Annotated in this window: 155 protein-coding genes, 2 tRNA genes, 3 rRNA genes and 9 pseudogenes (1 of these 169 running past the window's edge); 121 read left to right on the top strand and 48 right to left on the bottom strand. The window is 40.6% G+C overall.

The features are described from left to right. Positions 1-20 precede the first annotated feature (20 nt). The 12 genes and pseudogenes from KUH03_RS17960 (at position 21) to KUH03_RS17900 (ending at position 9,356) form a co-directional block, all read left to right on the top strand. A pseudogene (locus tag KUH03_RS17960) lies at positions 21-1,987 on the top strand (polysaccharide biosynthesis protein). Between the two features lie 202 nt (positions 1,988-2,189). After that, positions 2,190-3,233, top strand: a complete 1,044-nt coding sequence (gene rfbB, locus KUH03_RS17950) for a dTDP-glucose 4,6-dehydratase (protein WP_257097084.1) — start codon at positions 2,190-2,192, stop codon at positions 3,231-3,233. Positions 3,234-3,235: 2 nt separating this feature from the next. Then, positions 3,236-3,790, top strand: coding sequence for a dTDP-4-dehydrorhamnose 3,5-epimerase (rfbC, locus tag KUH03_RS17945; RefSeq protein WP_257095406.1), 555 nt, complete (start codon positions 3,236-3,238; stop codon positions 3,788-3,790). An 80-nt stretch (positions 3,791-3,870) separates the two neighbouring features. Beyond that, positions 3,871-4,767: a dTDP-4-dehydrorhamnose reductase gene (rfbD, locus tag KUH03_RS17940; RefSeq protein WP_257095404.1), complete on the top strand. Its 897-nt coding sequence runs from the start codon at positions 3,871-3,873 to the stop codon at positions 4,765-4,767. Between the two features lies 1 nt (position 4,768). Further along, positions 4,769-5,623, top strand: a pseudogene (gene rfbA / locus KUH03_RS17935) (glucose-1-phosphate thymidylyltransferase RfbA). An 820-nt stretch (positions 5,624-6,443) separates the two neighbouring features. Further along, complete coding sequence (locus tag KUH03_RS17930) at positions 6,444-6,662, top strand: response regulator transcription factor (protein WP_257095402.1); 219 nt, start codon at positions 6,444-6,446, stop codon at positions 6,660-6,662. Between the two features lie 105 nt (positions 6,663-6,767). Further along, the gene (locus KUH03_RS17925; protein WP_257095401.1) at positions 6,768-7,133 is read left to right on the top strand and encodes a hypothetical protein; all 366 of its coding nucleotides are present in this window, start codon (positions 6,768-6,770) and stop codon (positions 7,131-7,133) included. Positions 7,134-7,293: 160 nt separating this feature from the next. Beyond that, entirely contained in the window at positions 7,294-7,488 is a 195-nt protein-coding gene (locus tag KUH03_RS17920; RefSeq protein ID WP_257095398.1) for a hypothetical protein, read from the top strand. A 34-nt stretch (positions 7,489-7,522) separates the two neighbouring features. Continuing rightward, the gene (locus tag KUH03_RS17915; protein ID WP_257095396.1) at positions 7,523-8,101 is read left to right on the top strand and encodes a hypothetical protein; all 579 of its coding nucleotides are present in this window, start codon (positions 7,523-7,525) and stop codon (positions 8,099-8,101) included. An 82-nt stretch (positions 8,102-8,183) separates the two neighbouring features. Beyond that, on the top strand, positions 8,184-8,570 hold the full coding sequence (locus tag KUH03_RS17910) for a hypothetical protein (RefSeq protein ID WP_257095394.1): 387 nt from the start codon (positions 8,184-8,186) through the stop codon (positions 8,568-8,570). A gap of 106 nt (positions 8,571-8,676) precedes the next feature. Next, positions 8,677-9,135 (top strand): hypothetical protein, encoded by a 459-nt coding sequence (locus KUH03_RS17905; protein WP_257095392.1) that lies wholly within the window; start codon positions 8,677-8,679, stop codon positions 9,133-9,135. Further along, a complete protein-coding gene (locus KUH03_RS17900; protein WP_257095390.1) occupies positions 9,108-9,356 on the top strand; it encodes a hypothetical protein in 249 nt (82 codons plus the stop codon). Before KUH03_RS17905 ends, KUH03_RS17900 begins: the two co-directional genes overlap by 28 nt. Before the next feature lie 221 nt (positions 9,357-9,577). Here KUH03_RS17900 and KUH03_RS17895 read toward each other — a convergent pair whose 3' ends face one another. The 5 genes from KUH03_RS17895 to KUH03_RS17875 all read right to left on the bottom strand — a co-directional run bounded on the left by KUH03_RS17895 (position 9,578) and on the right by KUH03_RS17875 (position 12,322). Then, positions 9,578-9,997 carry a hypothetical protein gene (locus tag KUH03_RS17895; RefSeq protein WP_257095388.1) on the bottom strand — a complete coding sequence of 140 codons (420 nt, stop codon included), beginning with the start codon at positions 9,995-9,997 and terminating at the stop codon, positions 9,578-9,580. After that, positions 9,991-10,485: a hypothetical protein gene (locus tag KUH03_RS17890; protein ID WP_257095379.1), complete on the bottom strand. Its 495-nt coding sequence runs from the start codon at positions 10,483-10,485 to the stop codon at positions 9,991-9,993. Before KUH03_RS17890 ends, KUH03_RS17895 begins: the two co-directional genes overlap by 7 nt. A 266-nt stretch (positions 10,486-10,751) precedes the next feature. Continuing rightward, positions 10,752-10,910, bottom strand: coding sequence for a hypothetical protein (locus KUH03_RS17885; protein WP_257095376.1), 159 nt, complete (start codon positions 10,908-10,910; stop codon positions 10,752-10,754). A gap of 67 nt (positions 10,911-10,977) precedes the next feature. Further along, entirely contained in the window at positions 10,978-11,781 is an 804-nt protein-coding gene (locus tag KUH03_RS17880; RefSeq protein ID WP_257095374.1) for a hypothetical protein, read from the bottom strand. Between the two features lie 22 nt (positions 11,782-11,803). Further along, a complete protein-coding gene (locus KUH03_RS17875; protein ID WP_257095372.1) occupies positions 11,804-12,322 on the bottom strand; it encodes a hypothetical protein in 519 nt (172 codons plus the stop codon). 161 nt (positions 12,323-12,483) lie between these two features. Between KUH03_RS17875 and KUH03_RS17870 the strand changes: the two genes are divergently transcribed. The 10 genes from KUH03_RS17870 (at position 12,484) to KUH03_RS17825 (ending at position 19,548) form a co-directional block, all read left to right on the top strand. After that, positions 12,484-13,572, top strand: a complete 1,089-nt coding sequence (locus tag KUH03_RS17870; protein ID WP_257095370.1) for an acyltransferase — start codon at positions 12,484-12,486, stop codon at positions 13,570-13,572. A gap of 929 nt (positions 13,573-14,501) precedes the next feature. Continuing rightward, positions 14,502-14,990, top strand: a complete 489-nt coding sequence (locus tag KUH03_RS17865; protein ID WP_257095368.1) for a carboxypeptidase-like regulatory domain-containing protein — start codon at positions 14,502-14,504, stop codon at positions 14,988-14,990. Between the two features lie 11 nt (positions 14,991-15,001). Continuing rightward, positions 15,002-15,457 (top strand): TonB-dependent receptor plug domain-containing protein, encoded by a 456-nt coding sequence (locus KUH03_RS17860; protein WP_257097082.1) that lies wholly within the window; start codon positions 15,002-15,004, stop codon positions 15,455-15,457. An 11-nt stretch (positions 15,458-15,468) separates the two neighbouring features. Beyond that, positions 15,469-15,618 (top strand): hypothetical protein, encoded by a 150-nt coding sequence (locus tag KUH03_RS17855; RefSeq protein WP_257095366.1) that lies wholly within the window; start codon positions 15,469-15,471, stop codon positions 15,616-15,618. A 2-nt stretch (positions 15,619-15,620) separates the two neighbouring features. Then, positions 15,621-15,857, top strand: coding sequence for a hypothetical protein (locus KUH03_RS17850; protein ID WP_257095365.1), 237 nt, complete (start codon positions 15,621-15,623; stop codon positions 15,855-15,857). Next, entirely contained in the window at positions 15,854-17,305 is a 1,452-nt protein-coding gene (locus tag KUH03_RS17845; RefSeq protein WP_257095363.1) for a TonB-dependent receptor domain-containing protein, read from the top strand. The genes KUH03_RS17850 and KUH03_RS17845 overlap by 4 nt, the downstream gene beginning before the upstream one ends. 14 nt (positions 17,306-17,319) lie before the next feature. Beyond that, complete coding sequence (locus tag KUH03_RS17840) at positions 17,320-17,715, top strand: hypothetical protein (protein WP_257095361.1); 396 nt, start codon at positions 17,320-17,322, stop codon at positions 17,713-17,715. Positions 17,716-17,840: 125 nt separating this feature from the next. Then, on the top strand, positions 17,841-17,999 hold the full coding sequence (locus KUH03_RS17835) for a hypothetical protein (RefSeq protein ID WP_257095359.1): 159 nt from the start codon (positions 17,841-17,843) through the stop codon (positions 17,997-17,999). After that, the gene (locus KUH03_RS17830) at positions 17,972-18,988 is read left to right on the top strand and encodes a RagB/SusD family nutrient uptake outer membrane protein (RefSeq protein WP_257095357.1); all 1,017 of its coding nucleotides are present in this window, start codon (positions 17,972-17,974) and stop codon (positions 18,986-18,988) included. The genes KUH03_RS17835 and KUH03_RS17830 overlap by 28 nt, the downstream gene beginning before the upstream one ends. Then, entirely contained in the window at positions 18,922-19,548 is a 627-nt protein-coding gene (locus KUH03_RS17825) for a RagB/SusD family nutrient uptake outer membrane protein (RefSeq protein ID WP_257097080.1), read from the top strand. Before KUH03_RS17830 ends, KUH03_RS17825 begins: the two co-directional genes overlap by 67 nt. Positions 19,549-19,672: 124 nt before the next feature. Here KUH03_RS17825 and KUH03_RS17820 read toward each other — a convergent pair whose 3' ends face one another. From KUH03_RS17820 to KUH03_RS17790, 7 genes are all read right to left on the bottom strand, one after another. Beyond that, positions 19,673-19,921 carry a hypothetical protein gene (locus KUH03_RS17820; RefSeq protein WP_257095356.1) on the bottom strand — a complete coding sequence of 83 codons (249 nt, stop codon included), beginning with the start codon at positions 19,919-19,921 and terminating at the stop codon, positions 19,673-19,675. Beyond that, on the bottom strand, positions 19,900-20,463 hold the full coding sequence (locus KUH03_RS17815) for a hypothetical protein (RefSeq protein WP_257095354.1): 564 nt from the start codon (positions 20,461-20,463) through the stop codon (positions 19,900-19,902). Before KUH03_RS17815 ends, KUH03_RS17820 begins: the two co-directional genes overlap by 22 nt. Further along, a complete protein-coding gene (locus KUH03_RS17810) occupies positions 20,406-20,708 on the bottom strand; it encodes a hypothetical protein (protein ID WP_257095352.1) in 303 nt (100 codons plus the stop codon). Before KUH03_RS17810 ends, KUH03_RS17815 begins: the two co-directional genes overlap by 58 nt. Before the next feature lie 325 nt (positions 20,709-21,033). Beyond that, positions 21,034-21,669 carry an amidohydrolase family protein gene (locus tag KUH03_RS17805; RefSeq protein WP_257095349.1) on the bottom strand — a complete coding sequence of 212 codons (636 nt, stop codon included), beginning with the start codon at positions 21,667-21,669 and terminating at the stop codon, positions 21,034-21,036. A 38-nt stretch (positions 21,670-21,707) separates the two neighbouring features. Further along, a complete protein-coding gene (locus KUH03_RS17800; RefSeq protein ID WP_257095347.1) occupies positions 21,708-22,382 on the bottom strand; it encodes a hypothetical protein in 675 nt (224 codons plus the stop codon). Between the two features lie 36 nt (positions 22,383-22,418). Further along, positions 22,419-22,928 carry an AraC family transcriptional regulator gene (locus tag KUH03_RS17795; protein ID WP_257095345.1) on the bottom strand — a complete coding sequence of 170 codons (510 nt, stop codon included), beginning with the start codon at positions 22,926-22,928 and terminating at the stop codon, positions 22,419-22,421. After that, complete coding sequence (locus KUH03_RS17790; protein ID WP_257095343.1) at positions 22,907-23,359, bottom strand: hypothetical protein; 453 nt, start codon at positions 23,357-23,359, stop codon at positions 22,907-22,909. Before KUH03_RS17790 ends, KUH03_RS17795 begins: the two co-directional genes overlap by 22 nt. Positions 23,360-23,576: 217 nt before the next feature. Here KUH03_RS17790 and KUH03_RS46095 point away from each other — a divergent pair. The 9 genes and pseudogenes from KUH03_RS46095 to KUH03_RS17750 all read left to right on the top strand — a co-directional run. Then, positions 23,577-23,851 (top strand): annotated as a pseudogene (locus KUH03_RS46095) (response regulator); the annotation flags it as partial. Between the two features lie 105 nt (positions 23,852-23,956). Next, positions 23,957-24,205 carry a winged helix-turn-helix domain-containing protein gene (locus KUH03_RS48720; RefSeq protein ID WP_373564821.1) on the top strand — a complete coding sequence of 83 codons (249 nt, stop codon included), beginning with the start codon at positions 23,957-23,959 and terminating at the stop codon, positions 24,203-24,205. A gap of 42 nt (positions 24,206-24,247) precedes the next feature. Then, on the top strand, positions 24,248-25,534 hold the full coding sequence (locus tag KUH03_RS17780; protein WP_257095341.1) for a cell wall metabolism sensor histidine kinase WalK: 1,287 nt from the start codon (positions 24,248-24,250) through the stop codon (positions 25,532-25,534). Between the two features lie 91 nt (positions 25,535-25,625). Then, positions 25,626-25,976: a PepSY-like domain-containing protein gene (locus tag KUH03_RS17775; protein WP_257095339.1), complete on the top strand. Its 351-nt coding sequence runs from the start codon at positions 25,626-25,628 to the stop codon at positions 25,974-25,976. A 284-nt stretch (positions 25,977-26,260) separates the two neighbouring features. Then, complete coding sequence (locus KUH03_RS17770) at positions 26,261-26,416, top strand: hypothetical protein (protein WP_257095337.1); 156 nt, start codon at positions 26,261-26,263, stop codon at positions 26,414-26,416. Between the two features lie 62 nt (positions 26,417-26,478). Further along, positions 26,479-26,916: a hypothetical protein gene (locus KUH03_RS17765; protein ID WP_257095335.1), complete on the top strand. Its 438-nt coding sequence runs from the start codon at positions 26,479-26,481 to the stop codon at positions 26,914-26,916. A 40-nt stretch (positions 26,917-26,956) separates the two neighbouring features. Further along, positions 26,957-27,163, top strand: coding sequence for a hypothetical protein (locus KUH03_RS17760; RefSeq protein WP_257095333.1), 207 nt, complete (start codon positions 26,957-26,959; stop codon positions 27,161-27,163). Positions 27,164-27,218: 55 nt separating this feature from the next. Beyond that, positions 27,219-27,461 carry a hypothetical protein gene (locus KUH03_RS17755; protein WP_257095331.1) on the top strand — a complete coding sequence of 81 codons (243 nt, stop codon included), beginning with the start codon at positions 27,219-27,221 and terminating at the stop codon, positions 27,459-27,461. Next, a complete protein-coding gene (locus KUH03_RS17750) occupies positions 27,458-28,174 on the top strand; it encodes a hypothetical protein (RefSeq protein ID WP_257095329.1) in 717 nt (238 codons plus the stop codon). The genes KUH03_RS17755 and KUH03_RS17750 overlap by 4 nt, the downstream gene beginning before the upstream one ends. An 89-nt stretch (positions 28,175-28,263) precedes the next feature. Here the strand turns inward: KUH03_RS17750 and KUH03_RS17745 are convergent, their stop codons facing one another. From KUH03_RS17745 to KUH03_RS48715, 5 genes and pseudogenes are all read right to left on the bottom strand, one after another. Further along, entirely contained in the window at positions 28,264-28,980 is a 717-nt protein-coding gene (locus KUH03_RS17745; RefSeq protein WP_257095328.1) for a DUF4625 domain-containing protein, read from the bottom strand. Beyond that, positions 28,977-29,276: a DUF4625 domain-containing protein gene (locus KUH03_RS17740; RefSeq protein ID WP_257095326.1), complete on the bottom strand. Its 300-nt coding sequence runs from the start codon at positions 29,274-29,276 to the stop codon at positions 28,977-28,979. The genes KUH03_RS17745 and KUH03_RS17740 overlap by 4 nt, the downstream gene beginning before the upstream one ends. A gap of 63 nt (positions 29,277-29,339) precedes the next feature. Beyond that, positions 29,340-30,503, bottom strand: coding sequence for a DUF4625 domain-containing protein (locus KUH03_RS17735; RefSeq protein WP_257095324.1), 1,164 nt, complete (start codon positions 30,501-30,503; stop codon positions 29,340-29,342). Continuing rightward, positions 30,488-31,540 (bottom strand): TonB-dependent receptor domain-containing protein, encoded by a 1,053-nt coding sequence (locus KUH03_RS17730; RefSeq protein WP_373564820.1) that lies wholly within the window; start codon positions 31,538-31,540, stop codon positions 30,488-30,490. Before KUH03_RS17730 ends, KUH03_RS17735 begins: the two co-directional genes overlap by 16 nt. A gap of 128 nt (positions 31,541-31,668) precedes the next feature. Then, positions 31,669-31,758 (bottom strand): annotated as a pseudogene (locus KUH03_RS48715) (hypothetical protein); the annotation flags it as partial. Positions 31,759-32,313: 555 nt separating this feature from the next. Here KUH03_RS48715 and KUH03_RS17720 point away from each other — a divergent pair. From KUH03_RS17720 to KUH03_RS17680, 9 genes are all read left to right on the top strand, one after another. Beyond that, entirely contained in the window at positions 32,314-32,628 is a 315-nt protein-coding gene (locus KUH03_RS17720; protein WP_257095318.1) for a hypothetical protein, read from the top strand. A gap of 622 nt (positions 32,629-33,250) precedes the next feature. Further along, positions 33,251-33,475 carry a hypothetical protein gene (locus KUH03_RS17715; protein WP_257095317.1) on the top strand — a complete coding sequence of 75 codons (225 nt, stop codon included), beginning with the start codon at positions 33,251-33,253 and terminating at the stop codon, positions 33,473-33,475. Beyond that, positions 33,472-33,759 carry a hypothetical protein gene (locus KUH03_RS17710; RefSeq protein ID WP_257095315.1) on the top strand — a complete coding sequence of 96 codons (288 nt, stop codon included), beginning with the start codon at positions 33,472-33,474 and terminating at the stop codon, positions 33,757-33,759. Before KUH03_RS17715 ends, KUH03_RS17710 begins: the two co-directional genes overlap by 4 nt. Positions 33,760-33,794: 35 nt before the next feature. After that, a complete protein-coding gene (lepB, locus tag KUH03_RS17705; RefSeq protein WP_257095313.1) occupies positions 33,795-35,042 on the top strand; it encodes a signal peptidase I in 1,248 nt (415 codons plus the stop codon). A gap of 158 nt (positions 35,043-35,200) precedes the next feature. Continuing rightward, positions 35,201-35,368 (top strand): S26 family signal peptidase, encoded by a 168-nt coding sequence (locus KUH03_RS17700; RefSeq protein WP_257095311.1) that lies wholly within the window; start codon positions 35,201-35,203, stop codon positions 35,366-35,368. Between the two features lie 296 nt (positions 35,369-35,664). After that, entirely contained in the window at positions 35,665-35,856 is a 192-nt protein-coding gene (locus KUH03_RS17695) for a hypothetical protein (RefSeq protein WP_257095310.1), read from the top strand. A gap of 8 nt (positions 35,857-35,864) precedes the next feature. Then, positions 35,865-36,527: a M60 family peptidase N-terminal accessory domain-containing protein gene (locus KUH03_RS17690; RefSeq protein WP_257095308.1), complete on the top strand. Its 663-nt coding sequence runs from the start codon at positions 35,865-35,867 to the stop codon at positions 36,525-36,527. Positions 36,528-36,541: 14 nt separating this feature from the next. Next, positions 36,542-36,664, top strand: coding sequence for a hypothetical protein (locus KUH03_RS17685; RefSeq protein WP_257095306.1), 123 nt, complete (start codon positions 36,542-36,544; stop codon positions 36,662-36,664). Continuing rightward, positions 36,643-37,257: a M60 family metallopeptidase gene (locus KUH03_RS17680; protein WP_257095304.1), complete on the top strand. Its 615-nt coding sequence runs from the start codon at positions 36,643-36,645 to the stop codon at positions 37,255-37,257. The genes KUH03_RS17685 and KUH03_RS17680 overlap by 22 nt, the downstream gene beginning before the upstream one ends. An 862-nt stretch (positions 37,258-38,119) precedes the next feature. Here KUH03_RS17680 and KUH03_RS17675 read toward each other — a convergent pair. Beyond that, positions 38,120-38,353 carry a hypothetical protein gene (locus KUH03_RS17675; protein ID WP_257095301.1) on the bottom strand — a complete coding sequence of 78 codons (234 nt, stop codon included), beginning with the start codon at positions 38,351-38,353 and terminating at the stop codon, positions 38,120-38,122. Positions 38,354-38,872: 519 nt separating this feature from the next. On the opposite strand from KUH03_RS17675, the gene KUH03_RS17670 reads away from it, so the two are divergent. From KUH03_RS17670 to KUH03_RS17645, 6 genes are all read left to right on the top strand, one after another. Next, positions 38,873-40,397, top strand: a 16S ribosomal RNA gene (locus tag KUH03_RS17670). Between the two features lie 211 nt (positions 40,398-40,608). Further along, positions 40,609-40,682: transfer RNA gene (locus KUH03_RS17665), tRNA-Ile, on the top strand. Positions 40,683-40,691: 9 nt separating this feature from the next. Further along, positions 40,692-40,764, top strand: a tRNA-Ala gene (locus KUH03_RS17660). Positions 40,765-41,032: 268 nt separating this feature from the next. Then, positions 41,033-43,905 (top strand): 23S ribosomal RNA (locus KUH03_RS17655). A gap of 157 nt (positions 43,906-44,062) precedes the next feature. Then, positions 44,063-44,174, top strand: a 5S ribosomal RNA gene (rrf, locus tag KUH03_RS17650). Together the 16S, 23S and 5S rRNA genes with 2 tRNA genes alongside form the textbook arrangement of a ribosomal RNA operon. A gap of 15 nt (positions 44,175-44,189) precedes the next feature. Next, positions 44,190-44,543 (top strand): hypothetical protein, encoded by a 354-nt coding sequence (locus tag KUH03_RS17645; protein WP_257095300.1) that lies wholly within the window; start codon positions 44,190-44,192, stop codon positions 44,541-44,543. A 457-nt stretch (positions 44,544-45,000) separates the two neighbouring features. Here the strand turns inward: KUH03_RS17645 and KUH03_RS17640 are convergent, their stop codons facing one another. The 3 genes from KUH03_RS17640 to KUH03_RS17630 are packed head-to-tail and all read right to left on the bottom strand — an operon-like array spanning position 45,001 to position 46,711. Continuing rightward, positions 45,001-45,498: a response regulator gene (locus tag KUH03_RS17640; protein WP_257095298.1), complete on the bottom strand. Its 498-nt coding sequence runs from the start codon at positions 45,496-45,498 to the stop codon at positions 45,001-45,003. Further along, positions 45,483-45,731 (bottom strand): HAMP domain-containing sensor histidine kinase, encoded by a 249-nt coding sequence (locus tag KUH03_RS17635; RefSeq protein WP_257095297.1) that lies wholly within the window; start codon positions 45,729-45,731, stop codon positions 45,483-45,485. The genes KUH03_RS17640 and KUH03_RS17635 overlap by 16 nt, the downstream gene beginning before the upstream one ends. A 35-nt stretch (positions 45,732-45,766) precedes the next feature. Further along, positions 45,767-46,711 (bottom strand): HAMP domain-containing sensor histidine kinase, encoded by a 945-nt coding sequence (locus KUH03_RS17630; RefSeq protein WP_257095295.1) that lies wholly within the window; start codon positions 46,709-46,711, stop codon positions 45,767-45,769. A 665-nt stretch (positions 46,712-47,376) separates the two neighbouring features. Between KUH03_RS17630 and KUH03_RS48710 the strand changes: the two are divergent. From KUH03_RS48710 to KUH03_RS17400, 45 genes and pseudogenes are all read left to right on the top strand, one after another. Continuing rightward, positions 47,377-48,772, top strand: a pseudogene (locus tag KUH03_RS48710) (beta-N-acetylhexosaminidase). A 28-nt stretch (positions 48,773-48,800) separates the two neighbouring features. Then, entirely contained in the window at positions 48,801-49,256 is a 456-nt protein-coding gene (locus tag KUH03_RS17610; protein ID WP_257095286.1) for a hypothetical protein, read from the top strand. Positions 49,257-49,743: 487 nt separating this feature from the next. After that, on the top strand, positions 49,744-50,058 hold the full coding sequence (locus KUH03_RS17605) for a carboxypeptidase-like regulatory domain-containing protein (RefSeq protein WP_257095284.1): 315 nt from the start codon (positions 49,744-49,746) through the stop codon (positions 50,056-50,058). Between the two features lie 127 nt (positions 50,059-50,185). Continuing rightward, positions 50,186-50,392, top strand: a complete 207-nt coding sequence (locus KUH03_RS17600) for a TonB-dependent receptor plug domain-containing protein (RefSeq protein WP_306429759.1) — start codon at positions 50,186-50,188, stop codon at positions 50,390-50,392. Further along, on the top strand, positions 50,389-50,553 hold the full coding sequence (locus tag KUH03_RS17595; protein WP_257095283.1) for a hypothetical protein: 165 nt from the start codon (positions 50,389-50,391) through the stop codon (positions 50,551-50,553). The genes KUH03_RS17600 and KUH03_RS17595 overlap by 4 nt, the downstream gene beginning before the upstream one ends. Before the next feature lie 76 nt (positions 50,554-50,629). Beyond that, positions 50,630-50,896 (top strand): hypothetical protein, encoded by a 267-nt coding sequence (locus KUH03_RS17590; RefSeq protein WP_257095281.1) that lies wholly within the window; start codon positions 50,630-50,632, stop codon positions 50,894-50,896. Then, on the top strand, positions 50,862-52,241 hold the full coding sequence (locus tag KUH03_RS17585; RefSeq protein ID WP_257095279.1) for a TonB-dependent receptor: 1,380 nt from the start codon (positions 50,862-50,864) through the stop codon (positions 52,239-52,241). The genes KUH03_RS17590 and KUH03_RS17585 overlap by 35 nt, the downstream gene beginning before the upstream one ends. Next, positions 52,238-53,041, top strand: a complete 804-nt coding sequence (locus KUH03_RS17580) for a hypothetical protein (RefSeq protein ID WP_257095277.1) — start codon at positions 52,238-52,240, stop codon at positions 53,039-53,041. Before KUH03_RS17585 ends, KUH03_RS17580 begins: the two co-directional genes overlap by 4 nt. Positions 53,042-53,051: 10 nt before the next feature. Continuing rightward, complete coding sequence (locus KUH03_RS17575) at positions 53,052-53,276, top strand: hypothetical protein (RefSeq protein WP_257095275.1); 225 nt, start codon at positions 53,052-53,054, stop codon at positions 53,274-53,276. A gap of 5 nt (positions 53,277-53,281) precedes the next feature. Beyond that, complete coding sequence (locus KUH03_RS17570) at positions 53,282-53,947, top strand: RagB/SusD family nutrient uptake outer membrane protein (RefSeq protein WP_257095273.1); 666 nt, start codon at positions 53,282-53,284, stop codon at positions 53,945-53,947. Continuing rightward, a complete protein-coding gene (locus KUH03_RS17565) occupies positions 53,944-54,273 on the top strand; it encodes a RagB/SusD family nutrient uptake outer membrane protein (protein ID WP_257095271.1) in 330 nt (109 codons plus the stop codon). Before KUH03_RS17570 ends, KUH03_RS17565 begins: the two co-directional genes overlap by 4 nt. Further along, positions 54,257-54,451 (top strand): RagB/SusD family nutrient uptake outer membrane protein, encoded by a 195-nt coding sequence (locus tag KUH03_RS17560; RefSeq protein WP_257095269.1) that lies wholly within the window; start codon positions 54,257-54,259, stop codon positions 54,449-54,451. The genes KUH03_RS17565 and KUH03_RS17560 overlap by 17 nt, the downstream gene beginning before the upstream one ends. Beyond that, positions 54,448-54,819: a RagB/SusD family nutrient uptake outer membrane protein gene (locus tag KUH03_RS17555; RefSeq protein WP_257095267.1), complete on the top strand. Its 372-nt coding sequence runs from the start codon at positions 54,448-54,450 to the stop codon at positions 54,817-54,819. Before KUH03_RS17560 ends, KUH03_RS17555 begins: the two co-directional genes overlap by 4 nt. Positions 54,820-55,635: 816 nt before the next feature. Beyond that, on the top strand, positions 55,636-55,908 hold the full coding sequence (locus KUH03_RS17550; RefSeq protein ID WP_257095265.1) for a hypothetical protein: 273 nt from the start codon (positions 55,636-55,638) through the stop codon (positions 55,906-55,908). A gap of 74 nt (positions 55,909-55,982) precedes the next feature. Then, positions 55,983-56,405 carry a hypothetical protein gene (locus KUH03_RS17545; RefSeq protein ID WP_257095263.1) on the top strand — a complete coding sequence of 141 codons (423 nt, stop codon included), beginning with the start codon at positions 55,983-55,985 and terminating at the stop codon, positions 56,403-56,405. Further along, complete coding sequence (locus KUH03_RS17540) at positions 56,393-57,772, top strand: hypothetical protein (protein WP_257095261.1); 1,380 nt, start codon at positions 56,393-56,395, stop codon at positions 57,770-57,772. The genes KUH03_RS17545 and KUH03_RS17540 overlap by 13 nt, the downstream gene beginning before the upstream one ends. Beyond that, on the top strand, positions 57,709-58,404 hold the full coding sequence (locus tag KUH03_RS17535) for a hypothetical protein (protein WP_257095260.1): 696 nt from the start codon (positions 57,709-57,711) through the stop codon (positions 58,402-58,404). Before KUH03_RS17540 ends, KUH03_RS17535 begins: the two co-directional genes overlap by 64 nt. 42 nt (positions 58,405-58,446) lie before the next feature. After that, positions 58,447-59,781 (top strand): RagB/SusD family nutrient uptake outer membrane protein, encoded by a 1,335-nt coding sequence (locus KUH03_RS17530; protein ID WP_257095258.1) that lies wholly within the window; start codon positions 58,447-58,449, stop codon positions 59,779-59,781. Then, positions 59,760-59,945 (top strand): RagB/SusD family nutrient uptake outer membrane protein, encoded by a 186-nt coding sequence (locus KUH03_RS17525; RefSeq protein ID WP_257095256.1) that lies wholly within the window; start codon positions 59,760-59,762, stop codon positions 59,943-59,945. The genes KUH03_RS17530 and KUH03_RS17525 overlap by 22 nt, the downstream gene beginning before the upstream one ends. A gap of 76 nt (positions 59,946-60,021) precedes the next feature. Then, positions 60,022-60,480 (top strand): hypothetical protein, encoded by a 459-nt coding sequence (locus KUH03_RS17520; RefSeq protein WP_257095254.1) that lies wholly within the window; start codon positions 60,022-60,024, stop codon positions 60,478-60,480. Positions 60,481-60,838: 358 nt separating this feature from the next. Continuing rightward, positions 60,839-61,105 carry a DUF5007 domain-containing protein gene (locus KUH03_RS17515; protein ID WP_373564746.1) on the top strand — a complete coding sequence of 89 codons (267 nt, stop codon included), beginning with the start codon at positions 60,839-60,841 and terminating at the stop codon, positions 61,103-61,105. Next, positions 61,033-61,365, top strand: a complete 333-nt coding sequence (locus KUH03_RS48705) for a DUF5007 domain-containing protein (RefSeq protein ID WP_373564745.1) — start codon at positions 61,033-61,035, stop codon at positions 61,363-61,365. Before KUH03_RS17515 ends, KUH03_RS48705 begins: the two co-directional genes overlap by 73 nt. Then, positions 61,272-61,670: a DUF5007 domain-containing protein gene (locus KUH03_RS17510; RefSeq protein WP_373564744.1), complete on the top strand. Its 399-nt coding sequence runs from the start codon at positions 61,272-61,274 to the stop codon at positions 61,668-61,670. Before KUH03_RS48705 ends, KUH03_RS17510 begins: the two co-directional genes overlap by 94 nt. 69 nt (positions 61,671-61,739) lie before the next feature. Then, positions 61,740-63,062: a TonB-dependent receptor plug domain-containing protein gene (locus tag KUH03_RS17505; RefSeq protein ID WP_257095251.1), complete on the top strand. Its 1,323-nt coding sequence runs from the start codon at positions 61,740-61,742 to the stop codon at positions 63,060-63,062. Between the two features lie 169 nt (positions 63,063-63,231). After that, positions 63,232-63,828 carry a TonB-dependent receptor gene (locus KUH03_RS17500; RefSeq protein ID WP_257095249.1) on the top strand — a complete coding sequence of 199 codons (597 nt, stop codon included), beginning with the start codon at positions 63,232-63,234 and terminating at the stop codon, positions 63,826-63,828. Beyond that, positions 63,825-64,616, top strand: coding sequence for a hypothetical protein (locus KUH03_RS17495; protein ID WP_257095247.1), 792 nt, complete (start codon positions 63,825-63,827; stop codon positions 64,614-64,616). The genes KUH03_RS17500 and KUH03_RS17495 overlap by 4 nt, the downstream gene beginning before the upstream one ends. After that, complete coding sequence (locus KUH03_RS17490) at positions 64,570-64,869, top strand: hypothetical protein (protein ID WP_257095246.1); 300 nt, start codon at positions 64,570-64,572, stop codon at positions 64,867-64,869. The genes KUH03_RS17495 and KUH03_RS17490 overlap by 47 nt, the downstream gene beginning before the upstream one ends. Before the next feature lie 12 nt (positions 64,870-64,881). Further along, the gene (locus KUH03_RS17485) at positions 64,882-65,163 is read left to right on the top strand and encodes a RagB/SusD family nutrient uptake outer membrane protein (protein WP_257095244.1); all 282 of its coding nucleotides are present in this window, start codon (positions 64,882-64,884) and stop codon (positions 65,161-65,163) included. Positions 65,164-65,270: 107 nt separating this feature from the next. Further along, positions 65,271-65,612, top strand: a complete 342-nt coding sequence (locus KUH03_RS17480) for a RagB/SusD family nutrient uptake outer membrane protein (protein ID WP_373564743.1) — start codon at positions 65,271-65,273, stop codon at positions 65,610-65,612. Continuing rightward, entirely contained in the window at positions 65,591-66,304 is a 714-nt protein-coding gene (locus tag KUH03_RS17475) for a RagB/SusD family nutrient uptake outer membrane protein (RefSeq protein WP_257095242.1), read from the top strand. Before KUH03_RS17480 ends, KUH03_RS17475 begins: the two co-directional genes overlap by 22 nt. Before the next feature lie 104 nt (positions 66,305-66,408). Then, positions 66,409-66,846 carry a hypothetical protein gene (locus tag KUH03_RS17470; protein WP_257095241.1) on the top strand — a complete coding sequence of 146 codons (438 nt, stop codon included), beginning with the start codon at positions 66,409-66,411 and terminating at the stop codon, positions 66,844-66,846. 19 nt (positions 66,847-66,865) lie between these two features. After that, the gene (locus KUH03_RS17465) at positions 66,866-67,141 is read left to right on the top strand and encodes a hypothetical protein (RefSeq protein WP_257095239.1); all 276 of its coding nucleotides are present in this window, start codon (positions 66,866-66,868) and stop codon (positions 67,139-67,141) included. Between the two features lie 48 nt (positions 67,142-67,189). Continuing rightward, complete coding sequence (locus tag KUH03_RS17460; RefSeq protein ID WP_257095237.1) at positions 67,190-68,281, top strand: DUF5008 domain-containing protein; 1,092 nt, start codon at positions 67,190-67,192, stop codon at positions 68,279-68,281. A gap of 38 nt (positions 68,282-68,319) precedes the next feature. Continuing rightward, a complete protein-coding gene (locus KUH03_RS17455; RefSeq protein WP_257095235.1) occupies positions 68,320-68,751 on the top strand; it encodes a hypothetical protein in 432 nt (143 codons plus the stop codon). Positions 68,752-68,769: 18 nt separating this feature from the next. Further along, positions 68,770-69,813: a hypothetical protein gene (locus KUH03_RS17450; RefSeq protein WP_257095234.1), complete on the top strand. Its 1,044-nt coding sequence runs from the start codon at positions 68,770-68,772 to the stop codon at positions 69,811-69,813. Beyond that, the gene (locus tag KUH03_RS17445; protein ID WP_257097072.1) at positions 69,795-70,244 is read left to right on the top strand and encodes a LamG domain-containing protein; all 450 of its coding nucleotides are present in this window, start codon (positions 69,795-69,797) and stop codon (positions 70,242-70,244) included. Before KUH03_RS17450 ends, KUH03_RS17445 begins: the two co-directional genes overlap by 19 nt. A gap of 32 nt (positions 70,245-70,276) precedes the next feature. Continuing rightward, positions 70,277-70,495 (top strand): annotated as a pseudogene (locus tag KUH03_RS17440) (DUF4983 domain-containing protein); the annotation flags it as partial. Positions 70,496-70,552: 57 nt separating this feature from the next. Beyond that, a complete protein-coding gene (locus KUH03_RS17435; RefSeq protein WP_257095232.1) occupies positions 70,553-71,056 on the top strand; it encodes a M60 family peptidase N-terminal accessory domain-containing protein in 504 nt (167 codons plus the stop codon). 50 nt (positions 71,057-71,106) lie between these two features. Further along, positions 71,107-71,879, top strand: a pseudogene (locus KUH03_RS48700) (M60 family metallopeptidase); the annotation flags it as partial. Between the two features lie 90 nt (positions 71,880-71,969). Continuing rightward, complete coding sequence (locus KUH03_RS48695) at positions 71,970-72,491, top strand: discoidin domain-containing protein (RefSeq protein ID WP_373564819.1); 522 nt, start codon at positions 71,970-71,972, stop codon at positions 72,489-72,491. Positions 72,492-72,526: 35 nt separating this feature from the next. After that, positions 72,527-73,597, top strand: a complete 1,071-nt coding sequence (locus KUH03_RS17420) for an alkaline phosphatase family protein (RefSeq protein ID WP_257095226.1) — start codon at positions 72,527-72,529, stop codon at positions 73,595-73,597. A 44-nt stretch (positions 73,598-73,641) separates the two neighbouring features. Then, a pseudogene (locus KUH03_RS17415) lies at positions 73,642-73,839 on the top strand (LamG-like jellyroll fold domain-containing protein); the annotation flags it as partial. A gap of 71 nt (positions 73,840-73,910) precedes the next feature. Beyond that, positions 73,911-74,288, top strand: coding sequence for a DUF4983 domain-containing protein (locus KUH03_RS17410; protein ID WP_257095224.1), 378 nt, complete (start codon positions 73,911-73,913; stop codon positions 74,286-74,288). A 17-nt stretch (positions 74,289-74,305) separates the two neighbouring features. Then, positions 74,306-75,160 carry a hypothetical protein gene (locus KUH03_RS17405; RefSeq protein ID WP_257095222.1) on the top strand — a complete coding sequence of 285 codons (855 nt, stop codon included), beginning with the start codon at positions 74,306-74,308 and terminating at the stop codon, positions 75,158-75,160. Positions 75,161-75,208: 48 nt separating this feature from the next. Continuing rightward, complete coding sequence (locus tag KUH03_RS17400) at positions 75,209-75,697, top strand: discoidin domain-containing protein (protein WP_257095220.1); 489 nt, start codon at positions 75,209-75,211, stop codon at positions 75,695-75,697. A gap of 68 nt (positions 75,698-75,765) precedes the next feature. Here KUH03_RS17400 and KUH03_RS17395 read toward each other — a convergent pair whose 3' ends face one another. From KUH03_RS17395 to KUH03_RS17360, 8 genes are all read right to left on the bottom strand, one after another. Further along, positions 75,766-76,359, bottom strand: a complete 594-nt coding sequence (locus KUH03_RS17395; RefSeq protein ID WP_257095219.1) for a hypothetical protein — start codon at positions 76,357-76,359, stop codon at positions 75,766-75,768. Continuing rightward, the gene (locus KUH03_RS17390) at positions 76,335-76,703 is read right to left on the bottom strand and encodes a hypothetical protein (RefSeq protein ID WP_257095212.1); all 369 of its coding nucleotides are present in this window, start codon (positions 76,701-76,703) and stop codon (positions 76,335-76,337) included. The genes KUH03_RS17395 and KUH03_RS17390 overlap by 25 nt, the downstream gene beginning before the upstream one ends. Before the next feature lie 136 nt (positions 76,704-76,839). Beyond that, positions 76,840-77,241, bottom strand: coding sequence for a hypothetical protein (locus KUH03_RS17385; RefSeq protein WP_257095209.1), 402 nt, complete (start codon positions 77,239-77,241; stop codon positions 76,840-76,842). 94 nt (positions 77,242-77,335) lie between these two features. After that, complete coding sequence (locus KUH03_RS17380) at positions 77,336-77,587, bottom strand: hypothetical protein (protein ID WP_257095207.1); 252 nt, start codon at positions 77,585-77,587, stop codon at positions 77,336-77,338. Between the two features lie 56 nt (positions 77,588-77,643). Next, complete coding sequence (locus tag KUH03_RS17375) at positions 77,644-77,967, bottom strand: hypothetical protein (RefSeq protein ID WP_257095205.1); 324 nt, start codon at positions 77,965-77,967, stop codon at positions 77,644-77,646. A 1,184-nt stretch (positions 77,968-79,151) separates the two neighbouring features. Beyond that, positions 79,152-79,517: a hypothetical protein gene (locus KUH03_RS17370; RefSeq protein WP_257095203.1), complete on the bottom strand. Its 366-nt coding sequence runs from the start codon at positions 79,515-79,517 to the stop codon at positions 79,152-79,154. Positions 79,518-79,549: 32 nt separating this feature from the next. Further along, entirely contained in the window at positions 79,550-80,962 is a 1,413-nt protein-coding gene (locus KUH03_RS17365) for a glycoside hydrolase family 2 protein (RefSeq protein ID WP_257095201.1), read from the bottom strand. Further along, complete coding sequence (locus KUH03_RS17360) at positions 80,959-81,168, bottom strand: hypothetical protein (protein WP_257095199.1); 210 nt, start codon at positions 81,166-81,168, stop codon at positions 80,959-80,961. The genes KUH03_RS17365 and KUH03_RS17360 overlap by 4 nt, the downstream gene beginning before the upstream one ends. A gap of 548 nt (positions 81,169-81,716) precedes the next feature. Here KUH03_RS17360 and KUH03_RS17355 point away from each other — a divergent pair. The 9 genes from KUH03_RS17355 (at position 81,717) to KUH03_RS17315 (ending at position 84,897) form a co-directional block, all read left to right on the top strand. Continuing rightward, entirely contained in the window at positions 81,717-81,956 is a 240-nt protein-coding gene (locus tag KUH03_RS17355) for a hypothetical protein (protein ID WP_257095197.1), read from the top strand. Then, positions 81,953-82,333 (top strand): family 20 glycosylhydrolase, encoded by a 381-nt coding sequence (locus KUH03_RS17350; RefSeq protein WP_257095195.1) that lies wholly within the window; start codon positions 81,953-81,955, stop codon positions 82,331-82,333. The genes KUH03_RS17355 and KUH03_RS17350 overlap by 4 nt, the downstream gene beginning before the upstream one ends. Continuing rightward, positions 82,309-82,560 (top strand): family 20 glycosylhydrolase, encoded by a 252-nt coding sequence (locus KUH03_RS17345; protein ID WP_257095193.1) that lies wholly within the window; start codon positions 82,309-82,311, stop codon positions 82,558-82,560. The genes KUH03_RS17350 and KUH03_RS17345 overlap by 25 nt, the downstream gene beginning before the upstream one ends. Next, positions 82,557-83,078 carry a family 20 glycosylhydrolase gene (locus tag KUH03_RS17340; protein WP_257095192.1) on the top strand — a complete coding sequence of 174 codons (522 nt, stop codon included), beginning with the start codon at positions 82,557-82,559 and terminating at the stop codon, positions 83,076-83,078. Before KUH03_RS17345 ends, KUH03_RS17340 begins: the two co-directional genes overlap by 4 nt. After that, positions 83,075-83,299: a hypothetical protein gene (locus tag KUH03_RS17335; RefSeq protein ID WP_257095190.1), complete on the top strand. Its 225-nt coding sequence runs from the start codon at positions 83,075-83,077 to the stop codon at positions 83,297-83,299. The genes KUH03_RS17340 and KUH03_RS17335 overlap by 4 nt, the downstream gene beginning before the upstream one ends. 209 nt (positions 83,300-83,508) lie before the next feature. After that, positions 83,509-83,808, top strand: coding sequence for an alpha-L-fucosidase (locus KUH03_RS17330; RefSeq protein WP_257095189.1), 300 nt, complete (start codon positions 83,509-83,511; stop codon positions 83,806-83,808). Beyond that, complete coding sequence (locus KUH03_RS17325) at positions 83,790-83,915, top strand: alpha-L-fucosidase (RefSeq protein ID WP_257095187.1); 126 nt, start codon at positions 83,790-83,792, stop codon at positions 83,913-83,915. The genes KUH03_RS17330 and KUH03_RS17325 overlap by 19 nt, the downstream gene beginning before the upstream one ends. A 32-nt stretch (positions 83,916-83,947) precedes the next feature. Next, positions 83,948-84,343, top strand: coding sequence for an alpha-L-fucosidase (locus tag KUH03_RS17320; RefSeq protein WP_257095177.1), 396 nt, complete (start codon positions 83,948-83,950; stop codon positions 84,341-84,343). Beyond that, the gene (locus KUH03_RS17315) at positions 84,292-84,897 is read left to right on the top strand and encodes an alpha-L-fucosidase (protein WP_257095175.1); all 606 of its coding nucleotides are present in this window, start codon (positions 84,292-84,294) and stop codon (positions 84,895-84,897) included. The genes KUH03_RS17320 and KUH03_RS17315 overlap by 52 nt, the downstream gene beginning before the upstream one ends. Positions 84,898-85,070: 173 nt before the next feature. Here KUH03_RS17315 and KUH03_RS17310 read toward each other — a convergent pair whose 3' ends face one another. The 4 genes from KUH03_RS17310 to KUH03_RS17290 all read right to left on the bottom strand — a co-directional run bounded on the left by KUH03_RS17310 (position 85,071) and on the right by KUH03_RS17290 (position 87,343). Continuing rightward, positions 85,071-85,610, bottom strand: a complete 540-nt coding sequence (locus tag KUH03_RS17310; RefSeq protein WP_257095172.1) for an HAD family hydrolase — start codon at positions 85,608-85,610, stop codon at positions 85,071-85,073. Between the two features lie 280 nt (positions 85,611-85,890). Next, on the bottom strand, positions 85,891-86,805 hold the full coding sequence (locus KUH03_RS17305; protein ID WP_373564818.1) for a DNA/RNA non-specific endonuclease: 915 nt from the start codon (positions 86,803-86,805) through the stop codon (positions 85,891-85,893). A gap of 26 nt (positions 86,806-86,831) precedes the next feature. Next, on the bottom strand, positions 86,832-86,954 hold the full coding sequence (locus KUH03_RS17295; RefSeq protein WP_257095164.1) for a hypothetical protein: 123 nt from the start codon (positions 86,952-86,954) through the stop codon (positions 86,832-86,834). A gap of 5 nt (positions 86,955-86,959) precedes the next feature. Next, positions 86,960-87,343, bottom strand: coding sequence for a fimbrillin family protein (locus KUH03_RS17290; RefSeq protein WP_257095163.1), 384 nt, complete (start codon positions 87,341-87,343; stop codon positions 86,960-86,962). Between the two features lie 476 nt (positions 87,344-87,819). Here KUH03_RS17290 and KUH03_RS17285 point away from each other — a divergent pair, with 476 nt between their 5' ends. The 21 genes and pseudogenes from KUH03_RS17285 to KUH03_RS17180 all read left to right on the top strand — a co-directional run bounded on the left by KUH03_RS17285 (position 87,820) and on the right by KUH03_RS17180 (position 102,680). Next, a complete protein-coding gene (locus KUH03_RS17285; protein ID WP_257095161.1) occupies positions 87,820-88,524 on the top strand; it encodes a hypothetical protein in 705 nt (234 codons plus the stop codon). Between the two features lie 238 nt (positions 88,525-88,762). Further along, positions 88,763-90,145 (top strand): hypothetical protein, encoded by a 1,383-nt coding sequence (locus KUH03_RS17280; protein ID WP_257095159.1) that lies wholly within the window; start codon positions 88,763-88,765, stop codon positions 90,143-90,145. An 8-nt stretch (positions 90,146-90,153) separates the two neighbouring features. Next, positions 90,154-90,522, top strand: coding sequence for a hypothetical protein (locus KUH03_RS17275; protein WP_257095157.1), 369 nt, complete (start codon positions 90,154-90,156; stop codon positions 90,520-90,522). 184 nt (positions 90,523-90,706) lie between these two features. After that, on the top strand, positions 90,707-91,507 hold the full coding sequence (locus tag KUH03_RS17270) for a tyrosine-protein phosphatase (protein ID WP_257095155.1): 801 nt from the start codon (positions 90,707-90,709) through the stop codon (positions 91,505-91,507). 211 nt (positions 91,508-91,718) lie between these two features. Continuing rightward, a complete protein-coding gene (locus KUH03_RS17265) occupies positions 91,719-92,129 on the top strand; it encodes a DUF3843 family protein (protein WP_257095152.1) in 411 nt (136 codons plus the stop codon). Beyond that, positions 92,102-92,818, top strand: coding sequence for a DUF3843 family protein (locus KUH03_RS17260; protein ID WP_257095150.1), 717 nt, complete (start codon positions 92,102-92,104; stop codon positions 92,816-92,818). Before KUH03_RS17265 ends, KUH03_RS17260 begins: the two co-directional genes overlap by 28 nt. 237 nt (positions 92,819-93,055) lie before the next feature. Further along, positions 93,056-93,283 carry a hypothetical protein gene (locus tag KUH03_RS17255; RefSeq protein WP_257095148.1) on the top strand — a complete coding sequence of 76 codons (228 nt, stop codon included), beginning with the start codon at positions 93,056-93,058 and terminating at the stop codon, positions 93,281-93,283. 312 nt (positions 93,284-93,595) lie between these two features. Further along, the gene (locus KUH03_RS17250) at positions 93,596-94,150 is read left to right on the top strand and encodes an RNA polymerase sigma-70 factor (RefSeq protein WP_257095146.1); all 555 of its coding nucleotides are present in this window, start codon (positions 93,596-93,598) and stop codon (positions 94,148-94,150) included. Between the two features lie 517 nt (positions 94,151-94,667). Continuing rightward, positions 94,668-95,159: a FecR family protein gene (locus KUH03_RS17245; RefSeq protein ID WP_257095143.1), complete on the top strand. Its 492-nt coding sequence runs from the start codon at positions 94,668-94,670 to the stop codon at positions 95,157-95,159. A 124-nt stretch (positions 95,160-95,283) separates the two neighbouring features. Then, the gene (locus tag KUH03_RS17240) at positions 95,284-95,427 is read left to right on the top strand and encodes a hypothetical protein (RefSeq protein WP_257095141.1); all 144 of its coding nucleotides are present in this window, start codon (positions 95,284-95,286) and stop codon (positions 95,425-95,427) included. A 17-nt stretch (positions 95,428-95,444) separates the two neighbouring features. After that, positions 95,445-95,591: a hypothetical protein gene (locus KUH03_RS17235; protein WP_257095139.1), complete on the top strand. Its 147-nt coding sequence runs from the start codon at positions 95,445-95,447 to the stop codon at positions 95,589-95,591. 17 nt (positions 95,592-95,608) lie between these two features. Further along, the gene (locus tag KUH03_RS17230; RefSeq protein ID WP_257095137.1) at positions 95,609-96,145 is read left to right on the top strand and encodes a TonB-dependent receptor; all 537 of its coding nucleotides are present in this window, start codon (positions 95,609-95,611) and stop codon (positions 96,143-96,145) included. A gap of 1 nt (position 96,146) precedes the next feature. Next, the gene (locus KUH03_RS17225; protein WP_257095135.1) at positions 96,147-96,899 is read left to right on the top strand and encodes a hypothetical protein; all 753 of its coding nucleotides are present in this window, start codon (positions 96,147-96,149) and stop codon (positions 96,897-96,899) included. Further along, a complete protein-coding gene (locus KUH03_RS17220; RefSeq protein ID WP_257095133.1) occupies positions 96,868-97,062 on the top strand; it encodes a hypothetical protein in 195 nt (64 codons plus the stop codon). The genes KUH03_RS17225 and KUH03_RS17220 overlap by 32 nt, the downstream gene beginning before the upstream one ends. After that, entirely contained in the window at positions 97,059-98,045 is a 987-nt protein-coding gene (locus KUH03_RS17215; RefSeq protein WP_257095131.1) for a hypothetical protein, read from the top strand. Before KUH03_RS17220 ends, KUH03_RS17215 begins: the two co-directional genes overlap by 4 nt. Then, a complete protein-coding gene (locus tag KUH03_RS17210; RefSeq protein ID WP_257095129.1) occupies positions 98,027-98,506 on the top strand; it encodes a hypothetical protein in 480 nt (159 codons plus the stop codon). The genes KUH03_RS17215 and KUH03_RS17210 overlap by 19 nt, the downstream gene beginning before the upstream one ends. A gap of 26 nt (positions 98,507-98,532) precedes the next feature. Continuing rightward, entirely contained in the window at positions 98,533-98,946 is a 414-nt protein-coding gene (locus KUH03_RS17205) for a hypothetical protein (RefSeq protein ID WP_257095128.1), read from the top strand. Then, positions 98,925-100,048 (top strand): annotated as a pseudogene (locus KUH03_RS17195) (SusD/RagB family nutrient-binding outer membrane lipoprotein). The gene KUH03_RS17205 and the pseudogene KUH03_RS17195 overlap by 22 nt, the downstream one beginning before the upstream one ends. A gap of 163 nt (positions 100,049-100,211) precedes the next feature. Continuing rightward, positions 100,212-100,964 (top strand): alkaline phosphatase family protein, encoded by a 753-nt coding sequence (locus tag KUH03_RS17190; RefSeq protein WP_257095123.1) that lies wholly within the window; start codon positions 100,212-100,214, stop codon positions 100,962-100,964. Positions 100,965-101,037: 73 nt separating this feature from the next. Next, entirely contained in the window at positions 101,038-102,435 is a 1,398-nt protein-coding gene (locus KUH03_RS17185; protein ID WP_257095121.1) for an alkaline phosphatase family protein, read from the top strand. Positions 102,436-102,473: 38 nt separating this feature from the next. Next, complete coding sequence (locus KUH03_RS17180) at positions 102,474-102,680, top strand: phospholipase domain-containing protein (protein WP_257095119.1); 207 nt, start codon at positions 102,474-102,476, stop codon at positions 102,678-102,680. Positions 102,681-102,798: 118 nt separating this feature from the next. Here KUH03_RS17180 and KUH03_RS17175 read toward each other — a convergent pair whose 3' ends face one another. The 15 genes from KUH03_RS17175 to KUH03_RS17105 form a co-directional block, all read right to left on the bottom strand. Beyond that, positions 102,799-103,182 carry a TlpA disulfide reductase family protein gene (locus tag KUH03_RS17175; protein ID WP_257097069.1) on the bottom strand — a complete coding sequence of 128 codons (384 nt, stop codon included), beginning with the start codon at positions 103,180-103,182 and terminating at the stop codon, positions 102,799-102,801. Then, on the bottom strand, positions 103,179-104,141 hold the full coding sequence (locus KUH03_RS17170; RefSeq protein ID WP_257095117.1) for a hypothetical protein: 963 nt from the start codon (positions 104,139-104,141) through the stop codon (positions 103,179-103,181). Before KUH03_RS17170 ends, KUH03_RS17175 begins: the two co-directional genes overlap by 4 nt. Before the next feature lie 282 nt (positions 104,142-104,423). After that, positions 104,424-105,377: a thioredoxin family protein gene (locus KUH03_RS17165; protein ID WP_257095115.1), complete on the bottom strand. Its 954-nt coding sequence runs from the start codon at positions 105,375-105,377 to the stop codon at positions 104,424-104,426. 43 nt (positions 105,378-105,420) lie between these two features. Then, complete coding sequence (locus KUH03_RS17160; protein WP_257095113.1) at positions 105,421-105,810, bottom strand: hypothetical protein; 390 nt, start codon at positions 105,808-105,810, stop codon at positions 105,421-105,423. Continuing rightward, a complete protein-coding gene (locus KUH03_RS17155) occupies positions 105,788-106,444 on the bottom strand; it encodes a retropepsin-like aspartic protease (protein WP_257097058.1) in 657 nt (218 codons plus the stop codon). The genes KUH03_RS17160 and KUH03_RS17155 overlap by 23 nt, the downstream gene beginning before the upstream one ends. Positions 106,445-106,953: 509 nt before the next feature. Further along, positions 106,954-107,136: a hypothetical protein gene (locus KUH03_RS17150; protein ID WP_257095111.1), complete on the bottom strand. Its 183-nt coding sequence runs from the start codon at positions 107,134-107,136 to the stop codon at positions 106,954-106,956. An 11-nt stretch (positions 107,137-107,147) separates the two neighbouring features. Next, positions 107,148-107,531 carry a TlpA disulfide reductase family protein gene (locus KUH03_RS17145; RefSeq protein ID WP_257095109.1) on the bottom strand — a complete coding sequence of 128 codons (384 nt, stop codon included), beginning with the start codon at positions 107,529-107,531 and terminating at the stop codon, positions 107,148-107,150. Positions 107,532-107,563: 32 nt separating this feature from the next. Further along, positions 107,564-108,124, bottom strand: coding sequence for a DUF4369 domain-containing protein (locus tag KUH03_RS17140; protein ID WP_257095108.1), 561 nt, complete (start codon positions 108,122-108,124; stop codon positions 107,564-107,566). A 2-nt stretch (positions 108,125-108,126) separates the two neighbouring features. Next, positions 108,127-108,396: a hypothetical protein gene (locus tag KUH03_RS17135; RefSeq protein WP_257095106.1), complete on the bottom strand. Its 270-nt coding sequence runs from the start codon at positions 108,394-108,396 to the stop codon at positions 108,127-108,129. After that, a complete protein-coding gene (locus KUH03_RS17130; protein WP_257095104.1) occupies positions 108,369-109,505 on the bottom strand; it encodes a TlpA disulfide reductase family protein in 1,137 nt (378 codons plus the stop codon). Before KUH03_RS17130 ends, KUH03_RS17135 begins: the two co-directional genes overlap by 28 nt. 157 nt (positions 109,506-109,662) lie before the next feature. Next, a complete protein-coding gene (locus tag KUH03_RS17125) occupies positions 109,663-110,262 on the bottom strand; it encodes a hypothetical protein (RefSeq protein ID WP_257095102.1) in 600 nt (199 codons plus the stop codon). Further along, the gene (locus KUH03_RS17120; protein WP_257095100.1) at positions 110,247-110,717 is read right to left on the bottom strand and encodes a hypothetical protein; all 471 of its coding nucleotides are present in this window, start codon (positions 110,715-110,717) and stop codon (positions 110,247-110,249) included. Before KUH03_RS17120 ends, KUH03_RS17125 begins: the two co-directional genes overlap by 16 nt. Before the next feature lie 40 nt (positions 110,718-110,757). Further along, positions 110,758-111,018: a PKD-like family lipoprotein gene (locus KUH03_RS17115; RefSeq protein ID WP_257095098.1), complete on the bottom strand. Its 261-nt coding sequence runs from the start codon at positions 111,016-111,018 to the stop codon at positions 110,758-110,760. A gap of 45 nt (positions 111,019-111,063) precedes the next feature. Continuing rightward, positions 111,064-111,249, bottom strand: a complete 186-nt coding sequence (locus KUH03_RS17110) for a hypothetical protein (RefSeq protein ID WP_257095088.1) — start codon at positions 111,247-111,249, stop codon at positions 111,064-111,066. Positions 111,250-111,251: 2 nt separating this feature from the next. Next, positions 111,252-111,630: the 3' portion of a DUF4843 domain-containing protein gene (locus KUH03_RS17105; protein ID WP_257095086.1), read on the bottom strand. The gene runs 230 nt beyond the window's last position; the window shows 379 of its 609 coding nt (coding positions 231-609); the start codon falls outside the window, past its right edge; it ends in the stop codon at positions 111,252-111,254.

Genomic DNA, 111,630 nt, shown 5'->3' with positions numbered 1-111,630 from the left:
ACTAAAACGGGAAGAAAGCTATGATGGGATCTCTATGGGATTTAAGAAAACGGTTGCGGAAGGATAATCCTCGATGGGTCATTTTGCTGATCGATATGTGGTTTGTATTCGCAAGTTATGTGTTTTCAAATTACGTAGTCAACAATTTCAGGGGTGTCTTTGATGTCGCTTTGATGCTAAAAAAGCTGGTATTGGTCTTGCCGGTATACTTGTTAATGTTCCTATTTTACAATACGTTTAAAGGGATTGTCCGGCAGACAGGAATAAGGGATACCATTAAGATTTTTAAAACGGTTGCATCAGCTTACATGGTGCTTATGATGCTAACCTTTGGGATCAAAATGACTGTGGAAAAAGGAACGGTGATGGGTGATTTTTTCCGCTTATCGTATGGTGTATTGACTATGCAGGCTTGTATTTTGATTGTAACGATGGTTGGCGCGCGCGTCGTATACCGTACTATTTACGAGTATCTATTTTTACCCGCGCGAAAAGGTGAAAATGTGCTGATTTTTGGCGCTTCACGCCCAGGGCTAGTCTCTTTCTCGCTTTTGAAAGAGGACCCACGGGTTAAATACCAAGTAGTCGCTTTTGTAGAAGATAAAGTCTCGCGCATCGGAAAACGCCTTGCTGGTCTGAAGATCAAAGATATTACTGAAATTACCAAGGAGTATATTAGCAAATATGAAATCACGCAGGTGATTATCGCGGTGGAGAACAATGACCCTGAGCGGTTGGAATATGTATCAGATTGGTTTCAAAACATCGGGCTTGAACTCAAAATTATGCCATCAGCCCGCATCCTGCTCAATTCTGGAGCAAAACGGGAGATCCGCCCTTTAAAAATCGAAGATTTGCTCGGTCGTAAGCCTATTAAATTGGATCATCCGGAAATTGAAGAAGAGATGAAGGGAAAGGTGATTCTCGTTACTGGTGCTGCAGGTTCCATTGGTTCGGAATTGGCACGTCAGATTGCCAGACGACATTATAGCAAATTGATTCTATTGGATCAGGCTGAATCTGCCTTGTACGATATCCAGCAGTCGATAAAAGCAACACAGCCCGAACATCTGCACTGTATTGTTGGCGATGTGCGTAACTACGCTTTTATGCAAAATATATTTGCGCAGTACAAACCAGATCTTGTGTTTCATGCGGCGGCATATAAGCATGTACCGCTGATGGAGGCAAACCCTTATGAATCCATTCAGACAAATGTAATCGGAAGTAAGAATGTTGCTGATCTCTGTATGCAGTATGGGACAAAGAAAATGGTGATGGTGTCCACAGACAAGGCAGTCAATCCGACGAATGTCATGGGTGCAACTAAACGGATGGCTGAAATCTATGTGAGCAGCTGTAGTGGTAGATCCGGCACTAGTTTTATCATCACGCGATTTGGAAATGTGCTCGGTTCTAACGGTTCGGTAATCCCGCTGTTTGAGAAACAAATGGCGAGTGGGGACCATTGACGCTGACACATCCTGAAATTACGCGTTTCTTTATGACTATTCCCGAGGCCTGTCAGTTGGTACAAGAAGCCGGTGTGATGGGAAAAGGAGGGGAGATATTTGTCTTCGATATGGGCAAATCTGTTAAAATAATGGATCTGGCCAAACGAATGATCAAGCTGAAGGGCTATCGCTATCCGGAAGATATCGATATCAAAATAGTTGGCCTTCGTCCGGGTGAAAAAATCTATGAGGAACTTTTGGCTAATAATGAAAATACAGTGAAAACCCATCATCCGAAGATTATGATTGCAAAAGTAAAACATGATGAATTGATTTTGAAAGCGGAACGGATCAACGCTGTTTGTCAGCAGATTGTGGATGCAGATCAGCATTTGCCGGACTTTATGGGCTTGGTCGCAGCGATGAAACGAATCGTTCCCGAGTTTAAATCCCAAAATTCCGAATACGAGGCCTTGGATAACAATGAGCTTGTGGACGAGGTTCCGGTATATTCGCTTATAAAAAAGATTTAAAAGTAACACAAAAGAATTTAGTCCGATCTATATACAAAAGTCCCAGTAATGGGACTTTTTATTTATTATGCTTTCTCAATCGATTAAAACTTGCCAATTCGCAAAAATCAACCTAATTTTAGCGAAAATTTAATTAGAGTAATAATTTTGACAGATTAGCTCCTGCGGTATTCCGTCGATAAGCAACGTATATGAATAAAAAATTTTAATCACCGGAGGTGCTGGATTTATTGGGTCCCATGTCGTCCGTGAGTTTGTTACAAAGTATTCTGACTATCAAATTATTAATCTGGATGCGCTAACTTATGCCGGTAATCTGGAAAATCTGAAAGATATAGAGGGTCGTCCAAATTACACTTTTGTGAAAGCCGATATTACGGATCAGGCTACGATAACCTCAATCTTCGAACAATATCAGCCGGATGGTGTCATTCATTTGGCTGCAGAATCACATGTAGACCGTTCAATTGCAGATCCTACCGCATTTGTAATGACCAATGTGATCGGCACGGTAAATTTGTTGAACGCTGCTCGAGCAATCTGGAAGGATAATTTTGAAGGGAAACGTTTTCATCATGTCTCAACAGATGAAGTATTTGGTGCCTTGGGCGAAACAGGTTTTTTTACGGAGGACACCAAATATGATCCACATTCACCTTACTCTGCCTCCAAAGCAAGTTCGGATCATTTTGTGCGTGCTTATCATGATACCTATGGATTGCCGATTGTCTTAACCAATTGTTCAAATAATTATGGTCCCAATCATTTTCCTGAAAAGCTCATCCCACTGTGTATTCATAATATCTTAAATAACAAACCACTGCCGGTATATGGGGATGGAAAGTATACGCGGGACTGGCTCTTTGTCATTGACCATGCGAAAGCGATAGACTTGGTTTTTCATCAAGGCAAAAATGGCGATTCTTACAACGTAGGTGGTTTTAATGAATGGCAGAATATAGACCTGATCAAAGAACTATGCCGACAAATGGATGTCAAGTTAGGCCGTGAAGAGGGGACAGCTGCTGCTCTAATTACTTTTGTGAAAGATCGGCCTGGTCATGATTTGCGTTATGCGATTGATGCAAATAAAATAAATACGGAATTGGGTTGGAGTCCATCGGTGACATTTGAACAAGGCTTATCACTGACAATAGACTGGTTTCTGTCCAATCAGGAATGGCTGGATCATGTGACTTCGGGAGACTATCAGAAGTATTACAACAACCAATATCACGGCGCTTAACGATGAAATATACTGAAACTAAACTATCGGGTTGCTTTATCTTGGAGCCGGCCGTTTTCGAAGATGAGAGAGGTTATTTCTTTGAATCGTATAATGAAAATAAATTGGCCGAAATATTGGGACATAATCCCCATTTTGTACAGGATAACCAATCAAAATCTCAATTTGGCGTGGTTAGAGGATTGCATATGCAGGCAGGTGATCATGCGCAGGCAAAATTGGTCCGTGTGTTGGAAGGTAGCGTATTGGATGTTGCTGTTGATGTTCGGCCCAATTCACCCACCTATGGACAACATGTTGCTGTGGAACTTTCGGCCGAAAATAAAAAGCAGCTATTTGTACCACGAGGATTTTTACACGGATTTTCCGTGTTGTCTGAACAGGCCGTGTTTTCCTACAAATGTGACAATAATTATAACAAAGAAGCTGAGGATGGCGTACATCCATTAGATCCGCAATTGGCGATTGATTGGCGGATTCCTGTCCATCGGATGATCTTGTCGCAAAAGGACAAGGAGGCACAAAATTTTACAGCATTATACAATAAATTGAAATAACAAAATAGAGCGCCGATGTGTTTTAAAGCTTCTGCGTGGGAGAAATAGACATATTGGGCTTTTATCATAAATAAGATTTGATGAGAATTGTCATTACAGGCGCTTCTGGACAGCTAGGTTCCGAATTGAACGAACTATTGGCGAATGAGACCGAAAAAGAGTGCTACTTTTTGGATCGGAAGCAGTTGCCGCTCGATCAAATGCTCTTGATTCAGGATATTTTGGCGATGTATCAGCCAGATTTAATTATTCATGCCGGCGCTTATACTGCAGTTGATAAGGCGGAGGAAGAGCCTGCGCTGGCAGATTTGGTCAACCACCTAGCCTGTGAGGAGATTGCGCAATATTGTCATCTACATGGTACAAAATTGATTGCGATTTCGACGGACTATGTATTTGACGGTGGTTCTGCTGTTCCGTTAACCGAAGACGCGCCAACAGCACCGATCAATGTTTATGGCCGGACCAAACTTGCTGGCGAGAACGCTATTCAAAAATGGTGCTCCGAAGCGATTATTATCCGGACCTCCTGGGTATATTCTTCCTATGGAAAGAATTTTGTGAAGACAATGTGCCGCCTAATGGCTGAACGGGATGAAGTAAATGTAATTAATGATCAAATAGGTAGCCCAACCTATGCAAAAGATTTAGCTAGAGCGATTTTGAAAATCGTTGATGCAGCAAATTGGGAAGCAGGAATCTATCACTACAGTAATGAAGGCGAAATCTCCTGGTATGATTTTGCTGTAGCAATACGTGATTTTCATTCGTTTGATTGTCAGGTAAAACCAATTCCGATGAGTGCCTATCCGACGCCAGCGCAACGACCAAAGTACTCACTGCTTGATAAATCGAAGATTAAAGCGGTCTATGATGTGGTCGTGCCCGAATGGAAGGAGAGCTTATCGAAAATGCTAGCCGAGGAAATTAAAAATACTAAGATCTCAATACCCAATACTCATTACGCAATACTATAAAATGAAAGGAATTATATTAGCCGGTGGATCTGGAACCCGTTTGCACCCATTAACACTTGCAGTAAGTAAGCAATTAATGCCAGTATATGATAAGCCAATGATATACTATCCCTTGTCTACATTAATGTTGTCTGGCATTCGCGAAATATTGATTATCTCGACTCCACAGGATTTACCAAACTTTCAAAAGTTATTGGGCGATGGTTCTCAACTAGGCTGTAGGTTTGAGTATAAGGAGCAGCCAAGTCCTGATGGCTTGGCGCAGGCATTTTTGTTGGGCGAGGAATTTATAGGTGATGATAAGGTCGCGCTAATTCTGGGGATAATATTTTCTATGGCTCGGCATGTCCAAACTGTTACAGTCTTGTGCTGATCCTGATGGTGGTGTTGTATTTGCTTATCCTGTACATGATCCAGAACGTTATGGCGTGGTGGAGTTTGACGAAGCGAAAAATGTCGTTTCTATTGAAGAGAAACCAAAACTACCAAAATCCAGCTATGCTGTTCCAGGAATTTATTTTTACGATAACGATGTTGTTGCGATCGCAAAAGTATCAAACCTTCAGCGCGTGGGGAATTGGAAATTACAGATATTAATAAAGAATATTTGAAGCGGGAAAAATTAAAGGTGGGTATATTTGACCGAGGAACAGCCTGGCTGGATACGGGTACCATACAGTCACTTATGCAAGCCGCGCAATTTGTGCAAGTCATTGAGGAGCGACAAGGTATGAAAATTGGAGCAATTGAGGAAGTCGCGTATCGTATGGGATACATTAACCGACAACAACTGCTTTCTGTTGCTGAACCTTTGTGTAAATCAGGGTATGGGGAATACCTGAAACATATCAGATAATCGAATTGCTGCGTAATGCTAGCCTACCTTTAGAATAAGCTCTTTTATGAAGAGTGAATGAAAGAATCTTCATAAAAAAACGAATTGTTTGTTGTTGAAGTGTATTTTTTATATATTGTGTATAGTCATCTTATTATACACAATATCCATTATGAAAAGTTTCTATTCTCGTTACGCGCGATGTTATCTACTTCGCTTTACAATATAAAATAATTACTCTTCTTCCAATTCCGGGAGCTCAGATAAGAGGCTGACCTATATTGAAAAAAATTTCATTATATTTATGTATTTTTCTTTTATAAAACAATTCTTTTTAATAGTTGTTTTTAAAGAGGTGGTAATGAGATATAGATCAATTCAGATTCAATGTGAATCATTCGAATTAGTACTAAATGACTGAAAAGAGGTATTACGGCATATAGGACTAATTATTATATGGAATAATAACAAGCACATGATTACTGTAGGCATTATTGATAGAGACGAACGCGCAAGACAAGAAACCCAGCGTATACTTAATGAGGAAAATGAAGTAGGAGCAAATAGGATCGAAGTTCTTTTGATATAGGCAGTGGACGTGTAGATCGGACAATGCTTGCTCCTGATATATTGATTGTTGACATTGAAAATCAGGAACCCTTAATTGTTGAACATGCAAAAATGCCTTTCCAAAAACTGAAATTATCATATTAACCGAAGTGGCTGATGTGCGAACTGTGCGTAACTGCTTCCGATATGGTGCTGTCAGCTATCTATTAAAAAAACTTGCTTGGAATCATTGATGTCTGCAATCAAGATTACTATAAATGATGGATCATTTGTGAGTCCCAGCATTAATAGAGCCCTGATCGAACAGAGCTTTAAATCAAAGAAATATGAGGATCTGCTTACTGCACGGGAACTCCAGATTGCCAATGGGATTATAGAGGGATTGAGTTATAAAATGATTGCTCAAAAGTATACCATTTCATTGGATACAGTCCGCATTTACATCAAACGTATCTATCGGAAGCTTCAGATCAATAGTAAGGAGAATTGATCGCCCAACTGACGGCTTAGCATTTCGTTACATGAATATGTGACGTCGTTTATTTTAATCTCATGGAATTTAGCCTGACTTTTATGGATATTTGAATCGTATACTATGCCAATAAGAAGCCGCTGGATTTTCCTGTTTCTTTTCTGCTATGCTGCTCTTTTCTTGTCCCAAGCGAAAGGTCAGCAACTATACGATATTACGTATTATTTTGAACGTGATACAATACAGATTATACCTTCGCAAACATTCTCCAATAAATTAAACATCAGTAACCATACCAATAGAGCAATTGAATTAAAGCCTACAGCAGCTAACACCGCGGCTCTTCGGGGCTTAATAAAATTGCCGGGGTCGATTACTTTAAAGCCCAAAGAAACGAAGTGGTTTCCGCTAAAATATATGGCCGATCGCCTGACCATTGCTGAGGAACACAGGCCTTTACAATCGGATTTGAATCCAATGATCCCTTAGTAAAAATACAGGGACATCAGTCCTTTTATACGCAGTTGGCTATAGAACAGTCTTTCCTCATACAGACTGAACAACCAGAATATTACCTGGATCAGGCCACGGGGCAGACACAATTTTTAGTGCGGGCTGTCAATCGGGGACTGGTACCCTGACTGTTCAGTTGCGTTTTCCTAACCTTTCTCCTGACCTGGAGATCATTGGTGAGACCCTGCCATTCACATTGACCGCGGGAGGACAGTCTTTGCTGACTTTTACCGCCCGTTTGCGTAAGAAAAATATACATATGGATTTTGATGTTGATATTCAGGCCGTCGAGGGCGGTGGTAGCGTGTTGGCCTCAATCGTATCCGTATGATGACAGTGGGTAGTGTAAAGCGTTTTTTTCCAATATGAATTTGCAAAATCAACCCTTTGACAATCGAGCTGCTTTACGCTATATCAACATGGGCAAAGATATTTCGGTTTACCAGTTACAGGGAGATGGCAAAATTGATCTGAACAATAAAGATAAATTGAGCTATCGAATGAATTTCGATTATTATCAGGATCAACGCACTTTTAATCTATACGATACTTATCTGGATTATGATACCGAAAAATGGGGCGTGAAACTGGGTAATATTTATGAAAATCTCGATCAGTTTATCAATGGACGCGGTGTAAAAGGTACCTACAAATTCGATAAGCGGCGTTCCCTCAGTTTGTATGCAATCCAGAACAATTACATGTTGTTCACGGAGATGGATAATCCAATTCCTGGCGGAGAAATAGTTGGTGTTAAATATGCCATTCAAACCGAAAAAATCAGGAAAACAGCATCGCTTACTTACATAGCAATAATGATTATCGTGGTGTGCGCAGCGGTCTGTTCAGTGGTAAAAGTTTTATTGATTTGGGATATAATAATAGTCTTTTCTTGGAAGGAGGGACAAGTATCGAACAGGTTGAAAGCGGAAATAATAGGCTAGCGGTAGCAGGGGCATAAATTATAATAACTTTTTTGGCAACTATCAGATTACAAGTGTCAATTATTACAGTTCACCGTACTATGTGGGGCTGCGTAGAGGTCTTACCCAGACAGATTCACGTATAACGATGTTGCTGGCCAACGATCGAAACCTTTCTGCCCGGATCAGCTATATGGATAATAATCCAAAATACTTTGCGGGAGATAGAAACTATTTTTTTAACAATGCCTCTCGGATACAGATTTATGAGTTGGGGTATCATACCGGTCTTGGTAAACTACAACTTGAGCTCAGGCCTTATTTTATGGCACAACATGGTGCCTATCAGAATTGGTGGGGAATTGCAACTAATCCGGTGAATTGGAAGTCGAATTCCCTTCGCACAGTAGCTGACCTTAATTTTTTACCCCAGCCACCGGTTCTCGCTGCAAACGGATTATGGATATACCTACAGGAATACATCCAATAGACCTATTGCGCCGTTTCATTCGGTCCGCATCAATGGTAATTATACGAATACGTTTTTTGGATTTAATACATTTATTCAGATTAACCCGTACTATTTAAGCGATCTTTTGGCTACCAATGCAAATTCGAATTACAGCATTTATTCATTGGGTCCAAATACGCAATTTTACGCCTTTAATAATCAACTGCATGTGCAGCTCTCGACCATGTATAGCTATTATGGCTTCTCCCGAAGTAACAATCTTTCGGTAAATGGTAATGTCCGCTGGCAGATAAAAGATAATTGGAATCTGACAGCCGATATATTCTATACTGCAATAAGTGGAAAATCGTTGTTTCTTGTCGATCCGAATTTACCACCTGATCCTAACCCGCTGAATCGTTATTCTTTTGATAATAGGCAGATTCGCCTGGGAATAGAAAAGAATTTTGGCCGACGTGCTGGTCAGAAAGGTCATAAGCTGGAACTGACTTTTTCGAAGACGAAAACAATAACGGTAGCAATGACGTCGGAGAAGCCAAAGCCGAGGCCGTTTTGGTGCGGATTGGAAAGGAAGTGGCGCTAACAGACGAGAAAGGCCGTGTGAAATTTGTTGATATGGGTGCTGGCCCTTATATGGTGCAGGTGGAGAATAGTAAGGGCTGGGTTTCGCAGGGGCCGATCAATGTATTGATGACTAAAAATCAACGGTTGGAAATTCCGCTGATAAAAACAAGACCATTAAAAGGCCGTATTAAGATTGTTGAGAATAGGTATCTAAAATCAAGACCGCAGCTAGGGGAATAAAAATAACCGCCGTAGATCGTCAAGGGAAAATCTACAGTACGCTAAGTTCAGAAAGTGGCGATTATGTGCTGTATCTTCCATTAGAAACTACAGTATAGCTGTTGTTACCGAAGGAATGCCCTTCTCGATCGAAAATCAAAATTGTGAAATCGAAGTTAAAGTGGATAAGGATTGTGTAATTCCCGATTTTAATTATCGGGACGAACGCAGAAAAGTTGGTGTTAAACGCTTTTAGGGAGCGACGAAGCTAAAAATAATATTGGTCGAATACGCGCCAGCAGGTTTATTGAGAAGCATACTTGTTGCACTCGCAGGATACTGTAAAGCATATTCAGATTACGGTCTATTACAGGGTCGGCATTCTGAATAAGCTGCTGAGCTGTGGAGGATAGGGTAATGGTATTCATGCCACTTTGACCAGCCATTGGACCAATGCGCAATACATTTAAAGGGATACTGTTAGCCCCTGAAGTAAAACTTGTTGATGTGGCACGTACGTATAGGTTGTATGGCGTAGTTTTACTCACCCTAAGATGGGCTGGCATATTTAAATTGACACCATTCTTATAGTCATTGGTTGTCGCAAAAGCAAGATTGACGGTTTGTTGATTGGCAACGATTTCGCCTAGGTCGCTTACCACAACAGACAGGCTTCCATTTGCCTGAGCCTGTAGCTGCCACTGGGGTAGGCGGACGATAATTTGTTCCAGCTGTAGGTCAACGGGACCGAATAAGTGCCTGCCTGAATAAAATTTGTTTTCAGCTGGTTTAATCCAATGTTATAGGTATAGGTCAACGTTTGATTGTTGTTTGTGGGAACAGCAATACCGGCTGTATTGGTCAAAGATTGATCCGTTGTGGATAAAGCTGCAGATGTGGTATTCGCTATTCCCGTTAAAGTAGCACTGACCGTCGAAACAGAAGTAACCGGTAAGGCATTATAGGCTGCCGTGGTGCTAAAGTTAAATTGTGTATTCCCGGTTTTGATGCTAGGGATGTAGGGGACGGTGGTCGATAGAGGTATAACGCTATTACCGTTGATGCCATTTGCCGCTCGATAATAGCTCAAATCATTGACCAAAATGCTGGTTGTACCGATACTCGCCGGAGGGCTTATAAATCCGGGCACATCGATGGAGAAATCTTGGCTCGAGGGTGTAATGGTGCCGCCTAAAATACCTGAGGCAGTAAGCGATAGTGTAGTTTTATAAATGCCTGCAACCCATGTTTGATTTGCAGTAACAAAACGTGAGTTGAGAATAACCGGTCCTGCAGAAAGACTGACAGTAGCCAGCGAACTGATTAAAACCTGATCGGCGGTGGATAACGTGACATCATTACTTGAACCGAGAAGCGAAAGGTTGTTTATTTTTTCTAGTTTAAGGTGTGCTACATTTAAAGGGACTGTTCCCCGCCTGTTGTACTGACAAAACTCGTGCTGTTAATTGCCCGGGTGCTGATTGTTGGGAGCAGGGCAAGTAAAGTAAAAGAATATTGACCACCTGTAAAACTTTGGCTGTAGTCCGTACGCCCTTGGATATTTGCTTGCGGCAAATTAATCGTGACCTGGGCCATCGCATGGGATATGCAGTGGCTTATACCAATCAGGAATGCAGCGAAACTAATATGTAATTTCCTTCTCCGCAATTTTTAAATCATATTGGCTACCAGCATCAAGTATCGCAACAGCGAGATATCGACCGGGCGCAAGTTTACCAGGTAGGTCTACACGGACCCATTGTTCTGAATCGGGAAGCATTGCTATTGCCACAGCGTCCACTGCTGTCTCTTCCCCAGTTTCTATATTGGTCAGCTCAAATCGTACATAAGCATCCTTATTGATCTGGCCTGTATTTTTAACTTTGACTTCCATCCGATGGATGGTTTTACCTTCCTGAACAGTAACAGCGCCTTTATCTTCAAAAGCAAGAAATTCCAGATCGCCGGCTTTTAATCCTGTTGGCGTATGGTATACTTGGATACCAACCTCAATCAGGACATTCATATGGAGTCCATTTGCCTGTGCAGCTTTTTGTTCTTTAACCTGTGTAAAGAAAAGCATGCTATGGCATTGCTGCTTTGTTGTCGGATGATCAGGGATTGTCATGGAAAGATTGACCACTTTTGTTTCCCCAGGCGCTAGCTGTACCGTATTTTCAGATAAGGTAAGCCAGGAAGCGTTTGATCCAATATTATCACCTGTGGCATAATACCGTTTACTGCCCAACGAGTCACGGTCCCAATCTTTCAGATTCGCGACAAAGGAAAGTGAACTAGTAGAGGTGTTGTTGAACGTAATTGCTTGACTGACGGTCTGTCCAGCTTCACCAGTGAAGAATATCCGGGAAGGTGAAATTGAAATACCCTGTCCGTGGATCAGGGTATTGCATATCAGGATAATAAATACTGCTAAATAATATCTCACGAAAAAATGTTTAGTCAGATTTTTATCGTTGTGTTGCGGTATAAGTTACTGTTGTACTATAGGCTGATCCTGCAAGATTTAATAACGATGCCGGATTTGAGATCGTATAATCAACGGTATAAACCGCGCCTGTAGATGCCGTAGAGTTATTAACCAAAGCGGCAGCAGTAGTGCTAAGTGGTACATTGGCAACTGGAGTTCCACCATTGGCAGTTGCAGCCGGTACAGTAACTGTAACAATATCTAGTGCAGGTCCACCAGCTGGTGTAAATGCTCCTCCAGCGGTTACCGTAAGGTCATAGGGCTTGTTGCTGACTACAGTAAAGTGACTCGCTTTCTCTACCGTTTTTGACCCGGCATAATCCGCAGCGGTAGTGTAATTAAAATTGACGGTAGGGGCTGCGCCTAAAGTAATGGAGATGGCATCGCTAAGATTAATATTGACAGTGACGGGTCCCGATGTGCCACTTTGCGCTTTTGCTTGAAAACCGAAGCATATGGCGGCGACGGCAATAAAGACTATTAATAGGTTCTTTTTCATAATTTCCTCGTTTTACGGATATTTAATGTGAGTAAAGTTAACTAGGATGCAATGGAAATACAATGTGCAATAGTCACATAATGATGTTATAAATTCGATAATACATGCGCGATTGCAAGTCGAATTAACAGTTGTAAATAATGAGGTTTAGCGTACTCTTTTTGGAACCATTACCCGAAACTATAGATGAAACAGCCTATATTTGCGCTCAAATGGCTGAATCTAAAAGAATCTATCAAATTGATCTGTTTCGCTTTATCGCCGCATCCGCGGTGGTATTGTATCACTATTTATATCGGGGATATAAAAGCGGTAACATGTCGTTGTTGCGCTTCGACGAGATCGGCGAATATTTCAAGTATGGGTATCTTGGTGTAGATCTTTTTTTTATCATCAGCGGTTTTGTGATCGCCTTTTCTATAAAACATCGGTCACTACCAAAATTTTGCTATTCACGATTCAAACGTTTGTATCCAATGTACTGGATCTGTTTGATCATAACATTTGTGATCGTTTATTTCTTTGGGGCGCCACGTTACCTGGTCACATTCAAACAGCTTTTGGCCAATTTCACGATGGTTCAGGAATTGTTAGGTCAGGGAAATATTGATGGTGCTTATTGGTCCTTGTATATTGAGTTGAAATTTTATCTCATTATTGCTGTATTTCTTATCGTAAACCGATTTAAGCAGATCAGTTTGGACTACCTTGTCTACTTTTGGCTGTTGTTGTCAAGCTTGCGCCTGTGTGTTGAACCATCTGAAATTTACGATGCTATTCACCATCTTTTCATTCTGGACTGGAGCGCTTATTTTATTGCAGGAATCGTATTTTGCCAAATTTTTCTAAAGGGTCCCGCGTTGAAGCATTTTATCGTGTTGCCCTGGTGCCTGTACTTGTCCGTCGATGGCGCTATTGGTCGAATCCATTGGTTAACAAGAACTTTCCATAGCGATTTTTCTCCCTATATTATTGCTGCGACCATCGTTGTATTTTATATAGTCATATTACTTGTTTCCTGTAAAAAGCTACAACGCTTCAATTCACCTAAATTTGTCAAAATTGGGATGCTGACCTATCCCTTATATCTTATTCATCAGCATATTGGTTTTATTATTTTCAATCAACTTCACAACTACGTAAATAAATATGTACTTGTTTCTGCTGTTACGCTCTTGATGTTGGGTATTGCCTATATCCTGAGTGATTGGGTAGAGCCTCGTATCATGAAACTCTTTAAGCGATCGTAACATCGACTTAAAATCCTGTTAGGGTTGTCGGATAAGTGCAATAGCTTTTTCCAGAACCTCATCTTTACCTGCCCTACTTCCTTCTATTGTTGGGCTTACTTTGCGGTCCAATTTGATTCCCACGCGTTGTTTGTCATCTCAATGGGGTAATATATTCCGATGCCACTAAAACTGGTCCGTATTCCTCCGGGCAAGAAAAAGGAGATACTTCACCATCTACTGCTGCGGTCGTCTAGCTGATAACTTGGACATTGGGATGCGTGGAATAGGCAAGGGCATGAAATTCGGCCCTACTTTGAGTCGTCTCATTGACCAAGATCACAACTTTTCCTTTATTGTAATCCGGATTTGTGTTTCCAGTCTTTTCCGATCAAATCCTTGTGTGGAATTTGCTTTTTATTCACTGCCTTATTTCAGATCGCTTAAACTTTATTGGAAAAGAAATAGAAATTTTTACAAAAGTAAATGGCTTTAATGAAATTATTTAACTGTAAATCTGTAGTTTATGTTTTTTTTCTTTTGTTTTTTTGATTGACAAGGGATTTAGTATTTAATTTTAGTAGTTTGGTCTCAAACAAACAATTATACGCCAAAGGAGAGCTTCCCATACGATTTAGCAAGAGTTATTAAACTGTGGTGTAAGGTTGTGAAAGGCGACTGACTATAAAAGCGGAATGAGTTTGATTCCGATCGATATAACTGATTTAACAAAACTGAAAAACATAAAAGAAGGAGGTAAATATATCGGGCAATGTGCTACAATCACCTAGCGACATGACGATAAAAAGTAACGTATTCTTGGACCTATTTTGACAAGCTAAACAGCTGAAATTAATAACCACTTGTCAAAAACCAAGTTTTACTATGAAACCAATTTTTAACACTTCTGCGTATGGACGTCAGTATCTGTACCAGAAAAAAGATTCTCCTTGGGAGTCGTACTATTTTTGCTTGCCAATGGTGCGCAAGCAACTGCTTTACGTACTGGAATCCCTGAGATTCCTGCACCTAATGGGGCACTTACTGAAGAAACAAACCTAACAAAACTACAGCGTGAACTTTCTGGTCGTATTGTCGATCAACAAGGACAGCCCGTCTCTGGTGTAACTGTCAAAGTCAAAGGAAGCTCCGTCACCACTTCCACGGATAAAGATGGACGATTCCATATTACAGTCGCAACAAATGCCATACTGAATATCAGCGCTGTGGGCTACAAAGCTCAAGAACTTTCGGCACCGGGTAGTGGCGAACTACAAGTCCGTCTGGAGAGTTCTGTGAATGATCTGGAGGAAGTGATCGTTGTCGGTTATGGTACACAAAAGAAAACAAACCTAACTGGAGCTGTTGCTTCAATTGGAGGAGAGCGCCTTGAAAACCGTTCTGTACCTACCATTACACAAGCGCTACAGGAACGGTAGCCAACCTAAATATTTCTACACCAAACGGTGCTCCCGGAACAAAACAGCAAATTAATGTGCGCGGGTATACTGGTATTGCAATAGATGCAAATGGTAACAAAGTCAATCGGTCGGCCGGGCCACTGGTCGTAATTGATGGAGTACAGGGCGGTGATCTGAGCAGTATTAATATGAACGATGTGGCGAGTGTATCAGTCGTCAAGGATGCTGCTGCTGCTGCAATCTATGGATCAAGTGCCCCATATGGTGTGATTATCATTACCACAAAAAGGGTAAAGCAGGCAAGCCTGTTATTACCTATAATAACAATTTTGGTTTTGCGCAACCCATTAATCTACCTAAATTCACCAACTCACTGGACTTCGCCAACGCATTTAATGAAGTTGGAGCAAATTCCAATTATACAGCTAAGTTATTTGATGATGATGTCATCAAGCGGATTAAAGATTATCAGGCGGGGATCTTAAAAGACGAGACCATGAAGAATCCAAGTTCTGACAGCTGGCTTGGTTGGAACGCGGCGAATGCAAATAATGACTGGTTTGATATTTATTTCAAGAAGGCAAGTTTCAGTCAACAGCATAATGTTGGCGTGTCAGGGGATCTGAAAATTCGAACTACTATGTAGGTTTGGGCTATAATCAACAGGATGGTTTGTTTAATTACGCCAAAGATCAATACAAACGTTATAATGTACGGGCCAATGTGTCTACCAATATTACCTCCTGGCTTACCTTTAATTTCAGAACTGCATTGTCCCGTGCAAAACAGACAATCCTGCGGTTTATGGAGGAATTAGTGGTGGTAATAGCTACTCGTATGATTATTTTCATCAGATCGGCCGGACCTACCCAACTGTACCGATGAAGAATCCAGATGGCAATTGGTCGGAGGGCAGCGGTATTGGTATATTTACTGATGGCGGGCGAGCAAAAGCAACAACGGACAATGCGATCTTAACGGGTGAGTTTTTAGTACATCTGACCCCAGGTTGGGATTTTACGGCCAACTACACGTTTGATGGTACTTATATCGATAACAGCAATCACCGCAAAACATTTTATGTTGTCAAGCCAAGTGGTGCAAAAGATCCACGCGGAGGTACTTCGCCGAATTATTTCGAGCGCAATACGTATAAAAACCAGCATTACACGGTCAATGCGTTTACATCCTATGAAAAGACATTTGGTGGACACTATTTTAAAGCCTTGGCCGGTTTTACACAGGAACTGTATGATAATCTTCGATTGCAAGGATCAAACGACAATCTTTACTCCGATGAAGTACCTTCACTGGGATTGACCTATGGTGTCAACCGTAATGCAAACGATGAAGCCTCACAATTGGCTATACGGGGTGCATTTGGACGGATCAACTATAACTACAAAGAGAAATATCTGCTTGAACTAAACGGGCGATACGATGGAACCTCGCGTTTTCTAAAGGACAAACGTTTTAAATTCTATCCGGGGATATCGGCCGGATGGGTGCTCTCGAAAGAAGATTTTTGGCAACCATTATCCAATACGATTGAACAATTTAAGATTCGCGGATCTTATGCCAGCTTAGGCGATCAGGCCTTTACGGATAATTACTACCCATTCTATCCGAATTTGGCAACGACATTGCCAACCGATACCCGCTGGATCTTTAATGGAGGTCGGGGATCAGCAGTGGGTAGCCCTGGATTGGTCAACTATGGACTCTCATGGGTAACGACAAATACACTCGGCTTTGGAGTGGATGCCGCATTCCTGAAAAATAAGTTAAATGTCAGCTTTGACTGGTACAAACGAAATGGTAAAAATTATGCCATGGAATCACAGGGGCTACCAGCGTTGTTGGGGGTGCGTCCACCTCTTGTCAATGACGGTGAAACAGAAACAAAGGGTATTGAGTTGACTGTAGGTTGGAAAGATAAAATCAATGAACTTTCCTATGGAGCAAATTTGGTCTTCAGTGATTATATAGGAAAGGTAACCAAAATCACCAACCCGCAGGGGCTAATACAGCGCCAATGGTATTCGGGTATGACGATGGGCGAAATATGGGGTTATGAAACTGTCGGCTTGTTTAAAGACCAAGCAGAAATCGATGCGACTAATCAATCCTTTATCCACGGTGGTACTTGGAACATTGGCGACGTTCATTACAAAGATCTCAATGGCGACGGCAAGATTGACAATGGCGATAATACACTATCCAATCCTGGTGACCGTAAGATCATTGGTAATACCACTCCGCGTTACTCTTTTGGCTTGAATATGAATGCTGCGTATAAGGGATTTGACCTGACGGTATTTCTGCAGGGATAGGAAAACGTGATATAATGTTTGACCCTAGCTCAAACTATTTTTGGGGTTTTACAGGGAGCGAGTGGCAATCATCCTATTTTACAGCCCATACAGATCGCTGGACAGCTGACAATCCAAATGGGTACTTGCCAAGAGCTTATTTCAACAGTGACAGAAACCGAAAGGCACAAAGTGGGTACCTACAAAATGCAGCTTACCTACGCGTGAAAAACCTACAACTGGGTTATACGCTGCCTAAAGAATTGCTGGACAAGATTAAATTCAAGCGGGCACGCTTATTTTTTAACGTGGAAAATCTAGCGACAGTTACAAGTTTGATGAAGATTGTAGACCCCGAACTTGTCAATGATATTGGTAAGGTATATCCGGTGCCACGCAATTGGGCTTTTGGTTTGAATGTTACATTTTAAAATTTAGGAAAAATGAAAACGATAAAATATTTTGGTTTAGCGCTCGCTTTGATGTCATTAAATATATCCTGTAATGATGACTTTTTGGAGCGGCAACCGCTGGATAAAATAAGCGATGCGAATTATTGAAAACAACCAATGACCTCAAACTATATGTCAATAGTTTATATGATCGAAATGATCTGTTGGCCAGAGAAGATGGCTGGGGTCAATTGGTCCATATGGCTGGGATGCCGATAACGGCAGTGATACCGAAGTGCGGTATATCTATAATACACGGATGAATGCGGAGAAAACAATTGCCGATGATAATGATGGCTGGGGAACCGATGATTGGGCAGCGTTGCGTAGTATTAATTACTTTTTAGATCATTATAAAACCGTAGAGGCTGTTACCTCTTTTGATGCGGTAAAACAATATGTTGGTGAGGCGCTCTTTTTCCGCGCTGGATTTTATTTTACCAAACTAAAGAACTATGGCGATTTGCCTTGGGCGGAGACCACCGTTGGAATGGATTCGGAAGTTCTTAAAGCTGCACGTATTCCACGTAACCAGATTGTAGAAAATATCCTGGCCGATTTAGATAAAGCGGTGGATTATCTACCTAGTGGTAAAGGCGGATGGACCGGGCGTCTGACGAAAGAAACCGCGATGGCATTGCAGTCACGTATTGCTTTATACGAAGGTACCTGGGAGAAATACCATGCAGCAGACAATTTTAGGCCTGCAGTAAATAAAAGTCAGCAATTTTTGGAAAAAGCAGCTGCAGTGTCCGGTCAGTTGATTGCCCTTTCAGAATCTACAGGATATCCTGCTTTGGACAATGTAGGGGTTGAGAATGGATATAGAGATCTATTTAATCAGGAGAACTATAGCACAAGTAAAGAGGTCATGTTTTGGCGTAAATATGAGGCCGGCGCTGTGAATAGTATCTGGGATCGCTACTCGGCAAATGGCGCGGGAAGGGGAGCAACTAAGAATTTGGTTGACTCCTACCTTAAAGCAGATGGGAAGCCTGTTGCTGCGGGGTACGACGATAGTTCTTTACAGAAAATCGTAGAAAACCGTGACCCACGTCTGGGACAGACGATTCAGATCAATGACAAAAACATTATAGATGGGATAAGGCAAGCCCGATTATATATTTCACAGCACCTGCTTTTGATGGTTGGGATTCGGAAGAATCTTGTCCAACTGGGTATCAGATCTATAAAGGGCATAACTTCCGTTATGCGGATGCAAGGGCAGCTGGACAAGGTTTACAAGCGTTGATTTATTTCCGTTATGGCGAGGTGCTGCTGAATTTTGCAGAAGCGAAAGCTGAACTTGGAACAATAAATCAAAGCGATTTGGATAAGAGTATCAATAAATTGCGTGGGCGTGTGGGAATGCCAGGTTTGACAACTGGCGTAGCCAAAGATCCTAATTTCGAATTTTCAACGTTGACAGCGATTATACAGGCTGTACGTCGCGAACGGAAAGTGGAACTGGCCTGCGAAGGATTCCGGGTCGATGATATCTTCCGTTGGGCTGCCGCTGGCGAGCTTATTGTCGGAAAAGAACCAGTAGGGGCAAAAAAAGCATATTGGGTTGGGTTCAAATTTGCTGATTATTTACCCGAAGCTACTCCTGATCTGTCGAGACAGGCTAAGTTTGATGAGAGGGTTGCCTCTTTGGAAACAGATGCAAAGGGTTATATCCGAATATTTAAGAAAACATTGAATGGCGGGACACAGGGTTTTAAATTTAAAGTAGACCGGGATTATTTGATGCCGATACCGACCAATCAATTGACTTTGAATACTAACTTGAAACAAAATCCAGGCTGGTAATCTGTCGCAGTTTTAGGTATTTTAACCTGCTGTGCCAGAGTCTAAAGCGGCTAGGTGTACTTTGTAAAAGGCTAGGTGTTTTTAACACCCAGCCTTTCTGTTTTTCATGGTATAATGTAGGGGGTTATTTTTTCCAGTGAAGTGCACCTTCATGTGCAAGGGCCATGGTGGGAGATACACGCGAAACAGCTTCTGCTGAACAGCTTGCGTCGATCAGCACAAACTCAGCGCTGTCATTCGCTTTGGGCCATTGCATATTGCCTTTGTCATCCAATGGCAAGGTATTGTGTGTTGCAAAGCGAAGTGTCCTTGATAACTCAAACTCAGATCTCCAACCGTATATTTCGGCCATTAAATTGGCTTTTGCCAACATGTTTCCGGGGCCAAAAGTGCTCCAATAGTCCTGTACGTTGTCATTTCCCGCCAACACTTCAACCCCTGTTTCAATAATGTTGGGATGGGCATGACTAAGTCACCGAATGGAATGGAAGAGACAATACCGACTTTGGCAGCAGCCAATTTTTCGGCAATGCGTTCTACCTCAGCTAGTGGTAACTGAGCCAACACAAAGGCATGACTCACAAAGGTGCGTCCCTGTAGCTTCGGATTCTGAAGCGCTTGTTCGGCAAGATATTCAATCGTGTGTACCCCTTCTTTTCCACCGTCATGCAAGTGGATATCAATCCCTTTGTTATTGTCAAGGGCTAGTTTTACAGTATAATCGAGTACTTTTTCAATATTTTTATCTATCCCATAAGGATCTACGCCACCGATATAGGCTACATGATCCATCCGTGCAACTTCTTTCATCAAAGGAGCGGAGTCGGTATAGAAAAATCCATGTTGCGGAAAGGCAACTAATTCTGCCTTGAAACTCTCCTTGCGGCTGTCCAGTGCTTTTTGGAGGTTTTCCAAAGAACGAAGCCCAGAAGTGGTGTCGACGTTAAAATGTGTCCGGGCAAAGGTGGTACCATAACTTTGCAGCAGGTCAATAAGTTGCTCTGCCCGTGTGGTCGATGTCTGAAGTAATTCAGGATAATCTCCTGTTCATAAGCAATCATCTCAAGCACCGTTCTCTTCTTTGGAGATTGCGCTTGCCATGGAAGCCCATAAAGTGTCTTGTCCAGATGGACATGCATATCGCTGAAAGCGGGCAGCATCAAGTATCCCTTCGCATCAACTGCTGTAGCGAGATTTGGATCATTTGGAAATATCTTTGTAATTTTTCCAGCATTAACTTCTATGCAAAAGAGTTCGGTTTTTGTTGCTTTTACCCCCGTTCATCCGAAACAAAGCTTGTTTCAAGGAGGACATTTTTTAGTGTATAATTGCCCTTTAGCGGGTCTGTATATGGAGTTGACATGATGTTTGATACTGTTTGAATAGCAATTGTATGTCACAATGGAGCAATCAAAAGCTTATAGAAAGCAATTGACCGCCATTGTGTTAAAAAAATCTGTTGTGTAGTATTCGTTTGTTAGCAGCCTAATAGACAATATTGCCCTGATAGATAAGGGATCCTACGGGCGAAATCCGTGAAATAGCCTCTGCCGAACAGCTCGCATCGATGAGTACGATGTTTGCATCATCGCCGGGTTTAGGCCATTGCTGTTTTCCTTTGTCATCCAAAGGAATCGGGCCTCCTGTGGCCAGTTTTAGCATGCGTGACAAGCCATACTCTGTGACCTGACCATATACTTGTGCTGCCATATTAGCTTTTTGAAGGACACTTCCTGTTCCAAAGGTATTCCAATGATCGACAATACTGTCATTTCCAGTCATCACGGTGACGTTATTTTCCATCAGTGTGGGGATAGGCATAATTAGGCCAGCAAAAGGAATGGTCGAAACAATACCAATCTGTGCTGCACCAAGCTTTTCTGCCATTTCCTGTTGTTTGGCTTTTTCCAGTCTTCCCAATACAAAACAATGGCTGAGGAAGGTCTTGCCTTTCAATGCGGGGTTTTCATTTACTTTTTTGATCAGATACTCAACCGTTTTTAGTCCTGATTCCCCGGATTCATGTAAATGAATGTCAATCCCTTTGTTGTGATCCAGTGCCAGCTGAACAGTGAAATCCATTGTTTTCTCAATGGCACCGTCTATACTAAAAGGATCCACTCCGCCGATAAAATCAATATTGGTCTTCGCAGCCTCCTTCAGGTAAGGTACAGTATCCGTGTAATATACGCCATGTTGCGGAAAGGCAACCAGCTCTGCTCCGAAACTATTTTTTTGTTTTCCAGTGCAAGTTGCAGATGACGGAGCGAATCTAACTTAGATGTAGGTTCTATGTTTACATGGCTCCGTGCGAAGGCTGTGCCCTTGGATTGTAGTAATTCAATTAGTTTTTCCGCTTTATAGGTCGAATTTTTCAGTAGCTCAGGGAGGATTTGTTGTTCGAGTGCAATCATTCCTTTTACACCACCTGCACCTCGTCGTACAGCTTGCCATTTATCACCATAGAATGTCTTGTCCAGATGAATGTGCATGTCTCTAAAAGAAGGAAGCATCAATCGTCCCTTTGCATCAATGGCATTCGCATCAGTACTGTTGGCGCTTATTTTTTTGATTTTTCCTGCTTCGATATGCACAGAGAAAAGACCGGTTTTTGTAGCGATGACATTGCCATTTCCATCATACTCAAAACCTGTTTCCAATAGAACATTCTTGAGGGTATAACTTTTTTTGCCTTGATGTCCGTCCAAAACCTGCTGATGGGCGAGTTGGCCACCGTCTTCTGCTAACAGCATACCTGGGATCAATGTTGCTCCAACAAGTGCCAGGGCAGAGTTCCGTATAAATTCCTTGCGTGTAAGAGCTATTGGTTTCATTTTATTTCCTATTTACGTTACAATCTATATGACCGATCAATAAAATTGATCCGTCTTACAAAGGTATTTACAGAAGGCTTTAGTATTACTGGGCAATTTCTGCCATTTCTTGTGCGATTTATCTTTTTCTCTAAAATCACTGGGACTTACGCCAGTCTGCTGCTTAAAGAAATTAGAAAAATAGGCTTGATCTGCAAAGCCCAATTCAAACGTAATTTCCTTAATGGAGGATTCCGTACTTTGGAGAAGACGTTTTGCTTCAACACAGATTCGTTGGTGGATAAGCTGGGTAGCGGAGATTTTCAGATGTTTTTTACACAGAATATTAAGATAGTTTGGCGAAATATGAAGCTTGTCTGCATAGAATGCGACCATTTTTTGTGCTCTGAAAAACTCATCTATCAGCATGTTAAATTTGGCAAGCCGAGGGACGGATTGATAGACTTTAAATTCGGTGAAGACATGCTCTGCTTCTCTACTGACAATGGCCGCAATAACACCCGCACGGGCCGTAATCAAGGGAATCAGTGAATGCTCCCGTTCCAATTCCTTTTGACAGATTCAAATTCATAATGTAGCTGAATGAAGGCCTCCTTGGTCAGGTCGATTACCGGATGATTCTGATAATTGGTAAAGGAAAAGCGAAAGAAGGGAGCAAAATGCTCGAGAAACGACCGTTCGATCATTAATTGGTAGCCAATAGTTCCAGCATACACATGCCATTTGTGCATCTGACCCGGGAATAGTACATGCACCTGATGGTCTTTAATGGGATAATCTATGGAATCAATGGTATGTACACCAGAAGCTTTGTCAAATAAATTGATAATAAAAAAATCGTGCTTATGGGGCTTGTCTATTAGCCTTTCTCCATGTAATTCATTGAAAAGAAGCTCTTCACGTCCGGCGGTCTGTTCTTTGCGGAAACCGTCCAGTCCAATGACAGGTGCCCAGATGTTAGCATTTCGTTTGTCCATAGTAGATCTTATCCGACCTAAAATACGAAATGCACTTTGTTTTTTCGCTAATACGTAAAAATAAACAGGCTATTCGATCTGCACGGTGTTGCTGCTGGCAACTAACAGTAGTCATTTTCCTAATTCTTTCCTAAATTCGGAATACATTTGTAGCAATGAGAGCAATATACTGGAGGTAAGCAGTATGGAAATTCGGTAATAAAAAAACAATAGTCCAATGAAAGTACTTGTAATTGAAGACGAAGCGGAATTGAGAGAAATAGTAAAGGACTCGCTAGTCAAAGAGGATTATATCGTAGAGACCGCTAGCGATTTTAGATCTGCGCTGGATAAGGTGTCGGTCTATGACTATGATTGTATTTTATTGGATATCATGCTTCCGGGGAGTGGGCTACAGGTATTGGATCTGCTGAAAAAGAGGGTAAGTCGGATAATGTTATTATTATCTCTGCAAAAGATTCGTTGGATGACAAGCTAAAGGGACTCGAGCTCGGAGCGGATGACTATCTGACCAAACCCTTTCATATTGCCGAATTAAATGCGCGGATTAAGGCCGTGTTGCGCAGAAAACAGCGGGATGGCAAAAACACATTGGAGATGGGTAATCTTGTGCTTGATCTGAATGAGCGCAGTCTTTCGATTAACGGCGAGTCTGTCCCTCTGAACAGAAAGGAATTTGATATCCTCAATTACTTTTTACTGAATAAAAACCGTCTTGTCAGCAAGAATGCATTGGCAGAACATGTTTGGGGAGATAATACAGATCAGGCGGATAACCTCGATTTTATCTATTCACAAATAAAGAACCTGCGAAAGAAATTTTTGGCGAAAAAAAGCGGAAGTTGATTTTGAAGCGGTCTACGGGATAGGATATAAACTTGTTGAAAAATGAAATTAGCCAATCAAACGCTCAAATATCTCTCTATTTCGGTATTGGTCGTCATTGCAGTATGGTCAACCATCTTTTATTTATTTATGCTGGAAGTGATCCATGATAATATAGATGAGGAATTGGAAAATCAAAAACGCTTAATTATTCAGGAACTGGCTTCTGAGGCAATTGTATCTCCGGATCTGGAATTTGGAATTAACAATTATAAGGTGCGTGAAATTTCCGAGCAACAGGCCATCAAAATGCAGAATGTATATAAAGATACCATGCTTTATATGCAGGATGATGATGATCCGGAGCCTGAATTGGAGCCAGTACGTATGTTGACGACTGCGTTTGAGCATAAGGGACACTACTACGAGTTATCAATTATCAATTCGATGATCGAGGAGAGCGATTTAATCAAAAACCTGTTTTATTCCGTCCTGATTTTATTTATCCTCTTGGTCGTCAGTATTGTCTCAATCAATAAAGTAGTTATACAGCGATTATGGAGCCCACTATATCGGTTCTTAGATCAATTGACCAAATTCCGGCTGGGAAAATCTGGCGATAAGCCTGCTATGGATACCAATATCCAGGAGTTTAAAGATTTACAGCTTGCTGTAACGACCTTAATCCATCATAATGAGGAAACGTATGAACAGCAGAAACAGTTTATTGGCAATGCATCACATGAGTTGCAGACGCCTCTAGCCATTATGATCAATAAGTTAGAAATGATGGCCGAAACTGGCGGGCTACAGCCTGAACAGTCGAATACAATCGCCGAAGTATTGAATACTGCTGAAAGATTGGTTCGATTGAATAAATCATTATTGCTGCTCAGCAAGATTGAGAACAAACAATTCCTGAACAACGAGGATCTCTCAATCAATCAGCTTGTCACACTTATCACCGATGAACTAGAAGATGTTGCCGCCTTTAAAAATGTTAGGATCAATGTCGATCAAAAAGATGAATTGAATGTACGATTAGATAGCGCTCTGGCTAATATCATTGTATCAAATTTGATCCGTAATGCATTGTTTCATAATATGGAGGGAGGAGAGGTAAACATAGCGATTACTGAAAATACATTTGTCGTGGCGAATACGAGCCGACAGGCTGCTTTGGATAAGGAGCATGTGTTTTCGAGGTTTTATAAATCGGATGCTTCGTCCAAAGGTACTGGACTGGGCCTGGCGATCGTTCAGGCAATATGTAGTTTATATGGTTTTTCTATTTCCTATCATTATGAAAAGAATCAACATATATTTAAGCTAGATTTTCGCCCCGAATAAATAACATTCCCAAATCTTTACAGAATCATGGTTTTACTTTGTAATACATTAAAAATAGTAAAGTCATGAACGGTAAAATGATATTAAGTGCATGTATTCTTGCACTCTCAACAATTGGAGCTTTTGCTCAGGATATTCCCAAAGTCAGGTACCTGCTGTGGTGGTGAATAGTTTTCAACAGAAATTTCCAAAAGCCAAAGGGGTAGACTGGGAAATGAAAGCAGGACTATATGAAGCCGAGTTCGAAACGGGTTTGTTCGGTACAGATCATGAGGTATGGATTCAAAGTAATGGGAAGATTGTGCGTCACAAAGAAGAACTTGCCAAAAATGATTTACCAAAAGCTGTTATTGCAAGAGTGAAAAAGGATTTTCCGGGCTATCGTATAGAAGATGTAAAAAGATCACTGAGGAACAAAAGATTACGTATGCGTTCGAAGTAAAAAGTCGGACAGACGAATGGAAACTTGTTGTCGATTCCGATGGGAATGTGTTAGGAAAAGTAAGAGATTGATTTGGAAAATGAGTTTGGTTAATGGAAACCATCAAGTTAGGTCTACTAATTTGATGGTTTTTTATTTATAAGTGCTATACTTAATGATATTTCCCTTAGGGAACTTTTGTTTCTTTTATAGTGATGAGAGTCTCCGTTAAAAACGTATATTTATCTATTGTAAAAAAGTATTTTCTTGCACAATTAATGGTTAACTGAATTAAAAAAATGATTATGAAAAAACTAATTTATCTAATTTTTATTGCTGTCATTTTTTCTTGTGGAAAAGATGGAGATATTGGCCCGCAAGGGATAAAGGCGACAAAGGAGAAAAAGGATCTGAGGGAATTAAAGGGGCTGATGGTAGTACTTTATTATATGGTTTGGTAGACCCAAAAAGCTCGGACGGAAAAATAGGGATTTTTATTTCAATACATCGAACACAAAGATGTTTGGCCCCAAGACTACAACAGGTTGGGGACTGGGAATTATTATTAAAGGAAAAAAGGAAAAGATGGGATGGATGGACAGCCTGGAGGAAAGATATTGAAGGGCGATACCCTCCTGATACATCAATTGGGGACATCGGCGATTACTATTTTGATATTAAGGCTGGTAACTTTTATGGGCCTAAAAAATCAGTGGAATATACTGTAGGAGAAGATAATGTCAAACTTAGTTACTTAGACTGGGGAATGGCGATCAGTTTACGGCCAACAAAACCTCAGAATGTAAAGTTGTATTTGATGAAGCCAGAATTTAAAAACAATGTCACTTTACATGGTCTAGAGCTGGAAGCTTTTAGTCAAAAAGCGTTCATTTCTGAGCCTTGGAGTTCTTTTTTGAATTTTTTACCATGCGAGACAAGCTGGTGTTTCCTATCCTCCTGAGATTTTCTTGTGGAATTGGACTCAATTCTGGACGGAACCTGTGCAAACCAAAGACATTCTGCTCCCGTCAGGTAAATTGATTAAAAATGTGAAAATCACTATGATTTTGGAAAAACCTTCTGGTCCTCATCTTGCCGATTATGAAATATCCTTTAAACTCAATGCGACGTTGCCGGATACGGATACCAGTGAAATTTCAGGATATTTATTCGATATTATGACAAGAGTTTATTACTATCAAAGATGAAAAAGGATTTAAGTATTTTCAATAGGTTAAAAGGTATTTTTATCTTATTGGAGCGTTGTTAGTCCTTTCTTGTGCTAAGGACGGTGGAATAGGTCCGCAGGGAGAGCAGGGAGAGCAGGGAGAAAGGGGCGAACAAGGGATAAAGGGAATAAAAGGAAATGATGGAAATTTTCTTTGGAGCGGTGTATCAGATCCTATTGTTTCGACAGGAAAGAAAGGTGACTTCTATTTAAATATAAAGACAAGTGTGCTATTTGGTCCGAAAGATGATATTGGCTGGGGAAAGGCTATAGTATGAAAGGAGAAGATGGAAATAATGGACAAACTGGTTCTGTTGGAGCGGAGATATTGCATGGCGAGGATGCTCCTAGTGCGGATCTTGGAAAAGTTGGCGACTTTTACTTTGATACTAAACAGGTTGTATTTTATGGCCCGAAAACTAAAACTACTGACTCCAATGGAGAAGTAATATTTGACTGGGGGTCCCCAATTAGTATTGGTCCTGAAAATGGATCAAATGTTTTATTGAAACGTTTTAATGCAATATTTGATTACAATATTTCTTTGATAGGAAATGAGATCGAAGCGATCAATGAGAATCATATATTAGGTTTTTTAACGCAGGAGAATAAAAGTTTTGATAATATTTTTATGGAGTACTTTTACACTATCGAGCATGCAAATGTAAGTTACCCTTCGAATGCGCTAGAAAGAAAATGGAACAAGCTAGTTCTGGGACAGTCGGATTTAGAAGACATTAAAATCAATTCGGCACAATCATTAAAAAATGTCAAATTGACCTTCTCGCTTCAAAAACGAGAGGATCCTTATGTTATTGCTTATTCGTATAGATGCAGACTCAATGCGACGGTGCCAACACCTGATTTTAGTGCCATTTCGGGTAGTTTTATTAAAATTTTGATAAAAATTCACAATATTTCTCCAGTTAAAATTGGTAAAAAGAATCCGACGGAGAGGGAAATAAAAAGATTTTTAAGAATAAAAGATTAAGTCAAAAATTACTGTTTTTTTAAGACTTTAAAACACCTGATTGGCATTCCTAACCAGGTGTTTTTTATTTAAACGATTATTTCCCTTAATTAATCTTCACCTTCTTCGGCATGTAATTCAAAAGATAGGCGAATAATGTCATCCCCGGGATATTTGGCAACATAATCGGTACGATTCCAATCTGCACGGGTAATAGTAGCTTTGGTTGCGGAATCCTTAAATTTACGTAGAACGAAGGCAACCTCTTTTTCACCAGCATTGTCTTTCCCGGCTGTAAAATAAGTCGTAATACCAGTGGTCTCAATAGCGCCTGTTACTGCCGAACCATCACCGTAAGTCGCCTCTTTTGGTTGAAAAATAGCGCCTGTTAAGCTATTGCCAGAATTTAAAACAAAGGTACCCCCGGTCAAAAAGGCTTTGTATAAAGTGGCTGTTGCTTTATCTTTAATATATTGTCCCTGAATTTCCTGACCAGTGGCATCAAATTGTTTGAAGTCAATTTTATAAACACCCGCTGGCTTTAAGTGTGCGTGACCATCTCCTAATGCCTTACCATTGTTGTCGAAGCTTACTGAAAAGGGTTCTACACCAGACTTATCCGCAATGTCGTGGAAATGGTCACCATGCGCATGCGCATCAACTTCGGTAAAGACAAGTTTAAAGGCGACTTTAGCGTCCGCGCCCTGTATGGTCAAAGGAGATTCTACAGTCGTCGCATTTCCGGCCTTATCGGTTACAGTAAAATGAAAATGATATTGGCCAGCAGGAACTTCAGATGGTATGTCGATGTGCTCATGAAAAGTCACATTTTTTTGCCAACATATTTCTCGTCGGTATAAATTTTGGCAAATTTGAAGGATCCACCATCCTGATGGATTTCGATCTCAATCTTGTCGATAAGCGCTTCAGCTATAATATCACCTTCAAGATGGAGGTCTGTTCCGGCTTTGACTGTTTTATTATTGTCAGATCCGATTTCTAGGGTGCCGATCGTAGGTTTTGTTGTGACAGGAATATCGGCGTTGTCTTTCTTACAAGAAGACAAGAAGCCAAAGAAAAGTGCTGTAAACAAGAATAAAAAGTGAATGTTTCGAGTTTTCATGTTCATTGGGTTTGTAAATTTTGTGATAAAAATAATTGACGTATTTTGTCTGTTAAGTTGCTGTTATTCAATGATACGGACACTGATGCCACGCTGGATACTCCAGCCAGATTGATCCGTCACTTGGATCATAAAGTGATAGTTTCCGGGATCGACATCTGAAGGGACATCAATCTGAAATTGTGCATCATACTGTTGTGGTTGTCCCGGTATATTGACAGACTTGACCAGGACAAAAGGTTTGACGGGTTTCTTGATAGGCTCTAATGTACATTCCTCCACTTCGGTACTGTGTGAATGATGGTCAAAATTATGATGAACGTCAATACTGTAGCTGCCTAAGGCAACATTGTCGGATAGTTTTGCACGGAACGTAAAACTGGATCCACGTCTGATTTGGCTGCATTGTTTCGGAAAGGCAGTCGCTGCACTGATATCAATTGTTGGTTTTTCGGTATCAATACTTTCCTTATCCTTTTTACAAGCGATGGCAGAGGCCGCAATGAAGGCTATGATTCCATATTTTTGAGTGTTTGCATATGTATATTTATTTTTATCATGATGAGTTAGCACTTGTGTATTTATTGTATCAATGAGTTTGTTAGCTTCGGTTTTGCTTTCCGAAAGGGATCCCAACAGATAAGATGATATTTCGTCCCTGTTCAGGAGTGAGATCAATCGGTAGAAACTAGTGTGATCCATATATTTTGTATCAAAAATGTTCTGAACTTGTAAGCGCAATTGAAGAGCTGATCTGCCCAAGACCAGCTGTGTTCCTGCTCTGAAATTGAGGACTTGATAACCTTTTGTTTTTTCTTCTGGTGGGACAATATGCTTTTGGTTAGCTGTCCATTTGGAATCCAAAGAGAGGTAAGACTCCTTAAAATAGGTGCTACTTTTGGGCAACCAACTGAGATCCAATACAAGTGAAGGGGCAGGAGAGAAGGGTAAAGTATAACCTTTCTTGCTGCCCGAAAGTTGTTCGGATCGAACATATTCACCCAATAATTCTACTTTCCAATGGGTTAAAGGACGATACTCCACTTTTAGTTCAGCACCATAACGCCGTACTTTGCTTTGGGAATATTCAAATATTTGGTTGCCGGCACCATAAAATTGGTCATAACCTGATGTAGGATTGAGATAGATGTAATTGGAAAAATAGTTGAAAAAAGGGGTGAAAGCAATATATGTATTTCCAGTGCGCCGAGCTACAGATAAGTCCATTTGGTAGGATTGCTCGGGAGAAAGAGACGCATCCCCTTTTCATAACTGAAATAATGATAGTTCACACCATTGGCGGCCAATTCCTGTGCAATAGGTACCCGAAAACTTTTACCAACGTTCAATTTTGCTTCCCATAAACCCATTTGCCGTGTTGCTCCAACAGACCAAACGAGGCTATTGAAACTACGACGAAGTTCATCCGCCCTAACGATATTGGCAGATTGATTGTTTTCCAGTTTGGATGCAAACCAGTCCTGATAAGGCGAACTGTGGATATTGCTGTAATCATAACGTAAGGCACCATAGAGTATGGTTTGTTCGTTTATTGGATACTGATCGTGGATAAATAGACCTAGTGCTTTTTGTCTATAAGCAGGAATAAGGAAGCTCCATCCATCGATATTGTTAAGTTGATACTCCGCATTACCTCCTATAGTGAGTCGATGTGCAGCCATGATAAATTCATCTTTTACTGTCATATGATAGATCTCTTTATCATACAGTCGTTCGAGATTCATCGGAATGGTCATGTCCTGCGGGTAAACTGGAGGCATATACCCATGTGCCGTATAGTTGTTGAATTCCTGGCGATAATTTCTTTGATAACCCAGATCCACCCATATCTTATGGGCGTCCTGAGCAATGTAGTTTCGGCTAATGAGTTTAAAATGATTAACATGTTGACTTGGATAGAGGATATCGCGATCAGAACGGTCATACAGCGCTGTATCTACACCCCGTGGCTCTAAACCATGCGCATTGGCGAAAAATCCGATTTTAGTATGGTAGTTGCTCAGATAAAAGATAGAGGAAAATCGATCGGAGATATAACCGCCTCGAAGTTGAAAACTGGTCTCTTGTCCTGCGGTATTGCGAACCTGTCGATCTTTTAACCTGACAGCATAGTTGTAAACATATACCGTGTCGGTCGGTACACGATAGTCAGCGTAGCCCAAATGTGTTGCCCCGCCACCAAAAACCCAATTGCCATTCCTACCCTGTAGTTGTAGCGAACCTCCATAGGTGGCATTATGGATCTGGTCAATAAATTGACATGACCTTTCAATCCGTTTTCTTGGAGTTCTGTTGGCGAGGACAAACGGATGACCCCACCAATAGCATCTGATCCATACATAAATGAACTTGCTCCTTTAATAATTTCAGCAGTGCCAATGCTGTATTGATCAATTTCCAGTCCATGATCCAGCCCCCATTGTTGTCCTTCATGCTTAATTCCATTTTCGACAGTGGCCACCCGATTAAAGCCGAGACCTCGGATTTGCGGCTTGATTGACTTGCACCAATGCCTATGGCATTGACACCCGGAAGTCGGCTTAAAGTTTGCATCAAACTGCCCGCCTGATATTTCTGTAATGAATCACTCGTCAGAACATCTATGGACATTGCCCCTTCAGCTGATTTTTTATAGCGTCCTCCTTCAATATATACCTCCTTTAACCCAATTGTCTTTGCTGCTTTTTCTTGCGCACAAGCGGGATGTAAGATACTATAGGTAAATAGAAGTGAGAAGATCGTACGTCTGTTCATTAACTGAGTTGGGTTTGTTATAAATCTTGTGTTGCAATTAAGTTGCAACAAATATAAGTAAAGAAATATTAAAAGCAACTATGTTGCACAATATGATTGCAGGAATAAATCCCTGAATTCAGTGATAAAAAAATATTTAAACTCAACTATCTTTGGGTAAGTTGATTAGGTTATTGTAAAGAAGCGGGCATAATGTGTAAACGAAAGAAGGGGTAAGGGACGTTTATAAACAAAAACACGTAAACCATAAAATATAACAACAATGATGAAACAATTTATAACAGGCGTCTTGACCGTAGCGGTGCTGGCGATCTCAAGTTGTGGTTCAGGAGTGAAGGATCCTGCGACGTATAACAATTCAATTATCACTGTCATCAATGGAAGTGAAAAGCATATTGAGGCGATGAATGCTGCCATGAATGCCGCTGATTATGTAAAGGCGGAACAGGTACGCGCGGATTGGGGAAAATCCTTGGACGATGATATTAAAAAAGTAGAAGATTTAGGTGATTTTAAAGGTGATGCCAGCTTTCAGAAAGCGGTGCTCGAGGGGCTGAATGGTTATAAAAAATTGTGACCGAGGATTATCCAAAACTGATCGAATTGCGTAAAAGCAAAACCCTGACGCGACTACAGAATCAGCATTGCTTGATAATATAAATAAAGCCTTTGAAAACATGAGCAATGGAGTAAACAAAGCTTCTACTGAATTTGAGGGTAAACATAAAGGGTAAGGTCTAATTTTAAGCAGATAAAATGAGCTGTTCCAAATATTTTGGAACAGCTTTTTTTTATAAATCAGCATATTGATCGGTTGTCGATGTTCGCTATAAGTTTGTCTTTTGCCATCGCATAATCAGGACAGGATAAAATAGCAATCACTCCGGGAAACAGATTTACTTAAGAAAGGTTAAAGCTGGAAGAATTATAGCTGAATCATGTATTTTTATGTAGCTTTACAGGTATAAATAGTGGTTTATGAGACTGATATCAAATTTTAGGATTGTTTTTTTCTTGTTTTTTTATGTAGTTCAGCTGTAGTACAAGCGCAAAAGGATGAAAAAATGTAGATTACCTCGTATTGATGAATGCGGATACGTTGTATGGAAAGATCTCTTCGGTTAAGGATCGTAAGCTGAAATTTGAAAACCTACAAAAGAAAAAGTTGACTTTTACCCCGATCAGGTGTTTCGTGCTTATTGGCAATCCAAAAGAAGGTGTATGCACCATCCTATGTCGAAAATGGGCTGGATCCCGTTCCGGGGACATCTCCGCAGACCTATCAGATCCGAAAGGCGCAAGACCTGGAACCGACTTTTGCAGAAGTGCTTGTCGATGGCGAAATTATGGCCTACTTTGTTTCCGAATTACATTTTGGAGGCAGTGGTGGAATGATGATTGGTAGTGGGGAGCTGCACCAATGATTGGTGTCGGATTTACGAAGTCAAAATATGCTTATGCGCTCAAGAAAGCAACAGGTGAGGTGATTGAAATAAACAGTAATTCGAGTGGCTTATTTAGTGGAAACAAAAAGAAACGCACACTGACATTGGGGCGTCTGATAAATGATGAACCCGAATTATTTGCCGAATTTGAAAAAGAACAGAAATATAATTATGATGTATTTATCAAATATATTATGAGATACAATGAGTTACAGCGCGCGAAAGAATCTCCGTTGGATTCATCCAGGTTGTTTATTTATTAACGTTGATCTAGTTACATTTCGATAAAAAAGAAAATATGGGGCTTATTGTTTTTATAGTACTGACCATTATCGCAGCTTATGGTTTTTGGCTTTTATTTGAAAAAGCGGGACGTCGTGGTTGGGAAGGTATCGTTCCGGTTTATAGTCAATGGATTCAAGGGCAGATCACCAATAGACCTGTTTGGTATATTGTGTTGTTGATCGTTCCCATTGTGAATGTCTTTGTCTTTTATAATTTATACCTCGATTTTATCCATTGTTTTGGCAAAAGAAGATTCTGGGAAAACTGCGCTGCGGTATTAATACCTTTTATCGTATTACCGCTATGGGGGCGAGATAAAAATGTTCAGTTTCTCAATGGAATTTATGCCAAAAAGCTTAAAATGGCATCCGGCGAAGGAAAGGTAGTGACAAAGGAAATCCAGCTGGGCTTGCTGCACGAATCCTACAATGAATTCAAAGTCAAGTATCCCTATAAGAAATCCATGGTCCGTGAATGGGCGGATGCGATCGTTTTTGCAACTGTTGCAGCAACACTGATCCGAGGTTTCCTACTGGAGGCCTTTATGATCCCTTCGGGGTCCATGCAGCAATCACTTTTGATCGGTGACTATTTATTTGTGAGTAAATTGAATTATGGACCACGTATCCCTAATACACCTATTGCATTTCCTTTTGCACATCACACAATGCCCGTTATTGGTGGAAAAGCTTTCTCGGAGCTGATTGAGCTTCCATACAAGCGGCTTCCAGGTTTCCAGCAGATCAAGCGGAATGACGTTATCGTATTTAATGCACCAGCAGGGGATACTGTTGCGATAGAGAATCAAGACCAACCTTATTATGATTTGGTGCGCTCAATGGGTTATGAAGCCGTGCACCAGCAATTTACCATTCAAACACGTCCCGTGGATAAAAGAGAGCATTTGATCAAACGTTGTGTTGGAATGCCGGGTGATAAAATCAGTATGAAAGAGGCTGTATTATACGTAAATGACCAACCTGGTTTTGTCGCACCAGAAAGTCAGATGGATTATATCGTGATGACCGATGGGACAGAGTTGGATGAACAGCGAATGAAAGATATGGGCATCGAGATAAAGATGCTTCAACCGGGAGCCTATATTGTTTTTCTAACCCAAGAGCATGCTCAGATGGTGAAATCATGGTCGAATGTCAAATCCGTGCAGATGAACATCGCTAAGCCAGGGAAGCGCAGATCAACACGTTTCCAAACGATCCGCAGTACAAATGGAATTATGATAATTTTGGGCCTTTTGTGATTCCAAAAAGGGGATGAAAGTTATTTTAAATGCACAGACCTTGCCTTTTACGAGCGCGCCATTCGGGTTTATGAGCATAACCGATTAGAGAAGAAAGCTGATGGCTTATACTTGAATGGTAGCAAGACGGATTCATACACTTTTAAAATGGATTACTATTGGATGATGGGGACAACAGGCATAATTCGTTGGACGCAAGGGATTGGGGCTTTGTTCCAGAGGATCATATTGTGGGTAAAGCCTTATTTACCTGGATGAGCTGGAATACAAATGGAAAAGGGCTTTCTAAAATACGTTGGAACCGGATTTTCAAGGGTATTCATTAAATGGAAAAAAATGAAGTGCAAGGAAAAGGGGATGGTCCTGTACGACCATCCCCTTTCTATTTATATTGCTTTATGTAATGCAAGATCTTCTTTTTATGCATTTGTCGCTGGGATATATCCAGTGAAGGTTGTAGTTTCACAAGTGACGAGGGTGAATTAGTTTTCATATAATAGAACATATGTTTTTTATGTGGTTGAACAATGTAGATTTTAGATCTGTTGAATAGAAAATAGAATGAATTAGATGTATACCAGTTAATAGCTAAATTAAAGATATAACCAAAATAATAATCGATATGATAAATAAATTTATGGCCTTAGGGGCGGGGCTATTGTTGAGTGTCAATCTAATGGCACAATCTGCTCAGGATTTTAAGCAGACCTATGCGGATCTTTCTGTGTTCGAAGATGCATTCGCATTAAAATTAAAAAAGGTATTAAGAAAAAGCAGATCGACAAGATTGGTGACACCACATTGCGCAGGGTAGCCTTAGCTATGCTAGATGGCAAATATAATAAGGAATATAGATATGCGACTTATTCTGCCTTACTGAATCCATCGACATTGGGTCATCAGTTGAGTATTGGTGATGGCTATAGTAAGTATGAGAATATAACTGGGGTATACCTTCCTGAAGGGCGGCATATTGTGATTGTGGATGGGATTGCAAATGGGAAAGAAGTCAACCTAGTGGTGCCAAATTGGTTGCGTAAAGCTCCGGATCCGACCAAACCTACAGAAGATCCGAAGGGCTGGGGATTAGAAAAGCAAGAATTTAGGCTGCATAATGGCGTGAATATTATCCAGCTCAACGATTTTGGAAGTTTAGCTTATATCGATTATTTCTCTGACCAACCTGAAAAAGAAAATCCTGTTACTGTACATTTTCCAACAGGACAGGTAAACGGATATTTTGATATAAAAAAACAGGGGAACAAAGAATGGGATAGTCTGATTGATCATGCAGTCTTTCCAATTATGGATGCAAAGGGCGAACATATACAAACAGCTTATCCCATAGAGGCAATGAAAAAATATGCCTATGGAAGAGGTGTTGAACTGATCAGTAATTATGATTCTTTAGTATTCAGACAGCATCGATTGATGGGTTTGGAAAAATATAAAAAGTTCCTAAGAATCGCATCCTTGCACGGGTAAATTATAATTATTACATGTTCCGTGATGGGGACGGTGTTGCCTATATGGGTGACAAAGTCGGTTATGCGATGGGTATGGTTGTCGATCCTGCTTCGGTAATTAAAGGAGATCCCTGTTGGGGTTTAGTCATGAAGTAGGACATGTCCATCAAACGCGACCAATGTTCAATTGGGGTGGACTTGGTGAAGTGAGCAATAACCTGTTTTCTTTATATGTAACACGATCATTGGGTAATAAAACACGGGTTTCTGAGCAGGATAATTTTGAAAAAGCCAAATCCAGTATTATTGAGAAGAGAATTTCCTATTTATCCGATCCGGATGTGTTTAATCGTTTGATCCCTTTCTGGCAATTACAGTTATATTTTGAGGGAATCGGAAAACGCCCAGATTTTTATGCTGATCTATTTGAGGCTTTTCGTCAACAGAATAGCGTTAGACCTTCACGAAGAGGGCGTTCGGATTGGAGCTCCGATAGGATGATGGGCGAGCGGAATCCAGCTGTTCATCAATTAAACTTTGTTAAAACAGCATGTGAGGTTGCCAAAATAGATCTGACGGATTTCTTCGATAAGTATGGATTCTTTTATATAGGTATATTGGAGTATGATGATTACGGAAAGTATACTTATACAATGACGCAGGAAATGGTTGATGAATGCAAGAAGGCTATTAAGAATATGAACTTGTCGCAACCTAAAGTAGATCTTACTACGTTAAGAGATAATTAGTATTGACGACGTATGGAGTAAGAAACTCCGAATTGCGAAAAGTAATTTGGAGTTTCTTATTTTAAGCCAATTCCTATAATAATCAGCAGATAAAACTCCGGGCCGACTATTGTTGTTCGGAGTTTTATGTTTTTAAGCGCATTTCTTCTTGCAAAATATTCACATTTTTGTTTCAAAAACTGCGTTTTCCGGCGAGTTGGTCCACGTGTTTAGCGTTTTTTTGTGTTTTTGGCGCTATGGTTCGGCTTTTGGTTACTCCTGAATTGGGTCTAAATCGGACTTTAAAGGTGTCTGAGTGCAGATATTGGTATGGTTGGACCGGAATGCTACCGCTGTTCAAGCGTGTTAGACTCGGACTCAGCATGGACTCACCACGGAAAGAATAAGGATTCATCCAGAAGCTGTCCAAACTAAGGTACACCCGAGTCCCAAGGGCTATCCCTTTGCGAGTGGTCGGCTCCGAAACAGAATGCTTTTGCCTTCAGGGATATCACTTCCGGTATTTTTTAAGGATAGTTCCAATATTAACGTAGTAGTAGTCTACGATTAGGCTAGCATTTAGTTAGGTTTAGTTTAGCTAAAACCTAAACAAAACCTAAGGAATACCTAAACTAAACCTAAACAAACCCTAACTAAACTCTGGATTTGTCCTTACCCTGAGCCCCTGTTTTCGGGCTGTTTTTCTATGGTGGTGGGTTTTTTTGCTGCGGTTTTTAGGCCTGTCTATCCGCCGCCTGTCCGTTATCCCGGCTTGAGACCGTCCCCTCGGATTTTTTTCTGTTCCGGGCAACTGTTTTTCAGGGGTTCGCTGAGATGTCCATTCTCCGGTTCTGATTCCCGCTGCCCATGCACTTTTCTCCCTTCACTGTTTTTTTCGTATAGCTGGCCTTGCTGCGACTTTTTCGCCGGATTCCCCGGTTCTGCGCTGCTGTGGCGTAAGTCTAGCCCATAGGCAATCCTGCCTTTCCACTGCGTATCCGCTGCGGTTCCACCATCCCCTTGCGCCGCCTTTCCACGGCTTATCCACTGCAGATCCAGTGCATATTCTGATATAACCCGCCTTTTTTGTCCCCGGAGCCCCCGGATCCTGTTTCACAAAAAGAATCCGCCAAGTTCACAGCGAGTTAGCGGCAAAATGAAATAAATAAGAACAAAAGGCTTGGAAGTGATTATAAAAACTCCTATCTTTGCACCACTCCGCAAGGGAGGGACGGTTGCTTCGAAAGAAGAGACCATGAAAAAAAAGAAGGGTTTAGGTAAGCGCGACAGGATTTAAAATCCCGTTCAGATTATTTTAAACGCGGAAATCAGAAAAAGAAAAGAAAAAAACTTCAAAAGTTTTTGGAAGTTCAAAAAAGATTTCTACCTTTGCAGTCCCAACGGAAACGGAGGGAAACAAAAAAGATAAAGAGGAGCGCAATGCTCATCGGAATATAGCGGATACGGAAGTTGAAGCGAGATAAGTTCTTTAAGAAAACACAATCATGTAAGCGTGACGAGTAGACAAAACGAAAGTCATGAACAAATTCAAGCAATTCGTTCAATTCGATCCAAGATCAGAGATATAAAAAAGAATTCTGATTATGTAAATAGTTGGAATCAAAAACTTCATTTTACAATGGAGAGTTTGATCCTGGCTCAGGATGAACGCTAGCGGCAGGCCTAATACATGCAAGTCGGACGGGATCCATCGGAGAGCTTGCTCGAAGATGGTGAGAGTGGCGCACGGGTGCGTAACGCGTGAGCAACCTACCTCTATCAGGGGATAGCCTCTCGAAAGAGAGATTAACACCGCATAATATAATCTACCGGCATCGTTGGATTATTAAATATTTATAGGATAGAGATGGGCTCGCGTGACATTAGCTAGTTGGTAGGGTAACGGCTTACCAAGGCGACGATGTCTAGGGGCTCTGAGAGGAGAATCCCCACACTGGTACTGAGACACGGACCAGACTCCTACGGGAGGCAGCAGTAAGGAATATTGGTCAATGGGCGGAAGCCTGAACCAGCCATGCCGCGTGCAGGATGACTGCCCTATGGGTTGTAAACTGCTTTTGTCCAGGAATAAACCTCTTTACGTGTAGAGAGCTGAATGTACTGGAAGAATAAGGATCGGCTAACTCCGTGCCAGCAGCCGCGGTAATACGGAGGATCCGAGCGTTATCCGGATTTATTGGGTTTAAAGGGTGCGTAGGCGGCCTATTAAGTCAGGGTGAAATACGGTGGCTCAACCATCGCAGTGCCTTTGATACTGATGGGCTTGAATCCATTTGAAGTGGGCGGAATAAGACAAGTAGCGGTGAAATGCATAGATATGTCTTAGAACTCCGATTGCGAAGGCAGCTCACTAAGCTGGTATTGACGCTGATGCACGAAAGCGTGGGGATCGAACAGGATTAGATACCCTGGTAGTCCACGCCCTAAACGATGATAACTCGATGTTGGCGATAGACAGCCAGCGTCCAAGCGAAAGCGTTAAGTTATCCACCTGGGGAGTACGCCCGCAAGGGTGAAACTCAAAGGAATTGACGGGGCCCGCACAAGCGGAGGAGCATGTGGTTTAATTCGATGATACGCGAGGAACCTTACCCGGGCTTGAAAGTTAGTGAAGGATGCAGAGACGCATCCGTCCTTCGGGACACGAAACTAGGTGCTGCATGGCTGTCGTCAGCTCGTGCCGTGAGGTGTTGGGTTAAGTCCCGCAACGAGCGCAACCCCTATGTTTAGTTGCCAGCATTTAAGGTGGGGACTCTAAACAGACTGCCTGTGCAAACAGAGAGGAAGGTGGGGACGACGTCAAGTCATCATGGCCCTTACGTCCGGGGCTACACACGTGCTACAATGGATGGTACAGCGGGCAGCTACATAGCAATATGATGCTAATCTCTAAAAGCCATTCACAGTTCGGATTGGGGTCTGCAACTCGACCCCATGAAGTTGGATTCGCTAGTAATCGCGTATCAGCAATGACGCGGTGAATACGTTCCCGGGCCTTGTACACACCGCCCGTCAAGCCATGAAAGTTGGGGGTACCTAAAGCATGTGACCGCAAGGAGCGTGTTAGGGTAAAACCGATAATTGGGGCTAAGTCGTAACAAGGTAGCCGTACCGGAAGGTGCGGCTGGAATACCTCCTTTCTAGAGTATCGAAGATCGGTGCTCGTCACGTTACATATGATTGAATATAGTATTGAGAATTGAGTAGCTAGTACCCGGATTATTTTATGGCGACATAGAGGATCCCAAATACACACTAGGCATTATTCACTACTAAAAAAAGGAAACATCAGAAGAAAGTGCCCGCCCCTATAAGGAGCAGGACCGAGAGAGATAGATGAACAGAATAGCTAGTCCCGTAGCTCAGTTGGTTAGAGCACTACACTGATAATGTAGGGGTCAGCAGTTCAAATCTGCTCGGGACTACGAAAAAAAGGGGAATTAGCTCAGCTGGCTAGAGCACCTGCCTTGCACGCAGGGGTCAACGGTTCGAATCCGTTATTCTCCACGTTTTTTGAGGGAAAGATAGAGCAAGATAACAGACCATACAAGGTCTGATATCTCAGATCTAAAATCTCCTATCTAAAAAAAAAAAAAGAGTTCTTTGACATATTGAAAGAGAAAAAAATTACAAGAGAAGACAACAGTATAGAGACAATGCTGATATGTGTCTGATGTAGGGAGGAGACCCTCGGTCCAGGCCGAACGAATCTTTGCGTAGCATATCGGTATATATATCAAAAGCAGCCGCATAGTAGCAAAAGGCTATGCCGGTGAAGAAAGTAAATAAGGGCACACGGGGATGCCTAGGCTCTCAGAGGCGAAGAAGGACGTGATAAGCTGCGATAAGCTTTGGGGATTGGCAAATGCGACTTGATCCAGAGATTTCCGAATGGGGCAACCTGACTATTTGAAGAATAGTCGTATGATACGCGAACGCGCTGAACTGAAACATCTAAGTAGGCGTAGGAGAAGAAAATAACAATGATTTCCCAAGTAGTGGCGAGCGAACGGGAAAGAGCCCAAACCGATCATGTTACGGCATGGTCGGGGTTGTAGGACCACGACATTGTACAGCGCTATGAACTGGAAGCAGGTGGGAAACTGCGCAATAAGGGTGAGAGCCGTACAGGTAAAGAATGTTGACATAGTGGTATCCTGAGTACCGCGGGACCGGAGAAATCCTGTGGGAATCCACCAGCACCATCTGGTAAGGCTAAATACTCCTGAGAGACCGATAGTGAACCAGTACCGTGAGGGAAAGGTGAAAAGAACCCCGAACAGGGGAGTGAAAAGAACCTGAAACCGTGTGCTTACAAGCGGTTGGAGCAGGCAGGTCCTGTGACAGCGTGCCTTTTGCATAATGAGCCTACGAGTTACTCTTGTCTGGCAAGGTTAAGTCCTTCAGGGACGCAGCCGAAGCGAAAGCGAGTCTTAATAGGGCGCATAGTCAGATGAGGTAGACGCGAAACCTTGTGATCTACCCTTGGGCAGGTTGAAGTTGCAGTAACATGTAATGGAGGACCGAACCGATAAACGTTGAAAAGTTTCCGGATGACCTGAGGGTAGGGGTGAAAGGCCAATCAAACTGGGAAATAGCTCGTACTCCCGAAATGTTTTTAGGAACAGCGTCGGCATCGAGTTTAATAGAGGTAGAGCTACCGATTGGGTGCGGGGAGTCAAATCCTACCAAATCCAGACGAACTCCGAATGCTATTAAATATGGCCGGCAGTGAGGCTTTGGGTGCTAAGGTCCAAGGCCGAGAGGGAAAGAACCCAGACCATCAGCTAAGGTCCCCAAATTCGTTCTAAGTTGAACTAACGAGGTCCGGTTGCCCAGACAGCTAGGATGTTGGCTTGGAAGCAGCCATTCATTTAAAGAGTGCGTAACAGCTCACTAGTCGAGCGGCCGGGCGTGGATAATAAACGGGCATCAAGAACGGTACCGAAGCTATGGATTTGCACTTATGTGCATCTGGTAGGGGAGCATTCCATATGGGGCGAAGATATCTGGTAATGGGTGTTGGACCGTATGGAAAAGCAAATGTAGGCATAAGTAACGATAAGGCGGGTGGGAAACCCGCCCACCGAAAGACCAAGGTTTCCTGATCAACGTTAATCGGATCAGGGTCAGTCGGGACCTAAGGCGCACCCGAAGGGGCAAGCCGATGGACAACTGGTTAATATTCCAGTACTCTTCATAACTGCGATGTGGTGACGGAGTAGTGACACTGCCGCGAACTGACGGAATAGTTCGTTGAAAGGCGTAGGTATAGGGACGGTAGGCAAATCCGCCGACCCTGCTGAAACCCAATAGTACAGCAAAGCTTCGGTGGCGCTGATAGAGCAGGTAAACAGACTTCCAAGAAAACCCGCTAAGCTTCAGGTTATGAAGACCCGTACCGCAAACCGACACAGGTGGTCGAGGAGAGAATCCTAAGGTGCTCGAGTGAGTCATGGCTAAGGAACTCGGCAAAATGGCCCTGTAACTTCGGGAGAAGGGGCGCTGTCTCAGCGATGAGCAGCCGCAGTGAAAAGGCCCAGGCGACTGTTTAACAAAAACATATGGCTTTGCAAAATCGCAAGATGAGGTATAAGGCCTGACACCTGCCCGGTGCTGGAAGGTTAAGAGGGGATGTCATCGCAAGAGAAGCATTGAATCGAAGCCCCAGTAAACGGCGGCCGTAACTATAACGGTCCTAAGGTAGCGAAATTCCTTGTCGGGTAAGTTCCGACCTGCACGAATGGTGTAACGATCTGGGCGCTGTCTCAGCCATGAGCTCGGTGAAATTGTGGTATCGGTGAAGACGCCGATTACCCGCAACGGGACGGAAAGACCCCATGCACCTTCACTATAGCTTAACATTGAGATTGGGTACAGGATGTGTAGGATAGGCGGGAGATGTTGAAGCGTGTTCGCCAGGATACGTGGAATCAACCTTGAAATACCGCCCTTTCTGTATTCGGTTTCTAACTCCCTAATGGGGAGGACATTGTTTGGTGGGTAGTTTGACTGGGGTGGTCGCCTCCAAAAAGGTAACGGAGGCTTTCAAAGGTAAGCTCAGTACGCTTGGTAACCGTACGCGGAGTGCAATGGCATAAGCTTGCTTGACTGTGAGACCGACAAGTCGAACAGGGTCGAAAGACGGACATAGTGATCCGGTGGTTCTGTATGGAAGGGCCATCGCTCAAAGGATAAAAGGTACGCTGGGGATAACAGGCTGATCTCCCCAAGAGCTCATATCGACGGGGAGGTTTGGCACCTCGATGTCGGCTCGTCACATCCTGGGGCTGGAGAAGGTCCCAAGGGTTGGGCTGTTCGCCCATTAAAGTGGCACGCGAGCTGGGTTCAGAACGTCGCGAGACAGTTCGGTCCCTATCTGTTGTGGGCGTTGGAAGTTTGAGTGGATCTGACCTTAGTACGAGAGGACCGGGTTGGACAGACCTCTGGTGAACCTGTTATGCCGCCAGGTGTACGGCAGGGTAGCTACGTCTGGAATAGATAAGCGCTGAAAGCATCTAAGTGCGAAACTAGCCACGAGATGAGACTTCCTTATAGGGTCGTAGAAGATGACTACGTTGATAGGCCATAGGTGTAAAGGTTGAGAGACCAAAGCCAAGTGGTACTAATAGCCCGAAGCTTTCTCATGCAGAGACACACTGTTGTCTTCCTCTTTAATTTTTGAAACAAAGGAAACGAAACTCTTTCAATATATATGTCAGTTAGACGTGTGCATGGAGCAGAGCTATGTGGGACCTGAAAGGATCTCGGTACTCATATCTCCTATCTCACCTCTAAAAAAACTTTAGGTGCCTATATCGGCGGTGTCTACCTCTTCCCATTCCGAACAGAGCAGTCAAGCCCGCCAGAGCCGATGGTATTGCCGTAACAGGTGGGAGAGTAGGTCGGTGCCTTTTTTTACACGGAAGCCCTTGCTGGAAACAGTCAAGGGCTTCTTTCGTTTACATACTTTTCAGAAGGTTCCAGAGAACAATGGGGCCGCAGCTATGGAGGAACTCTTATTTTACTACCTACAGACGGAACTACGTTTTGTTCTTGGCCTGGCCAGGCCTGCTTGGTCGACTACGACTTATTGTAGTGGCTCAGTTTGTTCTCCTTCCATGGGGCGTTGTATTGTGAAGCGATGCCATAGTGAATCCTGTACTGTAAATATATCTGGTCATGGAAACCAATCTGGTGTTTGTGAGGAAAATTCAGCTGGACAATCTGTCTATAGAAAACGAGATGTTTCAGGAAATGCAGTATCCTCAAGCTGTCTAGCTTAATTTAATAAGGTCGTCGCTATAATGAAATGAATCCCAAAAGTTTTGTCTAATTTTTGGGATTCATTATTTATAAGAAAATACATATTTGAGGAGAGACTAGCTATAGTTTACTAAGTGAGAAATGGGAAGCCAATCAAACAGATGTTCTTCGAACATATGAAGGGGCAAAAGCCATCAAAGATCTAGGTTCTGAACATGATGTTGAAATGCTATTGAATTGTAAGCGGAAGGGCTGTTGAGTATTCTATTACCATCCCAAGCACCCGAATAATATCTTAAGAATTAACACCAACCAAGGTGTAATGAAGTGCTTCAGGATTATGAACAATTAGCACAACAAAGGGGCAGCAAATTTTGCTGACCCCTTTGTTGTTTACCTTATGTTTACTTGATTTCGTGTCGATGTTAGCAGCAATTGATATTGGACGTTAATGACAGTATAATCGAGCGATACAACCTATGATGTTAAAATCTGGACGAATGTTGCTAATTTAAAAGGCTTGACCATGATCCCATCGAACTGATGGATCTGCCCCTGGGGAATCTGTACGGTTACCTGTGATTCATCCGATGTTAATGCAATTACTTTGCTGTTAGCGCCATGGATAGTTTTGTTTCCTTTGACTAAATTCAAAATATCCCAGCCGCTGGGGCCATTCATGTTAAGGTCAGTGATGACAATAGCACTGGTATTATTTTGAAGATATTCCATCGCCAGTGACGAATCTTGAAAAATTTGGACGTCCTTGAACTGCTGTAGAGCCTGCTTAACAAATAAATTGTTGATCGGGTTATCATCGATAACGACAATACGTGAATTTAGCGGTAGATCGTCCTGTGTAACCACTTGTGTCAGGCTTTTCTTTTCATCAGTAATGGGAACGATTAATGTAAATGTCGATCCTCGGCCTTGTTTACTACGCACGCCTAAAGTTCCATTTAGTTGCTCTGCCATAAGCTTGAAATATGCAATCCCAATCCAAAGCTATTTTTGGATCTGAGGTCAGTCATATAATATTGTTCAAAAATATGTTCCTGGTCTTTGGTAGAAATACCTTTTCCTGTATCTGAAACCTCTACTTGTAGGGTTTTCTTTCCATCAGAGTTGATGAATGCCTTGATCTCTACCTGACCTTTGTCAGTATATTTAATGGCATTACTCAGAAGATTAGATACGATCTGACGCAAGCGATATGCTCCGCTCTTAATTAAAGTGTCTGGTTCTATGGCAATATTGCTGACAAGCTTAAGCCCTTTTTATCGGCCTGGCTTTGTTGCATTTTTATCAGATTGGCAAGTAAGTTGGCTGGTGAAAAATATTCTTCTTTAATTTCCAGCATGCCTGATTCTAATTTGCCAAGATTGAGTATATCTTCTACCGTATCATTGATCACATGGATATCCTGTGTGATGGAATCCAATAATGCGGGATTAACGCGATTGTTGGACGTGTTGTTCTTTAAGAGGTCAATGACGCTGACCAGCGAATTGACTGGAGTACGTACATCATGGCTCACATTGGCCAATATACTCGTTTTTTCTTTGGCTGTACGCAATGCGTAATCCCGCGCCGCTGTGATTTTACGTTCGTAAATAATAGTATTATAATGATAGGACAGAATTAAGGTCACCATAATAATCATTAGGATGATTGAGGCAATAACCTGTTTCCCAAAAAAGGCGGAGTTTTCCTTATACAATTTGAAATCCTGTATCTCGGCCGCCCGTAAAGACTCGTCTTCTTGTGTTTTTATCTTGAGTAGGGCGGTACTGATCGTACTAAAAAGTGCATAATTTGATTGTAGGAGTTGCCTTTCCTTATCTTGGAGTTCGATAAAAGAACGACGAATTTTACTAAAATCTTGCTTATAGAACGTTTCATTCTGTTCAATTAATGTCTGTATCTGACTGTGGATGGCCTTGATCTGGTTGACATTAAATTGTTGTTCAAATTTGTCGGCAACTAAAGTGTCGTTTTTTGCTTTGAAAATCCGCGTGAAAAGTTTTTCCTTTTTTCTGACAATTGTATCTTTTTTTCTGACAATTAGGGAAGTATCTCGTAATATTCTGTTAACAACGGAATCCGCATCTATCCGATTGGTTGCTGGACGTAATGTTCGACTGGTTTTAGTTAAAAGAGAAAGGGAGTCCTTTGCCAGGAAAATCATATTATCTACGGATTTCTTGATGCGTGCGAATTCATCAGAGAGATGTATGTTTTGTTCCAGTGGTGTATTGGTTGAAAAAGATATTCCTTTTTTGGAAGAAAGCGTAGAAAGAGAGTCAATATAAAAACGAAGGCTATCTAGGTTTTTGTATAGTTTGCCAAATTTTCAGCACTGAAATCTACCGTATATGAACGGAAAGCATTCCCCGCAGCATTATAAGAGGCAAACAGCTCATAAAATAAACTTGTCAACTGATTTTTGAGCTATAGGCTTTATTTAGACGAGCTTCGGTTTTTTGATATTCAATATATTGATAGGTAAATATCGAGCCGATATACACTAAAGAAAGAATCAGAAAAGCAATTAAAACTGTCCTGAAAATAAATATTTTTCTATTATTTTTCACGTTGTTACTCTTTCAACCAATAAATTAATTACAGCCTCTTTGTTTAGTATGGAACTCAAATTTAAGACTTAAAAATGAAAGCTGTTGTTTACAACTGTCAATTAATCGCTACTTTTTAAAAAACTTACACAATCGTTTGATTGAAAGGACAAGGCGGTAGTACAATTTTTATTTTCTATTTTACCGATGGAAACCTAAAAGAGTCAGATAGTTGGCTCAAAATAACTCATTTCTAATAAAGGAAAAAATTGTAAAACTGATGAAAAAACTGTTTATTTCAGCAATGTTGTCGTTAATTATCGGACAGGTAAGCCACGCGCAATCTATTGTAAATATCATTCCAAAACCACAGGAAATCACTTATGGGGAAGGTTTATTCCAATTTGATCAACAAACGACCATAAGTTTTAAAAATTGTAGCGTTAAAGATGTGAACCTGTTCATTAAACAATTGCGGCAAGCAAGCCATTATCCAATGATGGAAAAAAGGCAATCAAGCAATACGATTGAGTTTATTTTAGATAAAAAACTGGATCTGCCTAGTGATGAAGCGTATCAATTGGATGTGTCTGCTAAAAGGTAACAGTGAAGGCAAAGACAACACATGGTCTTTTCAATGCATCACAATCGTTGCGCCAGCTCCTGCCCGCTGCAATCGAGACAACTAATCGTGCTGCTAATGAATCCACTTGGTCCATTCCTGCTGTTGCGATCAAAGATTATCCGCGATATCACTGGCGGGGGTATATGAAAGATGTAAGCCGTACATTCTATACGATAAATACCGTTAAGAAATACCTAGATGCAATGGCTTTATATAAAATGAATATCTTTCATTGGCATTTGACGGATGATCAGGGATGGCGTATAGAAATAAAGAAATATCCAAAGTTAACGGCCGAGAATGCGACAGTCTTCCACCGTACTGAAAAACAACCGGCTGAGCGGAGCGGTTTTTATACACAGGAGCAGATAAAGGAGGTGGTTCAGTATGCCAAAGAACGCAATATTACAATTGTTCCTGAAATTGACGTACCGGGGCACTCCTGGCCAACAATATTAGCCTATCCTGCGTTGGGGGTGAATAAGAATTCTTACCCCAATCATATTTTTCCTTTCGTGTCGTCATGGGGTTATTGGGGTAACCAGTTTACACCAAATACACTTGATCCAACAAAAGAGGCAACCTATCAATTTTTGGATGATGTGTTTACCGAGATTGCCAGTCTATTTCCGGGAAGCTATATCCATTTTGGAGGGGATGAGGTCCGTCATGATTTATGGGAAAAGGAATCCCATGTGAAGGATTTTATGAAGCAGCATCAGATTGCAGACGTCAAAGCATTGCAAAGTTATTTTGTACAACGTGTATCGGCTATCATTGTTCAGAAAGGGAAAAAACCTATTGGTTGGAATGATATTTTGGCCGATGCTAAGAATCTGCCCAAAAAAGTACAGCTATTATGAGCTGGCTTGGAGAGGAGGCGATTAAGGAGGCGACTAAAGACGGATTTAAGGCTGTGGCGACACCGGCCTCGCATCTGTATTTCGATATTACGCAGGCGGATCGCAATGATGGTACTATGACTGACCTGGCCTATCCGCAGATTAATTCCCTAAAAGGGTTTATGACTTCGATCCATCAAATGGATTGACCACGGTAGAGGATCAATTGGTGCTGGGGTGCAGGGTAATATGTGGTCGGCGATTGCCCAGGATATCAAAGATATGAATGTGCAGAATTTTCCACGCTTACTTGCCGTTGCTGAAATAGGTTGGGCGTCTAAGTCAAAGAAAGATTATGCAGAGTTTTGTCGTAGACTGGATGCTAATCTTCCACGTCTGGATTCCATGGGGATTGATTACTATCATACCGGCGGTTATATCGCAGGTAGCTGGAAAAGTGATGACATTAAAGAGGAGTATAGCACATTAACCTTTGATGTGACAAAGAAGATCTATGACAATGGACGGGCGCAAGCTGGCTTTTTCTTTTTAGAAGGTAAGAATTTTCTGGAGATAGATGCTGTCCAATTGCTGCAAGACGGTCGCGTTATTGATGAGGACGGACATCATGCACTTGCGGACAAATTTAGAGGAACGAATAAGATTAAACCCTTTATTACAATTTCACCGTGAGAGATTATAATCCGAACGCGAAGTACGAAATCAAGGCTCGTGTCAGGGTGCTGGTGGTGTAGATTCAAAAGGTAATTTTACATTTAATCTATCACCAACTCTTCCTTTCAACAAAACGGAGAAAAGATAGTATATTCAATATATTTTTCGATTGGACAAAAGCAGCTGCCTCGGTAGCTGCTTTTGTTGTTAGAAATACCCCTTCTATTGCCTAAATATCTGCTCTTTTTAGCGTGAATAGCGCCTGCTATACCCGTTGTTTTATAAAAACAATGGGTTAATTATTCTAATAACCTATATGCGAAACGTAAAAAAACAATCTTATTTTCAGTTTCTTTTGTTCAATTTCATTTTTATTTTCAGAATCTTTTACTTAATTTCCTATTAAAATCAACTGTCTTTTGTTATTTTTTTACAAAAGACAAAATACCAATAAACCTTTTAGTAATTGTTTGTAAACTATTATCTAAACACCTCCATCTTAATTATGAAAAAGAATTATCTTTTTTACAGCAAAGCCAGACCTTTAAGTCTTTTAGGTCTAGGTCTTTTATGCTCGTCCCCTAATTTAATTGCGAGCAATTTGAACTCGAAATTGAGCTATTTTCATGTCGAACAACAGCAAATTTCGGGCAGTGTAAAGAATGAAAAAGGCGACCCACTCGCTGGCGCTACGATTACCGTGAAAGGTAGTACGATTCAAGCAGCCACTGATGCCAATGGTAGCTTTTCCATTCGCGCCAAACAGGAGATTTTCTGGTTATCAATTATCAGGGTTATGCGCGGCAAGAGGTCGCGGTAAGTAGTGGAACGATTGCCGTGACGATGATTAGCAATACCGAGTCGTTAGAAGAGGTTGTTATCGTGGGCTATGGTAAGCAGAAAAAGGAAATCTAACCGGGGCTGTTGCAGCAGTAAACTCTGAACAACTGAAAAATATCTCGCCATCCAATCTGTCCAATACCTTGGCAGGAAGGGCGGCCGGGGTGAATGTGACGAATACCTCAGGGATGGCCGGAGCTTCCTCTTCCTTACGTATTCGTGGAGCTGCTGTCGAACCGTTGTATGTGATTGATGGTGTGGTGCGCGACAAAGCGGCTTTGATGCACTCGAAGCGAATGAAGTCGATCAGATGAGTTTCTTGAAAGATGCCGGAACCGCCGCTGTATATGGTACGAGAGCAGGTAATGGCGTTGTACTGGTGACAACAAAAAAGGGACTGCCCAGGCTCCGGTATTCAATGTGCAGAGTAATTATTCCTTCAGTGCACCTACACAGACTCTATTGGCCAATCTGACTACCGCTACGGATGAACTAATCTATCAGAATCGAGTTTCCCAATTCCGTTGGGAACAGGGCAAGAAAAGTGAACCGTGGGTAGCTCCAAATGGACAGCGGAATTTGACTATTTTAAAGACAAAAATTATAATACCAATGATGTTATCTGGCGAAATCCTTTCAGCCATAGGCAGTCTATTGCTGTTAACGGTGGTGGCGACAAGATTACCTACTATGCCTTATTGAGCTATCGGAAAGAAAACGGATCTTATAAATCACTGGATCACGAAAAATTTAATCTCCGCAGCAATATTTCTGCGAAGATTAGTGACGCATTTAGCATGGATTTTAATCTCCGCTAATCAAACGAATTCCAATAGGTTCTTCTGGCCATTTAGTACATCCGCCAGTGACGATGATTTCGATGTTTCGGATTTTTACCGCGTTACCTTCAACTGGCCCAAGATGTATCCGTTTTATCTGACCGCGGATGGAACGCCGAGCAATACTCCAACGGCTTATCCGGTACAGACACCGATGGGAAGCTGGCAGGCCTGGAATGTGATTGACCAGGTCATCGGCGATCGCTACATTGATCGCAAAGTACGCCAGGTAAATCCGATCATGACCCTTAATTTAAAGTTGGATAAACTGTTAGAGGGACTTTCTACAAAACTGGTGGGAAGTTATGTAGCAGAAGACTATATGCGCAAACGCTATATGAGTTTCCAAAAGAACTACACATTTACTTCGCTGAATCCAGATGGGAACCGTTTCATACCAGCCCCACCTTCAGAGGATAGGACAAATGTATTTACCTTTAGCCAGGCTCAACCTTTTATGGACTACAACCCACAGCGAAAATGGCAATACCAGGTGGATTGGTTCCTAAACTATAACCGCAAGTTTGGCAAACATACGGTGGATGGTCTGGTTGTTTATGAGCAGTTTAAATCGGGTAATACGAACATTACATCGCGGGCAGAAAATCCAATTATCCCCTTGGATCAGATGTATATTTATCCGACAGACAGAAGCATGCGATCAACAGATGCCTTTGAATTAATGGACGCACGACGCGGAGTAATCGGTCGGGCGAACTATAACTATGCGGATAAGTATATAGCCGAGTTTTCTTTCCGTTACGATGGCTCGCCTTTATTCCCAAATGATAAGCGCTGGGGATTTTTCCCATCCATGTCCCTGGGCTGGCGGATGTCGGATGAGAACTTCTTTTCGTCCATCAAAAATACGGTCAGTGATCTCAAACTGCGTGCATCATACGGAAGTTCGGGCAATTTTGTGGATGTGGAGGGCTATTCGATATTGCCCTATTCGTATATGGAGAAATATAGCTCGATCATCACTTCGCGAACAGGAAGCAGAACACCGGTGCCGGGATATATTTTTGGTGATAGCTATTACACCGGGGTAACGTACCTTGATAACCCGACCACGAACCTTACCTGGACAAAATCAAAGAGTTATAACGTAGGGATAGACTTTGGTTTTGTACACAATAAACTGACGGGTAGTTTAGATGGTTTTATCCGGAAGGAGAGCGATATCCTCGGAACGAGGGGGATTAAGGTTCCGGATAATTATGGCAGAGGGCTGGCGCCGGAAAACTATGCGGCGCGAAGCTTTAGAGGGGTGAGCTCTCACTCAACTGGAATGATAGGGTTGGTGAAGTTTCATACGGTTTGAATGCGAATATGGGGTATGCAAAAGACCGATGGGATATTTTTGACGAAGAACCTTCCTACGCCGCAGGAGGAAGGGAAAATTTTCGATCCAAGGTAGGGCGACCTGAAAATCGCATTATTGGTTTGGAAGCTTCGGGACTGGTCCGTACGCAGGCGGAAGCTGATGCGCTGAAAGGAAAAGGCTTTAAAACCTATGGACGTGACCCTTATCCGGGGATGATTCTGTATAAAGATATCCGTGGACAGAATTACTCGGACCAGCCAGACGGCATTATCGATGACAATGATATGCAGTTGCTTTCGGAGAATAATACACCGCGCATTAACTATGGATTTGGATTTAACGCCAGCTGGAAAGGTTTCTATGTCTCTGCTTTATTTCAAGGGGTATTGGCTTATGATCGTGTGATCAGCAATCAGGAAGGGGCAGGAATGCGGCAACATGGGGATACTTTTAGACCTTATTACCCGATCTGGACTTCGGATGTCTGGACCCCGGATAATACGGATGCTAAATATCCACGACCAGTAGGTTATAATTGGCAGGAATCAGGGGCAGCCTCGTCGACATTCTGGATCCGCAATGGAGCTTATATGCGATTACGGGATTTAAATATTTCCTATACACTACCGCAAGCAATGATGGAAAAAATCAAAATGAAGAGTGTCAACGTATTCTTAAATGGCACGAATCTATTTGTTTTTTCGCCGATGAAGGAATTCCATGATCCAGAGCAAAAAATGTACGATTCCTATCCGGTGATGAAAACGTTCACATTGGGTCTTGATGTTAAATTTTAATTGATTTTTAATGATGAAAAAGATATTTTATTCGCTAGTTGCCTTGTTGTTGACAACGGCTTCTTGCAAAAATGTATTGGATATTGAGGATCTCAATTCGGTAAATGAAGATAAGGTGTGGAATGACCCTAATCTTGTCAACGCTTATCTGGCTAATTTATATACCTTATTCGGTAACTGGAACAGTGGCGCAGACAATAATTCGCAACAGCTTGCTGGAATTAATTTCCTTTGAATGCGGTGACGGTTAATAATACTGTCTATAAGGCTTGGGATTATACAACCATGCGCAAGATCAATACCGCTATCCAAAAGGTGTCCGGAAGTACAGGATTAAATGATGCGACAAAGAAATCCATCTTAGGTCAGGCACTTTTTATGCGTGCTTATATGTATTTCAATATGGTCAAGCATCATGGTGGGGTACCTTACATCACAAAACCACAGGATCTGGAAAATGATGAATTGAAAGTTCCGCGGAACAGTACCAAGGAATGTTTTGATTTAATGATAAAAGATTTGGATGAGGCGCTGACCTATTTGCCGATGACGATAGCGAAAGGTGCTGCGGATTATGGACGTATTGATGGTAATTTTGCCTTGGCCTTTAAAGCTAAAGTATTGTTGTACAAAGCGTCGCCACAATTTAATCCTTCCAATCCTTATGGAAATGCCTATTGGGCCGAAGCAAATGCGGTGAATAAAAAGGCCTATGAGCAATTGAAGGCACAGGGCTATAACTTGACCACTGATTACTATAATATTGCGTTGGTGGAAAAAGGCCCTGAAGTGGTCTTCGCTGTCATAAACTCGTATCCCAACAAAGTGGCTAACTGGGATAATGGGGTGCGGCCGGGCTCCGAAAGCCGGGGACTGCGAGTGCCGTACCAACCTGGGATTTTGTGAAAGAATTTCCGATGAAAGATGGTAAATTATATACGGACCCAACGGGTAAATACCATAAAACAGATGAACAGTTCCTACAAAGCTATTGGGAGAACCGTGATCCTCGTTTTGATAAATCCATTGTTTGGAACGGAAAGTCTATGAGGTTTCGGGTAAAACAGGGAAAAGACAGTATACCTCGCTGGGCATCGCGGATGCACTGGACAATTTTGGAGAAAATCCAAAAGCTGGTACAACCTCCTCGAATAGAGACCGGTATACAGGCTTTTTATTTTGAAGAATTCAAAGCTTTCCTTACGGCAAACGCAGGTGGAGACTCAATATGATGTGGATTTTGTACTGATGCGTTATGCGGAGGTGATGTTAAATTATGCTGAAACAGCAAATGAAACAGGGGATCTCGCTACGGCAACGTCCCTTTTAAAACAGATCCGGATGCGCGCGGGTATCGAACCGGGGAAGATAATAGCTATGGTATCGTTGCGGGTAATAAATCCGATATGAGGGAAGCTTTATTGGCGGAAAGAAATATCGAGTTCTGTTTCGAAGGCCACCGCTTTTGGGATTTACGTCGCCTGCGGAGGCTTGCTGTCCTCAACAATAAAACCAAGCAGGGAGTGGAAGCGATTGCGATCAATGCAAACGGAACCGATATGGATCTAAAGGCGGCAGCAGACTTGGCCAAAAATTATCAACTGAAAGAAAATCAGTTTAAGTACAATGTACTGCAGGTACCAAGTACCGGAAATAAAGTAAATCTGGTGCCAGATACATATTATTTCTTCCCGATTGCTCAATCTGTGATAGATAAGAATCCCAGTATCAAACAAAATAAAGACTGGGGTGGAGAATTTAACCCGACAATAGAATAAATGTTTATTTCAGAGAGTTGTGATCTATATAAGTCAGGATAGTTCAGTGTCGGTAGACAGCGCCACTGTATAGGCACAACAATTTTGGTGTTAAAAAGACCGGTGTTTGTTTAGCATCGGTCTTTTTTATGCTATTTTATTAATGATTGAAGTCACGTGATTGGTATTCGATACCAGCCTTTGAATCTTTTCTGCAAAGCATAAAATCATACGATAACAGCTGATGATCCAGTTAAATCAAAGAACGTTGTTTTGTTAAAATTTCAGTTTTGATTTAATCTTTTTAAAAAAATCATAATTCTAATATTCTATAATAGAAATAAAAAACATATGTACAACATAATCCATGTTTTATTTACTATTGTATGTTATTTATGTTTCCCTGCGTGTTATTTGATTGCTTTTAAAGTAAAAACATTTCTTTCAACTCGTGTTGTGACGAACTTTTATGAATTCAATACCAATGCAATCGTTTGTGTGAATTACGCAATCGATTTCGTTTATGTCGGGGTATTCGATCTAGATTAATTATTCCTAGTATTGTTCTATACTATCAATTATTGCCGCCCACAAGCAGCGAACTTTTTATTTGCCGAAACGAACGTTATAAGCCGTTGTGTGCCAATTTTTAAATTTAAGCCTAAGACAAAAATCGAATGAGAAGACTATTTTGTTTTTTATTTCTTTTCCGATTTTCCAGAAAACCCAAGCACATACTTGGCTCGACTGGAGAGCTCAAAAAGACACCTCCGAGATAAGCGAGGTTGATCAACAGCTTTTACGGGGAAGACTTAAGACATTGCTCAAAAACAAGGTGTGAGGGATAGCCTCAATACGAGCAATATTGAAACGCTACCTCTTGTAAGCATTACCCAAATGCTAAAAGGACAGATTGCTGGACTCTACGTTCAAGAAGCAACTGGCGAACCTGGAGCTCCTAAAAACATGGTGCTTAGAGGTCTTGGAAGTCCCCTTTTGAAACCAAAGATGCTGTCAACGTTCAACCGACAGTTTATGTCAATGGTGTACCAATTGCCCGGGATAATAATTTTACCTACTCAATTCAGCAATATCAATTTAATAGAATAGGTCCAGCGACGGATAATTTTGCCGGAATTGACCTATCTGTTGTTGAGTCAATTGAGGTAATTAAGGATCCGATCGTGCTGGCTAAGTTGGGGCCACTTGCAGCAAATGGCGCAATTTGGATCTTGACCAAGCCCGGAAAGGAGGGGAGAAGAGAAATTAGTTTTGATGCTTATGTTGGTTTAGCTACAAAACCTACTGTGACACCTGTAAACGCACAGTATGAAAACTTATTCCGCTCTACTTTTTACAATAAATATGGCACACCAGGAGACCGTTTGAATTATCCCGGCTATCTCAGTGATTCAACCAATGTAAATTATTATGGTCCAGCAAATTGGAATGAAGAATACTACAAAGTAACACCGATTTACGGCGGGAATTTGGGTATTCGAGGAGGTGGTGACCGCGCGAATTTCGCATTTATGGGCGGCTATATGAAAATGCGAGCTCTGCAGATAAGACCAATATTGAACGGTATAACGCATTGTTCAATGTAAATATGGCCCCATTTAAGTGGTTCAACTTTGGGACAACTGTTAACGCTAGCAGAAGCCTCCGTGATCGGAATAGAAGTTTAAGAGACCGCTTTGGAGAAGCAGCCTATGTTCCGGATTTGTCCATTCCAATCTCGCCGAATAAGGAGATGTATGGTCAATATCTAGATATTTATAAGAGAGCGTTGGACAATAACTCCGTCAATATGCTTAACCTGTTGGTTAATCTTGATCTTTACTTATTGCCGAACCTTAAGTTTAACACAAATCTGGGTATTGATTATTCTGAGGGGTCCAGACAGGCATTTTTTCCGGGGTCTTTGATGGAGACCAACAACTACATGTCAGGATATTTTGGATTTAATGAGCGACTAACTTTTAATAATAGCTTAAACTATAATTTTACACTGCAGCAACAACATAAATTTAATTTTATCTTGGGATCAAACTATACCCAAGATCTTTACAGGTATCATTATGCCCGTGCGTATGACGGCCCAAATGACTTTATTAAAGTCAATGTCGTTGATGGCGATCCAAATTCTGGCGATTATCTGAAACCGATTGGTGGTTTGTACGTCAACCGATGGACAAATCGGGAGGATTTTAGACTTCATTCCTTCTTTTTGTCGGGTATGTACAGCTGGAAAGACAAATTGGATGTCAATGCAGTGCTCCGTTATGATGGTTCTTCGACGATGCAACCTGATTCGCGTTGGTTGATGACTCCAGCATTTTCAGCAAAATATCATTTGATCAATCCTGAGGAACATGCACTGATGGATAATCTCAATATCAAAGCATCATGGGCCCGGATCGGAAAACCTATTTTTACAAGTAAATATGCCGTCGGTCCCAATTATACAGCTGATCTAAACTGGGGTTCTGAGAAGTCTCTTGTATCATACAATGGTTTTGCCGTTGCATCCCGTCCTTATTCTGAAGGCTGGGTTGGTTATGATATGAAATGGCCTTATACAGATCATGCTGAGATAATTCTAGATGGTTCTATGCTTGACAAGCGTCTGAATTTTGCAATTGCAGCTTACCAAAAGAAGGATGTCAATCAACTGGCAAATATGCCTATACCTGCTGAGTATGGTTATTCTGGACAAATTGTCAATGGAATGACAGTACAAAATAGAGGTATTGATCTAGATTTAAATGTTAACGTACTATCTAATCCTGAAGGATTTCAATGGAATACGGCCTTAAATCTAAATTGGAATCAAAATAAGCTTACAGCTTTGCCAAATGGCAAACAGGAGCTAAAAATTAACAATCGTTTATTGCGTGTTGGGAAGCAGTGGATAAATTCTGGCTCTACGAAAATGAAGGAATTTATAACGCAGAAACGGAAATTCCGGTGAGAAATGGCCAAAAACTGCAATTTGATGGTGTTGATTTTGCTGCAGGAGACCCGATCTGGAAAGATCAGAATGGTGATTTTAAAATTGATGATAAAGATCGTGTACTCAAGGGAAATGCGATGCCTAAACTAGTTGGCGGATTCAACAACCAATTCAAATTTAGAGGCTTTGATCTGAATATGCAGTGGTACTTTGCGATTGGCCAGAAAGCACTTAATCAGCGCGCATCTACGAAATACGATTTTATAAATACTGAGAACACAAACTCTTTGGATGGCATTCGAGAAGTTTTTCATTGGCAACAGGACGTAGATATTACGAAATATCCAACTTATAATCCATGGAGTCCAATAGTTGCTTATCGCGTGGATCAGGATCTCTTTTTGGAAAATGCTTCTTTTCTAAAATTACGAGCACTAAGTGTAGGTTATGATTTAGCTCAACTGAATTCAATTAAGGATAAAATGAAGACAATACGTCGCGCGTATGTCTATTTATCCGGTACAAATCTATTGACTATAAGCAAATTCTCAGGAACTGATCCCGAATTAATTGATTTCAATGGGTATTATACAGGATATGGTCTGCCAATGTCCCCAATTGTGACCATGGGAATCAAATTGGATTTATAACGCAAATTATTGAATGATGTTTAAGATAAAGAAATATAATCAATGGGGAAATACCTATTACTTGCGATGGGTATCAGTGTGTTAAGCACATCCTGTAATAAAAAACTTGATATTGTTGCAGTCAACGTTGGTTCAGAAGGTAAGGAATGGGCTTCGATTTCTGATACCCGGGCACATCTTATGGGTATGTATGGTTTGATGAGAGCCGCGATGGTAGATAATTATGGGCATTGGGTCTATGGCGAAATGCGCTATGGAGACTTCAACTCTTATTCTCGTGCTGATCTTCGTGTCGTACAAGAAAATAAACTGAAATCGGCTTATCCACTAATTAAAGGATTGACAGATTGGCGGCGCTTTTATGCGGTAATTAATGCCGCGTCACTATTTATCGAACGCGCACCGGAAGTATTATCAAAAGATAGCCGCTACACCGAACGCGATTTGAAATATGATATCGCTCAAGCTCGTACGATTAGAGCATTGATGTACTTTTATATGGTGCGTATCTGGGGCGAGGTTCCTTTACTGAAGGATTCTTATGACAATGGCAGTTTTGTTGAGGTGGCTAAGGCTTCAGAGGCTACGGTATTAGCATTTGCGGAATCAGAGTTGCTAAATGCTGCACAAGATTTACCTTATGTATATGCCTTAGGTACACAGAGCTACTATGGTGAAAGTTATGGGACTTGGGTGGGTGTATTAGTCAATAAAATCACTGCTTATTCTTTGCTGGCACATATTGCAGCATGGCAAGGTAAATATATCAATGCAGATGTGTATTCCAAATTTGTCGTTGATAATTACTCAAAAACAAATTTGTCACTTATGAGTGTGCCGAATTTGGTCAATCCGACAACCGGCCTTTTCGGACCAAGTACACAGGCACAGATTCTTGCTGTCCGCGCCTCCTATGAATTAGGGGAAGCAACAAATACGGGCCATATCGAATCCTTGACCTTGGGGTATCCAATTGTGACCAAAGCCAAACCGGACATTTACGTGAACCGTGATACAATTAACAAAATTTTTGATGATGTTAATGATACCCGTTTCGGAATCGATTCTGTATCGGGACTGGTAAGGACAAATTATTTCACAAATTATAATGGTGATATTCCAATTTTCAGTAAGATCAAAGTGATTCGTAATGGTTCTGGAGATTCGATTTTCTCCATATTCGGATCCAACCTAGTATTTACTCGTCTGGAAGACATCTTTTTGCTCCAAGCCGAGGCAAAGGCAGTGCTGGGACAGAAAGATGAATCTATTAAATACCTCAATATGATTAAGGCGCAGCGCGGCTTAAAACCTTATATCAATAACTCTCCCAAGGACCTTCTGGAAGAAATCTTTTGGAAAGACGACGCGAGTTGATGGGCGAGGGTTGGCGATGGTATGATCAGATCCGTTTGGCGAAGATTAAAAAGAACAATCCGCGATTAAATGCGCTGATTGAAAATGGAGGTATTTATTGGCCAATCTCTTCAGATGTATTGGAACGTAATTCGAAACTGGAACAAAACTCTTACTGGAAATAAGCTAACAAATAACCATGAAGAAAAGAATATGCTATGTTGGTATTTCCGTCTTGTTACTATTAATGGGACTTGCATCGTGCAAAAAGGGAATACCTATTATGAAGATTATCAGATAAAATATACCGAGTACAATGGTACTACGCTAGAGTTTCTGGAAGAACAGGGATCAGTTTATGATTCCTTGCTATTGGTATTGGAACGTGTACCAGACCTTCGGGCGAGGTTGAAAAATCCGAAAGACACTATTACTTTCTTTGCGATGACCAATAATAGTTTTACCAATGCTATTGATGCCATGAACGCCATTCGTGCAGCCGGTAATAGACCACATTTATTTCTGGAAGATATTCCGCAACCTTTAATCGATACGTTGACCTATCATTATGCTTTTAATGGTCTCCATGATACGGAGAGCCTGAAAGATTTTGTAGAGGGTAAAGAAATACGAAGTATTGATGATTACCGGATGACCATGAAATATAAAGTGAGCTCTGCGTCGGGAATTATTGAAGGGGACAACAGCAAATTGTATTGAGCGATATGAATAACTCAATTTTTCAACGCTATTGGCAGGAAAGTAATACTTCCGTCGTCAATATCAGAACGACAAATGGACGGTTACATATTCTGTCGCCCAGCCACAATTTTGGCTTTTCTAAACTGGCTAAATTCTTAAATAGATAATATGAACACAAAATCATATAACACGATCAAACAAGTTGTTCTATTCGGATTTGGATTGTTCGTCTTAGCATCTTGTAAAAATATATCCCTACGGATCAGGATTCATTGGGCGAGGATGTAGTTTATAATACAACGGAATTTCAACCCGTTTTGGGAGAAATACCTTTTATGACAATATCGTCAATATCGGACAAAATACTTCGCAGCCTTTGACCTTTAAAATTGTTAACGCTCGGGATATTGATGGGCAACCGACAACCCTATTTGATGATAAATTTCCTGTCAAGATTTGGAAAGAGGCTTATACCGGTTTTGAGAAATCAATAGCGGAAATCGAAGCGAAACGAAAAATTGAATACCGTCCGATCCTTGAAATCCTGCAGAAATCCGGGAATATCAATTTTTGGGAGAATCGGGAAATTCCGGATTTGTCAAGGCTCAACCTGATTCTGGGTATGTTTTTGATGTCGAATTAACCAATACAGGTGGAAGACGCTATTTACGGAATTTTAAACTGAAGCCATTACGTGAACGTCCTTATGAGCCCAGTATAATTGATCCAATAACCGGTCTATCACCACTACCATATACGTTTATAACAAAGATGTCAAGCAATATGCGGGGGACAGAACGGATCGGGCAATGTTCAATTCAGATATCAGAGTATATTTCAACAAACTGGAGAATAATGCAGCAGGGACGAAAACCCTCACGATCAGTTTCTTGGATTCATTGAACAATCCGATAGATCCCAAGAAATTCTCGGCAACGAAATGGGAGGGTTTGGTACATGGCTTTAATCATCGCTTTGAGAACAACAAAGTTGTGTATGATGTGGCTTACCCAATTCCCTTGTCAGCAATAGAAACACCTTACACAAATATAACTGGGGAGAACGCCTACATTGAATTCAAATTTCGACGCAAAGGTGATTTTGGTTTCTTGGAGGACAATTACTTTGGATTGGAGTTTTCCATTTTTGAGGAGGGTAATTGGGAAATTCAATTTCGTTTTCCTTATGAGTTACCAAAATTTGACTGATCAAGTGCCGATTAATTTAGCTTAACAATTATGAAACAATTATGCATACTAATATTCCTTTTTGCCAATGTGTTGACCAATAGCGTACTGGCGCAGACTGGTATGGTGAAGGGGACGGTAAAAGGGGCCAACAATAGACCGCTGGCGGGAGTTTCCATCAAGTTGGAAAATCCAAAGCGGGATCTTGGTAAAACAGGTGACGACGGTCGTTTTGTTGTATCTGTGCCTACCAACGGGGTAATGGTGTTTTCCTATCAAGGTTACGGAACAGTGAAACAGCCCGTTACAGCAGGAAAAACGGAGTACAGTATTTCGATGGAAAGCAAAGCGCAAGAACTGGAGGAGACGGTAGTGGTTGGTTATCAACAGCGAAAAAGAGAGACTTTAACAGGGTCAGTCGTGACAATATCCGGTAAGGAAATTCAGGATATCCCTTCAGGTAACTTTGTGGACCTTTTACAAGGTAAAGTGGCTGGTATGAATATTCAGAATAATACAGGTAGTCCAGGGATGCGTGGAACGATTGCTGTACGGGGTATTTCTAATTTTAATGTGTCTGGAAGTGGCGATAATACCTTTTTGACACCGACTTCTCCTTTGTTTGTTATTGATGGCGTGCCTATTGATGACAATTCGGGGTACGAATATGGTTTTGAAACAGCGGGACCGGGCGTTTCGCCTATCTCCATGATTCCACCAGAGGATATTGAAGACATTACGGTATTAAAAGATGCCCAGGCGACAGCTTTATATGGATCACGTGGAGCCTATGGTGTTATTCTGGTAAGAACCAAACGGGGTAATTCAAAAATTCCATTGGTACAATACCAAGGGCAGTTTTTTATGAGTGCTGTACCACAGTTACGTAAGGTAATTGGCGGAAGAGACGAACGGATGGTTCGCGTTGAACAGATCTTGATGAATGATACAACTTTAGCGGCGGCGATCAGACGGATCAACGATTCGCCCATGTTAGCAGATAGTTTAAACCCATATTATAACAACTCCACAGATTGGCAATCTTATTTCTACCGAAATACCTATAATCAGACACATAACGTCAATATCTCAGGAGGAGAGCGCGTATTCAATTATAAAGTGAATATGAATTACTATGATGAGAACGGGATTATTGCAAATACGGGTTTTAAAAGATATACGGTGCAATCCAATATGCAATATGAACCGAATGACCGTTTCCGGATGATGGCGAATGTGAATGCGAATTTAGCTCAAAATCAAATGGGAAGTGGTAATGCAGCGATGCAGACAGGGGTCGGGAAATCGGTTAATACGACCTCTCTTTATCCCGCACCATCACTCTTTTCTGGTAGTATGGGGCCTTATCTGCACTTAATGTCGATGATCAGAATAAGACAGGAAATTATGTAGCCCAAGTCGAACTACAGTATGAGCCAATTAATGGGTTACGGGCAACTTCTACCTTTAATTATAATTATACAACTTCTACCAAGGATAGATATACGCCAGAACTTTTGCTTGGTAATAGTTCGAAATATATGGATACTACGATAATAAGAGCAAGGTTTATAATCGAAATTTGCTTTCTTGGGTTAAAGCGATCAAAGAGAAGCATGTTATCAACCTGTATGGTTTTACGGAAATGGAGATTTCACAGTCTTCTTCCACATTAAATAAAATTAGAGGAACAGCGAATGATCAATTTCAGGCAGGTATAAGTTATAATACACGGCAAACGTTAGGTGGTTTATTGAATAACCTTACAAATTATCGTTCGATCGCCTATGCAGGTAATGCTTCCTATAATTATGATTCCAAGTATATTGTAGACCTAACGTATCGTGTAGATGGTACTTCAGTCACTGGCGGTGCTTCACCATGGACGTCTAATCCTTCTGTTGGTTTTCGCTGGAATTTTAAGAAAGAAAAGTTCATGGAAAAATTTTCGTGGTGGGATACCGGATTCTTTCGTGGTTCGGTCGGACGCACTATCCAACCTACAGGAACTTTATCTGATTTGTACGGTTGGTATAAAGTTGATGCCGGAAGGTACAATAATAGACCAACAACTTCTTTGGATTTAAAGAATGCGCCGAATACCGAGCTCGTACCTCAGACCACAACACAATGGTCACTAGGTATGGAATTAGGGTTTTCAAGAGTGCATTATACGTGACTTACGAAACTTACTATAAACAATCAGATAAGATCTTGCGTTCAAAGGCAATTGCGAACCACAATGCCTTCGAAAATGTACTGACCAATGAAGCCGCTATGGTAAATATGGGACATGAAGTTTCCATTAATTTTAGACCGAGATTAAGAAATAGTGATTGGGATTTAAGTGGTACTGCGACTTTTGCCTTAAACCGTGATTACACAACAGCCTTGCCAGATGGCGTAAGACAATTGATTCAGCCAGATAATACATCGGGTTATAATTTACCACAGTTTTTCAGATTGGGAAGAAACCCGCTAACTTTTGTATTGTATGACTATAAAGGGGTTTACAAAACGGATGATGAGGTGCCGGTTAATCCATTGACTGGTCAGCGGTACCGTGCTGGTGGAGAGTTTTCAGCAGGGAAGTTTTTCCGTGCCGGTGATCCCATTTTCACGGATATCAATGGCGATTATATCCTGGATGAAAATGATTTGGTGTTTGTGGGCAATTCGCAACCTGCAGTGACAGGAGGTCTTTCTGTATTTACACGGTATAAAAATTGGTCCTTACGAACACAGTTTTCTTATACACTGGATCGAGACATCTTAAATACCGCGTTGACCGATCGTTTCCGTAACTATGACACCCCAACAGGAGTTATAGAAGGAAACCAGACTATGTCCCGGGGCTTACGTGCCATTGGATGCCTACAATGTATGGCGTCAACTTGGGGACAATGCGGATTATCCCAATGTGTCAGATTTTACGCGTTTGACTCTTTACAATCCCTATCGTTATAACTCGACCATGTTTTTGGAAGATGGATCTTATTTCAAAATCAATTCCGCAACATTGGGATATAACTTTGATAGAAAATGGATTCAGCGCTACGGTTTGACCTCGGCCAGAATTAATTTCACTGCAAATAACATCTATACCTTTAGTCGTTATGCTGGACCTGATCCCGAGTTGGTCACATCTGTTGGTCGCGATGGATCAAATGGTTATCCAAGTAAAAGGACGTATTCGTTGGGCGTGAGTGTACAATTTTAATTTGATCAAATCATGAAAAGAACATTTATATATACATTTTTGCTAGGTGCAAGTTTAAGCTTGCTCTCCTGTGGCAAAGACTTTTTGAATATTACGCAGATCGATAAATTGACGGGTAACAATTATTGGACAAGCAAAGGCGATGTGGAGCAGTATATGGGTGGAATCTATTCTACATTTAGAGAGGCAACCATGACCAATATCTTTTTTCTGCATCAGGCGATTTGCGTTGTGCACCTACTAATCGAACAAGTGCAACTTCAGGAGCCGGACGGGATTATATCTCACTGTTAAGGCAGAATAATTTAAATAGTATTTTAACGAGAAGCGATGAAAATCAGGATAATAATTTTTCCTATTTCAGATTTCCTCGCATTACGCAATGGAATAACTTCTATAAAATGGTACAAAATGCCAATATCATTTGCTATCAGATCGATAATAAGGATATGCCCTTTCTGTCTGAAGAACAGAAAAAGGCGTATAAAGCAGAAGCGATTTTCCTAAGATCGTTGGCTTACTTCTTTATGGTGCGCTTGTACGGTGATGTCCCTTATTATACTGATGTCAATACAGATCCATTGCCCCGCACCAATATGGTTACTGTTTTAAAGAATGTTTCTGCAGATTTGGATGCTTCTTACAAAGACTTACCATGGACATATGATGATCCATCGGTTGTAGCAGTAAAGGCTATGCGGGGAGTGCCCTGGCGCTCAATATGCATGTCAATATGTGGATAGCAGGTTTTGCAAATGAGGATAAGGCTCCTTATTATGAAAAAGTCGCTTCAATGGGACGAGAACTGATGGAAGAAAATGGTGGTGCCTATACTTTATTGAGTTTAACCCGTACAAAGGATATTTTTAAAGGCCGTACCAAGGAAGGTTTATTTGAAATTGTTCAGAATTTCAATTATGGAGAAAGTTTTCACCTTTCCGCCTCCTACTCAGATTACGTTTTACATGCGCCAAATAAGGTGACAACGAAATCGTATATCTATTACGATCCAAAATTTATGGAGAAAATGTACCCTCCTGCGGAACAAGATCTGCGTAAGACATATTGGTTTGACGATGATATTTATGCTACAAATGGCGATTTTCAATGCCTGAAATTTGCCAATGTATTTATGGAAGAAGGCGAAGACAACAACCCGGATGATAATCAGATGATCTTCCGTTATTCGGACCCGATCCTCCTTCGTGCTGAGGCATTGGCCGAATTAAATCGGGATGAAGAAGCCAGGACCGTGGTCAATGTGATTCGTAAACGTGCAGAGGCTGCTGATATTATGGAATCAGGAGATGATCTTAAAGATGCGATCTGGTGGGAACGTGTTCGCGAATTGCTCGGCGAAGGAAACTTCTATTATGATCTGGTGCGTACGAAAAAGGTTATTAATTCGAGTATACCCCAGCTCCAATGTCGGTAGGTGCTTTTAATGGTGGCGGCTGGACATGGCCGATCGATAAATCTGCTTTGTTAAATAATCCATATATGCGCTTAAACAATTATTGGAACTAAAAGGAACGAAAGATGAAGATTTTTTTAAAAATAGGAACATTTATTTTGCTCGTGGGACTGGCGTTAAGCGCTTGCAAGAAAGAGGATTATTTGGATACAGGGGTTCACGACCCAAAATACAAGGGGACGATATGGCAATATCTTGAGAGCAGGCCGGATCTTTTTGATACCCTTACTGTTGCGCTTAAAATAGCCAAATTGGATGTGGTGTTGCAAAATGAGGAAGTTACTTTCTTTGCTCCTCCGGATCCATCCATTATGAAATCGGTGTGGTTACTCAATGAGTCGCTTTTTCGTTCTGGACAGGATTCCATCACTTCTTTTGATCAAATAAAGCCTGAAATCTGGCGTAAATACCTATCCCGGTATATTCTCAAAGGAAAGTATGTCGCAAAAGATTTCGGGCAGTTGGATACGTTGAAATTAGATTCTTATCCGGGGAGTATATAAAACATTTGACAATACCGAAATGAATATTGGTGTATTTTATAATGATGTCCGGGCAAATGATAATCAACTTATTAAATATGCTGGCTACAGACAATTGTATTTCAATTATCCATTTAGTATCCCGGGCTTAGAGGATTATCTGATTCCTTTTATTACAGCTCCTGTTGCCACCTCCGATATTCAGCCGACGAATGGGGTATTGCATGTTTTACAATTTTCAAAACATGCACTTGGTTTTCGGAGTGCACTATTTGCAGAGGATGTAATGGTACAGGGTATTTTACCTAAAAACTGATTTGACTGACAGATTATGAAAAGAATAATATTAGACAAAATTTGGTATGTGACGCTAGTTAGTTTGCTTGGCTTCTCTGCTTGTTCAAAAGACATTGCATTAGGTACAGATCCCTATGCTGGTGGAAAGGAGTCATTAGGCATCGGGTTTTATACGAATTATGCCAACCCAGAAATAGCAAAACCCGGAGAGTTGGTCGATTTTTATGTGAAAGGAATTAAGCCTTATCTCGGGAAAATTAATTTTTCAGTCAATGATACAAAGGTTGAAGTCATTACCGCAAAAGATTCATTGGTCACGATAAAAGTCCCAGCAGAAATATCATCTGGGAACGCGAAAATTGAAGTCGATGGACAGGTATTTTATGGGCCTCGACTGGATATCGAGGGCAATGCTTCCTTGGATGAGAACTATGGTATGGTGAATGGTTTCCGTTTTTCAGTAAGTGATATTCTGCCAAATGCAGGGGGTTATATTGTGACAGGATCGTTTATCAATTTTGAAAATGAAGCTGTGGATAAAAAGGTGTTTCGGAATGGTATTCACTTTATTGATGCAAATGGTAAGTCGGCGACCACGATGACTTTTGGAGAAGGGACTTCAGGCGGTGGAAGTATAAATTCCGTTACGAAAATGACGGATGGTAAATTTGTCATCGGAGGACCATTCGGTACTTTTAATAAACGGCGTGTTAATAATATTGCCAAACTAAACACAGATGGAAAACTGGATACGATGATCGTGGATGTTGTTAATACAACTGATAATCCGAGAAACTCACGTGATACTGTTTCAGCATTTAATGGTGGTATCCTTGGAAATGCACCTTTAAAAGTTTTTGCGGTGTCGGACAATATGGTTGTTGCGGTAGGGAACTTTAAGGATTATTATAAAATTGATTATACCTATTCGTCCAGGGACAACAGACGGTATTTATTGACTGAGGCAAAGAATGTGATTCGGATGAAAGCAGATGGATCTTTGGATTCAACCTTCGCATTTAAAAACCAAGGTGCCAACGGAAATATTATGGACGCTGCCTTAATTGATAATGACCGTGTGGTTATTGTTGGTGCATTTACGTCCTACAATGGTAAAGCAGTTCCCGGAATTGCCTGTATTAAAAAGATGGAACACTAGATCCTTCATTTAATCTAGGTGGCACAATAGATCGGATTTTGAAGATCACTTACAATGAACAGTTAAAGAAAATTGCCATTGCGGGTGTTTTTAAGGGGCTAGGAGCTAATGGTAAAGTTAATGGGGCTGCGATCTTAAATACGGATGGTACGGTAGATGATCAGTTTGTTTTTCAGAATGCTGATAACGGTATTCCCACCTTTGCACAGGTATTGAACAACGGCCGAGTGATCATTGATGGCACGATCGAAAGTTATAACAACGTTCGTAGGACGAATATGTTGATTCTCGAAAAAGACGGTTCTTTGCTACAGAAGTATAATAGTCAGGCCCCTTTTTCTGGGAACATCCGGAAAGTGGTGGAGACAAAATCGTCTTTGGGCTTACCAGCATTACTAATAGGAGGAAGTATCAACCAATACGGAAAGAAATCCGTAGGCAATTTTTTTCGATTGGAAGTTAAAGAATAACCTCAAAAAGAATCAGATATGAACAAGTATATCCAACTCATCAAAAAAATAATCTACTGTGCAGGCGGAGTTTTGCTTCTCGCGGCCTGTAATAAAGATTTTCCAAATCTGCTTCAGAATTTTCAAGAGGCAAAAGATAGCCCAGAGAATAGGGATAAAGTTTTAATGGTTATTGTAGATGGGCTGTCGGGGCCTGTAGTGCAATCTCTGGAACCAGCTAATCTCATCGAAATGACCCGAAACGGTATGGTTACCTATGGTAGCCTAGCAGATCCAACAACCGATTTTAAAATGACCAATGAAGCTGTTGTATCGTCATTGCTCACAGGGGTAAATGCGAATAAAAATAAAGTAACAACCAATGACCTATCGACATTGAATGTTGCTGCTTACCCAACAATATTCAGTCGCTTGAAATCTGTTCAAGGTAAACAAGTTTCTAGTCTATACACGTCATCCTCTACCTATGCTACCTATTTGGGAAAAGATGCCCATTTGGAAAAGAGTGCTACAGACGAAACGGTTTTGGCGGCTGCTAACAAAGGTCTAGCAACTGATTCTGCGGATTTAAACGTGGTTCATTTGGTGGATGTGGACAAAGCTGGAGCGAGCGCTGAATATTCAGACAAGTCAACAGCATATGTCAATGCAATAAAGAAAATGGATCAGCAAGTTCAGCAATTGGTCAATACGATTAAGGCTCGTAAATCCTATGTCAATGAAAATTGGCTGGTCATTGTGACCTCAGGTAAAGGTGGCGATTCTAAGGATCCTGTAACAGATTTTACGGCATTTGGGGATGCCAAACGCGCGACTTATACGCTGATGTATTCTCCTAAATTTGCACGTAAGATTTTACCAAGACCTAGTGCCAAAGATGTGCCTTTTGTGGGAACTGCAACGAATTACACTTACGCCGCAAATAATCAGGTTATCGGGACACTCAGTGATGCTAATAAATTTAATATGGGAACAGGATCAGACTGGACGATGACCTTGTTTTTGAAATATAATGTGCCTAACTCCACTTATTACTATCCTATATTTTTGCAAAACGAGTAGCTGGTTTTTCAGGAGCAGGATGGAATTTCTTTTTAGAAGGACCATATTGGGGATTTAATAGTTCCATTGCGGGGCAAGCTTTTGGACCCAATATAAATGATGGGAATTGGCATGCGCTCACCGCAGTAATTAAGAGAAGCGGTGATAAAGACTCCGTTTACGTATATACTGATGGGACAAATGCAACTGCAAATGGAAGTTCCCAACAATCTGCTAATGGCAATAATTTGGATAATAATAGCCCACTTACGCTGGGATTTAATCCAGGTAATGGAAATACAGACTGTAATATTTCAATCTGTAATGTACAGATTTACAATCGTGCATTTAGCGCAGAAGAAATAAAGCGTTATGGAGGAGTGACCCACATAGACGATTCCTTTCCCTTTTGGGCTAATCTACAGGGTATTGGCCTGGTTATAGTGATGTAAATACAAGTAAACTAACCGAAAAAACTGGCCGGGCTAACGATTTTAATCTAAAAGGACCTGTAAAATGGGTTAGCTTCAACGAATTAGTTCCATTTTTTCAACCCCCAATTGGCGAATCTTTTTTCCGTTTGGTGCCAAACGCAGTGGATGTTCCCTTTATGATTTATCAATGGTTAGGAATCACAGTAGAAAGTGCCTGGAATCTGGATGGCAAAAGCTGGAGCCCCAACTATGCACAAATAAGAAATTAACCGATAGAATAGACCATTATGAATAAAAGATATATAGTATTTGGATTTATTGCCGGGATGATCGCCTTAGTATCTTCCTGTGGTAAAGAAGGTTTCGATTTTAAGGATGGCTATCAGCAAGGAGACGAAACAGAATCTCCCATTATGACAGATACAACCATGGGGAAGGCGGATAAAAGTTTATACCATCGTGCCCGTATCTATCCAGGCCTCGTAGGCGAAAATGTAAGACGTATTCAGGATACAACATTGTCCTTATTGATAGACCGAGAATATATCAGTGATTTTCAATACAAAGTAAGTTATACGCCATCACCAATATACAGTACTGGGTTATATGCGCCCGCAGGAGAAAATGTTCGAATTACTGTCCCTGCTGGTGTAGTTGGCCTCACAGCCCAGATTGGCGTACATACTGACAACATTACAGGTAAAGATGCTCCACGACGTGATGCTATCATCTATACCCGGAAAGAATTATTTCCAGGAAATAATTATGTCGGTAACCTGTATGGTGGTACATTATGGATTATTAGTCAAAAACAAGACCAACTCCAGTGAACTTAAAAATATCTGGAGCGACCAAAGCCAATGATTTTGTCCTCGGAAAAATGACGGTCTCGGATTGGCAAAAGCAGGTTTTGGCCAACGATGTGCCTTGGATGGATCTTATTGGCAAAAGAACAGCATTTTCAGTTCCCCGCTCGCTTGTTGTAAAACTGATTCAATCAGGAAAGATGGATCATGTGGATGAGGCTTTGCAGCTTTGGGATGATTCGTATGAAAAAGATTATTACAATTGGATGGGGCTTTCTCCTACTGCCGCGAACCCAATAAACCGTTATCCAAGTTTGTGGGAGCGCGGAGTGATGGATATTCACCCTTCTGCCGGTTATGCCCATAGCGGAAGTCCGTGGATCATGCAGGAAGATGAGTATTGGTTGGATGAATTGACAAACCCGAATACGATAAAAAAGGAACTTCATGGGGAACCTATCATGAGGTGGGACATAATTACCAAGCGGGATCGTCTTGGAGCTGGTCTGACTTAGGTGAAACAACAAATAATCTCTTTATTTTTAATGCGGCCCGAAATCGAGGCGAGACCAACCGGATTGATTTTCATCCGGCCTTAAAAACATCTATCCCAGGTGCATTGAAGTTTGCGGCTTATAACGAAGTTAAGACATTTAAACCTTTTCCTACCGGTTACGGACTTGATGCAGATGATCCATTTGCCCGCTTAACACCATTTCTGCAGATCTTTGATAAAGTGAAAGGAAAAAACGGTGAGTCGGGTTGGGATTTCTTCCCTTACATCTATAGTAAAGCAAGAAATGAAAATTTCTTCACTTCCTTGGATCAAGCTAAGAAAGACTATTTCTTCAGACAATTATGTCATTTTACAGGTAAGGATTTCCACCGTTTCTTTTTTGCCTGGGGTATCCCAATCAGTGCTGCCGCAAAACGGGAGATGCGTAATTTGTACCCGCCCATGGCAAATAAAGTTTGGGATTATAATCCCCTGACCTTTACCGGAGGAGACGATATTCTACCCACAAAGTACAGCCTTCCGAGAGCGGCTTTTGTTTATACATCGAACGTCTCTACTGCTACAGGCGAGAGTACGGGTAAAATTGATGCAATGCAAGATGGAAAATCTGATACGTATTGGCATACATGCTATTCCGGATGTAGTGTTGCAACGAATTTGCCGGTAGAAATCATGATAGATATGAAGACAATTAATGCATTCAAAGGATTTTTTATTCAGAATAGACAGAATAATACCTATGCAACAAAAGTTATTGTACGCATAAGTCAAGATAATAAGAACTGGGTGGATATGGGGACATATGACCTCGCCAAATCTTCGGAAACAACCGCACAACGAAATGTGATGCGAGAGTTCGCTTTCGATAAAATTGTGGAGGCTCAATATGTGAAATTCTCATTTCCGGAGAAAAATCTGAGTGGAGAAACCATGTTGCACTAGCGGAGTTAGGGGTGTTTTACGATATATAAAAGACTATGAAAAGATATTTTAATCGAATTAAAGCAGCGATATGCGCTTTGGCGATATTAACGGTTTGGGCAGGTTGTACTAAATATGAAAATCCCCCAGCTGTATATGAGGATTTAGAGCAAGATGGTGACGGAACGGTGAAAAGAAAAGTTCTTTTTATTTCAATTGATGGTGCCGTGGGGGCTGAAATAAAGAAAATTATGCCGACAAATATTGCAGAGCTATTGAAGACAAGTAAATATACATTTGAATCTGTTGCGAATAATAACACAAAAAACGCGGCTACTTGGATGACAATGATGAGTGGCGTCTCTGCGGACATGCATGGGATAGAGGATGATTCCTATATTCCTAAACCAAATGAAAACAATCCCCATGCTACTCCAGTAGGTTACCCTTCGATTTTGTACCGTATTTCGACACTTGCTCCTACTACGAAATCCTTTGTTGTCGCCCGTGATCAGGCAATTAATACGAAATTGCTCGTAAGTGCAGATGAGACATTTGATGCCACATCCGACGAAGCTGTAAAGAAACAAGTGGTTGACGTATTGGCAAAGAAGAATCCTGGTATTGCTATTGTACAATTTAAAGATGTGCTTACAGCAGGCGAGCAATATGGCTTTTCTGCATCTCAAACGGGTTATGTTGACGCCGTAAAGAAAGTAGATGGTTACATTGGCGAGATTCTTACCGCATTGAAAGCGAGAACAAATTATAAAACTGAAGATTGGCTGGTTATTTTGACCAGTAATCATGGTGGTGTTGATAAGTCATATGGCGGCGATTCCTTTGCAGAAAGAAATACCTTCACGATATTTCAGAATAACAATTTCAAACAATTGGAGCTTAAGACCGAGATGATTAAATCGATGCGTTTTTTCGGATTCTATGATGCTGGGCAAAGTAGCTATACTTACTATAATCCAATAGCTTTTAGAGGACGGAATAATCCTGTCTTAGCGAATGAAACAATGTATGATGTTGCGAAGACTGGAGAGTTTACGGTCGATGCAAAGGTGAAAATGAATCCAACCAATGGTGCTTTCGATTATGCTTCGAATGCTCCTTTTTAGGAAAGAATGCAGCAAGAACTGGCTCTACTTCGGGATGGGCATTCTTTAAATCGGGAAATGCGTTAACCTTCTTTTTGGCAGATGGCAGTACAAATGTACAGCCTGGAATGGGACCGGTATCCTCTGCAGGTGAATGGACACATATTGCTGCAGTTGTCTCCACGATTAATAATGTTCCTACAGTTAAGGTATATGTGAATGGTTTAAAGACGGGGAGGCGAGTAGTGCAACACTCAACCTGAGTAAAGCCCTATCGACGACAGGTTTGACTTTTGGGTATTTTCCTTATATATTTTCGGGCCGCCCTGTTGATATGCAGTTATGCGATGTACATATTTACAACAAGGCATTGGATGAGGCTGCGATTAAGAAGAATGCGACTCGTGTTGGTATTCCTGATGCAGAGTTTGCTGGTTCTGGTCTGATTGGTTATTGGCCGATGGAAAGCTTGGTCAACAATAAATTTATGAATAAGATTACTGGTAATCCTGATATAGAAGCACAGGGATCTTCGAGAACCGTGTTGAGTGGTAACAATCTTCCTTATGTGGATCCAAATGCGATTTTGATTCAGCCTGAAGATATGTTCACTCAAATTTTCTATTGGTTGGAAATTCAAACACAACGTACTTGGAATCTTCAAGGACAAGTGTTCCTAAATAAATATGAAGTAGAGTTCTTAAAGCCTTAATTAATTAGCCAACTGAAATGAAAAGAATACCTAAAATGAATCTACGGCGCAGTTTTCTCTTTGCAGGTTTGCTGCTTTCATTCTATGCCTGTAAGGAAGAAGAACTGGTTTTCCCTAAACAGGAAGGTCAAGAGGTAATTGTAACTGAAACGCGCCCTACAGCGAAGCCAACAAATTTGACCTTGGTCTCTGCCTTTAATCAAAATGTAGAGATTCACTGGCCAGCTTTAAGTGACCGTGTCGTAAAGGCACAAATCAAATATAAAGATGGATCCGAAAAGGTTGTGGATGTAACAAAATTTACCGATCCAGTGGTTATTCATTTAAATGAACTTAAATCTTATGATTTTCTTTTACAGTATTTTACCGCTGATGGAACACCTTCTAAAGTAACAAAAACAGTTCTGACACCACGACCGTTTGAAGCAGATTTTAAAATGAGTAATCTCTCAGTAAATCCTATTCCCGGTGGTGTTGAATTTATTTTTCCAAAAACTTCAGACCGTGAAATACCGGGAAATATTTCCTATGTGCTTAATGGAAAAATAATGAATCACTCTTTTAAATCAAATCTTACAGATACTGTGCGAGTAGGGGACTTGGTGGATGATACAAAAAAGATTGATTTTGCATTAAGTTTAAACGATGAACTTTGGAAGAGAAATTTGAATGCGCAAAAACAGTTAGCTCCTGGGATGCTGGTATATAAAATGATATTGCCGTCATTAACTTCTTCTATGGATGGTAATAATGCTATTCTTCAATGGAAAAATGCTACAGGTGATCCGATTGACATAAAGTGTACATACGTTGGAAATAGTGGACAGAAAACTGTTACAGTGACAAAAATACAGATTCAAATGGATCTTTGAAAATTGATGTTGGTGGAAAGCCAGGGGTTTTGAAAGTTGTGGTATCAAGTGAGGGGGATCATCCCTGAACAATCATTGTTGCTTTATGCTCCGATTGCTAAAAACCTGTGGTCCGCAACGGTATCATCTATTGAAACTAATGAAGGAGAGGCAAATGGAAAAGGTTCTTCCTTAATTGATGGTGATATTAATACCTACTGGCATTCAACGTGGTCTTCGGGTAATTTCAATTATCCACACTGGTTTATTATAAATTTTGGAAAAGTGGAGAATTTTTCAAAGTTTGGGATGATCCGTAGACACAATAATACAACAGGTGGATTTAAGACCTTTAATGTTGAGGTTTCTGTTGATGGGACAAATTGGACCATGGTTGGAAAAGATTTGACATTTAATTCTGCAGAAGCGACAGCAACGTGGCAGGATTATATCATTACACCTATAAGAGTACAATATGTTCGGATCACAATGACAGCGCCTTTCACTGCAGGAGCGACAAGCACCCATCTCGCAGAGTTCCGCGCATTCGATTTGTAATTTATCGTACTTTCCACAAGTAAGCCCGTGTTGAATTTAATCTCTTTTAGGAATAATTCAACACAGGCTTATTTAAATACCTCTCTATAATAAACAACCTTACCAGATTCCGTGATACCTTGGATAGTTATACAAAATCCCTTTGCTCGACTATTATTAAAAAAGGTAAAAAGTCCTGATGTATTTCCGGCTTCGATCGTGGCAAAGGCATTCCAATATAACGTTGGTCGATAATCCTTGGGACTATTAAACTTCTGTGCAGTAGTTTCGTAGGTCACATTGGTATATTGTGTAATCGGCATATACCCCATAAGGGTCTGCTCATCCACTGCCTTGCCAATCTCACGGTCGACTTCATCTGCTGAGGACTGAAACAGAAGAATCGCTGGCTGATTATTTGCCTGCGGTAAACTCGCATAGTATTTTACCATGGGAAAGTTAGCAGCGTCTTCAAAGAGCCCACTATCACCAATATTGGATTCAAAATTAGTAAAGCTCTGCTCTATTCCATTGATATAGATTTTGGCGTTTCTTTGCGGGTTATAACTTTTGAGTTGTTTCCGTATATAATCGCTAATATCATAGGACCGTTTAATCACATTGCTGTCAAGTGCCGGATATATTATTGCATCGGGCTTTATGTTGGTCGGAACATCTGCCATATAAAATCTTTTTGGACGCGCTCTTGCTCTCTTTGCAATCGACTTCTGTGGACGACAACAGTTGCCAGCCTGCGCTGTCCCTTTGCGTCAACAGTGAAATTTGGGGCAAAGCTTTCAAGTTGGATTAAATCTGTCGTTTTATAATCTCTTTGTGGTAGGCTGTCAGCGATATAAACCGGACGTCGGAACTGCTGCGGATTTGCAAAAGTATAATGGACAGAAAACGGCTCAAATTTTAACCGACGATAGATTTGGCTAAATTTGGTTTCTACGGAATCAAAAATGATCAAGTTGGGAATACTAAATCTGCCCAGAGAATCAAAACCAATTTCTTGGTATTTCATGCGTGATGAGCCAAAATCCTGATAACCGAAGAAGCTCCTCGGTCAACGCCCTTGGATTTTTCCTCTTTCTTCAATAGGTTTCGGTAGCTTTCATAAAACTTAGTCCATCTGTCTTTTGGCATTATTATCTGGCCTTTTAAAACAAGTAATGTATCTTTATAGAATTGCTTATCGCTATAGCAGATTTCTCGAGCCAGTTCACACTCTGAATATAACCGTCTCTATTCTTGCTTTTGTTCCAGTAAACTTGAGGTGCGATTAAATTGTCTGAGGCTAATGGTTTAAGGTATAGATCAGTCAATATACTTTCGTTGCTATCTATTGGAACATCAATATCCGTGACTGAAATTGATAATTTTGCAGACTCTTTTAATGGAAGCTGTAATTGGAGCCTATTCCCAGATTTTTCACCTTCACCCCGTTGTAAAGAAACCTCTGGCTTGAGCAGGATTTGTTCTTGTCCAATGATGGCCGCTCGCAAAGAAAGTAATTGACCTGAAGTATCGTTGACTTTAACTTGTAAAAGTCCATATTCCAAACTGTTATTCTGAAGCGGAATATTAATTTTTTCCCCTTAATCAGGTGCACTTGTTCTTTGAAAAGAAAACGTTGTTGCAAGCTGGCTTCAATACCTATAGATTGTGAATCGATATTGGTCTGTAATTGGATGACGGTTTGATCATTCTCCTTATCAGGCTAGCTTTACTGCCTAATTTCGCCGCTGGTAAGCTGTTTTTTCGAATGTTTCCATCCACAGCGGTCCATTCGATGAAATAGTTAGTAGCTAAATTCGGGGTAAAATAAATCATGGCAAGTCCTGCCCCGTCAGTCTGGAAATCACCTAAAAACTTACCCTGATCATCTGTCAGGCTACCTTTGGCCATGGACGGAATTCCATTGTTGTCCGTACATTTGATTGTAAGCTGATTCGAAATGTCACTTAATAATAAACCTCCTTCAGGATAAAGAAATAGATTGTATTGCTTTTCTTTTTAGGAACATCAGATCGTTGGTCTGAAATAGGTTTTCCCAGTTGCAGTATGCCGATTTTCTTAAAGTATGGGCGGCCTTGTGGACAATTCGGATCATTTGTATAGGCATTGATAAATAACTCGTCTCCCTGATAAGTTGGTGGAATAACAAAATGACTTGCTGTAATACCTTGCGAAACCATTGCTACGGCCTGCTGGAATTCTTTACCCTGTCCATCTGCCCATTTGAGGTAGAGGTTAAATACATTTTTCGAAAGAAGACCTTCTTCCAAAATGTAACCTTTAAACCATACCGTATCGCCAGGAAAATAGTAATCTCTGTCTGTATGCAGGTAAATACTGTTGCTTTGTGCGTGGCTGAAGTTTATTTGTATGAATAGAAGGAACAAGATAATGTATCTCATGATCATAATTTATAAATGGTTTTCGCTTAGGGTTATTTTATAGCATTTACAATACTAAAAAGTATTGTTCCGTTTAAGGTACGGAAATTAATTTTCTATTAAAAATAAATATAAATCAATCGATTGCATTGTTTTTGGTGAAAAATGGGGCAGCGAAAATGTGTGACGACTTAACAACAGGATGTGTGACGTGAAACTGAGAAAAAATGTTAAATATATTGTAAAGAATGACTCTAGGCTATCGTCATCGCGTATATCAAAAAAATCAAGACTCAGACAAAATAGGGACTGTGGCAGATAATTTAATCCAAGGTTGGAATAATGTATTTTCCGATCTTTAAGTAAGATAGTGATAAAAATAGAACGGTATGCCCATCGATGGGCATACCGTTTATGTTAGGTTGTCAAGGACAGCGTTTATTTTAGCTCGATCATTTTTTGTTTTTCTTCCTCCTGTTTATCCTCTTGTAAGATGGCCAACTGCAGGCTGCAAATCAAAGTAAGGATAATAAGGACTACAAAAGCTACCGGAAAGATAATTCCAATGATCACCGCCAGTAGTAATGATATGTTGAGGTATTCCTGTCCATTTTGGAAGAAACTTTTAAGCGTGAGCTTTTAAATGAATCAAAAGGTCTTGAAAAGCTTTTGTGATTGTTTTGCTGTTGATGCTGAATGTTGTTTTAGTTGCCATGATGTTTATTTTTTAATGTTTTTATTTCTTATTTGATATCTCAAAGGTAGGGGAGATTTGCTGAAAGGGGAGAGTCATTAGGCTAATCAGGAGTGAATCTCGGTAAACGGTTGGCTTATGTCGGTTAATGACCATCTGGTAATTTTTTTCTTAAAAGCCGGTTAGATGTGGATCCAGAATGATAGGGTAAGTCCGTAATCACTTTTACATAAAAAAGCCACACTAATGCAGGGACTAGTGCGGCTTTTTCATTCTATTTAATTTTGGTATTAGAGACCTACGTGTTCAGTTTTTGATTTGGTTGGTCCTGATGCATTTTGCTTATAAGATGGATCGTAATTCCAATGAATACTATCTGTCAATATCTTTCCGTCTTTTTGTATGATCTTAGCTTCGATCGTGTTCGCCCCTTCGTAAGTTTGACGTTATCAAAAATGTAATGCACATCTGTTTGCCCTTTTCTAACGCCTTTGATAACAGTTCCGTTAACAGTTAAGGTTGGTTCGCCTCTATTGGAATAGATGGTTACCGGGGTAATTTCATTTCCGCGATTGATCATACGGCGTTGGGTGACATACAATACCGGTTCTTTGCTCCAATTTGCTTTATACCAGTAGAAGCCATCTTTCTTCAATTTTCTATCAAAAGAAACCAATCCTTTATAATTTCTCGGATTAACGTTTAGTGCGGTAATCGGTGTGGCGAAATCAAAAGTATTCCACAAGTATGATCCTAGGAAAATAGGGCTTTTGGAGATTACGCCCCAATGCACTTCATGGAATTTTGTCGCATATTCTTCTGGGAAAAAGAGGGATTGCTCCATTGGTTGCCGAAATTGCCTACCTCTTCCGCCTGATCCTCAGGAACTGCTTCGGCACCGTATTCAGAAAAGATAATCTTGTAGTCTTTGAACTCTTTACTTATCCGTTGCGCCCATGTGGCTACATCGTCATCTTTATCAGATTTGTTTTCCAGTTCACCATTATACCAGCCGAAATAGTGGTTGATCCCTTGCACATCGGCGTTGTTGTTAACCGGATGATCAATTACATTGTATCCGCTGACGGAGACGGTGTAACGATCCGGGTCTTCGGATTTAGCGAGATCATTTAGTTTGGTCGTGAGTTCTACGGTGTAGGCGGACGGGGAGTAAACTTCGTTATGCATGCCCCAGATATAGATGGAAGGGTGATTGAAATTTTGTCGAATTAATTCTTTCAACTGCTGTTGGGCGTTATTGTCTTCAAATGTTGTCACGCGATTCACAAATGGGATTTCGGCCCAGATCACAAGCCCGATACTATCGCATTTGGAATAAAAATATGATGACTGTTGATAGTGTGCTAGACGGATGGAAGTGGCTCCCATTTCTTTGATAATGGACAGATCTTCGTCGTGGTCGGCGTTGCTCAAGGCTGAGCCTTTGCCCCAACGATCCTGATGTCGACATACACCATATAAGGGATACTTGATGTCATTTAAAAAGAAACCTTGGCCAGTACGTAGTTCGAATTTGCGTATCCCTAAAGGTGTCGTTACCTCGTCAATGACCTGACCATCTTTTTTGATCTGTGTCACAGCCTTGTAGATGTAGGGATCGTCCAGTCCTTGCCATAAATGTGGGCTTTTGACCACAATTTGTTGTGATAAGACTTGACGGCCCTGTGGCGGCAATGTATATGCCGTTTGTTGTTTTGCTTTTATGGTACCATCTCTTTCTAAAATGGTTGTTAGCAATTCGATCGGTTGTATTTTTCCGGATTTGTTGTCAATTTTTATTTTTAATGCTATATCCGCAGTCTTTTTTGAAACATTTTGTTGCGTGATATAGACACCTTGGGAAGCAAAGTCATTCACAGCAACATGAATGTCATCAGTGACTATAAGTTCAACAGGACGATAAATGCCGCCGTACATCGGGAATAAGGTGTGGTTTACCGGAATAACCTGTGGACTGGCTTCATTATTAACCTTGACCAACAGCTCGTTTTCCACTCCCAATTGAAGCATATCGCTTAATTCAAAGACAAAAGCAGAATAGCCGCCCTGATGTCGGCCAACAAAACTGTAGTTGCCATTTCGTTGCGAGTTATCGTAGGTAATATCATTTTTTCCTGCTTTGGCAGAAAGGGGTTTATTATTTAAGTAAACTTCGGTATTGGTATTCACCCCTCAAATCGAATGAAAATACGCTTACCTTTCCAATCTGATCCTGGGACAAACGTTTTGCGGTAATAAGCATCGCCGGTATAAAAACGTTCGTTTTTTCCAAGACTTCCCGGTTTGATCTCTGCAGTCTGCATGTCTGTTGCATTCCAGGTGTGTGGTAGGGTAACCAATTGCCACTTTCCATCAAATATCTGGTTGTAGTCCAATGCTGAGGTGGAAAACGGACCTTTTTAAACGACCAGTTTGCATTGAACGGAATGACTGTTCTGGCTTGTAGATGCAGAATAGTTATTCCAATAAAGAAGAGCGTATAAAAAATCCTTTTAATCATATGGTTTTTAACTTAGGGTATTTGTTTCGTTTTCAAATATAACCAACAAAAAGACAATCGCTAATTGTGCGGGTTTTGGTTGATGAAGGATTTTGTAATAATATTAATTTTTAAATCTTTATTATTTCCCTGTTTAAATATGTTTCCCTATTGTTTTGTTTGTATAAAATACACTATAACGTTTTCGAGAGTTGCGCAAACGATTGACTGGATTTGACTTTCAGTAATAACTTAATAATTTCTTTACCATTGTATTACGCAGAGCTACAATTAGAATCGATTAAAGACCGTAACTATTTGGTTTCAGTATAGGGATACAGCAAACTCAGAATCGCAGATAAGGATTTTATAAAAATGTAGCAGGATGATGCTTTAATAATTAATTTTAACACCTTCTAACCAAGGTAAAGTCTTAATTATCATATGAAACGTAAATTAGTATTTATTATAACCTACTTACTCATTCAAAATGTGACAGCTCAAATCGCGATTATTCCGCAGCCTTTAGCATGTAAAATGGGGCAGGGAGAGTTGAAGCTGGAGGGTAATTTTGGAGTCACTGGAGATGCTGTGTTTGAATCGTCTTTGCACTATCTTCGGAAGCTGATGTTGGGCCGTTTTGGAATTTCAACTTACACTTCCTTGGAAAAGGATGCAAAATGATCGTGAAGCTTGATAGCAAATTACAGCATGAAGCATATCGTCTAAATATTGATCGCAAAGGTATTGCAATATATGCTTCTGATAGATCGGGTATTGTCAATGCACTTGCTAGTTTGGAGCAGGTGATTACTGGTGCTGAAAGAAAAGGCAATGCATTCTTATTACCTGTATTGAATATTGAGGACAAACCGCAATTTGGTTGGCGAGGTTTTATGCTAGATGAATCACGTCATTTTTTTGGTAAGGAGAAAGTGAAATCTTTACTGGATTGGATGGCATTTTACAAGTTGAATAAATTCCATTGGCATTTGACAGACGAACCGGCTTGGCGCTTAAGTATACAAAAATACCCTTGGTTAGCCCAAGTTGGGGGATAGGCAATTATCTCGATCCTTATGCGCCCGTACAGTATTATAGTCAAGCTGATATCAGTGAGATCATCACCTATGCTGCTGAGCGAAATATTGAGGTCATTCCTGAAATTGATATGCCGGGACATGCTACAGCCGCAAATCGGGCTTATCCTTTTCTCTCTGGTGGGGGAACGAAAAACATCCCGATTTTACTTTTCATCCTGCTAAAAATACAACATATACATTTTTGACTGATGTTTTGCGTGAAGTGAAAACACTGTTTCCTTCTGTCTATATTCATTTAGGAGGAGATGAGGTCGCTTTCGGTAGCGATGCCTGGGATAATGATATCAAAGTTCAGGAATTGAAAAAGACAGTAGGCTTAAAGTCCAACAAAGAAGTGGAAGCGTATTTTATCCGTCGTATGGCTGATTCTGTGGCTGGGATAAACGGAAGGATTATTGTTTGGGATGAAATGGTGGATGCCAAGTTGGCCAAAGATCAGACGGTCATGATGTGGTGGCGTCATGATAAACCAGAACAGCTAAACAAGATTTTGGATAAAGGCTATCAAGTTATACTAACGCCTAGGTTGCCAATGTATTTTGACTTTGTACAACAGGAGAATCATAAGTATGGCCGTAAATGGGGAAAGGGTTTCAATCCTTTACAGGATGTGTTTGATTTTGCTGGAAGTCAATTGGATAGTTTGGGAAAAAGAAAAAACAGGTCTTGGGCATTCAGGCTAATCTTTGGACTGAAACAGTGACGAATGTCAGTCGTTTGGATTACCTTGTGTTTCCGAGAATAGCGGCATTGGCGGAGGCGGCATGGGCGCCAGGAACAGGTCGAAATTTTGATGAATTTGCAAAAAAATTAAAAAGCATTTACCCTTATACCGCGATCAGGGGCTTTATTACTTTGATCCATTTACGGATAGTAATCCAGAGCCTGCAGTTATTAAAAATCACAAAAACAATATATAGATAATCCAAAGTGATAATCGGATGGGCAACATATATCTGGTCAATAAATACGGATTTATTTGTCGTTGGGAGTAATCATTTTTAAAGAAATAAGGATAAGATGAAATATAATAAATTAATCACAGCATTGATGCTCGGCAGCATATTGCTGGGAGTAAAACTACTTCGGCACAATGGACAGGTCCTCGCAAGAAAGTAGAAAACAAAGTAGACGTGAAATATGGGCCTTTGACGCCTGCACATCGGACGGATGAAGCGATGGAACGGTTCCGAAACTATGGATTAGGACAATTTATCCATTGGGGCTTGTATGCAATTCCTGGTAACGAATGGGAAGGGGTCAGTGCACGAAAAGGAGCAGCGGCATCCGAATGGATACGTACCTGGAGTGGGCCAACAGCACCGAAAGACTGGAAGAATATTTATGATAACCTCTACAAAAATTCAATCCTACAGGTTTTGACGCAAAAAGCTGGGCTAAACAGGCAAAAGAAATGGGGGCAAAGTATCTAATTTTTACCACAAAGCATCATGATGGATTTGCCCTGTGGCCTTCTAAGTATACAGACTATACCGTGAAGAAGAGCCCTTATAAAAAGATATCGTCAAGCAGGTCGTAGATGCTTATACAGCGGAAGGAATAGATGTATTTTTGTATTTTTCAATTCTTGAATGGAATAATTCAAACTATATGGGGAAAGCTCCCTCTACTCCCGAAGAAAAGGCTAAATTCGATAAGTTTTTAGAGTACACGCGTAATCAGTTACTAGAACTTCTAGAGAACTACCCGCAAATAAAAGGTTTTTGGTTTGATGGTACCTGGGATCAATCCTGGATCCAAGCGTATGATTTTACGTATAAATTAGAGAAAGAGTTACGTGAAAAACACCCGGGATTGATTATTGGAAGCAGATTTAGAAATGACGAATTTGGAAAGCGGCATTTCGACTCCAATGGTGATATGCTAGGTGACTATGAACAAGGTTGGGAACGAAAATGCCGAAGGAGTTTGAATGGTTGGAAGGACGTGACTGGGATTGTGTCATGACGATTCCCCCGAATGGTTGGGGCTATATGAAAGACTGGTCTGGGATTTATACCAAGACCTCAGATGATCTCATCGATATGTTGATGAATTGTGTTTCCATGAATGGCAATTTAGTGCTGAACTTTGGCCCTGACGGGAATGGTCATATGCATCCTGGGGAGGATAAGCTCGCCAAGGAGATTGGCGACTGGATCAAGGTAAATGGTGAAGCGGTATATGGTGTCAGACATGCTGGTCTTGCGCCATCCAAATTGGGTTACTTTACAAAAAAAGAAGATAATCTTTACCTTACGGTCTTTAATCGTCCAGTCAACAATATTGTGCGTATCGCTGTTCCTAAGGGTGCCACTGAAGTTCCGGTTACTGCCACTATACTCCAAAATGGACAATCTTTAGAATTACGCCATACGGATATTGGTCTAGACTTGGATAAAAATACATATTACGATATTCTGCTTCCTAATTCGTTTATAACAAATAAAGCCTTTGTCGTCAAAATGAAATTGGGAAAACCAAAGTCGCAAGGTGAAAAGCTGATGGATGCTAAAATGTAGCTAACTACAATATTTTAATTTAAAAAGCTGAACCCAAACCATTGATGGAATAAAGTTCAGCTTTTTCTTTTATACAATGTTCAGTAGTTCCTGTGGAACGTGAATAATATGCTGTGCAGCGTGTTGCCTCAATTCGTTTTCATCACGAAAACCCCAGGTCACACCAATAGCTGTCACCCCGCGTTATTGGCTGTGTCCATATCAATAGAGGAATCACCAACATAATAGCAGTTTTCTTTTGCTATTCCTAATGTCTGGAGCGTATCCCAGACAATTTCTGGATCGGGTTTGGCCGGATGTCCTGTGCGGTGACCAAGGATCAGATCAAAAGAGATCATTGGAAAATATTTTTTCATTAACGGGATAACCGCCTCATGATATTTATTGGATGCTACAGAGATGAGATATCCCGAAGATTTAAGCGTCTGTAATAAGGAGACAATTCCAGCATAAGGTCGTGTATGGGATATTGTCTGCTCTTCGTAGTAGGTCTTAAATGCCGTTAGCAGTGTTGTTATTATTTCTGGGGTTCGTGCATGTTCGGGAAGGGCCCGTTCGATTAGTTTCTGTACACCATTACCTACAAATTTCTTGTAGGCCGGTAACTGATGTATAGGATAACCAAATCGCTGAAGGATTGCGTTGCAACTGTCTCCAAGATCTTGCAATGTATCCAACAATGTTCCATCCAGATCGAATATGATAAGTTTCATGGGTTAAAACTAATAAAAAACTATGATGGATTGATTGTGAATTTTAGGGATAAAATGGTGTTTTTACAGGAATGTCAAGTTTTTTGACGTACCGTGGCTTTACCGTTAAATAAAAGACAATGCACAATTCATCGTGCATTGCCTTTTTATGGTGGAGATCTTGGTATTTTAAGGCTTATAAAACTTTAAGCTACTGTCTTAATCGGAATAAAATAATTCGATTAAGCCAACCATGGATTATTTCCAGATACTGGCGTTGATGCTTTCTTTTTCGTATTGTCTAAATCGGGAAAAATGTAAATCCTGTTACTTTTTCCAATTCACTCACTGTTAGTTTATAATTGTCAAAAGTACTTTTGGCAGGTGGAGTAACATTGTCGATCTTATAGGCTATTGTGTAATATTCGCTTCCTTTCTTCATGGCTAACGCTTTGAAATAGTATTTTGGTTTTGCGATATCTTTTCTGTCATTGTCCTGTGCAAAGTCAAGCAGATTATTGCTGTCTGTCGTCGGCATTGCTCCCGTTACCACATACATGGTATCACATTGTGCAGTCCAGGTCCGTACCTTAGTTTCCAGGTTTGCCCAAAGACCTTGATTGAGGCGGGATGCCTGTGCCGTCATATTGGTAAAATAAAATGTTGTTTTATTGTGCGTGATGTTTAGGTTGCGGTCAGCGCTAGGTAGCTGATGACCTCTGTCATAGCCCGTTGGTTGAAAACCTTTAAATAGATTTGGTTGGAAGGCGGTGGATATAGAAGGATCATATCCCCAGGCATCTGTACGATTACCAGAGCCTAAAATGCTATTATATAATGGATAAGCTACCCAGTAAGCCATTTTTAGCTTCTTATCATACAACATTGCATAATTTCTTTGCGTGTTTGCATCAGGAAGAAAGTGCTGTATGAACACTTCATCATTGTTCAAATTGCTCATTTTGGGGATTTCCAGATAGGCTTGTGAATCGCCGATCCCGCCATTTAGTTTACCATTGTCAATTTTGATATCAAAACTGTAACGATTTCCAGCAATTAGGTTTTTCAGATTTTGATGTTGTGGTGTTGTCCATGTATAACTATCGCCATTATGTGCTATAAATTTAATAGCCTTTCCGGCAATATCCTCTCCGGGAAGGAGGATGAATTCCACGATAGCGGTTTGGTTGGTATTCACCGAAACTTTTCCTTGTATATCTTTCTTTTCAGTAAGATTAACATTTAGTTTTCCAGTTGAGAGATCAAATCCCCTTGTGTGTGTACCGAAGGTATACTGACAGCAATCTGATTGGTTTCTAAACCTGCCGTATTGGTAATAGAAAGATGAATCGCAATTTTGCTCAATTGTCTTACAAAATTGAGTGGGACGGTATTATTGGTTTTGTTGATGTTTTTGCATTGCTGGCATACATGAAATCCAATGCTGACTGGTTTGATTGATCACTCAGATCGATGGGATATTGAAAATCAGTAATGGATTTATAAGGATAATATGCAATGAAATCTACCTGTTCATTTGGTAAAAAGATAGGTGATTTGCTTTGAAATAATGAACCATTAATCGTAAATACATGATTGTTGACAGCATTCATAATTGAGGTTGATGTTAATCGCTGGCCTGATTTGATCATATAAACGCCAATTTGGTCGCCTTTGTCCCAAGAGCTCCCAGTAGCTTTGGTATTAATTTGGCCAACAATCGTAGGTGTAAATTGTAATGCAGCTTGCTCCATTCTGGACTCATTTTTGTACATGAATTAAGGGTAAGCAACGTAATCATAAAATAAACTATTCGCCACATTGCATGCTGTGGAATAGACCTGGACTTGTAAAGCATATTGATCGTTAGTGTTTGTTCGCAAAGAGGAGTAAAAGTACCTAAGAAAAGTTGAATTATCCGGGCATACAGCTGCCTTTTTGTGCAAGCTAAATGCTTTGATAATGCATCTGTTTGATTTTTAGATATATTTATTATGGGTATTGAATAATTTTTAAGGAAGACAACTATTTTTAAATAGCGATAGGTGCTAAATACGTTATTGGATAGGGTAAAAAATAAGGGCGTAAGAAAGGGAAGGTTTTCGTTCCAGACGAGCGAGATATTACACTTTTTTAAAATTTTCCTAAAGTGACGAAAATAGCACAATGTTTGCTGTTAATGCCCGAACATATATTGATTTGATAATTTATTAATCGGTACTGAAAAGAAATGAAGAGAGTTTTTAAATTAAAAGAACTGTTGAATAGGTTTTATGTGGTTATATGTGCATTGTTGATGACTTTTACCTTGTCCAGTTGTTTTGACTTTGTTGAACAGATTGACCTTAAACCCAATGGTTCGGGACATATTGTGGCAACATTGAACCTGAGTAAAAGTAAGACAAAGGTATCTTCTTTGATGAAGATGAAAAGCATAAAAGGGATACAGATACCAACACAGGCCGAGATGGAAAAAGAGATTAAGGCGGCAGTTCAGCTACTCAAGCAGACAAAGGGTATCTCCAATGTTCAGTATCAAACGGATTTCACAAATTTTATTGTAAATATATCCTGTGACTTTAGTCAGATCGAGTCGTTAAATGCTTTTTCGGATATATTGGCTAATCGGTTTAAGACAAAGATATCAAATTCAAATAGATACTATTATAACGCTCAGACCAACGTTTTTGAACGTAAATTTGTAGCCTCTAGCAACTGGAAGGCTAAATTCAATCAGTTGGGAAGCGATAACACAAATCAGTTTGCGGATGCTTTTTATACACAGATTGTGCGTTTTGAGAAAGCGATAGTGGCTCAGGATAATAGCAAAGCGAAAGTTGCGGGCAATAAGAAGGGGGTACTACTAAAATTACCGTTTACGGACTTGGTTTATGGTAAGTCTACTCTGGCAAATAAAATCACACTAACAAAATAACCTATATGAAATCAAAAATTTTATTGACTGGGCTAGCATGTCTCTCTTTGATGGGGACTGTAAAGTCACAGGATTTAGTCAAGCTTATTCCAGAAGATGCTGAAGTTATCGCCGCATTTAATGTGAAGGATATCGTTCAGAAGGCAAATGCAAACAAGTTGAATGAGCTGCTTCAGAAGGCAGGTCTGTTCAAGCAACTTGAAAATCAGGTGCTTCAGTTGGGAATGATATCAAAAACTTGGGTATCGATTTGTCACAAACGGCCTATTTCTATAACAGAAAGACAGATAGTGTCAGTTTTCTCGAGTTTATATTTCCTTTGTCCAATAAAGTGCAATTTGAAAAACTGCTACATGATGTCGGTGAACCCAAACCCATTGCCAATGGATATTCAAGCATAGGGACGAAGGCGGGAAGCGTGTTGGTTTACAACGACCGTGTGGCACGCTTTATTTCGTCGACAATGAGTACAACTTTTTTCGAGAACGACTCTGTAGCTAACCGGTATGGGATAAAGAAGGTTGCTTACATGGCACCTGCGGCTGACGCATATTCTCCTGAATTGGATTCCCCAACAGAGGTAGCGGATTCCGCAGCTGCAGTATTGGATTCAGCGGCAGTGGCGATAGGTTGGGAAGAAGGCGAAAAGGAAATAGAGCCACTGAGCCCACCGATTATTGTGGAGAGCACGCCAGATACAGTTTTGGCGAATGTAGAAGCTGCCGTGCCCATGACTGTGGATGTAGCTCCCGAAGAAATGCATGATCCAAGTTATTACGATTCGCTTTATACAGAATACGAGAATCAAAATAGAAAAAATGATTCTATACGCAATGCGCTTCGTGATCAGTGGTTGATGGGAGAAGCGACACGTTTGCTATCTGCTTCCTATAAGCCTCTCTCCGTTTCAGATCAGGAAAAAGTGCTCAAAAACTTAGGATTGATCCGTCTATATGTACCACATGTCGAGGAACTCTATCGTGGTCTTATGCCTTATAAAACCATTCCTTACCTCTATATGGGGATTAATATGGATAAATTTAAAACAGGATATCAGGACGGAATGCTGGATTTGTTGCAGGATGGAAATGTATTGCGATTAAGAGGCTCTGTGGGATTAGATCGGGATCTTGCTGAAATGTCCAAGCGATTATATGCAAGAAAACCAAATGGAAAATTCAATAAATATCTGACTGATAAAACACTTGGCTTCTTTAACGTTAATATTAATTCAGAAGCCTATTTGCGAGATATACCTAGTTATACAGCAAAATATTATAGCGGATTACTAGGTCCTCAGCAAGATTTGGTTGAATGGGGATTAATGGCACTTGAAATTGCATTGGATGAGAAAGCAATTGCCCAAGTAATGCCAGGGGATCATCTATTTGTGGTGAATGGTTTACGCAAGTTCAGAAAGGAATATATTGACTATAGTTATGACGATGATTATAATGCAACAGAAGTAAAGAAGACAAAGGACGAAACCCTACCGGTTTTTATCTGGATGTTTACATCAAAAGACCAGCGTTTGTTTAGAAAAGGATTAGATCTTGCAGTAGCAAAAACCTTTGGTAAAATACAGGATGGCATCTATGCATTCTCGTCCAAAAAAGGCTAGATTTTCCAATGTATGTTCTTCTGAAAGATGATTTGGTGATGGTAAGTAATGATTCTTTGTCTTTACATGATATCCGTCAAAATAAAACGGCTGGCTCTGCAAATAAAGATTTTATTAAGTTGATGAAGCAAAATAAAATGTCTGCTGCGATTGATTTGCAAAAGTTGCCCGCGATGTTAAAAGAGATGGGTGTAAGTCCAGGAAAACAATGGGAACAAACTATGGCGCAATTGAATCAATATGGTAGCACAGCGATCACTTCGAAGGGAATTGTAGGTAACCGAATGGAGGCCGAAATATCAACAAAACTGCCAGAGACAAAAGAAGGTGCTATCGGCTATATGATTGATCAGATCCTGCGGGAGATCGGTAAATAAGATGGTATTGAACTGAGCATCAAACAACTTTATAACCCGATTGTTTGATGCAAAGTTTGTAATATTATGGTTATATTTTTATAATGTTAATATAATATTACGCTCTTTTGGGCTGATAGTGGTATTTTTGTGATTTATTATTTACAAATAATAAGATAACTAAACGATTTATACTTTATATAATATGGGGATATTTTCAAAACTATTTGGAAACAAAACTCAAGATTCAAAGATTAAGGTTGTAGGTACACTCGCTTTTTTAGAGGTAGATATGCACAATCATATCCTTCCCGGAATAGATGATGGAAGCCAGTCCATTGAACAATCTATTGATTTGTTGAAAGGCTTGGGGAGAATGGGATTTGAAAAATTTATTTGTACACCACATATTATGGAGGGTGTGCATCCGAATACAATCCGAACAATTGAGGATGCCAAAGATAAATTGGTGAACGGAATAAAACAACTTCCTAACAGTCCTGCGATTTTTCATGCTGCCGAACATATGATCGATGATGGCATTGCGAGATTGATCGATACAAACGAACTTTGTGTTATGCCTGGCGGGTATGTGCTTATAGAGATGTCCTATCTGCAGGAATCCAGAGCGTTATTTCAAACCATTTTAGATATACAAAGACTGGGTTACCAGCCGATTTTAGCACACCCGGAACGCTATAATTACTACCACTATAATTTCAATATGTACAAACAGATCAAAGACGCTGGCTGTATGCTACAATTGAATCTTCTTTCTATCAGTAGATATTATGGTGTCGAAGTGAAATCTGCGGCCTTGACAATGATTAAATCGGGTATGTATGATTTTGTAGGAACGGATGTACATCACAGTCGCCACCTTGCAGCATTAGAGGAGATCGTTGCAAAATATCCGGTTCGTGACTTGCTAAAAACGTGTAATATTTTAAATCCGACGCTTCAGGATCATCTGGAAAGTAATGATAATGTAATCGCCGCAGGATAAAGACAAGATAAATTTACAATACAGAGATGCTCATAAGGCATCTCTTTTTTTTCTGTTAGACGACCCTTTGTCCTCATTGAGCTAATTCGTCTACGGCAGTTTTGTCTTTTATTGGCCAGAAAGAATATCTAAATAATTTTCGTCTATGCTTGTATTTTGCAATGATGGAAATTTCGAAAATTTGGCTACTTTTGGATTTAGCATTTTTCATATGAGAGGAAACAAAATTTTTATTCAAGATTGGATTGCACACCATACTTACCAGAAAGCAAACGATATAGATAGTTATTATTTAAGAGTTGCCAATCAGATCAACGATAGTCTGTCGACGTTGTGGTTTGAAGAGCCGGAGACAAATGACCTCATTCACACGGATGCATTAAAAACATTAAGTATTTATCTCACCTGTTATCTAGAAGATGTTATTGCCAATACAGGGATATTCGCTGCTTTTAGAACCATCCATAAAGAACTATACAACCAGTTTTTGCCTTTCTACAAGGATAATAATCTGACGGATTACTATCCTGAAGATATCAATAGCGAAGATGTCGCTGTATTGACCTGGTTATTTTTAGTGAACGGAATCCACATTTGTTTATTGATCCTCATGGCCGTTTGATACAGTTGATAACGGATCTGGCCTATGCAATTTTGGAGGAACATTATGAAGTGGCCCCTGAAAATCCAAAATTAAAATCAGAATATTCATTAGATGAAAATGCGAACTATTTTGAGGTCCGTAATTTTATCGAAAAACTTGTCGCAACAAACTATCTGACTGCAGGAGAGTATAACACCAACCTTAATCACCTGATGCAGGTGGCAGAATTGGGAAGATATCAGCATGATCAAGCTCAATTGCAACAAATGATTTATCGCGTCCGTGATAATCATTTCAACAATTATAGGCTACATTTATTTGCCCTTAAATCTTCCGAATTTGTTGCAGAGGTAGTGGGTAAGGAACACGGTCTATATAGCTCAGTAAAAACGCTGGGTAATCGGATCCATAGTTTTTTTGAATATGTAAAGACCGATGAGCAGTTTGTCCATGTAAAACATATTGGCACAAAAACAGCATTCAAGATTTACAAGGATTCAATTCAGGAATTTGCGGAGCCTTCTGCCGTATTATCTTTTTATATGGAAATCGTTCCCTGGAAAGATGCTTGGAATTTGTCAGGAATTATGACGGTGGTCAATCCGGATGAGGTGAATTTTGATCTGCCGGAACAATATGAAATGACTTACCGTATTGAAGCGATGAACGGTAAGGACAAGAGCCTGAAAAAACAGAAAAGCAGTTGAAAGATATGGGGAAATTATTCCAGTCAGAGCAAAAGGCTGCTGTCGCTTTCATGGAGGGACGGAAGTAAAAGAATTTGCAAACGAATTCTTTCAAAGATATCAGCAAAAATATCCAAGCAAAGAGGAATCGCCACTTCCGGAATCGAATTTAGAACTAACTGCAGATGCAAAAGTAACCGTTTTCTTCAATCCAAAGACTGGTTTAGAGGTATTCGGCGGAATAGAAGAATTTTTCCGTTGAAACATAATCCTTTTATTGAAAAGGAAGAAAAGGGAACTGAAGCAGATGTGCCTTATGCACGTTATTTCTTGAATCTTTTGGTAGAAGACTTTTTCCAAGCGAATTGCCAAAGTACTATGCTAACTTATTCAAGGCTGAAGTGGATAAACAATTCTTCTTCCCATTGGAAGAAACAATACTGGATTTTTTCCTACGTTTCTATAAAAGGGGCAGTTACTTTCTAGGACCTTTTCCGCTCCTAAAATAATAGCTTTCTATTAAGTACATATAATTTTTTTAATCCCATTGGAATTTACAATGGGATTTTTTATTGAATTAGACCCTATTGCTATAACCGATCTTTTGCTTTCGCAACATTGTTTTTAGTCATCAATACCTAAACTGCCCGCTCGTAGATTAATTTAATGTAAATTAATCGTAGTTAAAATGTTATAATCATTCTAGGAAGGAACATGCTTTGGACAGTGATCTATTTTCATTCCGATATTTTGAAAAATTCTACCTAAACTTGTAGGGTCAATTGTAAGTGTTGAAGGATGCCTATTGAAAATAACAACATTCCGGATTTTAAAAATTTCTTTTTGTCTTATAAAGATAAGGTGTATAAATATGCCTTGTTACATCTAAAAGAAGAAGATACTTCCGCCGATTTGGTTCAGGAAGCATTTTCGCGCATTTGGAAAAAGTGGGGAGAGTTAGACGAAAATAAGAATCCTCAGTCTTATTTATATACGATTGCTAAGAATCTTGTATTTGACGAATTGAGGAAGCAGAAAGTACGGGTTCAATTTCAACTTGATGGGATAGATGTTTCCAGCCAGGTGGACAATTCAAACGAAGAATCCATCCGTTTTAAAGACTTGGAACGCGTCTATCGTGAAGCAATTGAAAAGCTTCCTAGGGCTCGCCTGGAGATATTCCTTTTGAGTAAAGAGGAATTTTTGGACAATCAGGAAATTGCCGACCGCTTGGGTATTTCTGTTAATACTGTGCGGGACCAACTTGTCAAAGGGAACAAGTTTGTGCGCCAATATATTCTTGATAATTTTGAGATTTCAATAGCCCTATTGATTTTCTTAACTATTTTTTAGTGTAGCGTCGTCTTATCGTCTTTTAGATACGTATATGTATTTAAACGATGGCAAAGATGATGGATCCTAAACTAGCTGCACTATATAAAAATACCTACTGGGGAACTAACCCCACAGGAAAAGACCATATTTTTAGATTTACTTACTGCTTGTGATGAAGAGGATCTGCCCAGTCTAGAGGAGGTAATTGCACTGGATGATAACGTCTGTGATTTGAATAAATCTACTTCAGACCATATTTTTATATGATTACCGGTACTGAATTAAATACTACAGTGCAGCCCATATGGAGGAGATGGCGAGTTTTAATTTCGGCAGCAGCCGCATTATTGTTGATTAGTTTTGCATTTCTATTTTGGGATATAGTGCCATCAACGCAGACTGAAAGCAAGTACAAAGTTGTAAAATATACCAATCCGACGAAATTTGTTAAGCAGCTCACACTTTCTGATGGTACTCAGATTGCGCTTCGCCAGGGGCATATGTCGAAATTCTATCTGATTTTAATACAGATAGTTTGCGTCGGGTAAAACTATCGGGAGAAGCTTTCTTTGAAGTTGCTAAGAATCCTGAGAAAGCTTTTGTCATTGTAAATTCAGGAGATTTTGACGTACGCGTATTAGGGACAGCATTTAATTTAATTTGCTCACCGCAACGTAGCTGTCTGGTCTTAAGCCACGGAAAGGTGAAGGTATCACATGGAAAACAGTACTCTATCGTCCATCCTGGCCAGCAGGTGGCTTATGATAAACGGGAAAAACAATTTGATGTATCTATCGCAGATACGGTCATTTCTTCAAATGGAAAAGATGACCTATTGTCTTTCAATAACGTTCCGCTATCGCAGATTGTCGCGGATCTGAACAACCTATACCCCGATCAAAACCTACGGTTGATCGATTCATTTCAAGCAGCAAGTTATACAGGATATCTGCCTGCCAGTGATCTTGAAAAATCACTAAAAATTCTTAATACCGCATTTAATCAAACAATCATCCATAAAAAGTAATTTATGAAAAGAACCAATTACTATTTAAAACTTATGGGCGGTGCTTTGCTATTTCAGTCCTTAGCACTTCAAACCATGGCCACTCAGTTTAAGACTGGGGAGGAATCGGAAAATTCTTGCCAAAATGGAACAAAAGTTCAATGTAAAATTTGGCTATGATGCTTCTATCAGTGATCAAAAAATCAATGAATTAGTTAACCTTGAGAAATTAAAAAGGAAGAGATTGCCCAATTCATCCGGACGATTTCTGACGGGCATCTTGAGGTAAGAAAGATTGATGATAAGTTGTATGTGGTTTCAAAGAAAGGGAACGCTGAATCAGAAAGTAAAAAGTCCCATGCCGCACAAAAGGAATTGCGCGGAAAAATAGTTGATCAGGAGACTAACCTGCCGATCGGGGTGCCACGATACGTGTCAAAGGGACAGCAATAGCGGCAACGACGGATCAGATGGGGGCATTTAAACTATCTAATGTTTCAGATCAAGCTATACTGCAAGTTTCTTATATCGGGTATGAACTGAGCGAAGTGCCGGCAACTGGTGCGAGTTTGATTCGGCTTTCCAAATCGTCGGAGGCTTTGGAGGAGGTTGTCGTGACAGCTCTGGGTATCAAGCGTGAGCAGAAAGCCTTGGGATATGCCGTTCAGGACATCAAAGGTGACCAGTTAGCCAAAGTAAAGGGTGTTGATGTAGGAACGACCTTAACTGGCCGTGTCTCTGGATTACGCGTCATGAACAGTACTGAATTTAATCGTGCGCCAGATATACAACTTCGTGGAAAAAGTCCTTTATTGGTCATTGACGGTGTTGCTTATGAAAACATGAGTTTGCGTGATATCGCTGTTGACAATATCGAGAATATTTCGGTGCTAAAAGGCTCTACAGCGGCGGCTCTCTACGGTATTGAAGGGGCAGGTGGTGCGATTATGGTTACTACCAAAAAGGACTTTCGCAAAAGGAGTAGAAATAACCGTAAACTCCAATAATATGTTCTTTGCAGGTTATTTAGCACTCCCTAATGTACAGTCATCTTATTCTGCTGGATATGGCGGTAAATACAATACCGACGATGAGGTCTGGGGAGATAAGCTGGATATCGGTCGGAAATATAAGCAATGGAATCCATTCACCAAACAAATGGATGATGTAGAGACTGAATTGACTTCAAAGGGTAAAAACAATTTCCAGAATTTTTTGGAGCCTGGATTTATCTCCAATAACTCTGTTAGCTTTACGAATCAAGGAGAAAACGGGAGTATCCGTACCTCCATAAGTCATATCTACAATAAGGGGCAATATCCGAATACTAAGCTGAATATGACCAATATTTCGGTGGCTGGAGAAACCAAAATATCTGATAAGGTGAATCTGGAGACCCGCTTGGGATACAACAGAAGGCATGCTCCCAACGATTTTGGTTCAGGCTACAATAATCAAGGGTATATCTATAATATCTTGGTATGGACAGGACCAGAATACGATCTAACGCAATATAAAGACTATTGGCAGACTGAAAATGTTAGTCAAAACTGGTTATATAAAGCCTGGTACGATAACCCTTATCTTTCGGCTTATGAAAAAATAAGTGCAGAACTAGTCAATAAATTGAATGCTGCGGTTACCTTAAATTACAAAATGACCGATTGGGGAATTTTCTGTTGCGTAGTGGATATGACTACTATGGTAATTCAAGGAGCAAACCAATCCGATGGGTATCTATGGAACCCGTGGTGGTTTTGATGGCTCAGGAGGTTATGATAACAGGGGAAATACTGGTCTAGAAAACAGGATGGCTTTAGTACGACCAATGACTTTATCTTTACGGCTAAAAAGAATTTTGGTGATTTTGGTATCGATGCGCTTGTGGGTGGATCTATTTTCTATCGCAGGGATAATACCATGACAGCGTCTACAGTTAATGGTCTTACTATTCCCGGATTTTATTCCCTGCGTAACTCTACAGGACCTGTTTCCGCTGTAGAGGGTAAAACCAAGGAAATGCGTAATGGTATATACAGTCGATTATCGTTATCATGGCGCAATGCGGTATTCATTGAAGGTACTGCCCGTAATGACTGGTATTCGATGTTGCCGGATAAATCTTATTTTTATCCATCAGTATCAGGAAGTGTTGTGGTGTCGGACCTCATTCAAAAGCCAAATTGGCTGAATTTATTGAAAGTAAGAGGTTCTTGGGCATCTACGGTATATCCACCTGATCCATATGAAATTAACCAAACGTTTGGCGTGAGTAATAATGTTTGGGATGGTATGACTACAGCTTCGTATCCGAATATTATAAAGGACTATTCCATCAATCCGACTAAGGAAGATATGGCGGAGTTCGGATTGGAATGGGCTGTTTTAAACAACCGTTTGACGGGAAATTACACCTACTACGCTAGAAGACGCTATAATATCAAAGCTGATATCTCGAACTCCAATTACAGCAATATATCACACACGACAGGTTTTAGGGCTCGTCTGATCAATTTGAAAGAGGAACGTATGACCCGAGGTCATGAGATCTCTTTGGGCGGGGTTCCGATTCGGAGAGCGAATTTTGAATGGTCTGTCAATGGGAATCTATCGCAAAATCTGCAATATTATCATAAACTTGACCCAGATTATACAGCGGATGCACTCTATATAAAAGAAGGTATGCGTACAGATCATTATGTGACACGGGACTGGGAACGTTCACCGGATGGAGAAATTATTCACAATGCTGCTGGAATGCCCATCAGTGCTGTACATACAGCACGATTGTTTGGTTATACAGCACCGAAATGGTTTTGGGAATCACCAATCAATTCCAATACAAAGATTTTGGCCTCTCTTTTAGTTTTGATGGTCGCATCAAAGGTTTGTCCTATTCCAATATGAATGCGCGTCTATGGCAAACGGGAGCACATCCTGATTCCGATACGAAAGAGCGCTATGAAGAGGTGGTTAATGGCAAGCGTACTTTTGTAGGTAAAGGTGTGAAAATTGTATCTGGAGAGGTAAGCTACGATAAATATGGTCAGATTATCAAGGATACACGTGTTTTTGCGCCGAATGAAACTGTTGTGTCTTATGAAAACTATTGGAAAAGAGCTTATTCGGGCACGCAAAATATTTGGGATGAAACATTTATTAAACTAAGGGAGGTTTCATTAAGTTACAATTTGCCGAAAGACGTAGCTTCCCGATTTAAAGCCAAAAAGGCAAGCATTGGTGTTACTGGACAGAATTTGTTTTTATGGACAAAAGAATATCGATTCTCTGATCCGGATGCCGGTTCTGAAGATCTGAACTCTCCATCGATGCGTTACCTTGGTTTTAACTTAAGCCTTAGTTTCTAATCTTACACTTTTAACACGGATTACAAATGAAAAAAATAGTCACATATTTATTAATCGGACTCTTTGGGACAACAATATCCTGTTCCAAGTTTGAAGAGATCAATACCAATCCTGAAGCGACCGATAAGGTGACTTCGGGCATGATCGCCACACGGATAATATTACACCTTGCTAACCAGCCCACACAAAAAGGTTTTCTACAGCCTTATATGCTCAACAAAAATGTTGTTTGGACAGAATTTGTGGAGTCATATCAATATAACGGTTTCGGAGCAGGATCACTGAGCTTTAGCGCAATAAATGATGCGCAGTTCATGCCTCAATTCGCCACTTCAGAGAAATTGGCTAAATCGTACGAGGGTTTAATGTATTTTGCCCGTGCCGTCAAATTCTTTGAAGCGACCATGGATTTAGGGATATACCTTATAACGATGCTTTAAAAGGAGAAACGGATAAGCAATACTTCCCTAAATACGATACACAAAAGGAGGTATTTCTCGGGATTCTAAAAGAATTGAATTGGCTGATCAGGCCTTTGCAGCTGGTGAAAATTTTGCTGGAGACCCTCTTTATGGAGGAAATACCACAAAATGGCGCAAATTGGTCAATAGTTATACCTTAAATGTTTTAATGCAGCTGAGCAAGAAAGTAGGTGATGCGGATTTAAATATCAAAAATCGTTTTCAGCAGATCGTTGCCAATAAGCCAATTTTTACAGCAAATGCGGATAATTACCAGCTGATACGTTCGGATAAAAGTGGTCAACAATACCCTTTTTATAAAGTTGGAAATAACTTTACCATCTATCCAACCATGTCTACTGAAATCGTAGATAGATTGAAAACGCGCTCGGATCGTCGTCTATTCTATTATGGAAACCCTTCACCTAAAAAGATTACTGGCGGAATGACAGCGGCGAACTACGATGCCTACGTTGGCATTGATCCATCGTTGAAATATGATAATATTCTGGATATTAAAAACAGCAATGACTATTCAAAACTGAATGATCGTTATACTGAGGTCGTAACAGGTGAACCGACACAGCAGCTTTCATATGCACAGCTTTGTTTTATCATCGCTGAAGCAGCTGTTCGTGGCTGGATAAATGAACCTGCATTGGCATGGCACAAAAAGGGAGTTGAAGCCTCTATGCAATTTATCTTTGATAATACACCTAATACAGCCCAGTTTCATCATGGGATGCCCTTGGATGCAGCTTATATCAGTACCTATGTCGGTGGTTTGACATTGCCTACTGGAACAGAGTCACAAATCGAGGAGATCATTACCCAAAAATATCTTGCCAGTTTTCTGCAGTCGGAGTTTAATACCTATTATGATTATAGAAGAACAGGATATCCAAAATGGAAAATCAATCCTGAGACAAGCTTAAATTCGGAGGCAACGGGCAAAATACCAGTTCGCTGGAGATATCCTGCCGTTGAGTATGATTACAACACGGAGAATGTGGATGCTGCGGTGTCCAGACAATTTGAGGGTGTTGATAATGTTAATCAATTGATGTGGATATTAAAATAGGTAATACTTTGATCTGTTGAATTATTATCGTAAAAACTATCCCTGCGCATGAGATCAATCATGTGCGGGGATTTTTGTTAAAAACGTTACATGAAAAGCGCCAGCGAATGAATATATTCGCTGATAGACCATTGAATTTATAAGAGATATAATAGCTGTTTTTATGGATAGTAGAAGAGACTTTATAAAGAAGGCCTCCTTGTTGGCTGGGGTTTTTGGCTTACAGAGTGCTGTACCGGATGCGATACAGCGTGCTTTAGCGATTGAACCTGTTGTGGGGAGTTCTGTTTTAGATGCCGAGCATATTGTTTTGTTAATGCAGGAGAATCGCTCCTTTGACCATAGTTTTGGTACACTGAGCGGGGTTCGGGGATTTAATGATCCAAGAGCGATCGAGTTGCCTAGTGGAAATCCGGTTTGGTTGCAGGCTTCAGCTTCAGGGAAGACCTACTCACCCTTTCGATTGGATATCAAGAATTCCAATGCAGCCTGGACAGGAAATCTTCCACATTCATGGGAAAATCAAATGGCAGCACGTAACCAGGGTAAGCATGATAATTGGATTGAGGCGAAGCGTCCCGGTGGAAAGGTGCTGAGTGAGATTCCGTTGACCATGGGCTATTATACCCGTGAAGATATTCCCTTCTATTATGCATTAGCCGATGCGTTTACCATTTGTGACCAGCATTTTTGTTCTTCCATTACAGGTACGACAACCAATCGCCATTTTTTCTGGACAGGCACTTGTGTGCCCAATAAAGGAGCAAAACCGTTGATCCGTAATTCGGATATTTATTTCAACCGTTGGGCGCATTGGAAAACTTTCCTGAACGTCTGGAAGCTGCGGGTATCCCTTGGAAGGTATATCAGAATGAAGTCAGTATGGAAAGCGGTCTTAATGGAGAAGAATGGTTAGGTAATTTTACAGACAATAACTTAGAGTGGTTTTCACAATACCATATTGAATTCAAAAAAGCCACTTGGAATTTATGCGTAAGCGTGTCGTTGAACTGCCTGCTGAAATCCAGGAGCTTGAAAAAGCATTGGCGAATAATGGAACTGAAAGTGTACAGAAAACCCAAAATAAGCTTAAGCAAAAGCAAGAGCAGCTGAGCAGCTATAAGAAAAAACTGGAAGGACTCACTGAACAGGCATTCCAACAACTTCCTAAAGAGCAAATCGCTTTGCATGAGCGCGCTTTTCAGACAAATGAGGATGACGCGTTTTATCGTGAGACGACTTCAGTATTACATGAAGGAGAACAGATTACTGTACCAAAAGGGGATGTATTACATCAGTTTCGAAAAGATGTAGAGTCTGGGGATTTACCTACTGTATCTTGGCTGGTTGCACCACAATGTTTTTCTGATCACCCTAGTGCACCGATGTATGGAGCTTGGTATGTGTCCGAAATCTTGAATATACTGACCGAAAATCCGGAGATTTGGAAGAAGACTGTTTTTATACTGAACTACGACGAAAATGATGGTTACTTTGATCATATTCCGCCGTTTGTCGCACCCAATCCAGCAGATGCCCGGTCGGGAAAAACTTCAGCAGGACTGGATTATAGTGATGAATATGTGAGTTTGGAACAGGAGTTGGCCAGTGGTGAGAAGAAGGAGCATGCCACGGAGGGACCGGTTGGTTTGGGCTATCGGGTACCTTTGATCATTGCGTCTCCTTGGAGCAAAGGCGGCTGGGTCAATTCAGAGGTCTGCGATATCACTTCGACCATTCAATTTATGGAGTATTTCTTCGATAAGAAGCTTGGTAAGGATGTGAAAGAACATAATATCAGTTCCTGGCGCCGTGCTATTACTGGAGATCTGACTTCGGTATTTCGTAAAGCAGAAGGCGGAACTGCTGTAGAACTACCATTCTTGGATCGCAATCAACAGATCTATGCAATTGATCAAGCCAAATCCAAGCCACTCCCGAACAACTTCCATGTATGGACGGCAGATGAGATGAAAGCTTTGCAGGCTACTGGAAAGGCTGCACAATTGGCAAGACAGGAAAAAGGTCAAAAAAATTCTAATGCGCTGGCATATGAGTTGTATTCGAGTGAATCCATTGATAAGGACAAGGTAAAACTGACGATGTCCGCGGGTAATAAGATTTTCGGAGCTAAATCCCTGAGCAGCCCTTTTAATGTGTATAGTGGACCAAGTTATAAAGATGGTGTAAGTTTTTGGCCATTTGCGGTTATCGCTGGCGAGGAGTTGAGTTTTGACTGGAACAGAGCTGACTTTAAAGATGGTTATTATGATCTAACCGTATATGGGCCAAATGGGTTTATGCGTAGCTTTAAAGGTGAAGGGGAGTCTTTGTCTGTTGTTGCAACCTATGAGATCGGGAAGAAAGGAATTCCCACAGGAACCTAATCCTTGAAGCGAGCAATAAAGGAGACAAAGCACTTCAGGTGCAGGTGAAAGATAATGCGTACAGTTCTTGGCAGAAAAATAACGTACTGGCGGCCGGGAAATCCATCAAATGGGTTGTAGAATCGCATAAAGTTAGCGGTTGGTATGATGTTACTTTGCAGATTGTAGGCAGTAAATTTGTTCGCCAGTTCGCTGGTCGTGTAGAGACCGGAAAACATTCGAAGACTGATCCACAATTGGGATAAAATCCAGCGGGCATATCATGCTGAAAAGAATAAGCGGAACATCGTATTAAATAATAATGAAAGCCCCGGTTTTAGTTGAATCGGGGGCTTTTTGTTTAGGACAGTTAATATCCGGCTTTTATTTTTTAATCCATTCTTCAAGTAAGGCCTTTAGCTTAGGGTCGCTAGGTCTTGGACTATCCGCAGTGATTAGGTTTCCGGTTTTGTCAATGAGTATATAGCGCGGAATAGAATTGACTTTGTAAGCGTTGGAAAGTTCGTTGTCTGAACCGGCATGTAGCTGAGTACCTTTTAGCTTTTTCTCTTTCACATAGCTGTCCCATTTGGGTTTATCCTGATCTACTGATACGCCTACAAACGCTACTGGTTTTCCGTTAAATTCTTCATTTAATTTTTCCCAATGCGGTTCTTCGGCACGACATGGACCACACCAGGTCGCCCACATGTCAATTAAGACAACTTTGCCTTTAAGATCTGCGAGACTTGTTTTCTTGCCGTTTATATCAGGGTAATTAAATTGAAATGCAGGTACACCTGTTTTTGTTTCGACCAGTCGTGCCTCGACAACTTTTGATCGTTCGATTTGCTCAGGTAGTGTAAAATATTTTTGTATTGCTCATTCATTTCCTGAAAGTCACCATAGGAACGTGCCCCCTCAAGACGTTGCAATACATATTGTCCTTTAAGCACGTCTGGTCCGATCGCTGCAATTTGCTGCTCAAGTGTTGGTTTGGAGGACAGATCCAGTTTACGATAAATCATATTGCTCAAAAAGCGGTCGCCGTACGGGAATTTTAATAATTCCGTTGTTAGGAAACGGTCTGCATTGAATTGCGTGTAGAAGTCGCTCATTTCCTCTTTGCTCGGGTGGGCTGAACGTGGCATGTAAAGATAAGAGATCGCATAATAGGCAAAATCATAATCGACTAGCTCGGGGAAGAATTTGTCAAAAATTACATTTCCTGTTTTTGCGCTCTTTTTGATGGCATCAAGTTTTGCTTTGAACTGTTCAACCTCTGGAAAGAAATCAACATAGGTGCTCATTCCTCCGGGCGTGGTCCCTTTATCTCGGAAAGTTTTCGATTGTTTGTCCCAAGCGTATAACGTTTCGTTTTCTGGACTGTTTTTACCTGTTAATTCATAATCATTTTGACTTAATTTTAGATTTAAACTCTCATTTCCCTTGAAGTAAAAGCGAAAAAGTCCCTGTTGATTCTGTGCATTCCCGCTGCCAACGGAATACAATCCTTCATATTCAGGCGTAAAGCGAAATGCAAATCGTCCCGATGCATCGGGAATGGAAGTGGCGATTTCCTTTAATCGGCCATTCAGCACTTTAAATAAACCGACACGTTTTACTTTTGTGGGATCTGTCGTTCCGGTAATGTTGCTTGGCTGTTGTGAAAATGCGACAACTGAGCACAGTAAGGTAGTGAGCAATAAAATGGTTTTTCTAATCATGAGATAGATCGTTAACTTAAATTAAATGGAATAATTTTCTTAATATCCTTAGCCTTATATAAACTGGCATCTTTTCTTTGTATGGCCTCTCTTAAGTCCAGCAGATCTTTTTTGTCGTTGGTTAAGAACGGAGCTGTTAAATCTGACTTGAGCAGTTTTCCATCCCTTTGGACGCCTGATCAAAATCTTTTAAATAGTAATGTAATAGTATCAGCCGATAACTGTCAACGGGATCCAGTGTTTTTCGTTGTTCTGCGGCTAGATATTCTGCACGTATGGATTTCAGGATTTTGGGATTTTTGACTGATCCATAATGACCGGTCCGAAGGCGTTGCTGCGTTCATCCCAAGTCGGATAGAGCTTATATTCATCAATCAGCGCAAAATAGCTGGCCGCATTTTGGGAGCCGGTATAGTAACCGCTAACAAAACCAGGTAAAAATACCGCCCACAATTTATCATTGAACGTAGGGCGTATATAGCTCAACATGGTCTTTAGGCTATCCAATTGCTGTCCTGCTCCATATTGTTTACTTTTTGCTTTGGCAATTGCTGAAATTTTGTTGCGGAGTAGATTTCCGCCATATCGTTTAATTAATTCTGGAAGATTGGCGTAAGCCCAGTTATTGTATTTTGTAAAGGAGGTCACGCTATTGGCCAAAAAAGCAGTCTCATTGAACAGGTCTTTTTGTTGCCCGAGGTAGCTTTCAAGTTCCGAAAAATCATGTTTTTCTCCGGTTTTGATAAACCGCTCGCTGTAAGCCGCTGGATAATTGTTTTCCAAGCTATTGTTAAATGCGAGGTATTGGCCAGATTTATTGCGATGGACTGCATCCTTTAATAGAGGAACAAATCGGTCTACGCCAAAGAAACCAGATTCGGTCATTATGGTTTTACCTTCGGGGCTTACGATGACATAAGTTGGAAATCCTGGAGCACCGTATTTTCGGGCTAATTTCTTTCCGTCTTCCTCTTTCATGACATCTGTTTTGTACAAAATATAATTGTCGTTGAGTTCCTTTGTAACTACCGGATCCGGAAATACCTGTTTGTCCATTTCTGCACAGGGCATACATCCAACAAAATACAGATCTATCAGGATGAGTTTGTTTTCTTTTTTTGCCTGCTGCTGGCATTCCGCATAACTGCCTTGGAAGATCTTTTCCTGGGCAATAGCCCCGTATGTACAGAATACACCGTAATAGGCTATGACAATATAAAAAATAAGCTTTTTCATATAATTTGTTTTGAGAATTAAGGGTATTATATTTTTAGCGTGATCAGATGTTTATGGTATGATCATCAGTCGTGGTAATGGAAATAGAATCTCCTGTTGCTTTTAATCGAATCTCATCTATCAGGGTTGGTTTTTTTTTCAATTGATCGACCGTATATTTGTCTATGCGTTGGATCAACGCACCTGATTTTAGACCACTTGGATCGTCCGCAGCACCTACAGCGCCAAGTGCTCTCAACTTTCCGGTATTATCCCAGCCAAACTGATAATTCTTAACTAAAAAGTCCTGCGGGTGGGCATGTAATCTATTGGGTGAGAAATATACCTCACCTTCTGCCAGATTTATGGTGATATTATAGCGGCTTAAGAGGCGAACCCCAATTGAGCCATCGAAACCAGGTTGCCAATGTTCATTGCCGGCACTCCCGCCCATTAGTGTTACAGGCAAGCCCTGCATGGGGGAGAGGAGAGATGGCAAATTGGTAGCTTTTGCCCGCAAAAGTGGGTGAGGAAACTCCCATACTTACGGTCGCGGCCTGAGCTTCGGGTTTGAACCCGCTAACAAGTAGTTTGTTTTGGCGTACAAAAGGACGGAAGCAGATCAGGTCATATGAAGCTCCTGTGTCGAAAACGAAATGTCCGGAATAGCTCTTGTCTTTAACGATCTCAAGCTGTCCGGGTAATATCATTACCCCTGCAGGCATTGTAATTGGCACCGCAGTTCCTTTGCCATGGTATTGAAAATCGCCGAAATCGTACAAGGAAATCGTATTTTTATCGTAGTCGATATGCGTGATAAATTGGCGTATCAGGGTATTACCAATAATGCCATCCCCTTCTTTGCCCATTTCAGGAAAGATGGCAATACCCTGTCCTGCCAGTTTAAGCGTGTCTAAGAGAATGTTATTGTTGTCAGATACCTGAATTTTTGTATTTCCGCCGACGACTGAAGCGTTATTTTCACGCGTGATCTTTAGGCCAATAGCATCTGCAAGTTGCTGGTTTACGGCCATTCCATCCGCTCCGGTGTCAAAAAGGAGTCTTAAGGGCTTTTCGTATCCATTGATTTTTACCTGCAGGTAAATGGACCCATTCTTGTTTTCAAACGGAATGACCGCCCGTAATTTGGGTTTGCTTTCCTTTTTAACCCATAAAGCTGATCAAAAGACTGAAATAGATTAGTTTTCCCTTAGGATCAACTAGCGCTTGGTTGCTTGTTGTCTTACCCTTTGTATCTGTAACCTCTATTTGAAGTAATGTTCCTCTTTTTGTTTTCTTTTCCGATAGAATATTGACGGTTTTTAGGGGTAATTTTTAATGATTTGGTTTAAGCGGAAGCTTGCTCCAGCACCAGTATGTCCTGCTACGGAAAAATTTTGTGCGAGCTCAGCGGTTATTAAAGAGGTGTCTTTTGTTCAAAGCATGTGAGTAATTTAGCCGGCAATTGGGTTGTTAACTGAGCTTTTGACCACGATGCCCAAGCTGTTAACAGCAAGAGACCTCCGGCTTTTATAATGGGTTTATAAGACATGGTTATACGGAATAAATTAGGGATTTAGTAAAGTATATAAAAGGATTAGAAGCCGTAGATCTTTTCCAGAGCAACGTCAATGTCATTTGTTGCAGAGGCTATAACGCGCAAAATGATTTTTCCATTTTCGTCCACGAGGATTTTTGTTGGAAAACCACTGATCTGATATTCTTTCACAATATCCATTTGCTCTTTGTTCTCGTTGTTTAGCACATTTGTCCAAGACAAGTTGAGTTCTTCTATGGCTTTGTGCCAGCTCGTTTTGGATTCTTCCAGTGTTTTCCTCTTTCTTGGGCAATACCGATGATTTCAAAACCTTTATTTTTGTAGCGATTGTAAAGCTGTTGCAGGTGCGGCATACTAGCGCGGCAGGGACCACACCAACTGCCCCAAAAATCAAGTAGGATAATGCGCCCTTGCATCTTTTCTAATTTAAAAGGTGTTCCGCTGGCAGTGGTCCGCGAAAACAGTGGTGCTGCTTTCCCTTTCGCGGTCACGCTTTCTTTTGCGATTGTCGAGGCTATTGCTGTCCCTATGTCTGTTGATTTGTAGTTGGGATCAAGACCGTTAAAGGCTAATTTATAGTCTTCGGAAGTATAGCTAGACTGCATTCTATAGAGCAAAAATAAACTGGCATAGGATTTAGGATGATTTTCTATAAATTTTTCTGAAGATCATTTTCCTTTTTGCCCAATTGACTAAGCTGTTCGAGTATGATTTTTCCTTCTGTAGATTCAGCGCTTACCTTTCCCTCGAGAATTGGACGGTATAATCTATTTTTTTGCGTTACAAATCCCGCTGTAGACTGACGCAGATTGTTATATTCATTGTTTTCTTCTCCACCTTTGACTTGTGCTAAATTAAGCTCCTCGGAATTTCCGTCTATAAGGATATCATCTTCAGAAATAAAAATATTGAGCGGATGACGCATGACCTGTTGTAATGCGTTGGCGTTTGGATCTTTGCCGATAGTCCTTAAGGTAGCATCAACGATCCGTGGTTGTTTTGGGATCTTGATTTCAAATGATCCATCATTTATCGGAGTTGAAAAACCTAGTCTTTTTCCTTGATAGTCAGTAAAAGAAACGCTTAATTTCGTGGCAGGATCTGCCGTGGGCGATGTAATTTTTCCTTTAATTGTAACGCTATCACCCTGCGCAGATAGAAGCGAGGGCGATAACGTTAAAAATAGGAAGTAAATCCAAAGTTTGTTCATACCTATTTCGTTGCTAATACTTTTTCCAGGAGTTGTTTTAATTCTGGGTTCGATGGACGTGGTGAATCTATGGTGACAACTTTTCCCTGTCTGTCAAAAACCATAAAGCGCGGGATACCCGTAATTTTATAATATTTGGCAAAATCTCCCCATCCGGAAGCAAAAAGCTGCAGGCCACCGAGTTGCTCATCCTTAATCATTTTTAGCCATTTCACTTTATCTTTTTCTTCATCAACCGAGATACTTACCACCTGAACATCGGTACCATACATTTCTTTCTCAAGTTTTTGAGATGCGGTATTTCTGCTTTGCAGGGGCCACACCAGGTTGCCCATACGTCGATTAAAACTACTTTTCCCTTTAAATCGGCGAATTTTATGGTTTTTCCGTTATCGTCAGGAAAAGAAAAGTTAAGCCCTTGGTCTCCACTTTTTAGCTGAGCCATATCATTCATGATTCCAATGGCGCGTTTCTTTTGAGTTGCTGTCTTAAAATACGACTGATACTTATCTGCGGCTTCCTTATAGCTGGCATAATCTTTTTGTCTTGCTAGATAATTCAGGATAGCATCACCCTTTAAAGTGTCATTGGGAAGGAAATCCAGATCTTGCTGGAGACCAGTGATGCCTTTTCCCTGAGGAATATTTGCCGTACGACGAGATACAAATGAGATCGCGTTTAACGTACGGTTTGCCCATGGAGTTTGATAGACTAACGCGGCGTTTTTTGCGAAGTTGGCTAACGTTAGGCTTTTGTAATAATCCGTATACTCTTCTACCGCAGGATGTGCTGAACGTGGTGTATTGAGGAAGTTCGTCGCATTGGCAGCAAGATCCCATTGGATATAATCCTGCAATTTGCTGTCAAACCTGGAGTTTCCACTTTTATTATTTTTAGTGAAGGTATTTGCTTTGGCAACAACAGTCTCTAGGTCGGGGAAAAAATCCACAAAAGTACTCTGAACTTTCATCCAGTAGAATGCTTTTTGTTCCACGGGGCTTACTTCGTCGTGCCAGCGGCTGAGGATCTGATTTTCCTTGCTGTTATTTGTTCCGGTCAATTGGTAGTTTTTTTCGGAGATGGTAAACTCAAGTTGATCACCCGGTTTGAAGTAGAAGATATTATTATCGGTCTGACTGCCTGTTGTTCCTGAACCAATAGCATAAAATCCTTCGTATTCAGGGTAGAAGGTGAAGCCAAACTTTTTATCCAATAGTGGTTGTGCTGAAGCAATCTCAACCATATCACCTTCTAAAACTTTAAAAAGTTTAACCGGTTTGACAAATTCTTTGTCGAATATGCCTTTGATTTGAACTGGTGATTGAGCAAATAATAAGTTGCAAGATAGCAAGGATATGGTTGTAATGATTTGATATTTCATAATATTAATTATTTAGATTATTCTCTATATGATACGTCCACGATTTTGCCAAAACCGTCATATGATTCGCTTAGCTTTGGCATTTCCGACAAACTTATTTCGTAGAAGTCCATTTTTCCACTTGTGTTGGGGTTAGCGGGATCGTAGGTACATATCATCATTTTTTTGCAAATTCTTTGTACCGGGTATTATTTTTATTGTAAACTAACTTTTGAAATTTTAGCAGGCTAATTTTTCTCGAGCCTAGGTCCAGAATTTGGGTATACGATTTTGAGAAGGGGTTATATTGGAAAACTTTATTTCCTATTGTGTAAATAATATATCCAAAATTTGGATCGACGGCATAAAATTCAGCCTGATCAAGTAGGCTTGATTGATTCACGATTTCAGATTCAAGTGGACTAAATACTGTACCATTATGGACAAATCTTAGAAGTTTTATTTCATTGGTTGTTTTACTTTTAAGGATTGCATAAAATTGATTTGTTGCAGTTAATGCCCTTTCCATATATAAAAGATCCATTTTCATGTTTTCGGGGCTAAATTTATCAGGATCAGATGAAGATGGTATAAGTAATGCTGGATTCGTGCCATTTAACACTAAAAACCGTTGATTATCCGTGTCAAAGACAACTAAGAATGCATTGAAATTACCTGAGTAATCTGCCATATACTTCGAAATATTTAATCTTGATCCAGTGCTCAGACGGTTTAATGTTGGACCATACATTGCTGCTTGCGTCACATTCTCATGCATAAGAATATTTTCGTTATCAAGAACGTAGGATAAAGTACTGCTTCCTGTGATCTTATTACTTCAGCATGATAATTAGCTGGCGTAGGACGCATAACCTCAGTTTTCAAATTTCGATAATCTGTCCAGGTACGTGCTTCATTATTTATACTGAAAGTTTCTTGATCGGTACCGACATAGATTCTATTAGAATATTTGTTGTTAAAGATATCCCGATTATATAGATAGTAAACGAGTTTGGGTTTTCCTTTTAGCTTTAGACCTCCATAGACTTCCATGATATTTTTATAACGTACGTATTTCATTTCCGCGAGCTGATAACTGAGCATGTCGAGTTGGGCTTGCCCTTCTATATCATTTAAAACTAACCAACCATCTGCTAGTTCGGATGTGACCGTTAAATCAGCTGTTTTTGTAAATTGATAATCAGTCTTTTTATTTTTGATCCTGTAATACAATTTGTATACTCCTGGGGCAAAGTAATTGTCGTGTCCAGATTTATGTTTGTACCAAGGTCTTTTTTACATCAGCATTAAGGGCTGACGAAGAGGTGTTTATAGTAAACCATTCGAAACTAAAATCCTCAGAATTAAATGTTGTATTGTCGCTTAGTGTTATTTTAGGATTAATTTTAAATTCCCGTTGATTGAATGCTGTATAACTTGAATCAATTCCTTCAATAGTAATTTCACTTAATTCAGTATAGTTGTAATTGCCAAGATCTTTATTACAGGAATGGAAAAGAACCGTAATAAACAATATAGCACTATAAATTATAGATATATTTTTCATTGTTATCATTATTTATTGTACATAAACTCCCATTTTCATTGGTAGGCCATCTTCATCTAGGATTGGAGTTCCCAATGCTTCCATTTCGCTCAGGTATGAGTGCATTCCCTTTCCCCATGCAAGTATAGCGATTGTGCTAGGGGCATAATTGGTAGACGTTACTTCATCTATATCGAGATCATATCGCTCAACAATCATTTTCAGTTTTTTCCTGAAAAATTTCCAAGATATCCAATGATAAAGCTGGCAATTGATGATTGTGCTGGGTCCCAAAACCATGGAGTTCCGGGAATATTATTGGCGGAAAAAGTAAATTGTGTATAATAATCTAAATACTGGCTATTGCCGCTTCCGATAGCTTGCGAATACATATCAGTTTTAAAATTTTCATTTTCCTTTAAATCTAATTTTAATAGTAATGTATTTTCTGAAAGTTCTTTGGACCTATATATCTTCAATCTAATAGTATCTTTAAGTTGCCCTGCTCTAATGCTGAAATATTTTTCCGAGAAATCATAATCTCGGCCCTCTAATAGGGTGCTGGCGGGATCTACAACGACATTGTATTTGCGATCATTT

Source organism: Sphingobacterium sp. E70, from assembly GCF_019285695.1.
In the GTDB taxonomy this organism is placed as follows: Bacteria; Bacteroidota; Bacteroidia; order Sphingobacteriales; family Sphingobacteriaceae; genus Sphingobacterium; species Sphingobacterium detergens.
Note: the sequence above shows the minus strand (reverse complement) of the source record. Positions and strands in the feature narration are given on the sequence as shown.

What these genes read in the sequence shown, in the direction of transcription:
- KUH03_RS17770 (WP_257095337.1), top strand. Translation starts at nt 26,261, where the DNA reads ATGAAAAAACTAATTTATCTAATTTTTATTGCTGTCATTTTTTCTTGT.
- KUH03_RS17530 (WP_257095258.1), top strand. Translation starts at nt 58,447, where the DNA reads ATGGGGAAATACCTATTACTTGCGATGGGTATCAGTGTGTTAAGCACA.
- KUH03_RS17285 (WP_257095161.1), top strand. Translation starts at nt 87,820, where the DNA reads ATGAAGAGAGTTTTTAAATTAAAAGAACTGTTGAATAGGTTTTATGTG.
- KUH03_RS17205 (WP_257095128.1), top strand. Translation starts at nt 98,533, where the DNA reads ATGAAAAAAATAGTCACATATTTATTAATCGGACTCTTTGGGACAACA.
- KUH03_RS17110 (WP_257095088.1), bottom strand. Translation starts at nt 111,249, where the DNA reads ATGATTGTTGAGCGATATGATCTCGATATAGATGAAGTAACGTCTACC.
- KUH03_RS17820 (WP_257095356.1), bottom strand. Translation starts at nt 19,921, where the DNA reads ATGTTGGCAAAAGCCAATTTAATGGCCGAAATATACGGTTGGAGATCT.
- KUH03_RS17855 (WP_257095366.1), top strand. Translation starts at nt 15,469, where the DNA reads ATGAAGAATCCAAGTTCTGACAGCTGGCTTGGTTGGAACGCGGCGAAT.
- KUH03_RS17395 (WP_257095219.1), bottom strand. Translation starts at nt 76,359, where the DNA reads ATGGCAGATGTTCCGACCAACATAAAGCCCGATGCAATAATATATCCG.
- KUH03_RS17350 (WP_257095195.1), top strand. Translation starts at nt 81,953, where the DNA reads ATGATCGTGAAGCTTGATAGCAAATTACAGCATGAAGCATATCGTCTA.
- KUH03_RS17135 (WP_257095106.1), bottom strand. Translation starts at nt 108,396, where the DNA reads ATGTATGGTACCGATGTTCAGGTGGTAAGTATCTCGGTTGATGAAGAA.
- KUH03_RS17735 (WP_257095324.1), bottom strand. Translation starts at nt 30,503, where the DNA reads ATGGACTTATCTGTAGCTCGGCGCACTGGAAATACATATATTGCTTTC.
- KUH03_RS17140 (WP_257095108.1), bottom strand. Translation starts at nt 108,124, where the DNA reads ATGAACAAACTTTGGATTTACTTCCTATTTTTAACGTTATCGCCCTCG.
- KUH03_RS17165 (WP_257095115.1), bottom strand. Translation starts at nt 105,377, where the DNA reads ATGAAAAAGCTTATTTTTTATATTGTCATAGCCTATTACGGTGTATTC.
- KUH03_RS17470 (WP_257095241.1), top strand. Translation starts at nt 66,409, where the DNA reads ATGAAGATTTTTTTAAAAATAGGAACATTTATTTTGCTCGTGGGACTG.
- KUH03_RS17690 (WP_257095308.1), top strand. Translation starts at nt 35,865, where the DNA reads ATGCTAGATGGCAAATATAATAAGGAATATAGATATGCGACTTATTCT.
- KUH03_RS17310 (WP_257095172.1), bottom strand. Translation starts at nt 85,610, where the DNA reads ATGAAACTTATCATATTCGATCTGGATGGAACATTGTTGGATACATTG.
- KUH03_RS17220 (WP_257095133.1), top strand. Translation starts at nt 96,868, where the DNA reads ATGGGTATCTATGGAACCCGTGGTGGTTTTGATGGCTCAGGAGGTTAT.
- KUH03_RS17185 (WP_257095121.1), top strand. Translation starts at nt 101,038, where the DNA reads ATGCGTAAGCGTGTCGTTGAACTGCCTGCTGAAATCCAGGAGCTTGAA.
- KUH03_RS17845 (WP_257095363.1), top strand. Translation starts at nt 15,854, where the DNA reads ATGAAGAATCCAGATGGCAATTGGTCGGAGGGCAGCGGTATTGGTATA.
- KUH03_RS17840 (WP_257095361.1), top strand. Translation starts at nt 17,320, where the DNA reads ATGTTTGACCCTAGCTCAAACTATTTTTGGGGTTTTACAGGGAGCGAG.
- KUH03_RS17695 (WP_257095310.1), top strand. Translation starts at nt 35,665, where the DNA reads ATGATAAATAAATTTATGGCCTTAGGGGCGGGGCTATTGTTGAGTGTC.
- KUH03_RS17275 (WP_257095157.1), top strand. Translation starts at nt 90,154, where the DNA reads ATGTATGTTCTTCTGAAAGATGATTTGGTGATGGTAAGTAATGATTCT.
- rfbD (WP_257095404.1), top strand. Translation starts at nt 3,871, where the DNA reads ATGAGAATTGTCATTACAGGCGCTTCTGGACAGCTAGGTTCCGAATTG.
- lepB (WP_257095313.1), top strand. Translation starts at nt 33,795, where the DNA reads ATGGGGCTTATTGTTTTTATAGTACTGACCATTATCGCAGCTTATGGT.
- KUH03_RS17685 (WP_257095306.1), top strand. Translation starts at nt 36,542, where the DNA reads ATGTTCCGTGATGGGGACGGTGTTGCCTATATGGGTGACAAAGTCGGT.
- KUH03_RS17325 (WP_257095187.1), top strand. Translation starts at nt 83,790, where the DNA reads ATGGGGGCAAAGTATCTAATTTTTACCACAAAGCATCATGATGGATTT.
- KUH03_RS17575 (WP_257095275.1), top strand. Translation starts at nt 53,052, where the DNA reads ATGATGAAAAAGATATTTTATTCGCTAGTTGCCTTGTTGTTGACAACG.
- KUH03_RS17775 (WP_257095339.1), top strand. Translation starts at nt 25,626, where the DNA reads ATGTATTCTTGCACTCTCAACAATTGGAGCTTTTGCTCAGGATATTCC.
- KUH03_RS17875 (WP_257095372.1), bottom strand. Translation starts at nt 12,322, where the DNA reads ATGAAAAAGAACCTATTAATAGTCTTTATTGCCGTCGCCGCCATATGC.
- KUH03_RS17740 (WP_257095326.1), bottom strand. Translation starts at nt 29,276, where the DNA reads ATGAAAACTCGAAACATTCACTTTTTATTCTTGTTTACAGCACTTTTC.
- KUH03_RS17230 (WP_257095137.1), top strand. Translation starts at nt 95,609, where the DNA reads ATGGGGGCATTTAAACTATCTAATGTTTCAGATCAAGCTATACTGCAA.
- KUH03_RS17630 (WP_257095295.1), bottom strand. Translation starts at nt 46,711, where the DNA reads ATGATTTTCCTGGCAAAGGACTCCCTTTCTCTTTTAACTAAAACCAGT.
- rfbC (WP_257095406.1), top strand. Translation starts at nt 3,236, where the DNA reads ATGAAATATACTGAAACTAAACTATCGGGTTGCTTTATCTTGGAGCCG.
- KUH03_RS17380 (WP_257095207.1), bottom strand. Translation starts at nt 77,587, where the DNA reads ATGGCCAAAGGTAGCCTGACAGATGATCAGGGTAAGTTTTTAGGTGAT.
- KUH03_RS17465 (WP_257095239.1), top strand. Translation starts at nt 66,866, where the DNA reads ATGAATATTGGTGTATTTTATAATGATGTCCGGGCAAATGATAATCAA.
- KUH03_RS17240 (WP_257095141.1), top strand. Translation starts at nt 95,284, where the DNA reads ATGGAACAAAAGTTCAATGTAAAATTTGGCTATGATGCTTCTATCAGT.
- KUH03_RS17355 (WP_257095197.1), top strand. Translation starts at nt 81,717, where the DNA reads ATGAAACGTAAATTAGTATTTATTATAACCTACTTACTCATTCAAAAT.
- KUH03_RS17265 (WP_257095152.1), top strand. Translation starts at nt 91,719, where the DNA reads ATGAGAGGAAACAAAATTTTTATTCAAGATTGGATTGCACACCATACT.
- KUH03_RS17225 (WP_257095135.1), top strand. Translation starts at nt 96,147, where the DNA reads ATGTTCTTTGCAGGTTATTTAGCACTCCCTAATGTACAGTCATCTTAT.
- KUH03_RS17190 (WP_257095123.1), top strand. Translation starts at nt 100,212, where the DNA reads ATGGATAGTAGAAGAGACTTTATAAAGAAGGCCTCCTTGTTGGCTGGG.
- KUH03_RS17215 (WP_257095131.1), top strand. Translation starts at nt 97,059, where the DNA reads ATGACAGCGTCTACAGTTAATGGTCTTACTATTCCCGGATTTTATTCC.
- KUH03_RS17125 (WP_257095102.1), bottom strand. Translation starts at nt 110,262, where the DNA reads ATGCATGAGAATGTGACGCAAGCAGCAATGTATGGTCCAACATTAAAC.
- KUH03_RS17405 (WP_257095222.1), top strand. Translation starts at nt 74,306, where the DNA reads ATGAAAAGAATACCTAAAATGAATCTACGGCGCAGTTTTCTCTTTGCA.
- KUH03_RS17410 (WP_257095224.1), top strand. Translation starts at nt 73,911, where the DNA reads ATGCAGTTATGCGATGTACATATTTACAACAAGGCATTGGATGAGGCT.
- KUH03_RS17480 (WP_373564743.1), top strand. Translation starts at nt 65,271, where the DNA reads ATGGTACAAAATGCCAATATCATTTGCTATCAGATCGATAATAAGGAT.
- KUH03_RS17270 (WP_257095155.1), top strand. Translation starts at nt 90,707, where the DNA reads ATGGGGATATTTTCAAAACTATTTGGAAACAAAACTCAAGATTCAAAG.
- KUH03_RS48720 (WP_373564821.1), top strand. Translation starts at nt 23,957, where the DNA reads ATGGGTAATCTTGTGCTTGATCTGAATGAGCGCAGTCTTTCGATTAAC.
- KUH03_RS17450 (WP_257095234.1), top strand. Translation starts at nt 68,770, where the DNA reads ATGAACAAGTATATCCAACTCATCAAAAAAATAATCTACTGTGCAGGC.
- KUH03_RS17780 (WP_257095341.1), top strand. Translation starts at nt 24,248, where the DNA reads ATGAAATTAGCCAATCAAACGCTCAAATATCTCTCTATTTCGGTATTG.
- KUH03_RS17605 (WP_257095284.1), top strand. Translation starts at nt 49,744, where the DNA reads ATGAAAAAGAATTATCTTTTTTACAGCAAAGCCAGACCTTTAAGTCTT.
- KUH03_RS17800 (WP_257095347.1), bottom strand. Translation starts at nt 22,382, where the DNA reads ATGAAACCAATAGCTCTTACACGCAAGGAATTTATACGGAACTCTGCC.
- KUH03_RS17640 (WP_257095298.1), bottom strand. Translation starts at nt 45,498, where the DNA reads ATGGCAGAGCAACTAAATGGAACTTTAGGCGTGCGTAGTAAACAAGGC.
- KUH03_RS17720 (WP_257095318.1), top strand. Translation starts at nt 32,314, where the DNA reads ATGATGAAACAATTTATAACAGGCGTCTTGACCGTAGCGGTGCTGGCG.
- KUH03_RS17290 (WP_257095163.1), bottom strand. Translation starts at nt 87,343, where the DNA reads ATGGAGCAAGCTGCATTACAATTTACACCTACGATTGTTGGCCAAATT.
- KUH03_RS48695 (WP_373564819.1), top strand. Translation starts at nt 71,970, where the DNA reads ATGCGTAATTTGTACCCGCCCATGGCAAATAAAGTTTGGGATTATAAT.
- KUH03_RS17315 (WP_257095175.1), top strand. Translation starts at nt 84,292, where the DNA reads ATGCCGAAGGAGTTTGAATGGTTGGAAGGACGTGACTGGGATTGTGTC.
- KUH03_RS17710 (WP_257095315.1), top strand. Translation starts at nt 33,472, where the DNA reads ATGATTGGTGTCGGATTTACGAAGTCAAAATATGCTTATGCGCTCAAG.
- KUH03_RS17390 (WP_257095212.1), bottom strand. Translation starts at nt 76,703, where the DNA reads ATGAAATACCAAGAAATTGGTTTTGATTCTCTGGGCAGATTTAGTATT.
- KUH03_RS17750 (WP_257095329.1), top strand. Translation starts at nt 27,458, where the DNA reads ATGAAAGGAGAAGATGGAAATAATGGACAAACTGGTTCTGTTGGAGCG.
- KUH03_RS17250 (WP_257095146.1), top strand. Translation starts at nt 93,596, where the DNA reads ATGCCTATTGAAAATAACAACATTCCGGATTTTAAAAATTTCTTTTTG.
- KUH03_RS17915 (WP_257095396.1), top strand. Translation starts at nt 7,523, where the DNA reads ATGAATTTGCAAAATCAACCCTTTGACAATCGAGCTGCTTTACGCTAT.
- KUH03_RS17485 (WP_257095244.1), top strand. Translation starts at nt 64,882, where the DNA reads ATGAAAAGAACATTTATATATACATTTTTGCTAGGTGCAAGTTTAAGC.
- KUH03_RS17790 (WP_257095343.1), bottom strand. Translation starts at nt 23,359, where the DNA reads ATGGACAAACGAAATGCTAACATCTGGGCACCTGTCATTGGACTGGAC.
- KUH03_RS17810 (WP_257095352.1), bottom strand. Translation starts at nt 20,708, where the DNA reads ATGCTGCCCGCTTTCAGCGATATGCATGTCCATCTGGACAAGACACTT.
- KUH03_RS17475 (WP_257095242.1), top strand. Translation starts at nt 65,591, where the DNA reads ATGCATGTCAATATGTGGATAGCAGGTTTTGCAAATGAGGATAAGGCT.
- KUH03_RS17595 (WP_257095283.1), top strand. Translation starts at nt 50,389, where the DNA reads ATGAGTTTCTTGAAAGATGCCGGAACCGCCGCTGTATATGGTACGAGA.
- KUH03_RS17160 (WP_257095113.1), bottom strand. Translation starts at nt 105,810, where the DNA reads ATGGGCGGGAGTGCCGGCAATGAACATTGGCAACCTGGTTTCGATGGC.
- KUH03_RS17925 (WP_257095401.1), top strand. Translation starts at nt 6,768, where the DNA reads ATGCCAATAAGAAGCCGCTGGATTTTCCTGTTTCTTTTCTGCTATGCT.
- KUH03_RS17555 (WP_257095267.1), top strand. Translation starts at nt 54,448, where the DNA reads ATGAGGGAAGCTTTATTGGCGGAAAGAAATATCGAGTTCTGTTTCGAA.
- KUH03_RS17510 (WP_373564744.1), top strand. Translation starts at nt 61,272, where the DNA reads ATGTTCAATTCAGATATCAGAGTATATTTCAACAAACTGGAGAATAAT.
- KUH03_RS17420 (WP_257095226.1), top strand. Translation starts at nt 72,527, where the DNA reads ATGAAAAGATATTTTAATCGAATTAAAGCAGCGATATGCGCTTTGGCG.
- KUH03_RS17170 (WP_257095117.1), bottom strand. Translation starts at nt 104,141, where the DNA reads ATGATTAGAAAAACCATTTTATTGCTCACTACCTTACTGTGCTCAGTT.
- KUH03_RS17130 (WP_257095104.1), bottom strand. Translation starts at nt 109,505, where the DNA reads ATGAAATATCAAATCATTACAACCATATCCTTGCTATCTTGCAACTTA.
- KUH03_RS17435 (WP_257095232.1), top strand. Translation starts at nt 70,553, where the DNA reads ATGATCGCCTTAGTATCTTCCTGTGGTAAAGAAGGTTTCGATTTTAAG.